General features: G+C 70.0%; 106 protein-coding genes and 4 pseudogenes (2 of these 110 running past the window's edge). 55 read left to right on the top strand and 55 right to left on the bottom strand.

The window, feature by feature from the left end:
* The 3 genes in view from AB0H62_RS24475 to AB0H62_RS24465 are tightly spaced (at most 19 nt apart) and all read left to right on the top strand, a layout consistent with a single transcriptional unit that may run on beyond the window.
* Positions 1–265, top strand: partial view of an N-acetyltransferase family protein gene (locus AB0H62_RS24475; protein WP_360588361.1) — the 3' portion only. Its footprint begins 257 nt before the window's first position; 265 of the gene's 522 nt are visible here — the last part of the coding sequence; the start codon falls outside the window, past its left edge; it ends in the stop codon at positions 263–265.
* Positions 266–284: 19 nt separating this feature from the next.
* Positions 285–734, top strand: coding sequence for a helix-turn-helix transcriptional regulator (locus AB0H62_RS24470; protein ID WP_255638701.1), 450 nt, complete (start codon positions 285–287; stop codon positions 732–734).
* Between the two features lie 9 nt (positions 735–743).
* Positions 744–1,148, top strand: coding sequence for a VOC family protein (locus AB0H62_RS24465; protein WP_220246681.1), 405 nt, complete (start codon positions 744–746; stop codon positions 1,146–1,148).
* Between the two features lie 10 nt (positions 1,149–1,158).
* Here the strand turns inward: AB0H62_RS24465 and AB0H62_RS24460 are convergent, their stop codons facing one another.
* From AB0H62_RS24460 to AB0H62_RS24450, 3 genes are all read right to left on the bottom strand, one after another.
* Positions 1,159–2,145 carry a hypothetical protein gene (locus AB0H62_RS24460; protein ID WP_360588359.1) on the bottom strand — a complete coding sequence of 329 codons (987 nt, stop codon included), beginning with the start codon at positions 2,143–2,145 and terminating at the stop codon, positions 1,159–1,161.
* Entirely contained in the window at positions 2,142–2,699 is a 558-nt protein-coding gene (locus tag AB0H62_RS24455; RefSeq protein WP_360588357.1) for a hypothetical protein, read from the bottom strand. Before AB0H62_RS24455 ends, AB0H62_RS24460 begins: the two co-directional genes overlap by 4 nt.
* Positions 2,700–2,770: 71 nt before the next feature.
* Entirely contained in the window at positions 2,771–3,361 is a 591-nt protein-coding gene (locus AB0H62_RS24450) for a hypothetical protein (protein ID WP_360588354.1), read from the bottom strand.
* Between the two features lie 456 nt (positions 3,362–3,817).
* Between AB0H62_RS24450 and AB0H62_RS24445 the strand changes: the two genes are divergently transcribed.
* The 3 genes from AB0H62_RS24445 (at position 3,818) to AB0H62_RS24435 (ending at position 9,289) form a co-directional block, all read left to right on the top strand.
* Positions 3,818–6,904, top strand: coding sequence for a BTAD domain-containing putative transcriptional regulator (locus AB0H62_RS24445; RefSeq protein WP_360588352.1), 3,087 nt, complete (start codon positions 3,818–3,820; stop codon positions 6,902–6,904).
* Positions 6,905–7,549: 645 nt separating this feature from the next.
* Positions 7,550–8,434, top strand: coding sequence for a LysR family transcriptional regulator (locus tag AB0H62_RS24440; RefSeq protein WP_255638700.1), 885 nt, complete (start codon positions 7,550–7,552; stop codon positions 8,432–8,434).
* 108 nt (positions 8,435–8,542) lie between these two features.
* Positions 8,543–9,289 carry an SDR family oxidoreductase gene (locus AB0H62_RS24435; protein WP_220246675.1) on the top strand — a complete coding sequence of 249 codons (747 nt, stop codon included), beginning with the start codon at positions 8,543–8,545 and terminating at the stop codon, positions 9,287–9,289.
* Positions 9,290–9,359: 70 nt separating this feature from the next.
* Here AB0H62_RS24435 and AB0H62_RS24430 read toward each other — a convergent pair whose 3' ends face one another.
* From AB0H62_RS24430 to AB0H62_RS24420, 3 genes are all read right to left on the bottom strand, one after another.
* The gene (locus AB0H62_RS24430) at positions 9,360–10,274 is read right to left on the bottom strand and encodes a DJ-1/PfpI family protein (RefSeq protein ID WP_220246674.1); all 915 of its coding nucleotides are present in this window, start codon (positions 10,272–10,274) and stop codon (positions 9,360–9,362) included.
* Positions 10,275–10,382: 108 nt separating this feature from the next.
* Entirely contained in the window at positions 10,383–11,375 is a 993-nt protein-coding gene (locus tag AB0H62_RS24425) for a glutathione S-transferase C-terminal domain-containing protein (protein WP_360588349.1), read from the bottom strand.
* A 28-nt stretch (positions 11,376–11,403) separates the two neighbouring features.
* Entirely contained in the window at positions 11,404–11,883 is a 480-nt protein-coding gene (locus tag AB0H62_RS24420) for a MarR family transcriptional regulator (protein ID WP_220246672.1), read from the bottom strand.
* A 109-nt stretch (positions 11,884–11,992) separates the two neighbouring features.
* Between AB0H62_RS24420 and AB0H62_RS24415 the strand changes: the two genes are divergently transcribed.
* Positions 11,993–12,553 carry a YceI family protein gene (locus AB0H62_RS24415; protein WP_220246671.1) on the top strand — a complete coding sequence of 187 codons (561 nt, stop codon included), beginning with the start codon at positions 11,993–11,995 and terminating at the stop codon, positions 12,551–12,553.
* An 88-nt stretch (positions 12,554–12,641) separates the two neighbouring features.
* Here AB0H62_RS24415 and AB0H62_RS24410 read toward each other — a convergent pair whose 3' ends face one another.
* The 3 genes from AB0H62_RS24410 to AB0H62_RS24400 all read right to left on the bottom strand — a co-directional run bounded on the left by AB0H62_RS24410 (position 12,642) and on the right by AB0H62_RS24400 (position 14,545).
* Entirely contained in the window at positions 12,642–13,508 is an 867-nt protein-coding gene (locus AB0H62_RS24410; RefSeq protein ID WP_220246670.1) for a TIGR03620 family F420-dependent LLM class oxidoreductase, read from the bottom strand.
* A gap of 85 nt (positions 13,509–13,593) precedes the next feature.
* Positions 13,594–13,908: a metalloregulator ArsR/SmtB family transcription factor gene (locus AB0H62_RS24405; protein ID WP_220246669.1), complete on the bottom strand. Its 315-nt coding sequence runs from the start codon at positions 13,906–13,908 to the stop codon at positions 13,594–13,596.
* A gap of 43 nt (positions 13,909–13,951) precedes the next feature.
* The gene (locus AB0H62_RS24400; protein WP_255638699.1) at positions 13,952–14,545 is read right to left on the bottom strand and encodes a TetR/AcrR family transcriptional regulator; all 594 of its coding nucleotides are present in this window, start codon (positions 14,543–14,545) and stop codon (positions 13,952–13,954) included.
* A gap of 85 nt (positions 14,546–14,630) precedes the next feature.
* Between AB0H62_RS24400 and AB0H62_RS24395 the strand changes: the two genes are divergently transcribed.
* On the top strand, positions 14,631–15,401 hold the full coding sequence (locus AB0H62_RS24395; RefSeq protein ID WP_360588345.1) for an SDR family oxidoreductase: 771 nt from the start codon (positions 14,631–14,633) through the stop codon (positions 15,399–15,401).
* A gap of 1 nt (position 15,402) precedes the next feature.
* On the opposite strand, the gene AB0H62_RS24390 is transcribed toward AB0H62_RS24395, so the two are convergent.
* From AB0H62_RS24390 to AB0H62_RS24380, 3 genes are read right to left on the bottom strand one after another with little or no spacing between them, the layout of a single operon-like run.
* A complete protein-coding gene (locus AB0H62_RS24390; RefSeq protein WP_360588343.1) occupies positions 15,403–16,029 on the bottom strand; it encodes a hypothetical protein in 627 nt (208 codons plus the stop codon).
* Positions 16,026–17,594 (bottom strand): alpha/beta hydrolase, encoded by a 1,569-nt coding sequence (locus AB0H62_RS24385; protein WP_220246667.1) that lies wholly within the window; start codon positions 17,592–17,594, stop codon positions 16,026–16,028. The genes AB0H62_RS24390 and AB0H62_RS24385 overlap by 4 nt, the downstream gene beginning before the upstream one ends.
* Positions 17,591–17,890: a hypothetical protein gene (locus AB0H62_RS24380; RefSeq protein WP_220246666.1), complete on the bottom strand. Its 300-nt coding sequence runs from the start codon at positions 17,888–17,890 to the stop codon at positions 17,591–17,593. The genes AB0H62_RS24385 and AB0H62_RS24380 overlap by 4 nt, the downstream gene beginning before the upstream one ends.
* 449 nt (positions 17,891–18,339) lie before the next feature.
* Here AB0H62_RS24380 and AB0H62_RS24375 point away from each other — a divergent pair, with 449 nt between their 5' ends.
* From AB0H62_RS24375 to AB0H62_RS24360, 4 genes are all read left to right on the top strand, one after another.
* Positions 18,340–19,740, top strand: coding sequence for a sugar porter family MFS transporter (locus AB0H62_RS24375; RefSeq protein ID WP_220246665.1), 1,401 nt, complete (start codon positions 18,340–18,342; stop codon positions 19,738–19,740).
* A gap of 163 nt (positions 19,741–19,903) precedes the next feature.
* Positions 19,904–20,314 carry a DUF742 domain-containing protein gene (locus tag AB0H62_RS24370; protein WP_360588340.1) on the top strand — a complete coding sequence of 137 codons (411 nt, stop codon included), beginning with the start codon at positions 19,904–19,906 and terminating at the stop codon, positions 20,312–20,314.
* 22 nt (positions 20,315–20,336) lie between these two features.
* Positions 20,337–21,548 (top strand): monodechloroaminopyrrolnitrin synthase PrnB family protein, encoded by a 1,212-nt coding sequence (locus AB0H62_RS24365; RefSeq protein ID WP_360588338.1) that lies wholly within the window; start codon positions 20,337–20,339, stop codon positions 21,546–21,548.
* Between the two features lie 117 nt (positions 21,549–21,665).
* Positions 21,666–24,293: a choice-of-anchor P family protein gene (locus tag AB0H62_RS24360; protein ID WP_360588336.1), complete on the top strand. Its 2,628-nt coding sequence runs from the start codon at positions 21,666–21,668 to the stop codon at positions 24,291–24,293.
* A gap of 251 nt (positions 24,294–24,544) precedes the next feature.
* Here the strand turns inward: AB0H62_RS24360 and AB0H62_RS24355 are convergent, their stop codons facing one another.
* The 5 genes from AB0H62_RS24355 to AB0H62_RS24335 form a co-directional block, all read right to left on the bottom strand.
* Positions 24,545–25,357, bottom strand: a complete 813-nt coding sequence (locus AB0H62_RS24355; protein WP_360588334.1) for a hypothetical protein — start codon at positions 25,355–25,357, stop codon at positions 24,545–24,547.
* Positions 25,358–25,573: 216 nt separating this feature from the next.
* Positions 25,574–26,770, bottom strand: coding sequence for a DNA polymerase IV (gene dinB, locus AB0H62_RS24350; RefSeq protein WP_360588332.1), 1,197 nt, complete (start codon positions 26,768–26,770; stop codon positions 25,574–25,576).
* A 56-nt stretch (positions 26,771–26,826) separates the two neighbouring features.
* Positions 26,827–27,822, bottom strand: a complete 996-nt coding sequence (locus tag AB0H62_RS24345; protein WP_360588330.1) for a HEAT repeat domain-containing protein — start codon at positions 27,820–27,822, stop codon at positions 26,827–26,829.
* Positions 27,809–28,495 (bottom strand): HEAT repeat domain-containing protein, encoded by a 687-nt coding sequence (locus AB0H62_RS24340; protein ID WP_360588629.1) that lies wholly within the window; start codon positions 28,493–28,495, stop codon positions 27,809–27,811. The genes AB0H62_RS24345 and AB0H62_RS24340 overlap by 14 nt, the downstream gene beginning before the upstream one ends.
* A gap of 232 nt (positions 28,496–28,727) precedes the next feature.
* Positions 28,728–29,288 (bottom strand): TetR/AcrR family transcriptional regulator, encoded by a 561-nt coding sequence (locus AB0H62_RS24335; RefSeq protein WP_220246658.1) that lies wholly within the window; start codon positions 29,286–29,288, stop codon positions 28,728–28,730.
* A gap of 126 nt (positions 29,289–29,414) precedes the next feature.
* Between AB0H62_RS24335 and AB0H62_RS24330 the strand changes: the two genes are divergently transcribed.
* Together AB0H62_RS24330 and AB0H62_RS24325 are read left to right on the top strand one after the other, a co-directional pair.
* Positions 29,415–30,335, top strand: coding sequence for an SDR family NAD(P)-dependent oxidoreductase (locus AB0H62_RS24330; protein ID WP_220246657.1), 921 nt, complete (start codon positions 29,415–29,417; stop codon positions 30,333–30,335).
* Between the two features lie 82 nt (positions 30,336–30,417).
* Entirely contained in the window at positions 30,418–31,059 is a 642-nt protein-coding gene (locus tag AB0H62_RS24325; protein ID WP_220246656.1) for an HAD family hydrolase, read from the top strand.
* Between the two features lie 4 nt (positions 31,060–31,063).
* Here the strand turns inward: AB0H62_RS24325 and AB0H62_RS24320 are convergent, their stop codons facing one another.
* A complete protein-coding gene (locus tag AB0H62_RS24320; RefSeq protein WP_220246655.1) occupies positions 31,064–32,554 on the bottom strand; it encodes a serine/threonine-protein kinase in 1,491 nt (496 codons plus the stop codon).
* A 172-nt stretch (positions 32,555–32,726) separates the two neighbouring features.
* On the opposite strand from AB0H62_RS24320, the gene AB0H62_RS24315 reads away from it, so the two are divergent.
* The 6 genes from AB0H62_RS24315 to AB0H62_RS24290 all read left to right on the top strand — a co-directional run bounded on the left by AB0H62_RS24315 (position 32,727) and on the right by AB0H62_RS24290 (position 39,011).
* The gene (locus tag AB0H62_RS24315) at positions 32,727–33,929 is read left to right on the top strand and encodes an MFS transporter (RefSeq protein WP_360588327.1); all 1,203 of its coding nucleotides are present in this window, start codon (positions 32,727–32,729) and stop codon (positions 33,927–33,929) included.
* 1,219 nt (positions 33,930–35,148) lie between these two features.
* Positions 35,149–36,387 (top strand): GGDEF domain-containing protein, encoded by a 1,239-nt coding sequence (locus AB0H62_RS24310; protein WP_255638697.1) that lies wholly within the window; start codon positions 35,149–35,151, stop codon positions 36,385–36,387.
* 100 nt (positions 36,388–36,487) lie between these two features.
* Positions 36,488–37,288: a heavy metal-binding domain-containing protein gene (locus AB0H62_RS24305; RefSeq protein ID WP_360588324.1), complete on the top strand. Its 801-nt coding sequence runs from the start codon at positions 36,488–36,490 to the stop codon at positions 37,286–37,288.
* Between the two features lie 10 nt (positions 37,289–37,298).
* Positions 37,299–38,117 carry a heavy metal-binding domain-containing protein gene (locus AB0H62_RS24300; RefSeq protein WP_255638696.1) on the top strand — a complete coding sequence of 273 codons (819 nt, stop codon included), beginning with the start codon at positions 37,299–37,301 and terminating at the stop codon, positions 38,115–38,117.
* Entirely contained in the window at positions 38,117–38,533 is a 417-nt protein-coding gene (locus AB0H62_RS24295; RefSeq protein ID WP_220246651.1) for a hypothetical protein, read from the top strand. The genes AB0H62_RS24300 and AB0H62_RS24295 overlap by 1 nt, the downstream gene beginning before the upstream one ends.
* 61 nt (positions 38,534–38,594) lie before the next feature.
* On the top strand, positions 38,595–39,011 hold the full coding sequence (locus AB0H62_RS24290) for a VOC family protein (protein ID WP_220246650.1): 417 nt from the start codon (positions 38,595–38,597) through the stop codon (positions 39,009–39,011).
* Here the strand turns inward: AB0H62_RS24290 and AB0H62_RS24285 are convergent.
* The 5 genes from AB0H62_RS24285 to AB0H62_RS24265 form a co-directional block, all read right to left on the bottom strand.
* Positions 39,008–39,763: an SDR family oxidoreductase gene (locus tag AB0H62_RS24285; protein ID WP_360588321.1), complete on the bottom strand. Its 756-nt coding sequence runs from the start codon at positions 39,761–39,763 to the stop codon at positions 39,008–39,010. The two genes, AB0H62_RS24290 and AB0H62_RS24285, sit on opposite strands and share 4 nt — an antisense overlap.
* A gap of 52 nt (positions 39,764–39,815) precedes the next feature.
* Positions 39,816–40,775, bottom strand: a complete 960-nt coding sequence (locus AB0H62_RS24280) for a zinc-binding dehydrogenase (protein ID WP_360588319.1) — start codon at positions 40,773–40,775, stop codon at positions 39,816–39,818.
* Positions 40,776–41,192, bottom strand: a complete 417-nt coding sequence (locus AB0H62_RS24275; protein WP_220246647.1) for a hypothetical protein — start codon at positions 41,190–41,192, stop codon at positions 40,776–40,778. It lies immediately after the preceding gene.
* Between the two features lie 97 nt (positions 41,193–41,289).
* Positions 41,290–42,144 (bottom strand): hypothetical protein, encoded by an 855-nt coding sequence (locus AB0H62_RS24270; RefSeq protein WP_360588316.1) that lies wholly within the window; start codon positions 42,142–42,144, stop codon positions 41,290–41,292.
* 74 nt (positions 42,145–42,218) lie between these two features.
* Positions 42,219–43,235, bottom strand: a complete 1,017-nt coding sequence (locus tag AB0H62_RS24265) for a S1 family peptidase (RefSeq protein ID WP_360588314.1) — start codon at positions 43,233–43,235, stop codon at positions 42,219–42,221.
* 274 nt (positions 43,236–43,509) lie between these two features.
* On the opposite strand from AB0H62_RS24265, the gene AB0H62_RS24260 reads away from it, so the two are divergent.
* Complete coding sequence (locus tag AB0H62_RS24260) at positions 43,510–43,941, top strand: SRPBCC family protein (RefSeq protein ID WP_360588312.1); 432 nt, start codon at positions 43,510–43,512, stop codon at positions 43,939–43,941.
* 13 nt (positions 43,942–43,954) lie between these two features.
* Here the strand turns inward: AB0H62_RS24260 and AB0H62_RS24255 are convergent, their stop codons facing one another.
* Positions 43,955–44,266: a GNAT family N-acetyltransferase gene (locus AB0H62_RS24255; RefSeq protein WP_220246643.1), complete on the bottom strand. Its 312-nt coding sequence runs from the start codon at positions 44,264–44,266 to the stop codon at positions 43,955–43,957.
* 253 nt (positions 44,267–44,519) lie between these two features.
* Here AB0H62_RS24255 and AB0H62_RS24250 point away from each other — a divergent pair, with 253 nt between their 5' ends.
* The 6 genes from AB0H62_RS24250 to AB0H62_RS24225 all read left to right on the top strand — a co-directional run bounded on the left by AB0H62_RS24250 (position 44,520) and on the right by AB0H62_RS24225 (position 51,268).
* A complete protein-coding gene (locus tag AB0H62_RS24250) occupies positions 44,520–46,754 on the top strand; it encodes a germacradienol/geosmin synthase (protein WP_360588627.1) in 2,235 nt (744 codons plus the stop codon).
* Between the two features lie 564 nt (positions 46,755–47,318).
* Positions 47,319–48,107 (top strand): MBL fold metallo-hydrolase, encoded by a 789-nt coding sequence (locus AB0H62_RS24245; RefSeq protein WP_360588310.1) that lies wholly within the window; start codon positions 47,319–47,321, stop codon positions 48,105–48,107.
* Positions 48,104–48,697 carry a VTT domain-containing protein gene (locus AB0H62_RS24240; RefSeq protein ID WP_220246641.1) on the top strand — a complete coding sequence of 198 codons (594 nt, stop codon included), beginning with the start codon at positions 48,104–48,106 and terminating at the stop codon, positions 48,695–48,697. The genes AB0H62_RS24245 and AB0H62_RS24240 overlap by 4 nt, the downstream gene beginning before the upstream one ends.
* Positions 48,694–50,814, top strand: a complete 2,121-nt coding sequence (locus AB0H62_RS24235; protein WP_220246640.1) for a phage holin family protein — start codon at positions 48,694–48,696, stop codon at positions 50,812–50,814. The genes AB0H62_RS24240 and AB0H62_RS24235 overlap by 4 nt, the downstream gene beginning before the upstream one ends.
* Positions 50,811–51,035, top strand: a complete 225-nt coding sequence (locus tag AB0H62_RS24230; protein WP_360588307.1) for a glutaredoxin family protein — start codon at positions 50,811–50,813, stop codon at positions 51,033–51,035. The genes AB0H62_RS24235 and AB0H62_RS24230 overlap by 4 nt, the downstream gene beginning before the upstream one ends.
* Positions 51,032–51,268, top strand: a complete 237-nt coding sequence (locus AB0H62_RS24225) for a ferrous iron transport protein A (protein ID WP_220246638.1) — start codon at positions 51,032–51,034, stop codon at positions 51,266–51,268. The genes AB0H62_RS24230 and AB0H62_RS24225 overlap by 4 nt, the downstream gene beginning before the upstream one ends.
* 134 nt (positions 51,269–51,402) lie before the next feature.
* Here the strand turns inward: AB0H62_RS24225 and AB0H62_RS24220 are convergent, their stop codons facing one another.
* From AB0H62_RS24220 to AB0H62_RS24200, 5 genes are all read right to left on the bottom strand, one after another.
* Positions 51,403–52,188, bottom strand: coding sequence for a TetR/AcrR family transcriptional regulator C-terminal domain-containing protein (locus AB0H62_RS24220; RefSeq protein ID WP_220246637.1), 786 nt, complete (start codon positions 52,186–52,188; stop codon positions 51,403–51,405).
* Between the two features lie 44 nt (positions 52,189–52,232).
* Complete coding sequence (locus AB0H62_RS24215; protein ID WP_220246636.1) at positions 52,233–52,754, bottom strand: hypothetical protein; 522 nt, start codon at positions 52,752–52,754, stop codon at positions 52,233–52,235.
* 133 nt (positions 52,755–52,887) lie between these two features.
* Positions 52,888–53,082, bottom strand: coding sequence for a ferredoxin (locus AB0H62_RS24210; RefSeq protein ID WP_220246635.1), 195 nt, complete (start codon positions 53,080–53,082; stop codon positions 52,888–52,890).
* 24 nt (positions 53,083–53,106) lie between these two features.
* On the bottom strand, positions 53,107–54,345 hold the full coding sequence (locus AB0H62_RS24205; RefSeq protein WP_360588303.1) for a cytochrome P450: 1,239 nt from the start codon (positions 54,343–54,345) through the stop codon (positions 53,107–53,109).
* A 154-nt stretch (positions 54,346–54,499) separates the two neighbouring features.
* Entirely contained in the window at positions 54,500–55,126 is a 627-nt protein-coding gene (locus tag AB0H62_RS24200) for a TetR/AcrR family transcriptional regulator (protein WP_360588301.1), read from the bottom strand.
* Between the two features lie 116 nt (positions 55,127–55,242).
* Here AB0H62_RS24200 and AB0H62_RS24195 point away from each other — a divergent pair, with 116 nt between their 5' ends.
* From AB0H62_RS24195 to AB0H62_RS24185, 3 genes are read left to right on the top strand one after another with little or no spacing between them, the layout of a single operon-like run.
* Positions 55,243–55,896 carry a YbaB/EbfC family nucleoid-associated protein gene (locus tag AB0H62_RS24195; protein WP_255638694.1) on the top strand — a complete coding sequence of 218 codons (654 nt, stop codon included), beginning with the start codon at positions 55,243–55,245 and terminating at the stop codon, positions 55,894–55,896.
* Between the two features lie 16 nt (positions 55,897–55,912).
* Positions 55,913–56,230: a type VII secretion target gene (locus AB0H62_RS24190; RefSeq protein WP_220246633.1), complete on the top strand. Its 318-nt coding sequence runs from the start codon at positions 55,913–55,915 to the stop codon at positions 56,228–56,230.
* Positions 56,227–58,257 carry a hypothetical protein gene (locus AB0H62_RS24185; RefSeq protein WP_360588299.1) on the top strand — a complete coding sequence of 677 codons (2,031 nt, stop codon included), beginning with the start codon at positions 56,227–56,229 and terminating at the stop codon, positions 58,255–58,257. Before AB0H62_RS24190 ends, AB0H62_RS24185 begins: the two co-directional genes overlap by 4 nt.
* Positions 58,258–58,430: 173 nt before the next feature.
* On the opposite strand, the gene AB0H62_RS24180 is transcribed toward AB0H62_RS24185, so the two are convergent.
* On the bottom strand, positions 58,431–59,135 hold the full coding sequence (locus AB0H62_RS24180; RefSeq protein WP_220246631.1) for an SDR family oxidoreductase: 705 nt from the start codon (positions 59,133–59,135) through the stop codon (positions 58,431–58,433).
* Between the two features lie 100 nt (positions 59,136–59,235).
* Here AB0H62_RS24180 and AB0H62_RS24175 point away from each other — a divergent pair, with 100 nt between their 5' ends.
* Positions 59,236–59,724, top strand: a complete 489-nt coding sequence (locus AB0H62_RS24175; RefSeq protein ID WP_360588296.1) for a helix-turn-helix domain-containing protein — start codon at positions 59,236–59,238, stop codon at positions 59,722–59,724.
* A 142-nt stretch (positions 59,725–59,866) separates the two neighbouring features.
* Positions 59,867–60,445 carry a snapalysin family zinc-dependent metalloprotease gene (locus tag AB0H62_RS24170; protein WP_354885174.1) on the top strand — a complete coding sequence of 193 codons (579 nt, stop codon included), beginning with the start codon at positions 59,867–59,869 and terminating at the stop codon, positions 60,443–60,445.
* Between the two features lie 44 nt (positions 60,446–60,489).
* On the opposite strand, the gene AB0H62_RS24165 is transcribed toward AB0H62_RS24170, so the two are convergent.
* The 8 genes from AB0H62_RS24165 to AB0H62_RS24130 form a co-directional block, all read right to left on the bottom strand.
* Entirely contained in the window at positions 60,490–61,167 is a 678-nt protein-coding gene (locus tag AB0H62_RS24165; protein ID WP_220246628.1) for a GntR family transcriptional regulator, read from the bottom strand.
* Positions 61,164–63,323, bottom strand: coding sequence for an alpha-galactosidase (locus AB0H62_RS24160; RefSeq protein WP_255638693.1), 2,160 nt, complete (start codon positions 63,321–63,323; stop codon positions 61,164–61,166). The genes AB0H62_RS24165 and AB0H62_RS24160 overlap by 4 nt, the downstream gene beginning before the upstream one ends.
* Positions 63,324–63,350: 27 nt before the next feature.
* Positions 63,351–64,712: a sugar ABC transporter substrate-binding protein gene (locus AB0H62_RS24155; RefSeq protein WP_220246627.1), complete on the bottom strand. Its 1,362-nt coding sequence runs from the start codon at positions 64,710–64,712 to the stop codon at positions 63,351–63,353.
* A gap of 89 nt (positions 64,713–64,801) precedes the next feature.
* The gene (locus tag AB0H62_RS24150; RefSeq protein ID WP_360588293.1) at positions 64,802–65,773 is read right to left on the bottom strand and encodes an alpha/beta fold hydrolase; all 972 of its coding nucleotides are present in this window, start codon (positions 65,771–65,773) and stop codon (positions 64,802–64,804) included.
* Entirely contained in the window at positions 65,773–68,142 is a 2,370-nt protein-coding gene (locus AB0H62_RS24145) for a glycoside hydrolase family 95 protein (RefSeq protein ID WP_360588291.1), read from the bottom strand. Before AB0H62_RS24145 ends, AB0H62_RS24150 begins: the two co-directional genes overlap by 1 nt.
* Positions 68,143–68,152: 10 nt before the next feature.
* On the bottom strand, positions 68,153–69,022 hold the full coding sequence (locus AB0H62_RS24140) for a carbohydrate ABC transporter permease (RefSeq protein ID WP_255638692.1): 870 nt from the start codon (positions 69,020–69,022) through the stop codon (positions 68,153–68,155).
* Between the two features lie 54 nt (positions 69,023–69,076).
* Positions 69,077–70,045, bottom strand: coding sequence for a sugar ABC transporter permease (locus AB0H62_RS24135; protein ID WP_360588289.1), 969 nt, complete (start codon positions 70,043–70,045; stop codon positions 69,077–69,079).
* Between the two features lie 57 nt (positions 70,046–70,102).
* A complete protein-coding gene (locus AB0H62_RS24130; protein ID WP_360588287.1) occupies positions 70,103–72,136 on the bottom strand; it encodes a fibronectin type III domain-containing protein in 2,034 nt (677 codons plus the stop codon).
* Positions 72,137–72,668: 532 nt separating this feature from the next.
* On the opposite strand from AB0H62_RS24130, the gene AB0H62_RS24125 reads away from it, so the two are divergent.
* The 5 genes from AB0H62_RS24125 to AB0H62_RS24105 all read left to right on the top strand — a co-directional run bounded on the left by AB0H62_RS24125 (position 72,669) and on the right by AB0H62_RS24105 (position 77,623).
* Positions 72,669–73,817 carry an AAA family ATPase gene (locus AB0H62_RS24125; protein WP_360588285.1) on the top strand — a complete coding sequence of 383 codons (1,149 nt, stop codon included), beginning with the start codon at positions 72,669–72,671 and terminating at the stop codon, positions 73,815–73,817.
* A gap of 274 nt (positions 73,818–74,091) precedes the next feature.
* Positions 74,092–74,697, top strand: a complete 606-nt coding sequence (locus tag AB0H62_RS24120; protein ID WP_360588283.1) for a LysE family transporter — start codon at positions 74,092–74,094, stop codon at positions 74,695–74,697.
* A 63-nt stretch (positions 74,698–74,760) separates the two neighbouring features.
* Positions 74,761–76,512: a sugar-binding domain-containing protein gene (locus AB0H62_RS24115; RefSeq protein WP_360588281.1), complete on the top strand. Its 1,752-nt coding sequence runs from the start codon at positions 74,761–74,763 to the stop codon at positions 76,510–76,512.
* 23 nt (positions 76,513–76,535) lie between these two features.
* Positions 76,536–76,934, top strand: coding sequence for a carboxymuconolactone decarboxylase family protein (locus AB0H62_RS24110; RefSeq protein WP_360588279.1), 399 nt, complete (start codon positions 76,536–76,538; stop codon positions 76,932–76,934).
* Entirely contained in the window at positions 76,931–77,623 is a 693-nt protein-coding gene (locus AB0H62_RS24105) for an epimerase (protein WP_360588277.1), read from the top strand. Before AB0H62_RS24110 ends, AB0H62_RS24105 begins: the two co-directional genes overlap by 4 nt.
* On the opposite strand, the gene AB0H62_RS24100 is transcribed toward AB0H62_RS24105, so the two are convergent.
* The 4 genes and pseudogenes from AB0H62_RS24100 to AB0H62_RS24085 form a co-directional block, all read right to left on the bottom strand.
* Positions 77,571–78,242: a TetR family transcriptional regulator gene (locus AB0H62_RS24100; RefSeq protein ID WP_360588275.1), complete on the bottom strand. Its 672-nt coding sequence runs from the start codon at positions 78,240–78,242 to the stop codon at positions 77,571–77,573. The genes AB0H62_RS24105 and AB0H62_RS24100 overlap by 53 nt on opposite strands.
* A 544-nt stretch (positions 78,243–78,786) precedes the next feature.
* Positions 78,787–79,179 (bottom strand): annotated as a pseudogene (locus tag AB0H62_RS24095) (PGPGW domain-containing protein); the annotation flags it as partial.
* Between the two features lie 138 nt (positions 79,180–79,317).
* Positions 79,318–79,743: an SRPBCC domain-containing protein gene (locus AB0H62_RS24090; RefSeq protein ID WP_360588272.1), complete on the bottom strand. Its 426-nt coding sequence runs from the start codon at positions 79,741–79,743 to the stop codon at positions 79,318–79,320.
* Positions 79,740–80,078, bottom strand: a complete 339-nt coding sequence (locus AB0H62_RS24085; RefSeq protein WP_220246615.1) for a metalloregulator ArsR/SmtB family transcription factor — start codon at positions 80,076–80,078, stop codon at positions 79,740–79,742. Before AB0H62_RS24085 ends, AB0H62_RS24090 begins: the two co-directional genes overlap by 4 nt.
* A 165-nt stretch (positions 80,079–80,243) precedes the next feature.
* On the opposite strand from AB0H62_RS24085, the gene AB0H62_RS24080 reads away from it, so the two are divergent.
* The gene (locus AB0H62_RS24080) at positions 80,244–80,600 is read left to right on the top strand and encodes a YciI family protein (protein WP_220246614.1); all 357 of its coding nucleotides are present in this window, start codon (positions 80,244–80,246) and stop codon (positions 80,598–80,600) included.
* Positions 80,573–81,847, top strand: a complete 1,275-nt coding sequence (locus AB0H62_RS24075; RefSeq protein WP_360588269.1) for an RNA polymerase sigma factor — start codon at positions 80,573–80,575, stop codon at positions 81,845–81,847. Before AB0H62_RS24080 ends, AB0H62_RS24075 begins: the two co-directional genes overlap by 28 nt.
* 47 nt (positions 81,848–81,894) lie before the next feature.
* On the opposite strand, the gene AB0H62_RS24070 is transcribed toward AB0H62_RS24075, so the two are convergent.
* On the bottom strand, positions 81,895–82,503 hold the full coding sequence (locus AB0H62_RS24070; protein ID WP_360588267.1) for an FMN reductase: 609 nt from the start codon (positions 82,501–82,503) through the stop codon (positions 81,895–81,897).
* A 28-nt stretch (positions 82,504–82,531) separates the two neighbouring features.
* The gene (locus AB0H62_RS24065; protein WP_360588266.1) at positions 82,532–83,647 is read right to left on the bottom strand and encodes an LLM class flavin-dependent oxidoreductase; all 1,116 of its coding nucleotides are present in this window, start codon (positions 83,645–83,647) and stop codon (positions 82,532–82,534) included.
* 317 nt (positions 83,648–83,964) lie between these two features.
* Between AB0H62_RS24065 and AB0H62_RS24060 the strand changes: the two genes are divergently transcribed.
* From AB0H62_RS24060 to AB0H62_RS24040, 5 genes and pseudogenes are all read left to right on the top strand, one after another.
* Positions 83,965–86,016, top strand: a complete 2,052-nt coding sequence (locus AB0H62_RS24060) for a DNA topoisomerase IV subunit B (protein ID WP_220246611.1) — start codon at positions 83,965–83,967, stop codon at positions 86,014–86,016.
* A gap of 29 nt (positions 86,017–86,045) precedes the next feature.
* Positions 86,046–88,841: pseudogene (locus AB0H62_RS24055) on the top strand (DNA gyrase subunit A); the annotation flags it as partial.
* Positions 88,842–89,740: 899 nt separating this feature from the next.
* Positions 89,741–90,607 carry a hypothetical protein gene (locus tag AB0H62_RS24050; RefSeq protein ID WP_360588263.1) on the top strand — a complete coding sequence of 289 codons (867 nt, stop codon included), beginning with the start codon at positions 89,741–89,743 and terminating at the stop codon, positions 90,605–90,607.
* 85 nt (positions 90,608–90,692) lie between these two features.
* Entirely contained in the window at positions 90,693–92,006 is a 1,314-nt protein-coding gene (locus AB0H62_RS24045) for a PepSY-associated TM helix domain-containing protein (protein WP_360588261.1), read from the top strand.
* Positions 92,003–92,362, top strand: coding sequence for a hypothetical protein (locus AB0H62_RS24040; RefSeq protein ID WP_220246607.1), 360 nt, complete (start codon positions 92,003–92,005; stop codon positions 92,360–92,362). Before AB0H62_RS24045 ends, AB0H62_RS24040 begins: the two co-directional genes overlap by 4 nt.
* An 88-nt stretch (positions 92,363–92,450) precedes the next feature.
* On the opposite strand, the gene AB0H62_RS24035 is transcribed toward AB0H62_RS24040, so the two are convergent.
* Entirely contained in the window at positions 92,451–93,755 is a 1,305-nt protein-coding gene (locus tag AB0H62_RS24035) for an RICIN domain-containing protein (RefSeq protein WP_220246606.1), read from the bottom strand.
* A gap of 54 nt (positions 93,756–93,809) precedes the next feature.
* Positions 93,810–95,654, bottom strand: coding sequence for a glycoside hydrolase family 3 N-terminal domain-containing protein (locus AB0H62_RS24030; protein WP_360588258.1), 1,845 nt, complete (start codon positions 95,652–95,654; stop codon positions 93,810–93,812).
* A gap of 167 nt (positions 95,655–95,821) precedes the next feature.
* On the opposite strand from AB0H62_RS24030, the gene AB0H62_RS24025 reads away from it, so the two are divergent.
* Both AB0H62_RS24025 and AB0H62_RS24020 read left to right on the top strand, forming a co-directional pair.
* Positions 95,822–96,613 (top strand): hypothetical protein, encoded by a 792-nt coding sequence (locus AB0H62_RS24025; RefSeq protein ID WP_360588257.1) that lies wholly within the window; start codon positions 95,822–95,824, stop codon positions 96,611–96,613.
* Between the two features lie 59 nt (positions 96,614–96,672).
* On the top strand, positions 96,673–96,933 hold the full coding sequence (locus AB0H62_RS24020) for a hypothetical protein (protein WP_220246603.1): 261 nt from the start codon (positions 96,673–96,675) through the stop codon (positions 96,931–96,933).
* Here AB0H62_RS24020 and AB0H62_RS24015 read toward each other — a convergent pair.
* The 4 genes and pseudogenes from AB0H62_RS24015 to AB0H62_RS24000 form a co-directional block, all read right to left on the bottom strand.
* A pseudogene (locus AB0H62_RS24015) lies at positions 96,905–98,006 on the bottom strand (NlpC/P60 family protein). The gene AB0H62_RS24020 and the pseudogene AB0H62_RS24015 overlap by 29 nt on opposite strands.
* Positions 98,003–98,320, bottom strand: a pseudogene (locus tag AB0H62_RS24010) (hypothetical protein). Before AB0H62_RS24010 ends, AB0H62_RS24015 begins: the two co-directional pseudogenes overlap by 4 nt.
* Before the next feature lie 81 nt (positions 98,321–98,401).
* Complete coding sequence (locus AB0H62_RS24005) at positions 98,402–99,202, bottom strand: thioredoxin domain-containing protein (protein WP_360588254.1); 801 nt, start codon at positions 99,200–99,202, stop codon at positions 98,402–98,404.
* 5 nt (positions 99,203–99,207) lie between these two features.
* Complete coding sequence (locus AB0H62_RS24000; protein WP_220246602.1) at positions 99,208–99,765, bottom strand: MauE/DoxX family redox-associated membrane protein; 558 nt, start codon at positions 99,763–99,765, stop codon at positions 99,208–99,210.
* Positions 99,766–99,853: 88 nt separating this feature from the next.
* On the opposite strand from AB0H62_RS24000, the gene AB0H62_RS23995 reads away from it, so the two are divergent.
* From AB0H62_RS23995 to AB0H62_RS23980, 4 genes are all read left to right on the top strand, one after another.
* The gene (locus AB0H62_RS23995) at positions 99,854–100,684 is read left to right on the top strand and encodes a glutamate ABC transporter substrate-binding protein (protein ID WP_360588252.1); all 831 of its coding nucleotides are present in this window, start codon (positions 99,854–99,856) and stop codon (positions 100,682–100,684) included.
* Entirely contained in the window at positions 100,681–103,104 is a 2,424-nt protein-coding gene (hrpB, locus tag AB0H62_RS23990) for an ATP-dependent helicase HrpB (protein ID WP_360588250.1), read from the top strand. The genes AB0H62_RS23995 and hrpB overlap by 4 nt, the downstream gene beginning before the upstream one ends.
* 104 nt (positions 103,105–103,208) lie before the next feature.
* Entirely contained in the window at positions 103,209–104,123 is a 915-nt protein-coding gene (locus AB0H62_RS23985) for an ATP-binding cassette domain-containing protein (protein WP_360588248.1), read from the top strand.
* On the top strand, positions 104,120–104,911 hold the full coding sequence (locus tag AB0H62_RS23980; protein ID WP_360588246.1) for an ABC transporter permease: 792 nt from the start codon (positions 104,120–104,122) through the stop codon (positions 104,909–104,911). Before AB0H62_RS23985 ends, AB0H62_RS23980 begins: the two co-directional genes overlap by 4 nt.
* 39 nt (positions 104,912–104,950) lie before the next feature.
* Here AB0H62_RS23980 and AB0H62_RS23975 read toward each other — a convergent pair whose 3' ends face one another.
* Positions 104,951–105,511, bottom strand: coding sequence for a TetR/AcrR family transcriptional regulator (locus tag AB0H62_RS23975; RefSeq protein WP_360588625.1), 561 nt, complete (start codon positions 105,509–105,511; stop codon positions 104,951–104,953).
* Between the two features lie 45 nt (positions 105,512–105,556).
* Between AB0H62_RS23975 and AB0H62_RS23970 the strand changes: the two genes are divergently transcribed.
* Positions 105,557–106,684: an FAD-dependent monooxygenase gene (locus AB0H62_RS23970; RefSeq protein ID WP_360588244.1), complete on the top strand. Its 1,128-nt coding sequence runs from the start codon at positions 105,557–105,559 to the stop codon at positions 106,682–106,684.
* Positions 106,685–106,690: 6 nt separating this feature from the next.
* Here AB0H62_RS23970 and AB0H62_RS23965 read toward each other — a convergent pair whose 3' ends face one another.
* Together AB0H62_RS23965 and AB0H62_RS23960 are read right to left on the bottom strand one after the other, a co-directional pair.
* Positions 106,691–107,353, bottom strand: a complete 663-nt coding sequence (locus AB0H62_RS23965) for a response regulator transcription factor (protein ID WP_360588242.1) — start codon at positions 107,351–107,353, stop codon at positions 106,691–106,693.
* Entirely contained in the window at positions 107,350–108,912 is a 1,563-nt protein-coding gene (locus AB0H62_RS23960) for a histidine kinase (RefSeq protein ID WP_360588239.1), read from the bottom strand. Before AB0H62_RS23960 ends, AB0H62_RS23965 begins: the two co-directional genes overlap by 4 nt.
* Before the next feature lie 74 nt (positions 108,913–108,986).
* Here AB0H62_RS23960 and AB0H62_RS23955 point away from each other — a divergent pair, with 74 nt between their 5' ends.
* A complete protein-coding gene (locus tag AB0H62_RS23955; RefSeq protein WP_220246594.1) occupies positions 108,987–109,196 on the top strand; it encodes a hypothetical protein in 210 nt (69 codons plus the stop codon).
* Entirely contained in the window at positions 109,193–109,921 is a 729-nt protein-coding gene (locus AB0H62_RS23950) for a hypothetical protein (RefSeq protein ID WP_220246593.1), read from the top strand. Before AB0H62_RS23955 ends, AB0H62_RS23950 begins: the two co-directional genes overlap by 4 nt.
* On the opposite strand, the gene AB0H62_RS23945 is transcribed toward AB0H62_RS23950, so the two are convergent.
* Together AB0H62_RS23945 and AB0H62_RS23940 are read right to left on the bottom strand one after the other, a co-directional pair.
* Positions 109,903–110,124 carry a hypothetical protein gene (locus tag AB0H62_RS23945; protein WP_220246592.1) on the bottom strand — a complete coding sequence of 74 codons (222 nt, stop codon included), beginning with the start codon at positions 110,122–110,124 and terminating at the stop codon, positions 109,903–109,905. The genes AB0H62_RS23950 and AB0H62_RS23945 overlap by 19 nt on opposite strands.
* 10 nt (positions 110,125–110,134) lie before the next feature.
* A complete protein-coding gene (locus AB0H62_RS23940; protein ID WP_220246591.1) occupies positions 110,135–111,265 on the bottom strand; it encodes an inorganic phosphate transporter in 1,131 nt (376 codons plus the stop codon).
* Positions 111,266–111,587: 322 nt separating this feature from the next.
* Here AB0H62_RS23940 and AB0H62_RS23935 point away from each other — a divergent pair, with 322 nt between their 5' ends.
* Together AB0H62_RS23935 and AB0H62_RS23930 are read left to right on the top strand one after the other, a co-directional pair.
* Positions 111,588–113,036: a nitrilase-related carbon-nitrogen hydrolase gene (locus tag AB0H62_RS23935; protein ID WP_220246590.1), complete on the top strand. Its 1,449-nt coding sequence runs from the start codon at positions 111,588–111,590 to the stop codon at positions 113,034–113,036.
* Between the two features lie 150 nt (positions 113,037–113,186).
* On the top strand, positions 113,187–113,904 hold the 5' portion of the coding sequence (locus tag AB0H62_RS23930; protein ID WP_255638688.1) for an alpha/beta hydrolase. The gene runs 152 nt beyond the window's last position; 718 of the gene's 870 nt are visible here — the first part of the coding sequence; the start codon lies at positions 113,187–113,189; the stop codon falls past the right edge of the window.

Genomic DNA, 113,904 nt, shown 5'->3' with positions numbered 1-113,904 from the left:
GGAGCTGGGGCGGCGACGCACGGGTGGCGGCCGCGCGCTGTACGAAGCGCTCTTCGCACGCCTCGCGGAGCGCGGGTTCCGGACGGCCGTCGCGGGAATGACGCTGCCGAACGAGCCCAGCGTCGGCCTGCACACGGCGCTGGGGTTCGAGCCCGTGGGCACGTACCGGCGCATCGGGTGGAAACACGGAGCGTGGCGGGACGTGGCGTGGGCGCAGCGCTCGCTCGTGCCCGATTCGGACCAATCGCCGAAGGAACCACGCTGAGCAGTGCAGAATGGAGCCCATGAGCGCCGACCTCGACGAGCTGCGCAGACTGCGCCGGGCCCGTGACCGGATGGACCGCGAGTACGCCGAACCCCTCGACGTGCCCGCGCTCGCCCGCACGGCGCTGATGTCGACGGCGCACTTCAGCCGCCGCTTCCGCGAGGCGTACTCGGAGACGCCGTACTCCTACCTGATGACCCGCCGCATCGAACGCGCCAAGACTCTGCTGCGCAACGGTCTCACCGTCACCGAAGCGTGCTTCGCCGTCGGGTGTACCAGCCTCGGGTCGTTTTCGGCTCGGTTCACGGAGCTCGTCGGCGATACGCCCTCGGCCTACCGCGCGCGCGACCACGAGCACGTCGCCGCGGTGCCGCCGTGCCAGACGATGGTGGCGACGCGGCCGCGCAAGACCGGCGGCGCGCCGCGGCAGAGCAGTTTTGGAGAAGCGTCCGTCGGCGCGTCCGCATAATCTCACGGCATGACTGTTTCCATCGCCGCCGTGCACGTGATCGTCGACGATCCCGACGCGGCCGTCGCGTTCTACAGAGACACGCTGGGCTTCAAGGTGCGCAACGAGGTCGCCAACGACGGCTTCCGCTGGGTCACCCTCACCACCGACACCCAGCCCGAGATCGAGATCGTGCTGTCGCAGCCGCACGCCGGCCGGTCCAAGGCCGACGGCGACACCGTGGCCGCGCTGCTCGCCAAGGGGGAGCTCGGCGCGATCAACCTGCGCACGGACAACCTCGACGAGACGTTCGCCAAGGTCGCCGCCGCGCCCGGCGCCGAGGTGCTGCAGGAGCCGGCCGACCAGTTCTGGGGCGTGCGCGACGCCGCCGTGCGCGACCCGGCGGGGAACCTCGTGCGGATCGCCCAGGCCTAGTCAGGCCCGGTCAGTCTCCACTGATGTCGAGGTCCTCGATGTCCTGCTCGAGCCGGGCGCGCCAGGACCACTGAGGCTGGGTCCAGTCGGTGTCGTCGGCCGGGGGCTCGCCCAGCGGCAGCGCCTGGTCGGCCACGCCGTGGGTCACGCGGTACGCCAGTGCCGACGTCGCCGCGCGGATCCACCGGTCCCCCGCCGCACCGGACGGCGGGACGACGCCGAATGCGTGCGTGAACCACACGGGCAACAACGCGCTGGAGCCGATCGCGTCGGTGATGCGTTCGCGCAGCTTGGAGTGCAGCTCTTCCCAGTCGCGTTCGGACTTCTCGATCTGGGGCAGCACGCGGGTGCGCGTGACGTCGTCGGCGTCGAGCACCTGCTGCGCGGCCTCGGCGTCCTTGACCGCGGCGGGCAGCTGACGATCGAGGACACCGCGGCGACGGGCGACCACTTCGGACAGTCGTGACTCGGCGCTACCGCGGTTTTCGTCGCCGTGCTGGGTGGCCGCGAGGATGGCGAGCACGTTGATGAGCGCGTTTTCGCTCTCTGCCAACGCTTCGCGCGCCTGCGGCAGCCGCGCGATGTCCTCTTCGTACGGACGGCGCTGGTTGGCCGTCATCAGCTGCGCGGCCAGCGCGTGGCGACGTTCGGCATCGGCGGCGAGCTTGCGCAACGCGGGGCCGACGTCGTCGAGGTCCACCACCGGCACCTTCTCCGACACACGCACCGCGCGTTCGAGCAACTGCAGGCGCTGGCGCAGCCGTTCGAGCTGGCGCGTGGCGAGGACGAGGCGGGACTCGTGGCGGACCTGGGCGTCGGAGAAGGACTCGAACGTCTCGCGAAGCTCCGTCAGCTCGCGCCCGGTGCGCGACTCGAGGTCGACGACGGTTTCCTGCATGCCGTCGACGGTTTCGGACAGCGCGTCGAACTCGCTGTCCGTTTCCTCCTCGCCTTCGGGGTAGTACTCGGTGTCGGGGTAGTACTCGGAGTAGGTCATCGGACCTCCTGCACCAGGAACACGACGGTGACCGCGGTCGCGACGGCGGCGAGCACCACCAGGATCGTCTGCACGGCGCCCGGGACCAGCAGCGACGCGGCCGTGAGCCCCGCCGCGGCCGCCCCCGTGTACGCGGCGCGCAGCCGCCGGTCGACCATCAGCGGCGTCGGCCCGAGCGACCCGAGCGCGATCCGCAGGCCGGCGCCGAGCAGCGGCAGCGCGAACAGGATCCACACCGCGCTGATACCGCCGAACAGCATCAGCGCGCCCGCCACCATCCCCACCGCGACGGGCGCCGCCGCCAGGTACAGCGACAGCCGCTGCGCGCCGGTCCGCTGCGCCTCCAGCTTCGCCGCGCGCACCTGCTCGGTCGCGATCTCCACCTCGTGCTCCGTGCGCAGCAGGTCCTCCGCCGCGTCGACCAGGCTGTCGAGGGCACGCGTCCGCTCATCCCCGGCTTCCGGCAGGGCACCCAGCCGCGCCCGCATGGTCTCCTGCACCCGGGCGACGCGCGCCGTCGCCTGCTCGCGCTTGTGCTGCGCTGGCGTAGTCACCCGGCCACTGTAGGTACGAACCGCGCCAACCTCCGGGAACGACGCGGCTTGCCGTGGAGTGTCGCCGCCGGTCAGATGACGCCGAAGAGGCAGAACCCGCCGTCGGGCCCCTGCCGCAGCGTGAACGTGGCGCGGTAGGGCGTCGGGTTTCCGGGAAAGTCCGAGTCGACGTCTACGAACTGCGTGATCTCGTGCAGCGGCTCGACCTCCCGGACGCGGTAGTGCCCCACGTTCGGGTCCGCGAAATGCCCGTGCACCAGCGAGGCCGGACTCTCGTCCGCCGACTCGCACACATACGCGGCGGCTCCGGCGAGGTCGTGGGCATTGAGCTTGCCGAGAAGCTCGTTCATGAACTGCGGCTCAGGCAGAGTGCCGGCGGCGCCGACCGGGTGGTTCTTGTTCACGAGGAACCCGGGTGCGACGAAGCCAGTGATCGCGACGCCGGCCGCCAGCACCACGACCACGCCGAGGGTGATCCAGAGCCAGAGGAGGCTCCGCTTCCTGGGCTGCGGCGGGTAGCCGGGTGGTGGGTAGCCGGGTTGGGCCCACTGTTGCTGCGGGTATGGCTGCTGCTGGGACGGGTAGGGCTGTTGTTGCGGGTAGGGCTGCTGGGGGTAGGGCTGCTGCGGATACGGCCCACCCGGCTGCGGCGGGTAACTCATCGTCGTCCTCGGAAGCTCACCGAACGTAAGTTACCCACATCGCGAGCGTAATTCTCGCCGAGGCTGGCGCAGCACCCAGCCGCCGAACTTTGCCCCTCAGTGCCCCCTCCGCCGCCAGACAGACCCCCGCCCTCCCTTGGGGGGCGTGCCCTTGTCCAGTCTATCGGCCACCCCCGACAAAACCCGTGGCCAACCCAGTCGGAGGGCGAAGTTGTCCACAACTCGGGGTGGGTGTGGACAACTTCCGTTCAGGCCGCCGTCGAGCGGGAAACCGGGGCTACTGGGCGAGTTCTCGAGGGCCGAATCAGCAGCGCATCCCGCTCATCGACAGCTGACACCACCACCGTCCGAGCGAATCCGCGCGGCAAGGCGGAACGCGCGGCAAGGCGCAACGCGCGGTTGAACTCCGGGGATCTCCCCGAGGTGCCGCCGCCGTGAACCGGGCAGAATCGAGCGGTGCGGATCAGCTTGCTCGGCCCTCTGGAGGTCCGGACGGACGACGGCGCGCCCGTCGAGGTCGCGGGCGCGCGGCTGCGGGCGCTGCTCAGTGCGCTGGCGCTGGAGCCCGGCCGGGAAGTGTCGGCGGCTCGGCTGGTCGACGCGGTGTGGGGCGAGCACCCGCCGGCGACTAGCAACGCGTTGCAGGCGCTCGTTTCGCGGCTGCGCAAGGCCGGGGTGACGCTGGAGTCGACGCCCACGGGGTACCGGCTGTCGGCGAGTGTGGACGCGGCGCGGTTCGAGGAACTGGTCGCGAAGGCGCGGCAGGTGGGCGATGCGGAGACCGTCACGCTGCTGCGGCAGGCGCTGGATCTGTGGCGGGGTCCCGGTCAAGCCGACAGCACTTATTTCCAAGCCCCGCTCGCCCGGCTCACCGAGCTGCGGTTGGGCGCGGCGGAGGACCACGCCGAGGCGGCGCTGCGGTTGGGCGGCGGCGAGGAGCTGGTCGCGGAGCTCACCACGCTCCTGTCGGAACACCCGTTACGCGAACGCCTCGCCGCCGCGTTCATGCGCGCCCTGCGCGCCGCCGGGCGGCCTGCCGACGCGCTGACGGTCTACGAACGCGTCCGCAAAGCCCTCGCGGAAGAGCTCGGCACGGACCCGTCGGCGCAGCTTTCCGCGCTGCACACGGCAATCCTGCGCGATTCCCCTGCGGACAGTCACGACGAGCCGCGCAACAACCTGCGCGCCGGCCTCACGAGCTTCGTCGGCCGCGACGCCGACGTCGCCCAGGTCGCCAAGCTCGTCGCCGAATACCGCCTCACCACGCTGACCGGGCCGGGCGGCGCCGGGAAAACGCGCCTGGCCACCGAAACCGCCCGCACGCTCCTCGATCGCACGCGCGGCGACGTCTGGCTCGTCGAACTCGCCCCGATCACCGACGGCGCCGACGTCGCCCAGACCGTCCTCACCACCCTCGGCCTGCGCGAACAGGGCCAGCTCGGCCTGACCGCCGGCGGCACGCCTGTCGACCGGGCCGTCGGCGCCCTGCGTGGCCGCGAAGCGCTGCTGGTGCTCGACAACTGCGAGCACGTCATCGACGCCGCCGCCGAGCTGGCCGAACGGCTCCTCGGCGAATGCCCCCGCCTGCGCATCGTCGCGACGAGCCGCGAACCGCTCGCCGTCACGGGGGAAGCGTTGTGGCCGGTGGAGCCGCTCGCCCTGCCACCGCAGGACGCGAGCGTCGCCGACGCCATGGCCTGCGCTTCCGTTCGCCTCCTCGCGGACCGCGCCGCGGCGGTGCGCCCGGGCTTCGAGGTGAGCGCGTCGACCGTCGACGCCGTCGCCCGCATCTGCCGCGCCCTCGACGGCATGCCCCTCGCCGTCGAACTGGCCGCCGCGCGCCTGCGCTCCCTCACCATCGCCCAACTGGCCGCCCGCCTCGACGACCGCTTCCGTCTCCTGACCGCCGGCAGCCGCACAGCGCTCCCCCGGCACCGCACCCTGCGCGCAGTCGTCGATTGGAGCTGGGAACTCCTGTCCGACGCCGAGCGCACCCTGCTGCGCCGCCTCGCCGTCTTCTCCGGCGGCGCCACCTCCGAAGCAGCCGCTGCGGTCTGCGGCACCGAGGATTCTCCTGACCTGCTCACAGCCCTTGTCGACAAGTCTCTCCTCGTCGTTTCGGACACGCCCGAACCGCGCTACACCATGCTCGAAACCATCAAGGCCTACGCCCTGGAGCGCCTCACCGAAGCCGCCGAACCCGAGCTGTTGCGACGCGCCCACGCCACCTGGTTCGCCCAGCTCGCCGAAGCCGCCGATCCCCACCTGCGCCGCGCCGAACAGCTCGAATGGCTCGCCCGCCTCACCGCCGACCACGGCAACCTCACCTCCGCCGTCCGTTCCGCCATCACCGCAGGCGACGCAGCCACGGCGATCCGCCTCGTCGTCGCCTCCGGCTGGTATTGGCTCCTGGGCGGCCACCGCGCCGAAGGCATGGAACTGATCGTCGCCGCCCTCGCCGTCCCCGGTCAGGTCGACAACGAAGACCGCGCTTCCGCCAACGCCCTCTGCGTCCTCTTCTCCACAGCCGGCTTGGCCGACGACCGCTCCGCCGAGTCCTGGATCCACACCGCCATGGAACTGACGGAAGGCGGCCCGCGCGCCCACCCGGCCCTCCGCTTCATGGCCCCGCTCGAACAACTGTTGTCCGGCACCCCAACCGGCGCACCCCCACGTCTGGACACTTTGGACACCCTCCTCGCCGACGAAGACCCCTGGCTCCGCGCCCACGCCCGCCTCACCCGCGCCCGCCTGCAGTTCAACACCAGCCACGGCCGCGCCGCCACCGAAGTCGACCTCGAAGAATCCGTGCGCCTGTTCCGCCTCACCGGCGAACGCTGGGGCCGCTCCCTGGCCCTGAGCAGCCTCGCCGAACTCATCGCCCGCAACGGCGAACTCCACCGAGCCGTCGACCACTACTCCGAAGCCATCGACGTCGTCACGGAAATCGGCACGCTAGAAGACGTCCTGTACATCTGGGGCCGCCAAGCCCAACTCTTCTGGCTGATGGGCGACCCCGCTTCTGCCGACGCCGCCCTCGCCGCCGCCGACCGTGATGCTGCGGTAGTAGTTTCTCCGGACGCACTCGCCGGCCTCGCTCAGGCCAAGGGCGACCTGGCCCGGTGGCGCGGAGACTCCGGCGCTGCGGTGAGGTTCTTTGACCGGGCCGAGAGCTTGGTCCAGCACCTGCCCTTGCATCCCCTCTTCCAAGCAATGATGACTCAGTCACGCGCATTCGTGGACGCCGACAACGGCCATCTCGCCGAGGCCGCAACCCGCCGCCGCGCCGCCTTCGACCTGACCACCACAGCCGGCGACGCGATGTATTTATCACAAGTGGTTGTGGGGATTGCAGATCACGCCCTTCGCATCGGCCAGACGGAACACGCGGCACACCTACTGAAGACAGCCTACGAACTGAGCGGCGGCCCAGACCACAGCTCACCCGACGCAGTGCGATTGGGCCACTTGATCAATGTGGATGATGTGGAACCGATGAGCATGGATGTCTTGGACACCATGGTCACCTCGGTTCTCGAGTAACACCCAGGCTCACCGGTCGCCACACGAACCTGCAATAACCCTCCACCGACGGCCAGGCACCCACTTTCCGCCAGGTACGCCATCTACCCGACAGACAGCGGGTGCACCCAACCCAGGATCTCCCAACCAATCCCCCGACCTTTCCCCGGCCGGCCCCCGACGAAGGTGAAACCACACGGCTCGGGGTAGCTTGTCAAGGTACTCTTTCCCGCCTTGACAAGCTACCCCGAGCCGTAGTGACAATTGAACTTCGGGGAGCCATCTGGAGGTTTGTCTTTTAATCTTTTGATCTTTAAAACCAAAGACAAACGATTAAAAGAAGATACACATGGCTAGCCCCCGCTGCACTCAATGGTAGAAGATAGTGCTTCGCCGGGGGCCGGCCGGGGAAAGGTTGGCCGGAGAAACCGACGGCTTTGTCGGGTGGCTGAGTTGGGAGTCGTGCCTGCCGATCGGTGACCATTGGGAAGATGGTTGGCCCGCTGACCCGGCGCGTTCCAAGAGTGGCTGAGCCGCGTGACGGTCGGAATGTGACCGTTGGATAGGTCGGTCACCAAGGCCCACACGATCCGTCCCCCACCACGCCCGGGCGCCGAGACACTCACCCCCCACCCCCTCATAGACAGCCGTGGTGCGATGAACACCATGGAGATCCGAGAAATGCGCGCCTTCGTCGCCGTGGTCGAGGAGGGTGGGCTGTCGGCGGCGGCGCGGCGGTTGCACGTGAGCCAGCCGGCGGTGTCGCAGACGGTGCAGGCGCTGGAGCGGCAGCTGGGGGTGCAGTTACTGGTCCGCAGCAACGCGGGTGTGCAGCCCACCGAGGCCGGGATGACGTTGGCGGGTGAGGCGCGCGCGGTGCTGGCGCGGCATGACCAGGCGGTGGCGGCGGTGACGCGGCATGCGTCGGGGAGTCTGTTGCGCGTCGGGATGCCGTTGGAGTTGCCGCCGGATTTGATGGCGCGGGCGTTGGCCGATCTGGCCGCCGCGTTTCCGGACACGAGGGTGCAGGTGGTGCACGCGTCGACGACCGGGCAGTTCGGGCTGTTGCAGAAGGGCGAGCTCGAGTTGGGCCTCGTGCGCGAGCGGCCGGTGGGGCCGGAGCTCGACGCGATGCCGGTGCTGGAGGAGAAGCTCGGGGTGCTGCTGTCGAAGGAGCAGGCCGGCAAGCTCGCGGGGCCCGACGGAATCCGGCTCGACGCGCTGGTCGGGCTGGAGTGGATCGGGTTCCCGAGGGAGGGCAGCCCGGCGTGGTACGACGAGGTGACCGCGATCTTCCGTTCGCACGGTCTCGAAATCGGCCCCGATCCGACGGCCGGGCACTCGCTGATCTCCGAGCTCAAGTTCGCCGCCGTGAGCGCGGGTGGCACGTTCACGCTCGCGCCGCCGAACTGGACGCAGCCCATCCCCGAGCACCTGGCTTGGTGTCCGCTGCTCGGGTCCCCACTCGTGCGACGGACGTGGGCGGTGTGGGCGGCGGCGTCGCACCGGCGTGACCTCGGGCATCTGGTGGCGGCACTGGACGTCTTATAAGGGTCATAAGCGAGCGGTATCGCCAGGTCGGAAGGCTGACCGGGCTGTTTCGCTTGAACGAGGCGGCTGCGCACCACGGCGCGGCCGGATTCGGGAGAAGTGACTGAAATGACGGCAGAACTGTCGGGAACCACCGCTCTGGTCACGGGCGCGACGAGCGGCATCGGGCGCGCGACGGCAGTGGCGCTGGCGAAGCTCGGCGCCCACGTGCTGGTGAGCGGTCGCGACGCCGGCCGTGGTGAGCAGGTGGTGAAGGAGATCGTCGCCGAGGGCGGGCAGGCCGCGTTCCTGGCTTCCGACCTCGCAGACGTGGCCTCGGCGCAGGACCTCGCTTCGCGCGCCCTCGCGGTAACGGGACGCGTGGACGTGCTGGTGAACAGCGCCGGCGTGTTTCCCTTCGGCCCCACCGAGGACACGTCGGAGCAGGACTTCGACGCGGTGTACGCGCTGAACGTGAAGGCGCCGTACTTCCTCGTCGCGGCCCTCGCGCCGGCGATGGCCGCGCGCGGCGCGGGATCGATCGTGAACGTGTCCACCATGGTCGCGGAGTTCGGCGCCGCGGGCATGGGTCTCTACGGCTCCAGCAAGGCGGCGCTCGAGCTGCTGACGAAGTCGTGGTCCGCGGAATTCGGCCCGCGCGGCGTGCGCGTGAACGCCGTCAGCCCCGGCCCGACACGCACCGAAGGCACGGCCGTGATGGGCGAAACCCTGGATCAGCTGGCGTCGCTCGCCCCCGCCGGCCGCCCCGCCGGCCCGGACGAGATCGCGGCGGCGATCGTGTTCCTGGTGACCGGCGGCGCGAGCTTCATCCACGGCGCGGTGCTGCCGGTGGATGGCGGACGGGTTGCGGTGTAAGGAGTTCTCGGGTGGGTGAGCCGGCGCTTTTCGGGCGCCGGCTCACCCATAGCTCCGTTGTGGACAAAACCTACTGGTGCTGCAGTTCCTTCGACTTCCGCAACAACCGCAGCGACCGCGAGTCCGCAAAGCCGGCACTGCGAGCTGCTGCCTCGAGAGTCGACCCGTCGGCCAGCAGGTGCTCGGCGTGTTCCAACCGCAGCGTTTGCTGATAGCGCAACGGAGTCATCCCCACCGCGTCGACGAAGTGCCGCGTCACAGTCCGCTCGCTGCAGCCCAGTTCCCGCGCCAGGGACGAAAGCCGCAGGGGTTCCGCGTAGCGCGTCTCGATCAGGTCCTGCACGCGGTGCACCAGGTCGGACAGGTGGTTGCGGTGGCGGAGCAGTCCGGTGACGGGCTGCTGGCCGTTGCGGCGCGCGTAGAAGACGAGCGAACGCGCGATGCGGCCCGCGACGCCGGGGCCGTGGGCGGTGGCGACGAGGTGCAGCGCCAGGTCGATGCCGCTGGCCATGCCGGCGGAGGAGGCGACGCGGCCGTCGACGACGTAGAGCACGTCGCGGACCACGGTGGTGGCCGGGTAGCGCAGGGCGAGGTCGTCTTGGAGGTCGTGGTGGGTGGTGCAGCGGTGACCGTCGAGCAGGCCCGCCTCGGCGAGGGCGACGGTGCCCGCGCAGACGCTCGCGACGAGGCCGCCCGCGGAGTGGTGGACGCGCAGCAGGTCGAGCCCGCGCGGCATGGCCGGGGCGATGCCCGGGGTGAAGCCGGCGCCGCCGGGGACCACGAGGATGTCGTCGCGGCCGAGGACGGGGACGCGGGTCGAGGCGCGCACCGGCAGGCCCTCGGCGGTGGGCACGTCGGGTTCCTCGGCGAAGTAGGCCAGCTCGTAGGGCAGGCCCAGCGAACGCGCGGCGAGGAACACGTCGGCCGCGCCCGCGATGTCCAGCAGGTACGCCTGAGGTGCGAGCAGGAACACCACCCTCGTCATGAGCGCGACGCTACCCGCGAGCGTCCCCCGGACCGGCGGCATCGGCGCAGGTCCGGGGGACCTCGGGTAAGGGTGCTGCCCTCGAGGGCCCGGCAGTGGCGAAACTCGTCACGCCGCCAGCGAAGGCACCTGCTCGCCTTCGATCGGCGGCCCCGGCGGGGTGCCGTCGCCGAACGGACGACCGCCAAGCTCCTCGCGGCCGTGCGGAGTCAGCCAGCCCGACAGGTCGGGTCCGGCGGGGATGACGCCCGTCGGGTTGATGGAGCGGTGCACCACGTAGTAGTGCTCCTTGACCTGGTCGAAGTCGATCGTGTCACCGAAACCGGGGGTCTGGAACAGGTCACGCGTATAGGCCCACAGCACCGGCATCTCGGTGAGCTTCTCGCGGTTGCACTTGAAGTGGCCGTGGTACACCGGGTCGAAGCGGACGAGCGTGGTGAACAGCCGCACGTCGGCCTCGGTGATCGTGTCGCCGACGAGGTAACGCTGGTTCGCGAGGCGCTCGGAGAGCCAGTCGAGACGGGCGAAGAGCGCGTTGTACGCCGTCTCGTACGCCTCCTGGGAACCGGCGAAACCGGCCTGGTAGACGCCGTTGTTCACGTCGCGGAACACCTTGTCGGCGACGTCGTCGATCTCGTCGCGCAGGGGTTCGGGGTACAGGTCGGGCGCGCCTTCGCGGTGGTACGCGCGCCACTCCAGGGAGAGGTCGAGCGTCATCTGCTTGAAGTCGTTGGTCACGACCTGGCCGGTCGGCACGTCGACGATCGCCGGCACGGTGATGCCGCGCGGGTACTGCGGGTCGCGCTTGAAGAAGGCCTCCTGCAGGCGCTCGATGCCCAGCACGGGGTCGCGCCCGCCCGGGTCGAGGTCGAACGTCCAGCTGCGCTGGTCGTGCGTCGGCCCGCAGATACCCATGGACAGCACGTCTTCCAGGCCCAGCAGCCGGCGCACGATCGACGCGCGGTTGGCCCACGGGCACGCGCGGGCGATCACGAGGCGGTAGCGGCCGGGCTCCACGGGCCAGCCGTCGCGGCCGTCGGCGGTGATGCGGTCGGGGATGTAGCTCTGGTCGCGCTTGAACTCGCCCTTGTCGGCGGTCATGACACCACTTTCGTCGAAGGGTTGCAGGTCACTCGGGGCACGGCTGGGCCCCGTCCGGCTCCAGCGCCGCGGCCACCCGCGCGAGGATCGGGCCCGCGCCGCGGATCTCATCGGGGGTCAGGTGGTCGAACAGGTGCGACCGTACGCGCGCGAGGTGCCCTGGGTAGGCGCCCGCGAGCTTCGACCGACCCGATTCGGTGAGCGACGCGTTGGCCGCACGGCCGTCGCTCTCGCACTTGGCCTTCTCCACCAGGCCGCGCTTGACCAGGCTGTCGACGACGCGGCTGATGCGGCTTAACGAGAGCGCCGTGGCCTTGGCCAGGTCGGACAGCCGCAGCCACCCCTCCTCGGCCTCGGAGAGGGACACGAGCACGGTGTAGTCGGTCATCGAGATGCCGGTCTCGTTCACGAACTGGTCATCCAGGACCCGCGGCAACACGGTGATGATCCGTATCAACGGCCGCCACACGGCCTCTTCTTCCCTGCTCAACGGCACTCTGTCCACCATATGGGCAGTCTACCGGAATACTTGCTCGCGCAATCAGGTTATGTGGGCTAGAGTCTTGTTGAGCCCTCAACCAAGCGGTTGGGGGAGCGAACCCGAAGGAAGAGATCTCATGACCAGCGCGACCACCACTTACCCCCAGCTGACCGGCGAGTACACGATCGACGCCGCCCACAGCCGCATCGGCTTCGTCGCCCGCCACGCGATGGTGACGAAGGTCCGCGGCGCGTTCAACGAGTTCGACGGCACCTTCACCGTCGACGGTGAGAACCCGGCGAACTCGAGCGCCAAGGTCACCATCCAGGCGCACAGCATCGACACCCGCAACGCCGACCGCGACGGTCACATCCGCAGCAACGACTTCCTCTCGATGGACGAGTACCCGCAGATCACCTTCGTGTCCACCGGGATCACCCAGACCGGCGACACCAGCTTCGACGTGACCGGCGACCTCACCATCAAGGGCGTTGCCAAGTCCATCACCATCCCCTTCGAGTTCGAGGGCTCGGCGAAGGACCCGTTCGGCAACGACCGCGTGGGCTTCGAGGGCTCCACCACGATCTCCCGCAAGGACTACGGCATCACCTGGAACGCCGCGCTCGAGACCGGCGGCGTGCTGGTGTCCGACAAGGTCACCCTCGAGTTCGAGGTCTCGGCGATCAAGAGCGCCTGAACCTCGCCTCAGACCCCGGGTAACCGGGTCGCGCAGGGCCGGCTCACCGACTTCGGTCGATGAGCCGGCCTGTCGGCGTTTCTGGGGGTCAGTTGTCCGACAGCAGGGCTTCGCCGAGACGGCGCCAGTGCGGCATGGCCGACGTGCCCGGCGGGGTGCCGATGACCTGGATCCCGATGTGGTCCGCGCCCGCCGTGAGGTGGCTGCGGAGCTTCTCGACGACAGTGTCGGCGTCGCCCCAGAAGACGAGGGCGTCGATGAGACGGTCGGAGCCGCCGTTTGAGATTTCGGCTTCGGTGTAGCCGAGGCGGCGGAATTTGGCGACGTTGTACGTCGACGTCAGGTAGCGCGCCAGGTGTTCGCGCGCGGCGGCGCGGGCGACGGCCGGGTCGGGTTCGAAGAGGACGGCGTGCTCGACGCCCAGGAAGGCGTCCGGGCCGAGGATCTCGCGTGCTTGGGCGGTGTGGTCGACGGTGACGTGGTAGGCGTGGGCGCCGGAAGCGCGGTCGCGGGCCATCTGCAGCATCTTGGGTCCGTAGGCGGCCAGGATGCGGCGGATCGGCGACGCGGGAGCGGGGTTCGGGCTTTCCACCGCGTCCATCTCGTCCAGGTACGCGGCCATGGCGGCCAGCGGTTTGACGTCGGAACGAGCGCCGCCGTAGCCGAGGCCGAGGACGTGGCGGCCGGGGTAGGCGTCGGCGAGCAGGTGGGCGGCGCCTTGCGTCCAGCGGGCCTCGCGGGACCAGATCTGCGCGATGCCGTTGACGACGTGCATCCGCTGGGTCGCAGCAAGCAGGAAACCCGCGTGCGTCATGGCTTCGCGGCCCAGCAGCTCCGGGACCCAGATCGCGCGCCAGCCCTGTCCTTCCAGCTCCTGCACCGAATCACGCATCAGTGCGGCAGGCTGGTGTTCGAAGTCGAACGTCCAGATCCCGAACTTCCCCAGCCCGTCCATGCCATCTCCTCGAGTCACACATCGAAGTATCGCAGAATTACGATATGAAGCGCAAGCAAGAAGGCGCACAGCCAACAAGCGAGACCTACAACGTCTGACCCAGCGCGGAAACCAGCGAAGCGATCCGCTCCTCGTCGCGCCGGTAGTGCGTCCACTTCCCCACCCGCGTGGACCGCACCAGGCCCGCGCGCTCCAGCTCCGCGAGGTACGCCGACACCGTCGACTGCGCCAGGCCCGCCTTCGCCTGGATGTGGCTCACGCAGACGCCGACATCGAGCACCCCGCCGTCGAGCGGGAAGTGCTGCGCGGGCTCGCGCAGCCACGCGAGCAGCTGCAGCCGCACGGGGTTGGCCAGCGCGCGCAACGCCCGGACGACCTCGGGATCCGCGACTGTTTCCACACCGCCAGGATACCGCGCACGTTTCGCGGTATCCCGATCCGAACTAGCTCCGCCGCAGGTTCTCGATCGCCACGTCCAGCGCGTTCTCCAGATGCTCCGCCGACCCCGTGGACAGCAGCATTATCACCCCGCCCTGCAGCCCGGACAGCAAAGCCGACGCCGCACGCGAAGGGTCGACCGACGATCCCACCTCGCCGGCCGCCTGCAGGTGGCGGATGCCGGCCGCGAGCTCGGCGAGCCAGCGCTCCACCAGCTGCGTCGACACCGCCTGCGCGCCCGGGGTGTTGCGGCCCATCTGCGACATCACGACGTTGAGCGGGCAGAGCTGTCCCTGCTCGGTGTAGTGCGCCACCACGGTGTCGCGCCACGACTGCCACGCGCCCCACGTGCGCAGGGCACTGAGGTAGGGCTCCTGCGAACCGAGCACCTGCTCGGCCTCGAACTCCGCGACGGCCAGCAGCAGCTGCTCCTTGCCCTCGGGAAAGTAGTGGAACAGCTGGCTTTTGCTGGTGCCGGTGCGCGCACGGACGTCGTCGAGCGTGGTGTCGAACACACCGCGCTCGCGGATCTCCGCGGCGGCGCCCTCGACGATGCGCTGCCGGGTCGCGGCGCCCTTGGCGGTGAGTGTCTGGGTCACGAGCACACCTTTCTGGACTTGCCGGTCCAATCTAGCGCGGGCACGGTTGAACCCACCAGTCCATTCCACGAAAGGAAGATCCACCGTGACCTCACGTCTCGAAGGCCGCACCGCACTCGTCACCGGGTCGACGGGCGGGATCGGCGTCGCCATCGCGCGCGCGTTCGCCGCCGAGGGCGCCCACGTGCTGGTGAGCGGCCGCGACGCCGAACGCGGCGAGAAGGTGGCCGCCGGCATCGCCGAAGAAGGCGGCCGCGCCACGTTCTTGCGCGCCGACCTGACCACCGGCGCGGCCGTGCGCGAGCTCGCCGAAGCCGCCGAACGGGAAGCCGGCGGCGCGCTCGACATCCTCGTCAACAACGCCGCCCTGCTGATCTTCCCGTCGCCCACCACGGATCTGGCCGAAGAGCTCATCGACGCCGCGCTCGCCGTGAACATCAAGGCGGCGATGCTGCTCACCGGCCTGCTCGCGCCGGGCATGGCCGCGCGCGGCAGCGGCGCGATCGTGAACCTCGGCTCGATCAACGGCCTCGACGGCATGGCCGGCTCCGCGCTCTACAGCACCACCAAGGCCGCCGTGCACTCGCTGACCAAGTCGTGGGCCGCCGAGTACGGGCCGTCGGGCGTGCGCGTGAACACCGTCGCGCCCGGGCCCACGTTCACCGAGCGCATCGCCGGGTCCGACCAGGCGCTGGAGCGCGTGCAGCCGATGCTCGCGACCATCCCGTCGCGGCGCGCGAGCACGCCGGAGGAGATCGCGAACGCCGTGCTGTTCCTGGCGGGCGACGACGCGCTGAACATCCACGGCACCACGCTCAGCGTCGACGGCGGCTATTCGGCCGTACGGTCGGCCTGAGTCAGAAGGCCGTGCCGCCGTCCGACCAGTTCGTCTCGCCGAAGTCCTCGTCGTCCACCGCCGCACGACGAGGACGCGGCTGCGGTTTCGGAGCCGGTTCGGGCTCCGGCGCCGAGGCCACGGCGGTTTCCGCGGGCTCCCCCGCGGCTTCCGGCACCCCGTTCGGCCACACGCACGGCGAGGTCGCGCCGAGGTACAGCTTGCCGAGCTCGTTGGCCTGGATCGACATGTCGAAGCTATCGGAAGCGTTGCGCACGAACACGTATTGGTCGGTCGGCCGCCGATCGGTGACGACGGTGAAGCCGTGCGCCCGCCACCAGGTGACGACGGCGTCGAAGTGCTCGCCGAACGCCGCCACCTGCACGCCGGTGATCTCGTAGGTCACCGAGATCTCGAAGCGCCCTGGCGGGCCGTCGTCGGTCGGGTCCGTGCACTCGGACCGGTTCTGCGAGAACAAGGTGCGCGACGCCGTGCCCGGGAGTGCCTCGAACGCGGCGCGCACGTAGTCCTCGACCCGGTCGTGGGCTTGTTTCTCGGTCATCGTGGTTTCCATGGCCCCACCTCCGGGGGAGCAGGCGACACAGGTCAGCAGGACGGTCAGCGCGGCGAGCGCGCGGCGGGCGCTCACCCCGGCTTCCCCGCGATGATGCGGCCGAAGCTCCGCAGCGAGGGGTTGTTGTCCTCCCAGTACTGGCTGTGCGCCGCACCGGAAAGCCCGCCCTCGTACCACGGCCCCTTGGTGCCGGGCGCGGAGTCGAAGACCTGGCCGCCGAAGCCCGAGCCCGCCGGGTTCGGGCCCAGCGGGTCGTGGCCGGCGACGCCGACGTTGGTGATCTTGATCATGTCGTGCTCGGCGACGGTGGAGTGCACGTGCTGCGCCATCTGGTCCTGCGGCACGCCGTCGAGGTGCAGCTGGTTCGCGTGGTCGACGCCGACGCCCGGGCTCGCGACGAACACGATCTCGTCGGCGTCGAGGCCACCGTCGCGCGCGGCGTGGCCGACCACCGTGGTGCCGTAGCTGTGCCCGAGCACGGTGTTGTGCGACGGCGTGCCGTCGTGCGAGGCGCGCAGGCCTTCCTCGAACTTCGAGAGATCGGCTTTTCCGTGGTCTGCATAGCTTTCGCCGGCCGCGTCCCACAGTTCGTCCGGCGCGTCGTAGCCGACCCACGTGATCACGGACGGCGAGGGCGAACCCGCCATCGTCGCCGACTGCCACATCTTGTCCGAGCGCCCGAGATCGCCGCCGATCTTCGAGAGCTCGCTGCCGGTGCCGGGCACGTACGTGGCGACATCCGTTGCGGTGTCGGGGTTTCCCGCGGCGACCACGGCTTTGCCGTCGCCACTGGTGTCGAGCTGGACCAGGTACGCCTGCGGCTTGCCGGGACCGGTGCCGTTCAGGCGGTTCTCGATGTCGGTGAGCCCGCGCAGCTTCGCCTTCGCGTCGTCGCTCGGATCGTTCCGGAGACGGGTCATTTCCCGTTGCAGGACAAGGCGGTTGGCGGCGTCACGGTCCTTGACGGGGACACCGTCGAGGTTGCGCACGAGGTCTGGGTTGTCGCGCAGGATCGTGCCCTGCGAGGTGGTCGACAAGCTGTCCCACCACGCGCGGTTGTCGCCGGGCGTGCCGCCCTGCGGCGGGCCGATGGTGGACAGGCCGCTCTGCGCGGCGCCGGCGTCGGCCGCCTGCGCAAGCGTTGTGGCGCCCTGGTCGGTGATCTCCCCGCGCGCGGTGCGCGTGAGGATGGCCGCGAAATCGGCGTCGACATCGGTGGCCTGGCGCAGGATCTGCTCGATCCGGTCGGAGAGCTCGACGCGGATCCGCTCGTCGGGTGCCGCTCCCGGGCCCGGCACGGGGGTGACCCAGCCGCCGTCGTCGATGGCGAACCCGTTGTGCGAAGCCAAATCGTCGGTATCGCGCACGTCGGCGGTGATACGTTCCACGGCCGGCTGTGTCTCGTGCGCGCCGCGCCGCACGGCCGAAGCCTCGGCCACGAGCTGCTCGAGTCTCGTGGTCAACGCGGTGCCGCGAGCCCGTGCGGCCGTCGCGGCGTCACCGGTCCAGCCGTCAAGGCGCGACATGCCTTCGACGTCGCCGTCGGCTGCCAGGAGCTGCTCGCAGCGTTGGTTCAGCAAATCGGCCACCGTGCCGATCGCCCCGGCGTTCCAGCTCCGCACATCGCCCCAGGTGATCACCGGCGCGCCCCGTTCACGTCGTCCGTGGCCTGCTGCTCGGCGCCGCGGTAGCCGCGCGCGGCGTCGTCGAGCTGTTCGCCGTACGCGTCCGTGTCGGTCGCCCACTGCGGCACGGCCTCGTGCCAGACATCGCTCAGCTGCGCCGCCGCGGTCACACTCGTGCCACCCGGCATCCCGGTCGCGATCCCACTGAGCGGGCCGGCGAGGTCCACCGGACGCACGGTCGCGGCCGCGCGGTGGGCGTGGCCCGCCGCCTCACTCACCGTCGCCGGAACGACTTCGAACCCCGCACCCATGCGTACCTCGTCTTCCCCAGGTGACCAGACGACACCGTACGACGAACGGCGTATGCGCGCGGTTCCGAGACGACACCGGAAATCCGGATTGTCTGTACCACCGCGCCTGACCTGGGCACTCTCGCCCTTACCTCGTCCACATATGTGAACACCAGTCACGTGACTGAATAGTTATCAGCCGGTGTATTGCCCACGGATGGGCCGCGTGTGAATGTGTACGGCGAAGTTCGTCGGAACGCGCCGGCGGATTTGGCGGCTGAACGGTCCGTGACGAGGAAAGGCGTCGCGGGCGGGGGAACCAGCCGTTTCACAGCCCTGCGCTGTGAAACTCCGGCGCGCCCAGTCAGGAAATCCGGCTATTCGAGACCCACCATGCTCGGCCCGACGGCGCTGGCCACCCCCCAGCGAACCGGACCGGCCGGCCAGCCCCAGAAAGAGACGGCTCGGCAATGACACAGACAGCCGCGGCGCGGCGGCCCATCAACAGGACCACGTTGTACTTCTTCGGTGCCCTCGGCGGCATCCTGTTCGGTTACGACCTCGGTGTCATTTCGGGTGTGCTGCCGTTCATCGGCAAGACCTGGAACCTGACCGGGTGGGACAAGGGCGTGATCACCGCCAGCCTGTCGGTCGGCGCGATCGTCGGTGCTCTCTTCTCCTCGCGGATGAACGAGAAACTGGGCCGGCGCCGCACGATCATGGTGGCCGCGGTCATCGTCATCATCGGCACGATCGCGGCGAGCGTCTCGCCGAGCTTCGCGCTGCTGATCATCTCGCGGCTCGTGATCGGTGTCGGCATCGGATTTTCCTCGTCCACGGTGCCGACCTACCTGTCCGAGCTGGCCCCGGCCCGCCAGCGCGGCGCCATGGGCGCGCTCAACCAGATCTTCATCGTGCTCGGCATCCTGATCGCGTTCCTCGTGAGCTACGGCCTCGGCCCGTCCGGCAACTGGCGGCTGATGTTCGCCGGTGCCGTCGTGCCGGCCGTGATCCTGCTCGTGGGCCTGATCTTCCTGCCCGAGACGCCGCGGTGGCTGCTCGCCAACGGCCAGGAGGAGCAGGCGCGCTCGGTGCTCAAGAGCTCGCACGGCAACTCGGTGAACGTCGACGAGGAGATCAGCACGATCCGCGACGTCATCCGCCTCGACACGGAATCGGCCAAGACGCGCTTCCGCGACCTGTGGGCGCCGATGGTGCGCCCGATGCTGATCGTGGCTCTGCTGCTCGCCGTCGGCCAGCAGTTCAGCGGTGTCAACGCGGTCAACGCGTACTTCCCGACGATGCTGATCGGCCTCGGCTTCGCCACGCAGGCGGCGCTGCTGTCCGGTGTGCTGCTGGGTGTCACGAAGTTCCTGTTCACCGCGTGGGTGGTGTTCGTCGTCGACCGCTGGGGCCGCAAGCCGCTGCTGCTGATCGGCAACGTGCTCATGGTCATCACGCTCGTCGCGGCCGGGTTCATCGTGATCGAGGTGGACGACGTGACCACCAAGGGCATCCTGATGCTCGTCGCGATGGTGCTCTACCTGGTGGGCTACGAGCTCGGCTGGGGCGCGGTCGTGTGGGTCATGATGGCCGAGGTGTTCCCGCTCAAGGCCCGCGCGGCGGGCATGGGCATCAGCAGCGTCGTGCTGTGGGCCGCCACCGGCATCATCAGCGCGATCTTCCCGATCATCTCCGATCCGGGAGCGCTGGGGCTCGGCGGTTCGATGTTCCTGTTCGCGGGAATCAACGTCGTGCTGTTCGGTCTCACCAAGTGGCTGGTCCCCGAGACCAAGGGTCGCACGCTCGAGCAGATCGAGCTCGACCTGCGCGGGCGCCACAAGGCGCGCGCCAAGGCCGAAGCGGCCTGATCACCTCCGCCCGGACGGCCGGGGTGCGGCGTTCGCGCCGCACCCCGGCTGCCGTCGTTTTCAGGTCCGCGCCAGGTCCACTTCGGACAGAATTTGCCGCGCGGAGTTGGCACAGCGGTGATCACGGTGCTGTACTGCCACCAGAGCGCGAGGAGGTGGCGACATGACCGAGCCGGACGGGACACCGGGCCGCCACCGCGTGTCCGATCCCGCCGAAGGCGCCGGCGAACCCGACGACCTGCCGCTCGTGCGGCCGTACGCGCGCACCCGCACGCCCGTGCACGTCAGCCACGACCTCGCGCTGGAGACACTGGTCTCGACCACTGAGCTGGGCCGCCGGCTGAGCCGCCTGCTGCGGGAGCCCTACGGCAGCGCGTGCGAGCTGTGCGTGTCCACGGTGTCGGTCGCCGAGCTGTCGGCGTACCTCAACCTCTCGATCGGCACGGCGCGCGAATTGGTGGAGGAACTGCTCAACGAGGACCTGCTCCACGCCCACCCGCCGGTCGGCGCGTACGACGCCCAGGCCCGCGCGCAGACGCTCGACCGCATGCTCGGCGGGCTCGACCGGCTGTAGCACCGCGGATATCCTCGGCGCGGTGACGACTTCCGTGGCCCGGTTCGACCGGTGGATCAGGAACGAGTTCGTCGAGTACAACACCGCACTGGAAGAGGCGTACTTCGCCGAGCGGCGCGAGGTCCTCGACGGCCGTCCCGACCTGGACGAGCTCAAGCGCGCCATCGTCGCCGAAGGCCACCACCTGATCGGCCGCATCCTCGACGAGGGCGCGCTACCCGTGGTAGAGCGGGAGAAGTACCAACTTCTCGGAATGGTGGGCTACCACCTCGCTGCCTGCCGGAGGCACGAATCGGTTGCGCCGGGTGCCGAGGAGCTGTCGTCCGCCTGGTCGCTGGCATCGTTGCTCGGGTCCTCGCTGGGTGTGGCGCCGCGGTTCGTTTTCGCGCACCAGGCGATGTACAACCCGGCCAGTGGCGGGCAGTTCCAGACCTTCACTTCGCTCGAAGACGAGGCTGTTTTCCTGACCAACAACGGGCTCGCCGTCTTCGCTTACCAACGCGCGGCCGAGGCCGTTCGGCGGGTTGTTCCGATCGGGGTGTCGAGCCCGCTTTCGGCGTATTTGCTGGAGACGGCGCGGGCGGCGCTGGAAGACGTGCTGCAGTTCAACCGGACGCTGTCGAAGACGTTGGACGTGGAGCGGTTCTTCTTCAACGTGCGGCCGTACTTCAAAACCTATCGCGTGGGCAACGCCGAATACCGTGGCGCGAACGCCGGCGACTTCTCCGCGATCAATGAACTCGACGTCCTGCTGGGACTGGCGACCACGCGGGATCCCTTCTACCAGAACGTGGTGGTGGAGAAGTACCCGTACGTAACCCCCGAGGACCAGGTGCGACTGCGGGCGATCGGTGACGAGGAATCACTGCTCACGCGATTCCTGAGGGAAGCCGAGAGTTCACCCGGCCCGCAGCTGAGCCGCAACGCGGAACTGTTCCTCGCCGTGTGCCGCGCCCATGGTGCCGCGTACACCTACCACCATCACAAGCTTGTTCTGCCGTTCCTCGTCGAACCCGCGAAAACGGCGCCACCGGAACGGCTTTCGGAACTCACCGCGAGCGGTCCGCCGTTGGAGGTCGTGATTTCCGGTCTTTCGTACCTGGCGGATCTGCGTTCGGCCCGCGACCGGCCCGGAAAACCGTCGGCTCGAAAAGACCTCGACCGGCTCCGGGAACTGGCTTCGCCCGGAACCGGTGACGGCCACCCTACGTCACTCACCGCATCGGCCCAGTAACTACGCGGGTCCGGCGGCGACTTTCCCACCGTTGATTCCGATCGACGAAAGGGAAGTGAAGCCTTGAGACCGAGAATGTGGGCCGGCGCCGCAACGCTGGCCGTGACGGCTCTTGCCATGAGTGCGATACCGGCCGCGGCCGTGACCGGGAACCTGCCTGGCGGATCGAGCATCGCGGTCACCGTGACCGGGCCGGCCGAGGACACCGTGATCCCCCAGGGACCCGCGACCGTCACCGGCACCGCGTCGGTGGGCACCGGCGCGGCGGTGAAGGACACCGGGCTCACCTACGTGCTCGACGTGTCCGGCAGCACCGGCTCCGGCTGCGCGAACACCACCGTGCTGGGCTGCGAGATCGCGGCGGCCAAGGCGCTCAACAACGATGCGGCGGTCCCGAACACCGTGATCGGCAGCGTCGGCGCGGCCGTGTTCGGCAGCGGCGGCGAGGCGGCCGACGTGCGTCCCGCGGCCGGCGACCAGCCCCTGACCACCCCGACCGCCGACGACAACGGCAACGGCGCCCGGGACATCAACGAGGTGCTCGACTCGGCCGTGATCGGCGGCGTCGGCAAGTTCACCGCGAAGAGCTTCCCGAGCGGCACGGACTACGTCGCCGGGATCAACGCCGCGAAGACCGTGACGAACGCGCAGACCGAGAACCGCAAGGTCGTGGTCTTCCTCTCCGACGGCATCGCGGGCGGTGACGTGCGGCCGCCGCTGAGCTCGGTGCCCGCGAGCGTCACGTACTACACGTTCGCCGTCGGCGCCGGTGCGAGCTGCGCCGGGACCTCGTACCCGGCGAGCTTGCAGGCCATCGCCGACCTCACCGGCGGCACCTGCACCGCCGTGCCCGACCCCGCGAACCTGCCCAACGTGCTCCCGGGCGTGATCGACTCGCAGCTCACCGCGCTGACGCTGTCGGTCGACGGCGGCGGCGCGACCCCCGTGACGAACGTGAACCCCGGGCTGCCCCGCACGGGTCCGGCGTCCGTCACGTATTCCGTGGCCACCGGCGACCTCGCGCCGGGGCGCCACGAGCTGTGCGTGACCGCGCACGGCACCGACGGCGGCGGCCCGGGCACCGTGGCCGACTGCACGCACGTGATCGTGAACGCGCCGCCGGTCGTCGCGCCGGGCGGTCCGTACGCGGGCCAGGAGGGCACGGCGATCTCGCTGGCCGGCACGGTCACCGATCCGGACGGGCCTGCCGGCACGCGGCACTGGAGCGTCGCGCCGGGCTCGGGCGTCGACGCCGGTGCGACGTGCTCGTTCGGCGACGCGGCAGCGCTGAGCACCACCGTGACGTGTGACGACGACGGGGTGTGGACCCTCACGCTGACCGCCGACGACGGTGTGAACCCACCGGTCTCGCGCACGACGAACCTGACCGTGTCGAACGTGGCCCCGCACGTGAGCGTCACCGCGCCGGCCACGGACGCGGTGTTCAACCACGGGGCGGCGGTGGCGGTGACCGCGCCGTTCACCGACGTCGGCAAGCACGACACGCACACGTGCACCGTCGACTACGCGGACGGTTCGCCGCTCGTCACGGGTTCGGTCTCGGAGACCCCGGGCTCGGGCACCTGCACGGCTTCGCACGCATACACGGTTTCGGGCACGTACAACGTCCTCGTGCGCGTGACCGACGACGACGGTGGTGCGGCGACCGCGATCGTGCGGATCATCGTGAACGATCCGCCGGTGGTGGTGGCCGGCGGCCCGTACGCGGGTCAGGAGGGCACGGCGGTTTCGCTGGCCGGTTCGGTGTCCGATCCGGACGGTCCCACGCTCGCCACGCACTGGAGCGCGGCTCCGCAGTCCGGTGTGGACATTGGGACTTCCTGTGTCTTCGGGGATCCCGCCGCGTTGTCCACCACGGTGACCTGTGACGACGACGGCGTGTGGACGCTGACGCTCTCGGCCGACGACAGCCTGCACCCGGCCGTGCTGAAGACGACCACGCTGACGCTGACGAACGTCGCGCCGCACGTGAGCATCTCGTCGCCGCCCGACGGGCAGCTCGTGCTGCGCAACGCGTCCATCGGCGTCACCGCGCCGTTCACCGACATCGGCCGGCACGACACGCACACCTGCACGGTCGACTTCGGTGACGGTTCGCCGGTGGCCACGGGCGCCGTTGCCGAGACGCCAGGTTCGGGCACCTGCACCGCTTCGCACGCCTTCACCGGCGTCGGCGCGCACAACGTGCTGGTCACCGTGACCGACGACGACGGTGGCGCGGCCACCGCCGTGGTCAAGATCGTGTCGTACGTGCGGGCCGAGGCGTGGTCGCTCAGCGCGAGCGGCCTGATCAACGTCAGCAAGACGCCGCTCGCCGGCTGCCCGCCGAACAGCGACCACACCACGGCTTCGCTGAACGTGCTCGGGCTGGCCTCCGTCCAGGCCCTCCACTCCGACTGCACCCTCGACGCGGCCACCGGCCGCACCAACGCGGGCGCCCTCGTCTCGGGCGCGTCGCTGCTGGGTGGCGTGATCTCGCTGAAGGACATCCAGACGTCCTGCGTCGCCGACGAGTCAGGCCTGCACGGGTCTTCCCGCGTGGGCACGCTGAACGGCCAGCCGATCGGCACCGGGCCGGTCACCATCGGCATCCCCGGCGTGGCGACCGTGCACCTCAACGAGACGGTCACCGGACCGAACGGCCAGCTCGCGCAGTACGCGGTGCGGGTGGTGACGCTGCTCGGCCAGGAGATCGTGCTGTCGGGTTGCCGGATGGGCTTCTGACGGCGAGGGTTCCGGGGGTCGTTGGTGGTCCCCGGAACCCGTTCGGCCAATTCGGACGTATGTGACGAGGGAAATAGGGCCGGGGATGAATTGTTATCCCGGCAGGGTGGACAGACCGCGTGGAAAATATCTTGTCGACCCGATCGGGTGAGTAAGGAAAAAAGTCCACCGGCGCATTAGGCGAGGAGGCAGAGAACGTGAATCGGCCCGGCACCCGTCAAGAGGGTGCCGGGCCGCTTCGCGGGGAACGGTCAGCAGCTGATGAGCAGGCTGGTGACTGCGTGGCAGGAGCGCGACGCCTTGTCGTTGGCCGCGTTGGGGTCCGTCGGGGAGCTCGCCTGGCGCTGGGCCGTGGTGGTGAGCGTGCCGAGGGTCAGGAGGCCGGCGCGGGCCGTGAAGCTCGCCTTGGCCGAGGAGCCCGAAGGCAGGGACGCGATGTTGCAGGTGACGGTGCGGCCGGAAGCCGTGCAGTTGGAGGACTTCGAGTACTGCAGGCCGTTGGCCAGCGTCGCCTGGAGCTTGACGCCGGTGGCGGTGGCGGGGCCGGCGTTCTTGGCGGTGATCGTGTACGTGATCTCCGAGCTGAGCACGCCCGCGGGGGCGGCGGTCAGGGACACGGCGACGTCGGCGGAGTCGGTGGCCGGGGTGACGGTGATGGCCGGGCCGTCGAGGGTTTCGAAGGCGAAGTTGTCGCCCACGAACTGGTCCTGCAGGGTGACGGAGCCGGTCGGGGCGGTGTCCTTGACCTTAAGGGTGAAGGTGACCGTGGCGCTCTGGCTCGGCGCGAGGTCGCCGACGGTCGCGCGGAGGCTGCTGCCGAGCACGCCGCACGCGACGTTGCAGGAGACCACGTCGGCGACGTCGGTGATCGGCGTCTCCTTGCCGTACAGCGCGGCCTTGGCGCCGGTGACGACGAAGTCCTGCGGGTTGTACAGCGTCTCGGTGACCGTGAAGGTCTCACCGCGCTGCAGGCTCGTGGGGCTCACGTCGATCGCGCTGCTGGGCGGGGCCGCGAGCGCCGCGCCGGGCGCCACGAACAGCATCGCGGCGGAGGCCGCCACCATCGAGAGAATGGTGATACCACGCCGACGTCTTTGCTTGTCCATGCTTTCTCACTATTTCGTCCGAGGGGTACCGCTCTGGCATTTTCGGGAAGACTCGGGAAAACGTAGCTGCCCCTCCGTCGCCCGAAGCCCTTCGTTCGTTACAGCGCCATTCAGAGCATCCGCCGCTGATCCACAGTGAGTTTTTCACCTGATGCAGGCAAATCCCGGTGGAGATCAGTCAGGCAGCAGCGGCACCGACATCCCGGGGTCGTGCCCCAGCAATGACCCGCGCGTGATCGCCGCGCTCCCGAACCGGTCGCGGATCCCGTCCACGGCCGTGTCGACAGCCACCCCGTCCTCGATCTCGAACGGCAGCACGAGCTGCACCGACCCGTGCGGCGTCAGGTTCGAGAACGAGATCCCCAGCAGCGTGAGCCCCCTGTCGTAAACCAGCGATTGGGCCTCCACCAACAACTTCCGCGCCGCGGCCAGCAACGTCTCGGTGTGGTCGGTGGCCTCGACCAGCGTCCGCGACCGCGTGGCCCGCGTGAAGTCGGCGAACCGCATGCGCAATACCACCGTGCGCGTGAGCCGCGACGCCGACCGCAGCCGCCGCGCCAGGCGGTCCACAATGGACACCAGCAGCTCGTCCAGCTCCGCCATCGACCGCCGACGCCGCCCCAGGGCCCGCTGCGAACCCATGGACCGCCGACGCCGCCCGACCTGCACCGGACGCGGGTCCAGACCGTGCGACAGCGCGTGGAGGTGGTGCCCGGCTCCCCGCCCGAGCATCGACACCAGGTCCACCTCCGGCAGCTGCGCCACCTGCCGCACAGTGCGGATCCCGCGTGAGTGCAGCTTTTCCGACGTCACCTTTCCCACGCCCCACAGCCGCTCCACCGGCAGCGGGTGCAAGAACTCCAGCTCCCCGTCGGGCGGCACGACCAGCAACCCGTCCGGTTTCGCCACCGCACTGGCCACCTTCGCGAGGAACTTCGTGCGCGCCACCCCCACCGTGATCGGCAGCCCGACGCGCGCCAGCACCTCGGCCCGCAGCCGCCGCGCGATCTCCGACGGACTGCCCGCGATGCGCCGCAGCCCGCCCACGTCGAGGAACGCCTCGTCGATCGACAGCCCCTCGACGACCGGCGTGGTGTCGCGGAAGACCTCGAACACGGCCTTGCTCGCCGCGCTGTAGGCCGCCATCCGCGGCGGCACCACCACCGCGTGCGGGCACAGCCGCAGAGCCTGCGCACCGCCCATGGCCGTGCGCACGCCCAACCTCTTCGCCTCGTAACTCGCCGCCAGCACCACCCCGCCCCCGACGATCACGGGCCGGCCGCGCAGGCGCGGATCATCGCGCTGCTCGACCGACGCGTAGAACGCGTCGAGGTCGGCGTGGAGGATGGGGCCTTCAGTCGACACGAACACATGTTCGCATCGAACACCGACAAAAGCGGTGCCCTTGTCACCTGAATGGCGCAATATCAGCCATCAGACCGCCGCATTCGCGCGAGTGCCGAGGCGACGAGGGCGACGGCCGGGTCGCCGTCCTTGGTCAGCCGCTGGAGGAGATCTTCGGCCGCCGACAGCTCGGCGAGCGCCTGCGTCAACCGGATCCGCACGGCCGAATCCGACGTGTGGGCGGCGAGCTCGTCGGCCAGCGCGGCCTTGATCGGGCCGGCGCACGAGGCGTCCAGCGACAGCGCGCCCAGGACCTCGGCCGCCTCGACGTCGTTGGGCCCGTCCACCACCATGCCGACGAGCGTCGGCACGGCCTCGGGAAAACCGCGGCCGCCCAACGCCAAAGCTGCCCGCGTGCGGACCGTCGGGTCCGAGTCCCCGAGCGCTTCACGAAGCACCGCCGTCGCGTCCTCCCCCGGCAGCGAGGCGATCGCGCGGACCGCTCGCCGCCGGACTTCGACGTCGTCGGAACGCACACCCGTCGCCAAGCTCGCCAGCCCGTCGCCGCCGGCCCGCGCGAGCGCCCACCTCAGGGCACCCGCGACGTTCTGGTCGGGTTCGGCGAGCACCGCCTCCGCCAGCAGCTCCGCCGGAACCTCCTCCACCGGGGCCAGCGCGGCCTGCTGCCGGCGCGCGGCATCCGGCGAGTCGAGCCCGTGCAGCAGCTCGACCAGGCGCAGCACGTCCTGCCAGCCCGGCGGCGCCGACGCGTCGACCCGGCGCAGCCGCTCCAGTAGCTCCTTCTCGCGCTTGAGCCGGTCTTCGGTCCGCCGGATCAGCTCACCGACCAATGTGGACGGTGCGAAAGCCGGATCCTCCAGCGCTCGGCCGATCTCGCGCAGCGACAACCCCAGCGACCGCAGGCTTTCCACGTGGAAGATCCGCCGGATGTCCTCGGCGGAGTACTCGCGGTAGCCGCCGACGGTGCGGCCGGTGGGACGCACCAGCCCGAGGGTGTCGTAGTGCCGGAGCATCCGGGCACTCACCCCCGAGCGGCGCGCCACCTCACCGATCAGCACCGGCCACCTCCGCCGCACGCTCCGGTCCGAGCGCGGCGATCCGCTTCGCCTCGTCGACGGCCGGGTCGAACGCCGCCTCCGGGTCGCGCAGCAGCCGCTCCGTCGCGCGGGCGTGCGCCCGCACCACCGGGTCGGCACTCGCCAGTGCCTTCAGCAGCATCGGCTCGATCACGTCCCCGAGCGCGACGAGCGCCCGGCTCAGGCTCAGCTTCACGTCCCGGTCCCCCCGTCCGAGCTGCGCTGCCAGCTCCTCGGCCAGCGCGGGTTTTTCCGCCTCGGGCACGAGCACGACGGCCGCCCGCCACGCACTCCGCGCGACCTCGTCGTCGGCGTCGCGCAGCAACGACCGCGTGATCTCGGACCAGACACTCACGTCGCCGATCTTGGACAAGGTGTGCAACGCCTGGCTCCGCGCCTGAGCATGCCCGGACCGCAGCTCCACGACGAGCCTGGGCACGGTGAGCTCCGCCGGCAGCCGCGTCAACGCCCACGTCAGCATGTCGCGCACGAAGAAGTCCGGCTCCACCGCGCACCGCGCCACGAGGGTCTCGAGGAGCCCGGGGTCGGCGTCCGTGCCGGCCGCCAGAGCCGCCTGCAGCCGCACCGACGAGTTGGCGGCGCTGAGTGCTTCGGGCAGGTTGGGGTTCTTGTGTGGCGTGTTGATCGGGACCACCTCCTGCAACCCAGTGAAGACCTTGTCACGATGTCAAGGTCAAGTTCGGCCCGCGACTTCACCATCGGGACCGGTCCCCACGCGCCGAACTACCGTGAGCGCATGCCGGGCCAGCCGAGGAATCGGGCCGGCCGATCGGCGATCTTCGCGGCCATCGGCCTCAAGAGCGCGCACAGTCTCCGCGCGTGCCGGCAGCCGGCTCCGTCCCCTGACCGCGCCGTGACCCGGCCGCTCAGCCGCGGAAGCGCAGCCCGTCCAGCAGCAGGTCGAGTAGCCGTCCTGCTTGCTCGCGTTGCGAAGGCTGGCCGGCCGCCAGGGCAATGCCGCTGAGTCCGATGAGGACGTCGTCCACGAGGACGTCGTCGCGGAGGGTGCCGGCGGCGATCAGCGGGGAGACCAGCTGCTCGATGGTCGAGTTAAGGCGGTCGCGGCTGTGGGCGTAGGGGTTGCCACCGGAGGCGATGACGGCGCGCAGGGCGTCGGACATGCCGATCTTCGTGGTCATGTAGTCGACGAAGCGGTCCATCCACGTGCGCAATGCCTCGTAGTGCGGCAGCTCCTGCAGCAGCGCGGGGCCGGCGTCGCACAGCTGGTCCAGCTCGTTGCGGTACGCGGCCTCGATCAGGGCCTCGCGCGTCGGGAAGTGGCGGTACAGCGTGCCGATGCCGACGCCGGCGTCCTTGGCGATCGCGTCGAGCGTGGCGTCGAGGCCCTTCTCGGAGAACAGCCGCACCGCGGACGCGAGCAGGAGGTCGCGGTTGCGCCGTGCGTCCGCGCGTTGTGGTCTGGTCACAGCGGCTTGGTCACCTCTCCCCTTTTCCTTCCCGTCAACTCAAGCATACTTGCGAACGGAGGGTCCTCCGGTTAGTGTCGGACTCAACCGGAGACTCCTCCGCATCGAGTCCAGAACAGGAACGCCATGCGCATCACCACTCCGTTCACCAGGGAGTCCACCGCCGCCGACGTCAGCGCGGGCGTCGATCTCACCGGCCGCCGCGCGATCGTCACCGGGGGCGCGTCCGGCATCGGCGTCGAGACGGCCCGCGCGCTCGCGCAGGCCGGAGCCGAGGTCACGCTGGCCGTCCGCAACACCGAGGCCGGGCACCGCACGGCCCAGGCGATCACGGCGGCCACGGGCAACGCGGCAGTCGACGTCAAGCACCTCGAGCTGGCCGACCGCGCCTCCGTCGCCAAGCTGGCGAGCGACTGGCAGGGCCCGCTCCACATCCTCGTGAACAACGCCGGCGTAATGGCCGAACCGCTCAACCGCACGCCGGAAGGCTGGGAGCACCAGTTCGCCACCAACCACCTCGGCCACTTCGGCCTCGCGCTCGGCCTGCACGACGCCCTCGCCCAAACCGGCGACGCACGCATCGTGGCCGTGAGCTCCAGCGCCCACCTGCGCTCGGGCATCGTCTTCGACGACATCCACTTCGAACGCCGCGAGTACGACCCGTGGTCCGCCTACGGCCAGTCGAAGTCCGCGAACGTGCTCTTCGCCGTCGAGGCCACGCGGCGCTGGGCCACCGACGGCATCACCGCCAACGCCCTCATGCCCGGCGGCATCCGCACCAACCTGCAGCGCCACCAGGCCGACGACCCCGAGTTCGCCGAGATCGCCAGGACCTACGCGTGGAAGACCACCGAGCAGGGCGCGTCGACCTCGGTGCTGCTCGCCGTGTCTCCCCTGCTGGCCGGCGTCGGCGGCCGCTACTTCGAGGACAACAACGAAGCCGAGCCCCACGTCCCGCCGTCACACGACGGCGTCGCGGCCCACGCGCTCGACCCCGAAGTCGCGACGCTGCTGTGGGAGGTCTCGCTGGAGCTGCTCGCGCGCTGACCCGACGGTCGGCCTGCGCCGCTCGGGTCGTTCGGGCCGGATCAGCGTGCGGGTGCGCGCGATGTCTGCTTAGGGTCGTTCGGTGCGGCTCGTGCTGTTCGACCTCGACAACACCCTCGTCGACCGGGCGGAGGGTTTCCGGCGCTGGGCTTGGGAGTTCTGCGCGGAACACCGCCTGACGCCCGACGACGCCGCCTGGCTCGCGACCGCCGACCAGGACGGGCTCGCCCCGCGCGACGTCTTCTTCAAGGACGTGCGCGACCGGTTCGCCTTGCGGGACACCGCCGCGGAGCTGCTCGAGTCGTACCGGCAGCGGCACCCGGCCTTGATCCCCGCCGCGCCGGGCGTGCTGGCCGGCTTGCCGCGGTTGCGGGGGGCGGGCTGGCGGATCGGCGTGGTGACCAACGGCAACGCCGAGCAGCAGCTCGCCACCCTGCTGTGCACGGGCGTCGCGGGGCTCGTGGACGGGTGGGCGATCTCGGAACACGAAGGCGTCGGCAAGCCGGACCGGCGGCTGTTCGAGATCGCGGCGGCACGCTGCGAGGCGCCGTTGCGCGACGGCTGGATGGTCGGCGACGGCGAAGAGACCGACGTCGCCGGCGGCCGGGCCGCGGGGCTGCACACGGTGTGGGTCGATCGCGGGCGCGCGTGGGATGGGGACGAAAAGGCCCCGGACCACATCGTTGCCGACGCGGCCGGGGCCATCGAGCTGCTGCTGGAGTGAGCGATCAGCTCTCGGAGTCGATCTTCCACACGCCGTTGTCGTTGACCATGTGGTACGTGTGGTGGTTGGTCTGGCTGGCCCCACTGGCGGACACGTAGGTGATGTCAGCGCTGAGCATGTCGGTGCCGATCGACTTCACGTTGCTCGCGCGCGCGGACTTGTAGTCGTCCCAGAAGTTCTGGTACGTGGCGAAAGTCTGGTGCTTGCTCGCCTTGAAGCTGTCCGTGAGCAGGCCGAAGCCCTGCTGCAGGTCGCCGGGAATGAGCGAGAAGTAGTTCGTCAGCGCGGCCTCCATCGACTGCGGCGAGTTGACCGAGCTGCTCGACGACGTCGGTGACGACGGTGGGCTGCTGGGTGCCGACGGGGCGCTCGAAAGCGGTGTCGTCGGCGTAGTCGGCGGGTTCGTGGTCGGAGCCGGGGAGTTCGCGGACGACGAGTTGACCACCGGCGACGCACCACCGGCGGTCGGGGTCGTGCCGCTGTTGCGGTTCACCAGCACGATCACCACGACGATGACCACCACGAGCACCGCGCCGAGGCCGGCGAGGACCATCGAGCGCCGTCTTCGATCGACGGGTGCCGGGGCGGGAGTCGTCGGAGCGACGGCCGGAGCCGGAGCGGCCGGGATCGGCGCGGGCACCGTCAGCGGGATCGGCACCGACGCGACGGGCGTGACGCCGCCGTCGAGCTCCCGCAGCTCGGTGAGCACCTCGGCCATCGACGGCCGGTCTTCGGGCTTGAGCTCCAGCAGCTTCAGCAGCAGCGGCTCCAGTTTCCCCGCCTGCTTCGGCGGGGTGATCGAACCGCTGGACACGCGGTACAGCAACGCGATCGCGTTGTCCGCCGTGCCGAACGGCGGCGCGCCCTCCACCGCCATGTAGAGCGTGGCGCCGAGGGCGAAGACGTCGGAAGCGAACATGGCTTCTTCGCCGCGCGCGACTTCGGGCGCGAGGAACGCGGGCGTACCGGAGATTTCGCCCGTCGCCGTCAGCGTGACGTCGCCGACCGCGCGGGAGATGCCGAAGTCGGTGACCTTGACGGTGCCGTCTTCGCCGAGCAGGACGTTGCCCGGCTTCACGTCGCGGTGCACGATGCCGGCGCGATGCGCGGCGGTGAGCACGCCGGCCAGTTGCACGGCGATGGGGATGACCTCGTCGACGGTCAGCGGGCCGTCGTCGTGCAGCTTCGCCGAGAGGCTGCGCGAGGGGAGGTACTCCATGATCAGCCACGGGCGGTCTTCGTACTCGACCACGTTGAACACGGAGATGGCGTTGGGGTGCTGCAGGCGCGCGGCGATGCGAGCCTCGCGCATGGCGCGGCTCTTCGCCTCGGCGACCTTCTCCTCGCCTTGGTTCATCGGCATGAGGAGTTCTTTCACCGCGACGACGCGGCCGAGGATCTTGTCCTCGCCGCGCCAGACCATGCCCATGGCGCCGCTGCCGATGAGCTCGACGAGCTGGTAGCGACCGGCGATCTGCCGGCTCTCCTCGGTCAACGAAAAACCCCTCAGTGCGACGTTCACGGACGGCGATCGCCAAGTTTTTCACGGCGCTCGCCCGGGTGTCCCTACGACCCACCGGTGAGTGCGGGGGTTGCTCCGTGTGGCCGACCCGGGACACTCTGATCATATGAGCGCCGAGGCCCCGTCATTCCGAAACGTGTTCGGCGTGACCGAATTCCGGGCCCTGTGGCTCGCGCACGTGCTGTCGGTCGCCGGTGATCAACTGGCTCGCGTCGCGCTCACGGTTCTCGTGTTCGACCGTACCGAATCCGCGGGCTGGGCGGCGCTCACGTACGCGTTGACTTACCTGCCCGATCTGCTCGGCGGCGCGCTCGGCGGCCTTGCCGACCGGTTCCCGCGCCGCACGGTGCTCGTGGTGGCCGACGTGCTGCGCGCCGTGCTCGTGGCCGTGATGGCGATTCCCGGGCTGCCGTGGCCGGTCGCGGCGGCGTTGCTGGTGGCCGTGCAGCTGGCGGCGGGACCGTTCCAGGCGGCGCGGCAGGCCGTGCTGCCGGACATCCTCGGGCCGGACCGGTTGCCCGTCGGCCAGGCGATGTTGTCCTCGACGTACCAGGCGGCGCTCGTGATCGGCTTCGGCGCCGGCGCGGCGGTGGTCGCGTGGCTCGGGGTGACGGGCGCGCTGGCGGTGGACGCGGTGACGTTCGCGGTGTCGGCACTCGCGCTGCGCTGCGGGCTGCGGCCGCACCCTGTCGACGTCGTCGAGCGGGGTCCCGCGGCGGCCTCCCAGTGGGCTTCGCTCGTCGCGGGCTGCCGGCTGGTCGGGCGAGACCGGCGGCTGCGGTCGTTGCTGGCGATCGCGTGCTGCAGCGGGTTCTACGTGGTGCCCGAAGGCCTGGCCGTGCCGATCGCCGCACAGCTCGGCGGCACGGGGGTGCTGCCGTGGCTGCTCATCGCCAACCCCGTCGGGTCGCTGCTCGGCGCGGTGCTGCTCAGCCGGCTGCCACGCGTACGTCAGGCGCGGCTGCTGGGGCCGCTCGCCGTGGCGACCAGCCTGGTGCTGCTGCCGACGGCCTGGACACCCGGGCTCGCCGTGATCGTGGTTTTGTGGACTTTGTCCGGGATGTTCTCCGCGCACGACTTGATCACGCAGGTGCAGTACAGCCTGGCCGCCCCGCCCGAGCAGCGCGGCCAGGTGATCGGCGTCGCGATCGCAGCGCTGCGGGCGTCGCAGGGCCTCGCCATCGCGGCCGCCGGGGCGCTCGCGCAAGTGCTCGCGCTCACGACCGTGGTGGCCGTCGCGGCCGTCGCCGGTGCGACGGTCGCCGCCCTCGCCGCCACGGCGTGGCTGCGCGCGGCGTGGCCCCGTCGAAGTCCTCTCGACGGGGCCACGCCACCTGCCGCGTCCTGAACCTCACGGCTCACGTCCGGCGACCGACCCACCTCCTCGTGGTGCTCGTGGTGCTCGCGGCTCTCGTGCACGGTCGGGCCCGCTCGCGGGCAGGACTCACGTCCAGTTGTTGTCACGCATGCCTTTCACCCCCTCGTCGGGTGTTCGCCGGGCTCGGTTCAGCAGGTCCAGTTGTTGTCGCGCACCTGGCGCTCCTCTCGGCTGGTCGGGGTCGTCTCGGTCGGGGTCGTCTCGGTTGCCGGGCGGGGTTCAGCGGGTCCAGTTGTTGTCACGCACGTGCTTCTCCTCTCGGGCTCATCGGGGTGGCCTGCGGGGTTCAGCGGGTCCAGTTGTTGTCGCGCACTTGGCGCTCCTCTCGACTCGTCGGGGTCGTCGGGGTCGTCTGCGGGGATCAGCGGGTCCAGTTGTTGTCACGCACGCGCGGCTCCTCTCCACTCGTCACGGACGTTGGCCACTTGCGTCAGCGGGTCCAGTTGTTGTCACGCACCGGCGTCTCCTCTCCGTTCGTCGTGTTCGTTGGTCTGACCTCAGGACCTCAGCGGGCCCAGTTGTTGTCACGCATCGCCGAAACCTCCTTCCCTGCCAGTGCTTCGTCGGGCTCGTCGGTCACCAGTTGTTGTCACGCACGGCTATACCCCCTTTCACCTCGGCTGTTCAGCGGACTTCGGCCGTCACCAGTTGTTGTCCCGCACGGCCGGACCTCCTTTCCACGTCGCGGTTCGCCAACAGTTCGGACTCACCAGTTGTTGTCCTGCACCGTGGACACCTCCTCCCGCAGAACGCACCGAAAACACCGGAACTCTCGACCTCAGGTCGAGCTCAACGGTCCAGACCACTCAAGCGGAGACCGTCCAGTTGTTGTCGCGCACCGTCGTCACCTCCTCGCCAGGGCCGCGCCGACCGGCGGTTTCGCTGAGCCCGCCGGTCACCGATCGTGGTTGTCGCACGTCAGTGGCTTCAGTGGCCGGAGGCCGCGGATTCCCAGGTACGCCAAGGAATCGCGGCGGGCCACCACTACGCTCAGTGGTCACCTCCCCTCTGCGCAGGCCGGGCACTGGGCTGTCCGGGCGAAATTCCCCGGCCAGGTCCCAGAGTCCGGACCACGGGCGGCACACGGCGCGCCCCGTCGTTTACGGTAGAAGCCAACCGGGTGAGGTGAAGAGTGCGCGGACGAGCAAACCGGTCTGCCGGATGGTTCACGGGCTGGCGCCTTTGGCGGTTGCCCTCTCATGTCCGCACTTTTGTGCTCCTCGTCAACTTCCTGGCGATCCTGGCGTCGGTGAGCACCGCGTGGCTGGTGCCGGTGCACCAGCAGGACCTGATCCGCTTCGGCGTGCTGGCCGTGTGCGCGGCAGTCGCCATCGAGGCCACGCGCCACATCGAGCGCCAGCGCGAGTACAACCGCGCGCCCACGGTCGCGTACGTCGACACCAAGGCCGTGTGGAGCATCGCGGCTGTGGTGGCGCTGCCGGCCGTGCTGGCCACGGCGATGGTCGTGTTCACCTACGCGATGGCGTGGTGGCGCGTCTGGCCACGCGAACGGCCCGTGCTCCCCCACCGCTGGATCTTCTCCGCCGCGACCGTGTTGTGCGGCACACAGGCGGCGGTCGCCGTGCTCGCGCTGGGCATGCACCACTACCCCGGCGTGCCGGCCACGGGCTTCCTGCCCGGCCTCACCGACCTGGTCGTCATCATCTTCGCGGCCGCCCTGCGCTGGGCCATCAACACGGCGCTGGTGATGGTGGCCATCGCGCTCTCGAGCCCGCCGCGCTCGCTCTCGGACCTGTTCTCCGGCTTCGGCGACCAGCTGCTGGAAGCCGGCGCGATCGGCCTGGGCCTGGTCACCGCCGCGCTGCTCCTGCTGGCCAACCCGCTGGTGCTCACCGGCGTGGTCGTGGCGCTGGTGGCGCTGCACCGCGGCCTGCTGCTCGCGCAGTTCCAGCGCGACGCGCGCACCGACGTGACCACCGGCCTGGCCACCAAGCGCTGGTGGCGCACGCTGGCCGAGCAGTACCTCGAGCGCGCCCGCACCGGCAACGGCACCGTCGGCGTGCTGCTGCTCGACCTCGACCACTTCAAGGCCATCAACGACACCTACGGCCACCCGACGGGCGACGTCGTGCTGCGCGAGATCGCCCTCGCGCTGCGCAGCGAGGTGCGCGACCAGGACATCTGCGGCCGCTGGGGCGGCGAGGAGTTCGCGATCGTGCTGCCGAACGTGCCGACGATGGAGCAACTCGGCCAGCTCGCCGACCGCATCCGCCGGCGCATCCCGCAGGTCGTCGTGCCGCTGCCCGAGCGCGACACGGTCATCAGCGACCTGACCGTGTCGATCGGCTGCGCTCTCTACCCGGCCGAGCACCTCACCGGCGTCGACGACGTACTGGTCGCCACCGACACCGCCCTCTACCGGGCGAAGCAGGCGGGCCGCAACCGCGTGGAGCTCGCCACACACTGAAGGACGTTCCGGACAACCCCGCCTTCTCGTTCCGACTTCGTCTCCCCCTCGTGCCACGATGGACGCTGAGGGCCGCGCCGAGGCCCGCGAGGAGGTCCGAGTGCCCGACTGGGATGGCCATGGACTGCCGCCGGTCGCGCGGGCTCGCGTCGACCGGTTCGCTTCGTCCGGCCTGCGCACCTCGCTGCTGAGCGTCCCCGGCGCGGTCGGCGCGGAAGTCGCCGGATTCACCCCCGTGGGGGAGGTCATGGGGTGCGTCGTGGAGCGCCTCGGGTGGACCTCCGGCTTCGGCATCACGCCCAACCAGCAGGCCGCCATCTACGCCGACGCGCTCCGTCAGGGCTACCGCGTCGCGCTGGACCGGCTGCGGCTGGAGGCCGAGGCGATCGGCGCCGACGGCGTCCTCGGCATCACCACGTCCGTCACTCGGCTCGACGAGACCATGCAGGAGTTCGTCGCGCTCGGCTCCGCGGTGCGCGCGGAGACGCCGCAACGGCCCGGGCGCGTGTTCACCACCGAGCTGCCGGGCCAGGACGTCGGCAAGCTGATGCAGGCCGGCTGGGTGCCCGCGGCCGTCGCGATCGGCATCTCGGCGCACACCACGTTCGACTACAACATGCAGTACCAGACCACGATGTGGGCCGGGAACGTCGAGGTCGACGCCCACACCCGGCTCGTCACCGAGGTGCGGGCCGACGCGCGCAGCCAGTTCCGCAAGACCGTGCAGACCACCGGCGCCGACGGGGCGATCGTCTCGCGGATGTCGCTCGACACGTGGCAGCTGGGCGAGGTGGCCGTGGCCGGGGTGGCGAGCGTGTTCGGCACCGCCATTGCCCGATTCCACGTCGGCAGCTCCGCGCCCACGTCCGCGCTCACCATCCTGCCGCTGAACCGAGTTTGAAGGAGGCCCCGTGACGACCACGGACCCCGCCGCGCAACACATCCCCGAGGATGCGATGCGCCGGCTCGCCGAGATGCGGCCGGGGCAGGCAACGAGCCTGTTCACGTCCGACTTGAGCGTGAACGAGTTCCTGCTCGTGCGCGAGGCCGGCTTCCGCCCGCTGGGCCTGGTGCTCGGATCGAGCATCTACCACGTCGGGTTCCAGATGGGGCGCTGGAGCAAGAACCAGGAGATGGACCGCCTGTCGGCCGCGATGTACCACGCGCGCGAGCTCGCGATGACGCGCATGGAGACCGAGGCCGACCTGCTGGGCGCCGACGGGATCGTGGCCGTACGCCTGGAGATCGAGTTCAAGGAGTTCGGCAGCGACCTGGCGGAGTTCGTCGCCGTCGGTACCGCGGTGAAGGCCGACGAGCCCGGCGAGTGGCGCAACAACACGGGCAAGCCGTTCACGTCTGACCTGTCCGGCCAGGACTTCTGGACTCTCGTGCAAGCCGGTTACGCACCGCTGGGCATGGTGATGGGCACGTGCGTCTACCACATCGCGCACCAGCGGTTCCGCCAGGCGATGAGCAATATCGGGCAGAACGTGGAGATCCCGCAGTACACCGAGGCCCTCTACGACGCGCGTGAGCTGGCGATGTCGCGTATGCAGGCCGAGGCCGAGCAGCTGAAAGCCGAAGGCATCGTGGGGGTGCAACTGCTGTCACTGCCGCATCGATGGGGCGGGCACACGACGGAGTTCTTCGCCATCGGCACCGCCGTGAAGCCGCTGCGCCCCGACCACCGCATCACCAAGCCGCAGCTCGTGCTGCCCCTCACCGACTGATGTCCGGGTCAGAGCTCGGCCCGGCCGGCGAGTTCCACCTCCTGGTGGCCGCCCTGCGCGCCGATCGCGCCGACGTCGAGTCCTACACCCGTGTGCTGTCCGAGACCCTCGGCGACGCCCTCCCGCCGGGCATGGTCGAGATCGACCGGCGGCGCAGCTTCGCCGACCGCGTGGCCGGGCGCCTCGGGCAGCCGGTGGAGGTGCGCGTGTCGACGCCGCACCAGCTGCTCGTGCTCACGGCCGGCCGGTCCGGCGGGGTCACGGGCGAGATTCGCCAGGTGGTGCGCGGGGTCGTGATCAGCCGCCGGGACACCGACGTCGAGGAGTGGGTGACGGTGCTCGCCGAGGAGCTGCAGGCGCTGGCTTCTCGGGACGCGAAGGCTCGCGAAGCGTTGTCGCGGTTCCTGGGTAGCTGACTCCGGCGTGGTTGAACCGCCGAACCTTGACCCGCCTGGTTTGCCCGATTAGAACTCGGGGATGGACTGGACACTCGAGGTCGTCATCGTTCCCGTGTCCGATGTGGACCGCGCGAAGGCGTTCTACGCCGAGCAGTGCGGCTTCCACGTCGACCACGACACCGTGGTCGGGCCCGGCGCCCGCGTCGTGCAGCTGACCCCGCAGGGCTCCGGGTGCTCGATCGTCGTCGGCGAGGGCGTGGTGCCCCCGATGCCGCCCGGGTCGCTCAAGGGCCTGCAGCTCGTGGTCGCCGACCTGCCGCGCGCCCGCGAGACGCTGCTCGCGGGCGGCGTCGACGTCAGCGAGATCCAGCTCCTCGGGCCCGACCCGGCCACGGGCCGGCCCGAGGACCTCGACAACATCGGCTTCTTTCACTTCTCCGACCCGGATGGCAACGCCTGGGCCGTGCAGCAGATCTCGGCGCGTGGCAAGAGCTAATCCACGAGTGCGCCACAGCTGATGTTGGCCGTCGCGGCGGTCATGGTGCGGGCGCGGTCGGAGGCCACGAACGCGGCGACCGCGCCGACGTCCGCGAGCGTCGCGGGTCGGCCGAGCATGGTGCCCTTCGCGATTCCTTCCGTGACCGCCTCGGTGTGCGCGAAATCCGCGGGGAGCGATTCGGGCACGCCACCGGTCCGCAGGGTGACGGTGCGGACGCCGTAGCCGCCCAGCTCCGCGGCGAGTTGCCGGCGCATGGCTTCGAGCGCGGCGAACGCCACCTGCAGTCCGCCGACCGGGTGGCTGCGCACCGGATCCCCGTCGCCGCCGAAGACGAGCACGACGCCGCCACCTTGGCGTTTCATGTGGCGACCGGCCGCGCGCATGGTGAGAAACGTCGTGCGCACGGCGGTGACCACCGGTTGTTCGTAGTCGGCCAAGGACATTTCCAGCAGCGGGGTGCCCTGCACGTCACCGTGGGTGATGACATTGACCGAAATGTCGAGGCTGCCTCCCGCGGCGACAACGGCGTCGGCGTGTTCGTCGACGGCCTGCTCGTCCAGGGCATCGAGCTCCTCGACGTCGGCGCGCCCGCCCGCCGCGCGAATCTCGTCGGCGACCTTGTCGAGTTTCGCGCGGGTGCGGCCGGCCAGGAAGACGCGTGCGCCCTCCTCGGCGAACGCGCACGCGATGGCACCGCCGATCGCTCCGCCACCGCCGTAGACCACTGCGTTCTTTCCTTCGAGCAGCATGGGCTCTCCGTTCGTCGGGCTTCCGCTTCCACCCGTGCGTCGAACGAGGTGCTCAGGAATCGACAGGATCTCCGACGACGAGCACGATCCGGCGCCCGTGCAGCTCACCACGTTCCATTCGCCCGTGCGCTTCGGCTGCTTCGGCGAGCGGCACCCGCTCCACCGCCCGCGGTCGCAGACCACCGGCGGCGAACCGCTCGTTCAGCGCCGCCGCCGCATTGGCCAGTTCGGCGGCCGTCGCCCGGGAGATGACGAACCCGACCACGGACTGGTCGTTCAGGTACAGCTCGCCGGCGGGCAGCACCGGCCGGGTGCGCGGCCCCGCGAGCAGCACGACCCGGCCGCGGAACGCCAGGTGCGCCACGGCGGTTTCGAGGTCGTTGGTGCCGGAGGTGTCCACGTAGAGGTCGATGCCGTCCGGCAGCTCGGTCTTGCGGTAGTCCAGCGCCAGATCGGCGCCGCGAGTCACGCAGTGGTCCAGATCCGCCGCCGACGCCGTGGCCACCACGTGCGCACCCGCCGCGGCGGCGAGCTCGATCAACGCGGTCCCGACGTTGCCGCCACCGCCGACCACCAGCACAGTCTGCCCGGCGCGCAGCCCGCCGTGTGTGAACAACGCCAGGTACGCTGTGGCCGCGGGGTGCACCACGGCGACGGCGTCGAACGGATCCACTCCGGTGGGCAGGCGGTACAACCGATCCGCCGCGACAGCAACGCGTTCGGCCGCCGCACCCTGTCGTCCGCCGTGCCCGAGACTGTTGCCCCACACCGTTTCCCCGGCCGCGAAGCCGTTCGCCGAGTCCGCGACGTGGCCGACGAAATCCCGGCTCAGCACGAGCGGCCACGGCCCCGGCACCGGCCACATCCCGTTGCGCACGAACGTGTCCACGGGGTTCACGGTGCTCGCGACGACCTCGACGAGCACCTCACCGAGCGCCGGCACGGGATCGGGGAGGTCGCCGAAGCGGATCTCCTCGACCGGGCCGGGCTTCTCGACGAACGCAGCCTTCACTCAGGCGAAGCTACCAGCGGTGAGGATCGCGTGGCCGTGCCGTTCTTTGGCTTCGAGGTAGCGCGACGTGTGTTCGCCGGGGTGGTCGACGATCAACTTCTCCCGCTTCACCACAATTCCCGCGGCTTCCAGCGCGGCGACCTTGGCCAGGTTGTTCGTCAGCAGGCTCACGCGCTCCAGCAGGTTCTTCGAGCGGATGCGGCAGCCGAACGCTTCCACCGCGCAAACCGCACCCACGGGCATCGCCAGCAACTTACGGGCGACTTCCTCAAAGTCGGCGTCGTCGTCGAGATCACGTGCGAGCGCCCGCAGTTCCCCTTCACGTCCGACCAAGTAGTCGACCTTGTCAAGGCAGGCGCACGAGCTGCGCTGCCAGTACGACCTGTTGCGGGGCCGCAACGCCGCCGCGCCGCTCACCGACTGAGGACGGCGGTGTCCGCGCACGGTCCACGAGACCGCCTGCGGACACCGCACGGCCCGCGACTCGAGAACCGAGCCGCGGGTTTTCTCCGTCTTACGGCCGGACGGCACCCATCGGGTTCGGGATCGGGAGGCCACCCGCGTCGACGACCGCGCGGCTGAGGGGTACGGCCAGCTCCAGCACGCGGTCCACGCCGTCCGGGCCGAGCGCTTCGAGCGGGTCCGCGGCCAGGCGGTCGGTCATCTCCTCGACGTCGTGGCGGACGGCGGCGCCGCTCGCCGTGAGCCGGCCGGCGGAGTCCAGCAGGCCACGGGAAAGCAGGCGGGCCCTCGAGTCTTCCCACTCCTCGTCGGTCCAGCCGCGGGCGCGCTGGACGATCTCGCGCGTCGTGGTGCCTGCGGCGATGTGGGTGAGGCTCGCGTCGAGGCCGGACAGCCCGGCGGACACGCCGGCGAGCACGTGGCCGTCGCCGCGGTGTTCCCGGAGGGCGCAGGTGGCGAGCCAGAGGCGGGCGAGTGGACGGTCGGGACGCATCGCCGACGCCCACGCGGCGGCGAGCGGACGGCCGTCGAAGCGGCAGCCGGCGACGGCGCGTTCGAGCAGCCCGGTCAGTTCGTCGAGTTCGGCGCCCGATGGCAGCAACCGCGTCAAAGCGGCTTCCACGGCGAGAATCCGGGTCTGCAGCACGTCTTCCGGCTTCGCGAACGTCCACGCGTCGGGCAGGGCGCGCGCGACCATCCCGGGCGCGAAGCCGTAGAACATCGACGTGACCGGCCCCGGGCCGATCGGGCCCAGCGGCGCCGCGCGGCCCGCGAAGTACCCCATCCACCAGCCGCGCAGACCCACTTCCTTCGCCGCCGCGGCGGGCTCGGACGCGAAGTAGACCACGGCGTGCAGGGGCTCCAGCGCGACCCAGAACCGCCTGGCCAGGCTCGAATTCGGCTCCATGACCGTCAGCGTACGCACGAAGAAGGCCCCTCCACCGCTGCTTCGAGTGGAGGGGCCTTCCGTAGCGCGGTTTATCAGGCGAGCTCGAGCCCGTAGGACTGCAGCTCGAGGGTGAGCGGGTAGAAGTAGCTGGTCACGGTGTCGCCGCCGGACAGCGTGCCGAGGCCCTTCGAGCCGTCGTACGCCGGGCCGCCCGAGTCGCCGTGGTCGGTGTGCGCGGTGGTGCCGAACTCGTGGTTGAGCACGCCCACGTCGAAGTTCACGGACTCGTCGACCGAGGTGACCTCGCCGCTGCCGCCACCGGTGGTCTGGCCCTGCTTCTGGATCTGCTCGCCGACGGTCGGCGTGCCGGCGCTGCTGATGGTCTGGCCGGTGTTGATGGCGCCGTCACCCGAGCCGTTCGGGCGGGTCAGCAGACCGGAGTCCGCACCGGGGCAGTCGCTCTCCACCACGCGGGCGCCGGAGACGTCGCCGCCCGACCAGGTGCCGCCCTCGTTGGTGCAGTGGCCGGCCGTGAGCATCATCGGCTCGCCGCCACGGGTGACGTTGAAGCCGAGGGAGCAGGTGAACTGACCGTTGTTGATCGAGTCGCCGTCGGCGATGTAGGTCGACAGCTTGCCGGCGCGGTGCTCGATGCGGGCGGAGTCTCCCAGCTTCGCGGCGGCCGCGGTGACCTTGTCGACGGTGGTCTTCGAGGCCGCGTCGTAGATCTTCACGACGACCTGGTTGTTCCTGGTGTCGATGCCCCACGCCGTCTGCGGCACGTTCTTCACGCCGTCGAGGGAGTTCTTGGCGTTGGTCAGCGCGGCGAAGCTGTGCTTCACCAGCTTCGTGGCGAAGCCGGCGGCTTCGGCCTTCTGCTGGGCGGCCGCGTCGGTGACGTTGACGATGGCCTTGCCGTTGTCGAGGTAGATGCCACCGCCCGACAGGCCGAGGCTGTCGACGACCTGCGTCGCCTGGGTGACGGCCTGGGTCTGCATCTGCGCGAAGGCGAGCGGGCTGGCCGAAGCCGCGCTTACGCAAAGGCCGGCCGTAAGCGCCGCCGCGGAGAACACGGTGAAGCCGGCGACGAACGTTTTCCGGGAAGTCATGGAATCTTCCTCCAGTTGAGCTGGACGGATCCTGCGCGAGCGGCTCGCGCAAACCACGGTGGGACTCCCCACACTTTTGTTGCCAGGCAACCAACGCACCACCGACGAAGGTTGGTTAATAACCAAGTCATCCGGGCAAATCGGCCTGCTCGCACCCGTTCGGCTCAGGCGCACTAGGCCGAACAGCCGTGCGACCGCACCATTCACTGGGATGGGTTACCCGCCGGGCGCCACGGGGCAATCGCGGGGCGGCGCTTCCGGTTAAGGTCGGCGCGTGCCCGACACCGAGCTGAGCCACGCGTTCACCGTGGCCGCACCGCCCGCGGACGTCGTCGCCCACCTCGCGGAGCCTTCGAATTACGTCGGCTTGTCACCGCTGGTGGTGGAGGTGCGCGACGTCGCACGGGAAGAAGGCTTGACGCGGTACACCGCGGTGGAGCGGTTCCGCTTCTTCGGCTTTCTGCGCCACGACAACCCGATCGTCGTCACGCTCCGCACCACCGGCACGGCGGCCCACGGCGACGTGGTGTCGCCCGGCGGCGTGCGGATGGGTTACCGGTTCGACCTCGAACCCGACGGCGGCGGCACGCGCGTCACCGACACGCTGCGGCTGCACACGCCGCCGGGCCTACTTCGCTTCGCCGCTTCACGGGCCCGCGCGGTACAACTCGCCCGCGCGGGCGTCCTCGCCGAGCGGCTCGGCTGAGTCCACAAAGGACTTACTGCGCGTCAGAAGTGCCTTCCGGCCACTGGACGTGCTCTTCGTAGCCGGTGTGCTTGCGCAGGAAAGCCGCGATGAACGGGCAAACCGGCACGATCACCCCGCCGTTGGCCACGACGTCGTCCAGCGCGTAGGTGGCCAGCGTGGTGCCGAGGCCGCGGCCGCCGAAGGCCTTGTCGATCTCGGTGTGGGTGAACACCGTCTGGTTGTCGCGCAGGAGGTACTGCGTGAAGCCGGCCAGCTGGTCGTCCGCGTACACCTCGTAGCGGTGCTTCTCGTCGTTGCGGACCACGCGGGTCTCGTCGCTCATTCGTCGCTCCTCGAAGTCTGGGCATTCAGGTGAACGCCGGACAGCCTGCCGTACTTCCCCGGCGTGCGTTGATCTTCACCGAAGAATGACGCGGCGGCCCCGGAAACGACTCAGGCGTGATCCGGGCTGGGCCGCCCGGGCGACACGGTGCGAGCGATCGGGTGGAACGCCCGCGCGGACCTTCCGGGGCGCCCGGCGCGTTTGGTTGATTCTCTGGGTCGGTGACCACCACTGGGAAGGCCAGGACCGCGCTGTGCAGCCGTTCGCTCTGCCCGAGTTCTACATGCCCTACCCGGCCCGGCTGAACCCGCACCTCGACGGTGCGCGGGAGCACAGCAAGGCGTGGGCGTACACGATGGACATGATCGACGTCCCCCAGCACGGCACCGTAATCTGGGACGAACACGACTTCGACTCCCACGACTACGCGCTGCTCTGCGCCTACACCCACCCGGACGCGGGCGCGACGGAGCTCGACCTCATCACCGACTGGTACGTCTGGGTCTTCTACTTCGACGACCACTTCCTGGAGCTGTTCAAGCGCACCGGCGACATCGACAGCGCCCGCGCCTACCTCGACCGGATCGCCCTGTTCATGCCGGTCACGGGCGACATCACGGCGACCGCGGAGAACCCCGTCGAACGTGGGCTCGAGGACCTGTGGAACCGCACCGTCCCGCATCGTTCCGAGGGCTGGCGCCGCCGCTTCGTGGAAAGCACGCGCAACCTGCTGGACGAGTCCTTGTGGGAACTCGCCAACATCAACGAGGGCCGCGTCTCCAACCCCATCGAGTACATCGAAATGCGCCGCAAGGTCGGCGGTGCACCCTGGTCCGCGAACCTCATCGAGCACTCGGTCCACGCCGAAGTTCCCGACGCCATCGCCGCCTCCCGCCCCATGGAGGTCCTGCGCGACTGCTTCGCCGACGCCGTCCACCTCCGCAACGACTTGTTCTCCTACCAACGCGAGGTCGAAGACGAGGGCGAGCTTTCGAATGGCGTGCTCGTCTTCGAGAAGTTCCTCGGCTGCGCCACCCAGGAAGCCGCCGACGCCGTCAACGACCTCCTCACGTCCCGGTTGCACCAGTTCGAACACACCGCCCTCACCGAAGTCCCGGCTCTATTCGACGAACACGCCGTGGACGTGTCCGGCCGCGCCGAGACGTTCGCCTACGTCAAGGGCCTCCAGGACTGGCAGTCCGGCGGCCACGAATGGCACCTGCGCTCCAGCCGCTACATGAACGAAGGCGCGCTCGACTCGCGCGGCGGCCCCGAGTTGCTGGGCGGCCCGACCGGCTTGGGCACCTCGGCTGCTCGCATCTTCTCCTCCTTGGTGAGCACCGCTCCCCAGCGTTTGCGGTCCTTCTCCCACCAGCCGCACGAGGCCGTGGGCCCGATCGTCCGGCCCGAGATCTACATGCCTTTCGAGCTCCGCCTGAGCCCGCACCTGGCCGCTGCCCGCGACCGCCTGGCCGACTGGTGCACCTCGATGGGCTTCCTCGACGGCGTGGTCTGGGACGAGCACAAGATGCGCGCCATGGACCTCCCCCTGTGCTCGGCCGGCATCCACCCCGACGCTTCCCCTGAGCAACTGGACCTGACCAGCGCCTGGCTGGCCTGGGGCACCTATGGGGACGACTACTACCCCGTGGTCTTCGGAGCTTCCCGCAACCTGGGCGCGGCGAAGGCGGCCACGGAGCGCTTCAAGCTCTTCATGCCACTCGACGACGAGCCCATACCTGCTCCAGAGGGGTCACTGGAGGCCGGCCTCGCCGACCTGTGGCTTCGGACGGCCGGCCCGATGAGCCTGGAGTCACGCCGCGCCTTCCGCAAGGCCGTTGTCGACATGTGCGAGAGCTGGCTCTGGGAAATGGCAAACCAGGCCGAGAACCGAATCCCTGATCCAATCGACTATGTCGAAATGCGGCGCAAGACCTTCGGCTCAGACCTCACGATGAGCCTGTCCCGCATTTCTCACGGGCGGTTGATACCGCCGGAGATCTACCGGACTCGAACCATCCAGGCCGTCGAGCACTCGGCAATGGATTATGCCTGCCTGCTGAACGACGTGTTCTCGTACAAGAAGGAAATCCAGTACGAAGGCGAGCTTCACAACTCGGTGCTGGTGGTCCGCAACTTCCTCGACGTGGATGAGCAGACGGCTTTCGAGATCGTCAACGATTTGATGACCGCCCGAATGAAGGAATTCGAACACGCTGTCGACGTCGGTTTACCGGGCCTGTTCTCGGACTTCTCCCTCGACGAGGACGTCCGAGCCGCACTGACGGCTTACACAGATGAACTGAAGGACTGGATGGCGGGAATCCTGAACTGGCACGAAGGCTGCGCCAGGTACACGGAAGAGGAAATCCGCCGCCGCCCTGGCGTTCCGGATGATGCCCTGGCCGCGCTGGCCTTCTCAGCAGGCCCAACGGGTTTGGGGACAGGCTCACTGAGGATCTCCTCCATCCTCCCTGCCGCCAGGTAACCCACCCCAAGACAGCCACCTACCGTCCAACCACCCACTATCCGCCGGCCAAACCCATCTCCCCAACGGACAGCGGGTGCACCCAAACCCAACTTCTCCTCAACCAACCCCCCGACCCTTCCCCGGCCGGCCCCCGACGAAGGTGAAACCACACGGCTCGGGGTAGCTTGTCAAGGTACTCTTTCCCGCCTTGACAAGCTACCCCGAGCCGTAATGAAAATTGAAACTTCGGGGAGTCATTCCCAGGTCATCGTTTTAATCTTTTGATCGGAGAAACCGACGGCTTTGTCGGGTGGTTGAGTCGGGAGTCGTGTCTGCCGATCGGTGACCATTAGGCAGATGGTTGGCCGTCTTGCCGGTACGTCCGGCGGGTGGTTCAGCTGCGTGACGGTGGACCGGTGACCGTTGGGAACATGCTTGCCCCGCCCCGCCCAGCAGCTCCGTAGGTAGCCGAGCCATCCGACCACGTCCACCACGCACCAACCCCACACAAGATCGACCCGATCAGGGTGCAACCCACCACTCCTCCGGGCGTTTTCGCCCTCATCAGGTGATACTCGAAGCGTGAGACGCTTGAACCTGCACTTCCTCGGCCACGCGACGACGCGAGTGGAGCTCGGTGGGCGGGTGGTGCTGACGGACCCGGTGCTCACGAAGCGTGTGGGGCCGTTGACGCGGGTGGTCCCGCTGCCCGATTCGTCGGCTTGGGCCGGGGTGGACACGGTCCTCATCTCCCACCTGCACGGTGACCACCTGCACCTTCCCTCGCTCCGCCTGCTCAGCAAGGCGCGGATCGTCGTCCCCAAGGGCGCCGGCGCGTGGCTGAGGAAGCACGGGGTCCACAACGTCGAAGAGATCGCCCCCGGAGAAACCATCCAGGACGGCGACCTCCGGATCACCGCGACGGAAGCCGTCCACTCCGGCCACCGCTGGGGACCGCGGCTCACCCACGGGCCGCAGAGCCCAGCCCTCGGCCACCTCCTCGAAGCGGACGGCACCAGGGTCTACTCGGCCGGAGACACTGACCTCTTCGAAGGCATGAAGCAACTCGGTCCCGTCGACGTCGCCCTGCTGCCCGTCTGGGGTTGGGGCCCGAACCTCGGGCCCGGGCACCTCACCCCCGAACGCGCCGCCGTGGCAGCAGGGTTGCTCAAAGCCGCGGCGGTCGTCCCCGTCCATTGGGGGACGCTGGCCGTCCCCGGAATCCACCTGACGAAGCAGATGAAGAAGCTCCTCGTAGAGCCGCCGGAAACCTTCGCCGAGCACGTGGTCGAAGCGGGCTTGCCGACGGACGTCCTGATCACCCGGCCCGGCGCCGAAGTGACCTTGCCCGCCCCCGAGGAACGGGCGTGAACTGGTCGGACCCGTCGGCGATCGGCTACCCGGCGCTGTTCGGCGGGGTCCTGCTGGGGTCGGTGATCCCGATCGTGCCGACGGGAGCGTTGGTGGGTGCGGCGGCGGCCGTCGCGACGACGACGGATCACCTGTCGCTGCCGCTGGTCATCCTGCTGGCGATCGCCGGCGCGTATCTCGGGGACGTACTGACCTTCGCCGTGCCCAGGTTCGGGAGCGAACCGCTGCTGCGGTGGGTGGAGAAGCGCCAGCAGGCCGAACGGCTGGCCAAGGGGCGGGAGCAGTTCGCGCGCCGAGGCTGGCAGCTGGTCGTGATCGGAAGGCTCGTGCCGGCCGGGCGCATCCCGGTGCTGCTGGCCGCGGGCACGCTGGGGTACCCGTGGCGCAAGTTGCTGCCGGCGGGGCTCGTGGCCTGCGTGTTGTGGGCCGTTGCCTATTCTCTGCTCGGCATCGTGAGCGGCGGCATCTTCGATTCGCCGTTGATCGCCACGCTGCTGGCCACCGTGCTCGTGCTGCTGGTGACCGTGTTGTTGACGGTGATCAGCAAGCTGCGCGCGCGGGCGGCCGAACGGACTGGAGGACATCAGTGACGACACCCGCTCCGTCGAAGGGGCGCCTGCTGGGCGGCGGCCGGGTCGTCGCCCGCGTGGTGCTGGTGTGGGCCGCGGTGACGGGCGCGTTGCGGCTGCTCGACATGTGGCTCGACGGGTTCAGCATGCGGTCGTGGTGGCAGCCCACCGTGTGCGCGCTGATCCTCGGGCTGCTCACGTCCGTGGTGTGGCCGTGGGTGGTGCGGGTCGCGTGGCCGATCGCGTACTTCACGCTCGGCGTGGGCACGTACCTGCTGCTGGGCGCGGCGACATTGGCGATCCTGCAGGCCGTGCCGGGCGTCGAGCTGTCCGGGTTCGGGACGGCGGTGATCATCACGGTGGTGATGTCGGCCGTCGGCGCGCTGATCTCGAGCGCGCTCGCCGTGGACGAGGACGAGATCTTCTTCCGCCGGGCCGCACGCCGTCGGCGCAAGCACGCGCCCGGTGAGGACCTCGCCGAGGAGCCGCCCGGCGTCGTCTTCCTACAGATCGACGGGCTGGGCTACGACACCGTGCGCCGCGCCGTGCGCGACGGGGACATGCCGACGTTCGCCGCGTGGCTGTCGGAAGGCACGCATTCGCTCACGCGCTGGCACACCGACTGGAGCTCGCAGACCGGCGCCAGCGTGTGTGGCATCCTCCACGGCTCCAACCACGACATCCTCGGGTTCCGCTGGTACGAGAAGGACCGCGACCACGTGATGGCGTGCGCGCACCCGAGCGACGCGGCCGAGATCGAGCGCCGCCACACCAACGGGCGCGGCCTGCTCGCGGGCGACGGCGCCAGCCACGGCAACCTGTTCTCCGGCGACGCCGAGCACGTGAGCCTCACCATGAGCTCCATCCCGGTCCTCGTGCCGCGCAAGGTTCGCGGCCCGCGGCACGACTCCGTCGGCGCCGGCTACCGCGCGTACTTCGCGAACCCGGTCAACGTCTTGCGGACGTTCGGCGTGGCCCTCATCGACGTCTTCCGCGAGCTGTCCGCGGCCGCCAAGCAGCGCCGCGCGGGCGTGGTGCCGCGGATCCCGCGCGGCGGCTTCTACCCGCTCGCGCGCCCGGGCACCACGGTGATCGCGCGGGACGTGGTCGTCTCGGCGATCATCGGCGACATGCTGGCGGGCCGGCCCGTGGTGTACGCGGACTTCCTCGGCTACGACGAGGTCGCGCACCACTCCGGCATCGAGCGCTTCGACACGCTGGAGGTGCTGCGCTCGATCGACCAGCAGTTCGCGCGGCTGCTGCGCACGAGCCGCATCGCGCCGCGGCGCTACCACATCGTCGGGCTGTCGGACCACGGCCAGACCCAGGGCCACGCGTTCGTCGACCGCTTCGGCGAAACCATGGAAGCCCTGGTCGGCCGCCTGTGCGGCGGCGCGCCCGTGGCCGAGCACGGCAAGCGCCGGCAGGCCGAGAGCTGGCAGGTCAACGCGGCGCTCGCCGAGGCGACCACCACCGGCGGCCTGATCGCGCGCCGGCTGCGCTCGCGCGTCGAGGACGCCGAGTGCGCCGAGAACCGGCCGCGCACCACGAGCGGCTCGCCCGGCGAGGTCACACGCGTGGCGCCCGGCGTGGTCTGCGTGGTGTCCGGGCACCTGGCGATGGTGTCGTTCACCGAGCACGAGGGCCGCGTGAACCTGGAGACGATCGAGCGTGAGTACCCGGACCTGCTGCCGACGCTGGTCGACCACGACGGCGTCGGGTTCATGCTGGTGCACAGCTCGGAGTTCGGCCCCGTCGTCCTCGGCCGCGACGGCCTGAAGCGCCTCGCGACGGGCGTCGTCGTCGGCGAGGACCCGCTGGCGGACTACGGCCCGTACGCCGACGAGCTGGTCAAACGTGTCGACTCGTTCCCGCACTGCGCGGACATCATGATCAACAGCCGCTACGACCCGGAGTCGGACCAGTCGTCGCCGTTCGAGCGGCACGTCGGGTCCCACGGCGCCCTCGGCGGCCCGCAGCAGCGCGGCTTCATCCTGCACCCGCGCTCGTTCCCCGCGCCCGGCGAACCCGTCGGGGCGGAGGCGGTGCACCACGTGTTCCGCGACTGGCTGACGTTCCTGGGGCATGGAGTGCCCGCTTCGTCTGCTTCGGTTGCCGTTTCGGAGGTGGCTTCATGATCGTGTACGGCGCGAGCTGGTGCCCGGACGTCAAACGCAGCCGCGCGCTGCTCGACTCCCGCGGCGTGGCGTACGACTACGTGGACGTCGAGGCGGACCCCGCCGCCGTGACGCTGGTGCGCTCCCTCCAGCACGGCGCGCGCCGCATCCCGACCATCGTCTTCACCGACGGCACCCACCTGGTGGAACCGTCGGACGACGAACTCGCGGCACGCCTGTGATCCTCCTGGACCTGCCACTGGGCACCCGCGTCGTGGTCCGCTACCGCATCGAGGGCGGCTTCACGGACGCCCTCGGCGAGCTGCGGGACCGTGATTCTTCTTCCTGCACAGTGGAAACGAAGCGTGGCCTCGTGGTGGTGCCGTTGTCCGACGTAGTCGCGGCGAAGCCGGTGCCGCCCGCTCCGGAGCGCCGCCGTCCGAAATCGAGTGGCCCGCCACCCGGAGACCTGTGACGATCGGTGCCCTTCAACAAGCAAAGGGACCCTAGTCGCTCCCTCGCGGAGGCTTCTCGTCGCTCGATCCTTTCACGCAACCGAACAACGCCTGCCCGGCTCAGCGCGCCAACGTTTCGCAGTCCGGTGGTCGATCAGCTCTCCCGAGCGATAGCCGCCTCGATACCGTCCAGAAGGAGATCCAGACCCGACTCCAGGCTGAGCCGCGCCTCACGCTCAAGATAAGGCTCGTCCGACGCGACCGGTGGCTGCTCCGAACCCAACCGGCCCACCAACGGATACCGCGACACCAAATCCGGCACCAGCTCCCCCAGCACCGCCGCCCGCGAGGACCACCAGTCCTCTTCGGACAGTCCTGTCTCGCGGGAGACCTGGCGTGATTCGGCGGCGATCTGCACCGAGCCGCGGACCGTATTCAGCAACGCGCCCACGATCCATCGCACCCGCGCGGCAGGCAGACCGGTCGCGAAGAGGACCCGCAGCACCAGCTGCTGCATCCGGAACTCGCCCGGCCCCAGCACCGGCCGGGCGTAGGACACCTGCAGCAACCAGGGGTGCCGCAGGTGGAAGTCCCAGAGCTCCCGCGCCAGAGCGACCACCGCGGGGCGCCAGCCGCCGGACAGGTCGTGGTCGTCGCGCAGCTCGGTCAGCGTCTGGTCGTACATGAGGTCGATGAGCTCGGTCTTGCCCGGCACGTACGTGTACAGCGCCATCGCCGTCCGGCCCAGGCGCTCGCCCACCGCCCGCATGGACAGCGCGCCCATTCCCGAGGCGTCGGCGATTTCCACGGCCGCCGCGACGATGGCGTCCACGCTCAGCCCGGGTTTGGGCCCCGGCCCGCCGCCACGAGGCGCGACGTCCTTGCGCCACAGGAGCTCCATCGAGCGGCGGGCGTCCCCTTGCCCGGCGAAGACGACCACGAGGAACCCCCTGAACGGCGACTCCTTACAGCATAAAGCCCGGGTCAGAACCCGAGCGCGGTGACCGTCAGCACGTACTTGCCCTGCAGCAGCTCGCCGCGCATTTCCGGCGTGATGGCGCGCGACGTGTCGGTGTAGGTGCCCGGAGACGCGGTCTGCACGGCGTACACGAAGTTGCTCACGCTCGGGTCCACGACGAGGCTGATCGTCGGCGTCAACGTGGGCGAGAAGCGGTTCACGGCGCGCACGTAGGTGAAGACCGAGTGCACGACGGTGTCGGCCGCGGCCGAATCGGTGGCGCAGCCCGTGGCCGGCGCGGCGGGCAGGTCGGCGGTGGCGTCGTTGAACGCCGTGGCCACCGGGTTCGCCGTGCCGTTCGGGTTGGAGCCCATCTCGGCGACGATGGCCTCGACGCGGGAATTCAGCGTGGCCGCGACGTCACCGACCGCGGCACACCGCAGCGGCGACGGCGGGATCGGTGCGATGGACGCCGCGGCGGGCACGGCGCCCGCCGCGAGCAGAGCCGGCGCGGCGATCAGCACGGACACGAGACGGCGGAGCGACACGGCGGGTTTCCCTTCCCCGGCAACCAGGACGAGTCACCCTAGCCAGCACCGCGCCGACCACGACATTCCCCGGTCGGGCGTCACACCACCGTGTGGCGCCCGACCGGTTCCACAATGGACAACAAGGAACGCGCTAGCCCGCCAACTCGATCGCCAGCGCGGGACAGATCTGCGCCGCCTCGCGGACCTGGTCGTGCAGCTGTTCGGGCGGGTTGTCGTCCAGCAGCACGACGATGCCGTCGTCCTCGCGCTGGTCGAACACCTCCGGCGCCGCGAGCACGCACTGGCCCGCCCCGACGCACCGGTCCTGGTCGATGACCACCTTCATCTCAGCAAGTCCTTTCCGAAAGAGTCACCAGGTCACCGGCAGCGAGTGCACGCCGTAGACCAGCATGTCGTTCTTGAAGCCCAGTTCCGTCAACGGCGCCGCCAGCTTCAGCGTCGGGATCCGCCGGTAGAGCGTGCTGTAGACCACCTGCAGCTCGACGCGCGCGAGCGGCTGCCCGAGGCACTGGTGCACGCCGTAGCCGAACGCCACGTGGTGGCGGGCCTTGCGCGTCACGTCGAGCTTGTCCGGGTCAGGGAAGGCCTCGGCGTCGCGGTTGGCGACGTCCGAAGCGGCGATGAGGCCCTCGCCTTTGCGGATCCGCCGGCCCGCGACCTCCATGTCCTCCAACGCGACGCGCCGGCGTCCCGTGTGGACGATCGTGAGGTAGCGCAGCAGCTCCTCCACGGCGTTGGCGATCAGCGGTGCGTCACCGTCGCGCACGAGGTCGAGCTGCTCCGGATGCTCCAGCAGCGCCACGGTGCCGAGCGCGATCATGTTGGCCGTGGTCTCGTGACCGGCCACGAGCAGCAGCTGGCCCATCGCCGCGACGTCGTCGGCGGTCATGGTCCCGGTGGCCACCTGCTCGGTCGCGAGACGGCTCAGCACGTCGTCGCCCGGGTCCGTCAGCTTCTGCTCCACCAGCCGGCTCAGGTAGGCCAGCAGTTCCTCGACCGCGTCCAGCGACTGCTGCGGTGTGGCCTCCTGCGAGACCAGCACCTTGCTGAGGCGGTGGAACAGCGCGCGGTCTTCGTACGGCACGCCGAGCAGCTCGCAGATCACCAGCGAAGGCAGGGGAAGCGCGAAGGCCTGCACGAGGTCCGCGGGCTTCGGGCCGGCCAGCATGTCGTCGATCAGCTCGTCGACGATCTTCTGGATGCGCGGGCGCAGGCGCTCCATCTTCTTGACCATGAAGTCGGCGGTCAGCATCCGGCGCTGGGAAGCGTGCTCGGGGTCGTCCATGCTGATGAACGCCTTGGCGCGCTTGCGCCGGGCCGCGACGCCCGGCGACTGCGGCGGGTAGCCCGGCAGGTCGGTGTCGGCGCTGACGCGCGAGTCGCGGAGCAGCGCGCGGACGTCTTCGTAGCGCGTGAACAGCCAGGGCTCGCTGCCGTCCCAGATCCGGACGCGGGACACCGGCTCGTCGTGCAGCCGCCGCTCGAGCTCGGGCGGCGGGTCGAACGGGCAGCGCCCGCGCGACATCGGGTACTCGGGCTCACGGGCGTCGGGCACGCCTTGCGACGAGGACGAGAGGACCTCCGTCATCGACAATCCCTCCCACGGAGAGTTACCAAACGATTGTTCGGATAGTTACTGAACACATGTTAGGCACTCTGGTGGAGAGTTGGCCACCTCCGTGGACAAGATCACCGGGACGGCCGAGAGCGGTCGGGTGGAAACGGGAGAAAACGCCCGTGGCTCAGGCGAAAACGAGCGAAACGAGCTCGTCGACGAACGGCAGGACGGAGTCGGCGCCGCCCCGCACGGGCGAGTTGTGGAACAGCGCGACGCGGCCGTGGGCGCCGACGAACGCGATCACGCCGGCCCGCTCGGCGGGCACTCTGAGCGAGAAGCCCGCCGCGTCACACCGCGCGAAGCCGGTCGTGAGCAATTCGATGAGGTCGGGCAACGGACCCTTCGGGTACGCGTCGGGCGTCGCGCGGGTGGCGCCGTTGGCCATCATCAGCCGGTGGTGGCCGGGGTTCTCCATGGCGAAGCTGCAGTACGCATGGATCAGCGCGCGCACGCGGCCGACGACGTCCGCCGGGTCCTCGCTCGCCTCGGCCGCCTCCATCGCGGCGCGCAGCCGCGCGAACTCGTGGTCGAGCAAGCCCGCGACGAGCGCGGAGCGGTCCGTGAAGTGCTGGTAGATACTCGCCGGCGCGATGCCGACCGCGCGGGCGACGCCGCGGATCGTCAGGCCGTCCTCACCGCCGAGCTCGGACAGCAGCCGGCTGGCCGCGTCGAGGATCTCCCCGCGCAGCCGGTCGCCCTCGCCCCACCTGTTCCGGGTGCGCCCGGCGCTGACCTCGACTTCTTCCGGCACGTGCCCATTCTTACCGCTTGACCTGCCCGGGCGTCGGACGGGCCGTCTCGTTTCGTCGTCGACCCGTCATCTGTGGTTCACCCCGGCAGGCCGGACATCTCGATATTTTTTTCCTGGTGGACGAGCAGGAGTGGCTGGACGACTTCCAGCGGCGCGTGGACGACATGCGCGCGAAAAGCGTTGCGTTGCAAGAGAAGCTCACCGAGGCCGAAGGCAAGGCCCGCTCGTCGGACGGACTGGTCACGGTCACCGTCACCCCCAACGGCGCGCTGAAGAACCTGCACATCGACGACCGGGCGCTGCGTTCGTCCGGCGGGGCCCAGCTCACCGCCACCATCATGGAGACCTACGGCAAGGCCCAGCGACAGGTGTCGCGCGAGGTCGCCGACGCGCTCGAACCACTGGCCGGCGGCACCGAGGTGATGGACGTGGTCCGGTCCTTCCTGCCCGCGCCGGAGCCCGAGGAAGACGAACCGCAGGACGCGCCGCGCCAGCCCGGTGAACCCGAGGCCGAGGACCGCACCCCGCCGCCGCCCGCGCCGCCGCGGATGCCGTCCGCCGGTGGCGTGCCGCCGCAGCCGTCTCAGGTTCCGCCTCTGCCGCCGCGGATGCCGCCGCCGCCCTTGCCGCCCGCTCCCCCCGTTCCGCCGGCTCCGCAGCCGGGGCCGCCCGCGCCGCCGCAGCCGCGGCCGGACCAGCAGCCGAGGCCGCAGTCGGGCCCGCACCGCCGCCGCATGGACGGCGACGACGACGAGATGCAGCCGTGGTGACGAGGGAGATGCGCTGATGGACGGGTACACCGTCGAACCCGACGTGCTGACGACGTACGCGAGTGGTCTGGACGATCGCGGCGGCAAGGTGACGGCCGCGGCCAACCGCATCCAAGAAGTCAACGGCGGCGACATCAACGCCTTCGGCGTGGTCGTCGGCCAGGTGCTGGGGATCCCGACGCGCATCGCGCTCGGTGTGCTGCACGACCAGGTCAACGGCGCCGCGAAGGCGATCACGGACCAGGCCAACAACACGCGCACAGCCGCGGACCAGTACCGCACCACGGAAACCAACCACGCGCAGACGATCACGACAGCGGGGACCCCGACGTGACCACGACGTTCGACCCGAACGCCAAGCCCGACTTCGGTGCCGGGGTGGTGATCACCGACTCCAACAAGTTCTCCGGCGCGGGTTTCCTCGACTCGTACTCGTTCCTCATCAAGAGCTGCGAGGACATGAAGACCGCCGACGACTCCGACAAGGCGGCCCTGGGCGTCTCGATCGGGCTCGGCGTGGTGGCTTCGGCCGTGGACACGGTGAAGTTCGCGCTCAACCCGCTGGGCAGCCTGATCTCGGCCGGGCTCGGCTGGCTGATCGAGCACGTGAGCTTCCTGCGCGAGCCGCTCGACATGCTGATGGGCGACCCGGACCAGATCCAGCTGCTGAGCCAGGAAGTGCACACGATCGCCGAGACCATCCGGCAGATCGGCGAGGACCAGAAGTCCTCTTTGGACGGCGACATCAAGGAGTGGCAGGGCAACGCCGGCGACACGTTCCGGCAGCGCATGCAGGAGCTCGCCGCCGACCTGGACAGCAAGGCCCACGGCACCGACATCGTGGCGTACCTGATCCAGACGAACATGGCCATCATCGCCGCCGTGCGGGGTCTGTTCCGCGACCTCATCACCACGGTGCTGGGCGACATGATCTCCACGATGCTGATCGCTTTGGCGGCGGCCATCCCGACTTTCGGCGCCTCGATCGTCGCGGGCGTCGGCTGGTGCGTCGCGCAGGCGACGCTCACCGCCACCTCGCTCGGCGCGAAGCTCGCCGCGGTCGTCGCGCAGGCCACCCGCTCGGCCGCGCGCATCGGCAACGTCGTCAAGGGCCTCAAGACCCGCCCGGGCGCGAGCGGCGCCGCCGGCAGCGGGGCCCACGCTGGTGACGACATCCCGCTGGGCCCGGTCCCCAGCCGCGGCGGCTCGGGTGGCGGCGCTGGGTCTTCCGGTGCGCACAGTGGTGATGATGCGACTACTCCGCCGCCGGTGCCGCCGAAGGACGATGTGCCTCCGCCCGCGGGTGGTTCGGGTTCCGGATCGGGCTCGGGTAGCGGCAGTGGTTCGGGCTCGGGTTCAGGCTCGGGTAGTGGTTCTGGCAGCGGCTCGGGCAGTGGCAGTGGTTCTGGCAGCGGCACCCACGCCGGCGACGACGCCGCCACGCCTCCGCCCCCGGCCCACAGCGGCGACGACGCCGCGACCCCACCCCCGGCCTCGCACGCCGGCGACGACGTCCCACCGCCGGTCCCACCGAAGGACGACGTCCCGCCCCTGGCAACCCACACCGACGACGCAGCCACACCCCCGCCGGCCTCCCACGCCGACGACGACGTGCCGCCGCCCGTGCCCCCGAAGGACGACGTCCCACCCCCGGCAACCCACTCCGGCGACGACGCGGCCACCCCGCCACCCGCCTCCCACGCGGGCGACGACGCCGCGACGCCTCCGCCAGCCTCCCACACCGGTGACGACGTCCCGCCGCCGGTGCCGCCCAAGGACGACGTTCCGCCACCGGCAACCCATTCGGGCGACGACGCCGCGACACCTCCGCCGAGCAGCCACGCGGGCGACGACGCGGCTTCGACGGCCGGAACCCAGGGCGGCCACCACGGCGACGACGCCGCCTCGGACAGCAGCCACGGTGGCACGCAAGGCAGTCACCACGGAGACGACGCAGCCTCCGACGGCAGCCACGGCGGAACCCAAGGCAGCCACCACGGAGACGACGGCACGCCGCCTGCCAGTCACCACGGCGACGACGCCGCCGCGCCCCCGGCCAACCAGCCGCCGAAGACCCCGTGGACGAAGGCGCACGAGGATTGGCTGAAGCAGCACCAGCCGGACGCCTTCGCCAAGTACAAGTACCTCGAGAACCAGCTGAAGGCGAACCACCCGCAAGCCTTCTCGATCCTCAAGCAGTGGGTCGCAGACTCCGACAGCGCCAAGGAAATGTGGGCGTGGCCGGTCAAGGGCGGCCAGGAGATCATGAAGCAGATGCTCGACATCCAGAAAACAGCCGAAACCGGCTGGGCCAACGCCAACGCGGGCGGCGACCAGCCCCCAGCAGACGGCGGCCACTAGCCCGCCACGAAAACCACCGCGGCCCTGGCAGCCCACAAGGCCGCCAGGGGCGCGGTGTTTTGCCCGCACACCAACGAAACAACCGAGCCGGCTCGGCGCGCGCCCTCACCCCCACGGCAGACCAAAAGCCGGCCCTGAACCAGCAGTGGATGCCCGCCGAAGCGAGCCGGAAGTCAGGAAACGAGCTGCGGGTACTGCCCCGCGATGTCGCCCGACAGGCTCGCGCGCACGGAGCGGCTGACGTCGTCCGCGACGATCTCGAAGTCGCCCTTTTCAAGGCCGTCCAGGGCCAGCGCGGCGATCGACGCCGGGTCGGACTTGGGGTCAGTGATGTCCGCCGCCATGTCCGTGTCCATGTAGCCGACGTGCAGGGCCGTCACGAGCGTGCCCTGGTCGTGCAGGGCCAGGCGCAGGCCGTTGGTCAGCTGCAGGCCCGCCGCTTTGCCCGCGGAGTACGCGTTGACGTGGGGTGCGGTGAACCACGACAGCACCGAGAGGATGTTCAGGATCGCGCCGCCGCCGTTGCGGGCCAGCGTGGGAGCGAAGGCGCGAGCCGTCTCCAGCGGGCCGAAGTAATGCGTCTCCATCTCCAGCCGGACGTCTTCCAACGAACCGGAAAGGAACGACGCCCCCGTGGAGACGCCGGCGTTGTTGATCAGCAGCGTCACGTCGCCCGCCGCTTCCGCGGCCGCGCGGATCGAAGCCGGGTCTGTGACGTCGACCGCAATCGGCACGACACCCGGCAGGTCGACCGATTCCGGACGGCGCACCGCGGCGTAGACCTTCGCCGCGCCGCGCTCCAGCAAGGCGGCGGCCAGCTCCTGGCCCAGCCCGCGGTTCGCGCCCGTCACCAGTGCGACGGAACCCTTGATCTCCATCAAAACCACTCCCAACACACCTGACTTGTTACCTGCAAGCTAGCCGCCGACGACACTACGGGTTAAACTTGCTTCAAGCAAGCCAGCACGGGAGGAACCCATGGGTCGACGGTCAAGCTGGGAAGGCACGCCGTGCCCCATCGCCCGAGGCGCCGACGTGCTCGGCGAGCCGTGGACGCTGGTGATCCTGCGCGAGGCCCACACGGGCACCACGCGCTTCGACGAGTTCCGCAGCAGCCTCGGCATCGCGGACAACGTGCTGTCCGCACGGCTCGCGCGAATGGTCGAGACCGGGCTGATGACCCGCGTCCCCTACCGCGACGGCGGCCGCACCCGCGACGAGTACCGCCTCACCCAGGCCGGCGCCGACACGCTGCCGGTGATCCACGCGCTGGGCGCGTGGGGCGACACCCACACCCACTCCCCAGCCCCGGGCGAGCCGATGCGGCTGGTCCACACCCCCTGCGGCGAGCTCACTCGCCCCGGCGAGAAGTGCGACCACTGCGGCGGCGACGTGAACCGGGCGGAACTGCGCCGGCTCGAGAAGGAGACGCACGACCAGGTACCACTGGCCGAACCCGTCGCCTGAGTCAACCCGTGGAAGGTGTTGGTAAATCACCACTTTCCGGACAGTACGAAAGTCGGGTCACAAACGGGGCTGAATTGCCTAGATTCGGTGCAGCGCGCGCAAATCAGGCAAAACTCCCCTCACCCACCCGAGGAGCTTTCCGATGTCGAGGAAGTTCTTGCTGTCCGGCGCCATCGCGCTGGCCGTCGCCGCCGCCCCGCTCGTCGCGGGCACGGCCACCGCCGCCACGGCCGCCACCGACCAGGCCGCGGCCGTCACCACGGTGTACTACAGCACCTCCGGCGCGCCGACGTTCCGTGCGGCGATCAACGCCGGCGCGGCCAACTGGAACCGCTCGGTCACCAACGTCAAGCTGGTCGAACGCTCTTCGGGCGCCTCGCTGCGCTACACCGAGGGCAACGACCCGCGCGGCTCCTACGCCCAGAGCGACGGCCACGGCACCGGCACCGTCTTCATCGACTACGCCCAGGCCCGCGAGTACGACAACACCCGCATCGCCGCCCACGAGACCGGCCACGTGCTCGGCCTGCCCGACCACTACTCCGGCCCGTGCTCCGAGCTGATGTCGGGCGGCGGCCCCGGCCCGTCGTGCACCAACGCCAACCCCAACGCGCAGGAACGTTCCCGCGTGAACTCCCTGTGGGCCAACGGTTTCCGCACGCTGGGCGCCGGCGGACCGCAGGAGCGCATCTACGAGACGCTGCCCGTCCTCACCCACTGACCCAAACATGTGAAGGGCTCCCCCGACCGGTTGAGGGGAGCCCTTCACATGCGGGACAACAGCCGGTCGCGCGCCACTTCCAGGTGCGCGGCCATCGCTTTGCGCGCCGCCACCGCGCTGCCCGACACGAGCGCCTCGACGATGTCACGGTGTTCCGAGATCGTCTGCTCGCCGAACGGCTGGTTGTAGTTGAGCCGGAAGAAGTGCAGGTGGCAGTGGGTGCGGGCGAACGCCTGCTCCACCGCCGCGTTGCCCGCGATGTGCAGCACCAGCTCGTGCAAGCGCGCGTCGTGCGCGGTCAACGCCTTGTAGTCGCTGTATGCGTCGTGCGCGGGCGCGGCGGGGCACGTCGCCAGCTCCGCGCGCAACGCTGCCGAATGGCCGTCCGACATCGCCTTCGCGGCCAGCCCGGCGCTCGGCGGCTCCAGCAGCATCCGCAGCGAGTACATGTCGTCGACCTCGCGCCTGCTCAGCAGCTCGGTCACGCGGTAGCCGCGCAACGGCAGGCGGCTCACCAGCTCCTCGGATTCCAGGCGCGCCAACGCTTCCCGCACGGGCGTGCCCGAGACCCCCAGCTCCCGCGCGATCTCGTCGATGTTCACGCGGGCCCCGGGCGCGATGCCGTCGTTCATGATGAGGGCGCGGAGCTGCTCGTAGACGCCGTCGGCGAGCACCTGCCGGGCCGGCAGCGCGACGAGCCCGCGCTCCGCGCCCGGCTTCATGACTGGTCCACAGTGGACAGGTCAAGCAGCAGCGCCTGGGCCGGGTCCAGCACCGGCATCGGCAGGCCCGCCGCCGCGAGCACGGCACCCGGAAGTTCCATCGGCCCGTCGACAGCCCGCGTGAACCACTCCGGCGCCGCCACCTCGCGCAACGACGGCAGCCCGGCTTCGGTCCGCACGCGGACGCGATACAACCGCGACGGGTCCAGCCCCGGCAGCCGCACGCGTCCGGGCTGTCCCGCCGCGCCCGTCGCCAAGCGGGCCCAGCAGAACAGCGCACGGGTGTCCGAAACCACGCCGTGCAGGTACGCGTCGGCGTCCGGCAAGTCGGCGCGGACCACGCGGCCGCCGTGCAGCAGCGGCCGGAACTCCTTGTACAGCTGCGCCCACGCCGTGAACGCCGCCAGCTCCTCCGGCGTACTGCGCGTGAGGTCGGCCTCGATCCCAGCGTGGCCGAACAACGCCGTCACCAGCCGGAACGACAGGTCCGTCACGCGCCCGGTCGTGTGGCTGCGCTCGGCGCCGACGTGCGAGCCGATCACCTCCGGCGGGATCAGCTGCGCGGTCCAGCGCTGGATCGCCTGCCGTTCGAGCGGGTCGATGCAGTCCGACGCCCACACGCGGTCGGCGCGGCCGAGGATCCCCAGGTCGACGCGGCCGCCGCCGCTCGCGCAGCTCTCGATCTCCAGCATCGGATGGCGGAGACGCAGCTCGTCGAGCAGCCGGTACAGCGCGAGCGTCTGCGCACGCGAGCCCGCCCGGCCCGTGACCCGGTCGTACGCCTCGTGCAGCTCGCGGTTGTGGTCCCACTTGAGGTAGTCGACGCCGTACTCGCCCACCAGCGCGTCGAGGGATTCGAGCAAGTACTGGTAGGCCTCGGGGTGCGCGATGTTCAACGGGTACTGGTTGCGCGAAGGCGCGCCCAGGTCAGCGGGCCCGAGAAGCCACGAAGGGTGCTCCCGGGCGGTGTCGGAGTCGAGGTTCACCATCTCCGGCTCGACCCACAGCCCGAACTCCATCCCCAGCGCGTGCACGCGTTCCACCAGCGGCGTGAGACCTTGCGGCCAGACGGCGCGGTCGACGGTCCAGTCGCCGAGGCCCGCGGTGTCGTCGCGCCGGCCGCGGAACCAGCCGTCGTCGAGCACGAGCCGTTCGACACCGACCTTCGCGGCCAGCTCCGTGAGCTCCAGCAGGCGGTCGAGGTCGTGCTCGAAGTACACGGCTTCCCACGTGTTCAACGTCAGCGGCCGCGGTTTTCCCGTGTGCGTGGCCCGCGCGCGGTGATACGCGTGGAACCGCGCCGCGAGCCCGTCGAGGCCTTCGTCCGACCAGGCGAAACACACTACGGGGGCCACGTACGACTCCCCTGGTGCGAGCCGGACCTCGCCGGGTCGCAGCAGCTCACCGCCGCCGAGCACGCTCGCGTGCACGCCGGCGCCTTCGGGCAAGTGCTCGGCGAACCACTTCTGGTCGCCGCTCCACGCCACGTGCATACCCCAGACTTCCCCTGAGGCGAAGGAAAACCCGGGCTCGCCGACCGTCAACAGGTACGGCGAGTCCGCGCCCGGCTTGCCGCGGCGCACCTCGCGCACGTGACCGCCGTACGCCAGCGGCACCCGCTGCGGGCTGCGTTCCCGGCACCACTTGCCCGTGAAGTCGAGCACCTCCGCCGCCCGCCGGGGCAGCGGCAGCACGGCCACCACCCCGGCGAGGTCGTACGGTTCGGCGCCCGCGTCCGCGTGGCGGGTCACCTTGGTCGCGACCTCCAGCACCCCCGAAGGGGTCAGCCGGTAGGTCAGCTCCACGTCCAGCCCGGACGACGCGTCGGTGAGCTCCAGCGTCAACGCACCGTCGTCCTGGGAGAAGCCCCGCAGCACCGGCCGCGGCACCGCGCCGCGGCCGGCGGTGTGGCCCGACACAGCGGGGGTGCCGGACCACGTTTCCGCTTCCGTGGGCCACACGGAAAACGAGCGGGGCACGTCGGGTGCGTTGTTGAGCACCGCGCCGCCGGCGGTCAGCCGCAGTGCCTCGGCGTCCACTTCGGACAGCTCGCCGAGGTCGGCGCCCCAGTGCAGCACGCGCGGCACCGGCCGGCCGAGTTCCACGGCGAAACTCGTGCCGGCGGCCCGCAGGCCGACCACCGTAGGGCTGGACATGTCCTCACTCCTGACTCCCGGGCGTTCCTACTTCTTGGCGAGCAGCGAAACGCTCTGCTTCTCCATGTCGGGGAACACGTCGTCGTTGCGGTTGTGCGAGTAGAACGACTCGAGCAGCGGCTCCTCCGCGGCCTGCACGGCGGCGCCGTTGGCGTAGACCTCGGCCGGGTAGAGCGAGCCGTTCTTCAGCATCGCGGTGAACACCGACAGGTCCACACCCTGCGGCTTCATGGCCGCGGTGGTCGCGTCCATCGAGGCCGGGATCGACGGGAAGAACGTGCCCGTCTTCGACGCCGCGGTCTGGCAGTCCTGCGAACCCATGTACGAGACCCACTTCCAGGTCAGGTCGGGGTTCTTCGTGCCGGCCCAGATCGTGTTGCCGTTGGAGTTCGACGTCAGCGCGCGGGTCTTGCCGTCGGGCCCGGTGGGCGGCGCGGCGATCCCGATCTTCACACCCGGCAGCTTCGCGAAGCTCGGCGCGGACCAGGAACCCGAGAGCTCCATGGCGACCTTGCCCGAGCCGATGAGGTCGGCGTCGCTGACGGTGGCCTGGCCGCCGCCGGTGGTGAACGTGCCGAGCTTCGGCGCGAGGCCGCGGTCGGTGAGCGTGCGGATGTAGTTCACGGTCTTGACGAACCGCGGGTCGCTGTAGTTGAACTTCGTCGGCCATTCCGGCTTGTCACCGAGGCGCCAGCCCAGCGTCGAGGCGAACGCGCTGAAGGTCACCTGGCCGATGAAGTCCTTCGCCGCGAGCTGGCCCATGCCGTAGGTGGCGACGTTGTTCTTGTCGAAGCCCGGCTGGTCGCCGCGCACGCCCAACTTGTCGACAGTCAGGTGCGCCACCATCTTGTCGAACGTGCCGCCGTCGTCGGGGTTCCAGCTGAGGTTCTGCACGTCGGCGGCGGTGTAGCCGGCCTTGGTGAGGGTATCGGTGTTGTAGTAGAGACCGGCCGACGCCCAGTCGAGCGGCAGGCCGTACTGCTTGCCGTCGGTGAACTTCCACGAGTTGACGCCCACGGAGAACTTCTTGAGGTCGAAGTTGTCCTTCTTGATGTAGTCGTCGAGCGGCAGCAGCTGGTGCTGGCTCGCGTAGGCCTGCAGGAACTGCACGCTGTCCTGGAACGCGTCGGGCGCGGTGCCCGCGACGAACCCGGCGGTGAGCTTCGTGAAGTAGTCGGCCACGGTGTACTGGGAGATCTTCACCGTGGTGCCGGGGTTGGCTTTCTGGAAGGCGTCGGCGCACACCTGGTAGGCGGCGGCCTGGTGGTCGTCCCAGGTCCACCAGTTCACGGTGTTGCCGCCGGCGTCGGCCGCGCCACCGCCGCAGCCGGCCAGCACTGCTCCGAGCACCGCCGCCAGCCCGGTGACGGCCCAAGTGCGGATCTTCATGGGATTCCTCGCTTCCGCGCCACTCGGACGCTTCTCCACTCCACTGTGGATTAAAACTGGGGTTTCAAAACTGCGGTTCAAAAGGTGATTCAGCTGCCCGGGTTGAGCAGCGGCGCGAACGTGGCGAGCACGTTCTCGAGGTCCTGGCCCCCGCCGGCTTCGTGCCCGTTGTACTCCCACACGTCGAGGTGTTTCCGGCCGCGATAAGCTTTGTAGGCGCCGAAAACCGTCGACGGCGGGACGATGTCGTCCATCAGCCCGATCGAGAAGTGCGCCGGGGCACTGGCGCGGCTCGCGAAGCCGACACCGTCGAAATAGGACAGCACCTCGAACGTCCGCTCGACCTCGTGCCGTTGTGCGGCCAGGTAACCGGCGAGCTCGGTGTACGGCGCTTTGCCCGCGATCAGCGAGGCGCGCCGGAGGTCACACAGGAACGGCGCCTGCGCGTAGAGCGCCGCGACGTCGGGCACGAGTGCCGCCGCGGCCAGCGCGATTCCGCCGCCCTGGCTGTTGCCCGCCACCGCGACCCGGTCCGGGTCGACGACGTCGAGTGCGCGCGCGGCCTCCACCGCGCGGGCCGCGTCGGTGAACACGCGGCGGTAGAGGTACGTTTCACGGCTTTCGATTCCGCGGGTCAGGAACCCGGGGAACGACGGGCCGCTGCCCACCGGGTCGCCGGTCGTGCCACCCGCATGAGCGCCGCCTTGGCCGCGCACGTCGACCTGCAGCTGCGCGTAGCCCGCGGAGGCCCAGACCAGCTCTTCGAGTGCGCTGCCGCGGCCGCTGCCGTAACCATGGAACTGTACGACGGCGGGCAACGGGCCGGACTGGTTCCGAGGCACGCGCAGCCAGGCGTGGATGGGGTGGCCGCCGAAGCCGGCATAGGTCACCTCGAACACCTCGAGCGTCCGCAGCGCGGTCTCGACCGGCGTCACGGTCACGTCGATCTCGAACTTCGCCGCTTCCGCGAGGGTTTCCCGCCAGAAGTCGTCGAAGTCTTCCGGAGCTTGGTACGCGCTGGTGTAGGTGCGCAGCTGCGCCAGCGGCAGGTCGGTCAACATCAGATCTCACCGTCCAATTCGGACACCTCACCGACGGCGACCTTGAGCGTCGTGCCGCCACCCGGCCACCGGACCACGACGTCGTCGCCGGCCTCGCCGGACAGCCGCGTCACACTCGCCGACACGACCTTTCCGGCCTGCCAGCTGACGTCGACCGCGAGCCCGCCCCGAGCCCGTAGCCCGTGCGCTGTGCCGTCCGGCCAGGCCGAGGGCAACGCGGGCAGCAGGTCGATCGCGCCGGCGTGGCTCTGCACCACGAGTTCCGCGAGCCCGGCCGGGAAGCCGTAGTTGCCGTCGATCTGGAACGGCGGGTGCGTGCTGAACAGGTTGGGCAGCAGCCCGCCCCACTCGGAGCCGTCCACGGGCGCGTCGCGGTGGCGGTCACCCGTGAACGGCTGCGTCGCCTCGGAAAGCAGCGAACGCGCGGTGTCGCCGTCGCCGAGGCGGGCGCGCAGCGCGATCTTCCACGCCCACGACCAGCCCATCGCGCCCGGTCCGCGGCGGTCCATCAACGCGGTCGCGGCCGCGCCGAGTTCCGTGCCGGCGGTGATCTGGCCGAGCGGGTAGACGGCGATCATCTGCGACATGTGCCGGTGCTGGGGGTCCTGCTCGCCCACGTCCTCGGCCCACTCCGCGAGCCGGCCGCCGTCCGTCACGCGCAGCGGTCGCAGGCGCGGCAACGCGGCGGTGATCTCGGTCGTCACCGGGTGCTCGATGCCGAGCGCTTCGGCCGCCGCGAGCGTGCGGGAGAAGACCGCGCGGATCAGCGCCGTGTCCATCGCGACGGACCAGGTCAGCGACTCGGGCTCGCCGGCCTCGGAGACGAACAGGTTCTCGGGCGACGTCGATGGGATCGTGTCGAGGAAACCGTCCGGGCCCTCGGTGAGCCAGTCGAGGCAGAACTCGGCGCAGCCCTTGAGCAGCGGCCACGCCGTCTCGCGGAGGAACGCGATGTCGCGGGTGAAGTCGTAATGGTCCCAGGCGTGCTGGACAAGCCAGGCGCCACCCATCTGCCAGATCGCCCACGATGGGTTGCCGTGGCCCATGCCCACCGGCAGGGCCCAGCCCCACGGGTCGGTGTTGTGATGGGTGACCCAGCCGCGGGTGCCGTAGAGCTCACGCGCGACGTCGGCGCCGGTCACGGCGAGCTTGCCCAGCAGGTCGAACAGCGGCGTGTGGCATTCGCCGAGCCCGGTCGTCTCGGCAGCCCAGTAGTTCATCTCGGTGTTGATGTTCACCGTGTAGTTCGACGACCACGCCGGGCGGAGTTCTTCGTTCCAGATGCCCTGCAGGTTCGCGGGTGGCGCGCCCGGCCGGGACGACGTGGCCAGCAGGTAGCGCCCGTAGGCGAACATCACCGTGGCGGTGAGCTGTTCGTCCTTTCCGGACAGGACGTCGGCGGCCACGTCGTAGGTGCCGGCGCGGTGGTGCCCGATCCGCAGGCCGGCCGCGGCGAGCAGTGGCCGGAGGTCGGCTTCGTGCGCGCGCAGCAGCTCGTCGGCGCCTTCGGCCGACGCGGTCGCGGCGGTTCCGGCGGCCACGGCTTGGTGACGTTCGCGCGAACGCCGCGCCGTGCCCGTCCAGACGTCGGCGGCGTTGGTGGAGCTGGACACGGTGAGCAGCACCCGGGTGGCACCGTCGATCGCCAGCCGTCCGTCCACCGTGGACACGGAACCGTCGGTGTCGAGCCGCAGAGCGAGCGCTCCGAACGGGTCGTAGCCCGGCCGCGCCCAGTCGGCGTACCGCAGCGGCTCGGCGACCTCCGGTTCGTGCTTCGGCGCGCCGTCCACCGGCAGCTCGATGCCGAGCGTGATCCCGCTGTCCTCGACGAGCCGCGTCACCTCGCGCAGGGGCGTGCTCAGCTCGACGCCGAGATCGATCGGCGCCGACGTCGTCAACGACACCACCAGCGCACCGGCAGGCCGGCTCGCCCACACGGAACGGTCCACAGTGGCCTCGCCGAGCGACAACCGTTCAGTCACCACACCGTTGGCCAGGTTGAGCTGACGGCCGTGGCTTTCGCCGTCGGGCAGCGTCACCCAGACGTCGCCCCACGGCAGGAACTCCTGGCTGTACGGACCTTCGAACGACATCAGCAACGCTTCGGCCCGCCGGTAGTCCCGCGCCCGCACCGCCTCGCGGACCTCCGCCAGCCGCTGCGGTCCGGCACCGGCGGCGACGACGTCCGCCAGCGCGTCGACCGGGCCCGCGGGAGTGCCGGACCAGACCGTCGCGTCGTTGAGCTGCACGCGGCTGCGGCCGGCACCACCGAACACCATCGCGCCGAGCCGGCCGTTGCCCACGGGGCTCGCCTCGGTCCACTCGGAGGCGGGCGCGGCCCAGCCGAGGCACAGATCTTCGTTCGTCACAGCAGTTCTCTCACTTGAGCCCGGTGAACCCGATGGAGTTCACGATCCGCCTGCCGAACACCATGAACACGAGCAGCATCGGCAGCGCGGCGATGATGGTCGCGGCCATCAGGCCCGACCAGTCGAGCGCCTCCTGCGGCGAAGACTGCTTGAACACCGCCAGCGCCAGCGTCAGCGGGCTCGTGGACGTGTCGGAGGAAACGAGCAGTGGCCAGAAGTAGTCGTTCCAGGTGTTGATGAACGTCAGCAGCGCGAGCGTCGCGATCGGTGCCGAGCACATCGGCAGCACGATCCGGAAGCACACGCGCAAGGGTCCGGCGCCGTCGATGATCGCGGCTTCCTCGATCTCCGTGGAGAGCCCGAGCATGAACTGGCGCAGGAAGAAGATGTTGAACGCCGAGAAGAACGCGTTGGGCAGCACCAGGCCGGCGAACGTGTTGAGCAGGCCAAGGTCCTTCACCAGCACGAAGTTCGGCAGCAGCGTGAGCACCTGCGGCACCATCAGCGCCGTGAGCAGGATGGAGAACACGGTGTTGCGCCCGCGCCAGTGCAGCCGCGCGAACGCGTAGGCCGCGATGGCGGAGAAGAACACTGTGCACACGGTGAGCAGGGCCGCGTAGATGATCGAGTTGCGCAGCGCCAGCGTCAGGCCGAGCGACGCGCCGGAACCGCCCTGCGCCGCGGCTTCCGCCGGTGACGCCAGCCCGAGCGCGCGCTTGAAGGCGCCGAAGGTGAAGTCGACCGGGAAGAACGACGAAGGGTCGGTGGAGAGCGAGTAATTGTTGGACAGCGCGGTGCGCAGCATCCAGTAGAACGGGAAGATCGTGATCAGCAGGATCACCACGACGTAGGCCCAGGCGAGGATCCGGCCTGCGGACACGGGCTTGCGTGTGCGGGCGGGTGCCGGTCGAGTCAGCGTAACCATGTCCCTGCCCTAGTTCGTGTCGGATTCGTTGGCGCGCGCCATGCGCAGCTGCGTGAACGTGATAGCTATGAGAAGGACGAACAACGCCAGCGACATCGTGGCCGCGTAGCCGAAGTCGAACTGGCGGAACGCCTTGTTGTAGATGTACATCTGCAGCACGTTGGACGCGTTCTCCGGCCCGCCCTGCGTGGTCACGGCCACGATGTCGAAGATCTGGAACGAGCTGATCACCGTGAGAATCACGACCATCACGAGGATCGGGCGCAGCAGCGGGATCGTGAGGCGGCGGAACATCTGCACCTCGCTCGCGCCGTCGATGCGGCCGGCCTCGTAGATCGTGGCCGGGATCGTCTGCAGGCCCGCGAAGATCAGCACCGCGTTGTAGCCCATGGACTTCCACACGTTGATCGCCGCCAGCGTCGGCACGGCCCAGCCGCCGGAGCCGAGGAACAGCACGGGGTGGCCGAAGATCTTGGTGAGCAGCACGTTGAGGATCCCGAGGCTCGGGTCGAGCATCAGCGACCACGTGAGCGCCGTGACCACGCCGGAGATCAGGAACGGCAGGATCATCAGGCCACGCACGGTCGTGGAGGCCGCGAGCCGGTGCAGGATCACGGCGGTCAGCAGCGACACGAGCATGCCCAGGACCACCGACAGCACCACGAAGTAGATCGTGACGAGCAGCGACTTCCAGAACACCCCGTCGGCGATGAGCTCGGTGAAGTTGTCGAGCCCGATCCACTTCGGCGCGGACAGCACATGGAACTCGGTGAAGCTCAGGTAGATGCCGCGAATGGTCGGGTAGGCGAAGAACACGCCGAACCCGAGGATGGCGGGCAGGACCAGCAGCCACGCGATCTTGGCGTCGTGCCGGTGCGCGGCCGCGCCGCCGGGCCGTCGTTTGCGGGGTCTGTCCACACGGGACGCCGCGGTGGCGCCTCGCACGGGAAGGCTGTTGTTGTGCGTGGTCACCACCACGGCGTCTCCTCACTCGTGTCCGTGAGTGGCGGCTCTCACCGCCACTCACGGGGGTTGTCAGACGGTCAGCTGGTCCACGTCGAACACGCTGTCGCTCGGGTTGCCGAAGATGACCTGGTTGTTGCCGGCCATCAGGTAGATCGGCACTGTGATCGTGCGTGCGGTGTTCCAGTCGTTGTCGTTCGTGCCCGGCGCGGGCAGCCGGAACGAGCTGCCGTTGACCGTGACCACGGCCGAGCGGCTGGTGTCACCGTCGACGTAACCGAGCTTCACCAGGTACGTGCCTTCGGCGGCGACCTTGATGTTGTTCATGGTCAGCAGACCACTGCCGCCGATGTAGCCCACCTTCTTGCCGCCGGAGCAGGCGCAGTCGTACACCGTCGCGCCGCCGCCGGGGCTGCCGTTCTCCGCCTCGTGGACGACCGGGCCGGAAGCCGCGGGCGTCACGTAGGACACCGCGGTGCTCGCGGCGGAGCTGCGGCCGAGGCGGTCGTGGGCGACCACCGTGAAGGTGTACGACGTCGAGGGCTTGAGGCCGTTGACGGTCGTGCTGGTGCCGGTGGCGGAAGCGACCTTGTGGCCGCCGGCGAACACGTCGTAGCCGGTCACCGGGGCGAGCTTGCCCGCCGACGCGTCCCAGGCCAGCGAGACGCTGGTCGGGGTCGAGGCGGTGCCGTGGACCACGGCGGGGGCCGAGACCTGCACCGGGTTGACCGGGGTCAGGCGCAGCAGCTTCGAGCCGTGGACGGGCAGGTTTGCGGTGAAGGAACCGTTGGCGAGCCCCAGTTCCTGGTGGCTCCAGAGGTCACGAGCCTTGGCCGCGCCGGTGAGGCCGAAGTCGCCGAAGTTCGCGGTGACCGACGTCGGGGCGGAGCCGAGGTTGAACAGCGCGACCGTGTAGCTGCCGTCGGCGTTGCGGGCGTACCAGACCTGCTGGTCGCTCTTCTGGCTCACGGGCTTGGCCGGCACACCGGCCTGGTCCACGGCGATGACCTCGTCGTTGGTGAGCAGCTTGGTGCCGTAGTCGTCGAGCTGTGTGAGGTCGTCACCCAGGTAGAGCGGCGCCGATTCGATGGCCCACAACGTCATGTAGCTCTGGCGCTCGGCCTCAGTGATGCCGTCCATCTTGCCGCTGCCGACGTCGAGGGAGTCGAGGTTGTTCCAGTGGCCCGGGCCGGCGTCGGGGATGTACTGCACGACGTCGTTCCAGCGGCCCTTCACCGAGTTGTTCCAGGTGACGAGGGTGTCGCAGTAGCACTCGACGTCGGTGTCGATGCGCCAGCCGTTGGAGTTGGCCTTCCAGGTGTCGATCTGGTTGTGCGACAACGACCACGACAGCACGAACTGCATGGGCCGGCCGGTCTTCTTCAGCGCGGCGGACCAGGCCTTCACGTCGGGGGTGTTGTCGTGCGCCGCGTCGCCCTTGAACGAACCCGGGCCGACGCCGTCGAGCTTGAGGAAGTCGACGCCCCAGCCGGCGAGCACGTCGGCCTCCGACTGGATGTAGGCCTGGGCGCACGGGCTGGCGAAGTTGATCTGGTACGACTGGTTGTCCCAGCCGCTGGTCTGGCGCAGGTCGGGGTAGACGAGGTCGCGCGTGTGGCAGTCGGTGGTGCCGAAGATCGGCGAGTTGCCGTCGTTGTAGGCCTTGAGGTCCAGGCCGACCGCGAGGTAGGAGCCGAGCTTGAGGCCCTTCTTGTGCACGTAGTCGGCGACGTAGGCCATGCCGTCGGGGAACTTCTTCGCGTCGACGACCGGGCGGCCGTACTGGTCGAAGGAGCCCACCCAGCCGGCGTCGATGTTCACGTACTCGTAGCCGTGCTGCTTGAACTTCGCCGCCAGGATGTCGGCCTGCTGCAGCACGTGCGCTTCGTTGAGCCAGCTGCCGCCGCCGGTCGGGTTCACGCCGGGGTAGTTCGTGGACTCGAGGCTCCAGCTGCTCCAGCCCATGTAGGGCTTCTGGGCGATCTGGGTGCTGGCCTGGGTGTTGTTTTGGGTGGCGGTGTCCTGGGTGGGAGCCGCCGGTGCGGCCGTGGCGGGGATCTGGATCGCCGAAAGCGTCAGCACCGAGGCGGCGATCCCGGTGAGCACGGCGAACTTCCGTCTCCCGGTTCTGCCCGATGTTGGCCTGACAACCATGACCACTCCTTTGAGGTCGGACCTTGGCACCGGACGGCCCGCGCGCCGCCCGGCGTTCCTGCTGACTTCAGCCACTTCGGGGGTGAGCTTCAGTCGCTGTGCGCGCCCAGACATCGGAGGTCCTGGCGCGGAAAGTCACTCGTTGACGGCGTTCTTCGCGAAGCGCCCCCCGGTGTGCGACGGTGACAGATCGCCGTCCCGCATCCCGGGACCACGACCTTTCGCCCCGCTGCCACCACAGACACCTCTTTCGAACCGCAGATCCTATAGGATATGTGAAACGAGATTCTCACCTCGCGCTTCGGCGGTGTCAACGAGGTCGCGGACAAAGATCTGACGAATAGGGCCCGGAGTCCAGCGGCCGCGAACACGGGCAGAATTAATTTGACAACTGACGGTGAGAGCCGCAGGTGAGAGCACCCGGGGCCGGGAGCTTCGTAGTCACGATCGTTATCTGTCGGTGCGGGCGGATAGCGTCGGCCGCGTGCTGAAAACCCTTGCCGTGGAGAACTACCGGTCGTTGCGCGATCTGGTGCTGCCGCTGTCGGAGCTGACGGTGGTCACCGGCGCGAACGGGAGCGGGAAGTCGAGCCTCTACCGCGCCCTGCGCCTGCTGGCCGACGCCGCGCACAACGGCGCCGTCGCCGCGCTGGCCCGCGAAGGCGGCCTGCCCTCCACGCTGTGGGCCGGCCCGGAGGCGATCGGACGCGCGGTCCGTTCCGGGCGCTCCCCCGTGCAGGGCACGCGCCGCACCCAGCCGGTCGGCCTGCGGCTGGGGTTCTCGGGCGACGAATTCGGCTACGCGCTGGACCTGGGCCTGCCGATCCCGGGTAGCTCGATGTTCTCCCTCGACCCGGAGTTCAAGCGCGAGTGCGTGTGGTCCGGCCCGGTTTTTTCTTCGCGCACCGTGCTCGCCGACCGCGCGGGCCCCACCTTGCGCGTCCGCGACACGACCGGCGCCTGGCCTTCCGAACCGCAGTCCATCGGGCTGACGGACAGCATGCTGAGCTCCTTCCCCGCCCCGGAGCTCCTCCTGCTGCGCGAACGCATCCGCGCGTGGCGCTTCTACGACCACTTCCGCACCGACGCCACCGCCCCGGCCCGCGAGCCCCGCATCGGCACCCGCACCCCCGTGCTCGACCATGACGGCGCCGACCTCGCGGCGGCTTTGCGGACGATCCAGGAATCGGGTGATGCCGACGCGTTGGAGTCCGCCGTTCAGGACGCCTTTCCGCGGGCCACGGTCGAGATCACGTCGGCCGATGGCCGGTTCGAGCTGCGGTTTCAGCAGCACGGGCTGCTTCGGCCGCTCACTGCGGCCGAGCTTTCGGATGGGACGTTGCGGTATCTGCTGTGGGTCGCCGCGTTGTTGAGCCCGCGGCCGCCGGAGTTGCTGGTGCTGAACGAACCTGAGACGAGCCTGCACCCGGAGCTGCTGCCGGCACTGGCGGCGCTGATCACCCGGGCAGCCCGCCGGACGCAGCTGGTGGTGGTGTCGCACTCGCAGCCGCTGGTCCGGGCATTGGACTCGACGGGCGCGGCTCTGCTGGAACTGGAAAAGGACTTCGGGGCGACTGTCCTTTCCGGACAGGGAAGGTTGGATCGGCCTTCGTGGCACTGGCCGAAACGGTGAGCTTGCCGGCCACCCAGTCGCGAAAACCCACCCGGGCAACGATCTCCGACCGGAGCAGGACCAGTGCCGCTCTCCGTGCCGCGTCCTTTGCGGACTCGGTAGGTGCCCGTGTCGTCGTGGCCCCGCGCGGTGAAAATCGGTTGCCCACCGACCCATCCCGGTTCAGGCTTCCGGACATGACCACTACCACCACAACGCACCGCATGCCGATCGCCCCTGCCCGGGTGCGGCGTGGGCAGCAGTGCGAGCCACGGGGGTGTGGTCGGGCGCGGTCATGACGGCGGCGGTGGTCGCCGGGGCGCTCGCGGGGTACGGGATCGCCGTGCCGGTGGGGGCGGTCGGGGCTGTGCTGGTGGGGCTGGCGGCGCGGACGTCGCTGCGGGTCGCCGCGGCGGCGGCGCTCGGGGTGGCCAGTGCGGATGGCGTCTACGCCGTCGTCGCGGTGAGCGGTGGGGCGGCGCTCGCGCCGGTGCTGGCGCCGGTCGCGGGGCCGTTGCGGTGGGCGTCCGTGGTGGTGCTCGTGGCACTCGCGACACACACGGCGGTGGGCGGGTGGCGGCGGTACCGCGCCGGCGCAACGCCCGAAGCCGAGGCCGCCCCGCCGGGACCGGCGCGCGCGTACGTGAGTTTCCTCGGCCTCACCCTGCTGAACCCGGCAACGATCGTGTACTTCACGGCCCTCGTGGTCGGCGGTACGGCGACGGGCACGGTATTCGCGCTGGCCGCGTTCGTCGCGTCGGCGAGCTGGCAGCTGCTGCTCGCGGGCGGCGGGGTGTTGCTGGGCCGCGTACTCGCCGGCCGTCGCGGGCGGTTGGGGACCGCGCTGGTGTCGAGCGTCGTGATCGTCGTGCTGGCCGTCCGGCTGGTCTTGCCGGAGTGAGCGATTTACATCCGCGCCGGCAGCCGGTAGAGATGATCATCAAGTGAACCGGAGGTTCCGACGATGGTGCGTCCTGCCGTAGTTCTCGCGGTGCTGCTGTTCGGGCTTTCCGGCGTGACCCCGGTCGCGCAGCCGCAGTGGCACCGGAAGCCGCCACCGTTGAGTACACCGTGGACGGACGCCGTCTCCCCCACCAACGCGTTGCCGGAATATCCGCGCCCGCAGCTGACGCGCGACGAATGGCAGAACCTCAACGGAGTCTGGGAGTTCGAGACCGGGAACCCCGAACCGCCCTTCGGACGGCAGCTGCCGGAACGGATCCTCGTCCCCTACCCCGTCGAATCGGCACTGTCCGGCATCATGCGCCATGAGACCCGGATGTGGTACCGCCGCACGTTCGACGTCCCGGAAACCTGGCGCTCCCAACGGATCCTGCTGCACTTCCAGGCCGTCGACTACGACACCACCGTCTACGTCAACGGCCGCGAAGTCACCCACCACACCGGCGGCTACGACTCCTTCACCGCCGACATCACCGACGCCCTGACCACCGGCCCGCAGGAACTCGTCGTCGGCGTCACGGACACGACCGGCAACGGGCAGCCGCTCGGCAAACAACGCGCGCCAGGCGCGGGAGTCTTCTACACCCCGTCGTCCGGAATCTGGCAGACGGTGTGGCTGGAACCGGTGGCGCCCGTGCACATCACACGCGTGGACACCACTTCGAACACCACAACCGGCGAGGCCACCGTCACCATCCAAGGCGCCGACGGCACCCCCTTCCAAGCCACCGCCTCCGACCACGGCCACGTCGTCGCCCGAGCCGAAGGCACCGCCGGCCACCCCACCACGATCACCCTCCCCCGCCCCCGCCTGTGGTCGCCCGACGACCCGTTCCTCTACGACCTCCGCGTCACACTGTCCACAGGAGACACCGTCGGCTCCTACTTCGGCCTGCGCTCCATCGCGGTCGAAAACCACCGCATCCTCCTCAACGGCAAGCCGTTCGTCCAGCTCGGCCCGCTCGACCAAGGATTCTGGCCCGACGGCCTCTACACCGCCCCCACCGACGCCGCCCTGGAATTCGATCTACAGCAGGAAAAAGCCCTCGGCTTCACCATGGTCCGCAAGCACCTCAAGGTCGAACCCGACCGCTGGTACTACCACGCCGACCGCCTCGGGCTCCTCGTCTGGCAGGACATGCCGGCGATGACGGAGAACGTCACCCCGACACCCCAGGCCCGCGCGAACTTCGAGGCCGAGCTGCACCGCGTGATCGACCAGCACCGATCGTTCCCCTCCATCGTCACGTGGGTCCCCTTCAACGAGGGCTGGGGCGACTTCGACGTCGCCCGCGTCGCCGACAAGATCGCCGCCTGGGACCCCACGCGCCTCGTCGACGCCGAATCCGGCGTCAACTGCTGCCGCTCCCAACCCGACACCGGCCACGGCGACCTCCTCGACAACCACACCTACCCCGGCCCCGGCACCCCACCGCCGGACCCCGTCCGCGCCACCGTCGACGGCGAGTACGGCGGCCTGGGCCTCAAAGTCCACGGCCACGAGTTCGACCCGCCAGGCAGCTTCGCCTACGAGCTGGAACCCGACAGCGCAGCTCTGACCAGCCGTTACGTCGAACTCCAGCACCAGCTCGTCACCGAGGTGCGCCGCGGCCTCTCCGCCGCCGTCTACACCCAGCTCACCGACGTCGAGAAGGAAGTCAACGGCTTCCTCACCTACGACCGCCGCGTCCGCAAGCTCGACTTCACGGTGGCCCGCCGGGCGAACCTCGCCGTGCGATCCGCCGCGCGGTAACCCCGAGCCCATACGGTCGGAGCATGACCGAAGAAGAGCGTTACGCACTCGGCCTCGACACCATGAACGCCGTGAACGAAGGCAGCGCCCAGAAGGTGCTGGACGGGCTGGGCGACATCGCGCCCGACATGGCGCGGCAGATCGTGTCGTGGGGGTTCGGGGAGATCTACTCGCGGCCGGCGCTCGTGCGGCGCGACCGGCAGCTGCTGACGATCGGCATGCTGACCGCGATGGGCGGGTGCGAGCCGCAGCTGGAGCTGCACATCGGGACGGCGCTGAACGTCGGCCTGACGCCCGCGGAGATCGTCGAGGCGCTGCTGCAGTCGGCGGGGTACTGCGGGTTCCCGAAGGCGCTCAACGCGACCGCCGTGGCGAAGAAGGTCTTCGGCGAGCGCGGCCTGCTGCCGGTGGGTGAAGCGTGAAGGTCGTCCTGTTCGGGGCGACCGGGATGGTCGGCCAGGGCGCGCTGCGGGAGTGTCTGCTGGACGATCGGGTGGAGCGGGTGCTGACCGTCGGGCGGACGGCGACCGGCACCCAGCACCCGAAGGTGACCGAGCTGGTGCCCGAAGATCTCGGCGACCTGAGCCCGCACGCCGAGGAGCTCGCGGAATACGACGCGTGCTTCTTCTGCCTCGGCGTCTCGTCGGCCGGGATGCCGGCGGAGGAGTACGAGCGGATCACCTACGCTCTCACCCTTTCCGTCGCCCGCACCTACGCGCAAGCTCGGCCGAACGCGACCTTCCTCTACGTCTCGGGCGCCGGCACCGACAGCACGGAACGCGGCCGCGTGCGGTGGGCGCGGGTCAAGGGCGCCACGGAAAACGCCCTGGCCCGGCTGCCGCTCGACGCGTACGCGTTCCGGCCCGGCTTCATCCAGCCACAGCACGGCATCACGTCGAAAACGCCTCTGTACCGCGGGATCTACCGCGTCACAACGCCGCTTTTCCCGCTGCTGCAACGGTTCCCGGCGATGTTCATCACGACCGAGGTGCTCGGGCGCGCGATGATCTCGGTCGCAGCCGACGGCTACCCTCGCCGGATCCTGGAGTCACGCGACCTCAACGACGTCGGGCGACGAGACCGGCCAGGAGGTTCGCCAGGCCCTCGGTGAGGTTCTCCGCGAACAGGTCGGCGCCGGGGGCCACGCCCATTTCGGCGCTGGCCGTGGCGACGGCCTCGGTCGGGTTGGCGTAGGGCCACAGGCCGGCGACGATCACGAACACCGCGCCCGCGAAGTGCGCGGCGCCGGAGCGTGAGAGTTCCGGGACTTCGTCGCGCACCAACCCGGCCAGCCGGTCGATGTTGGCGGCCGCGCGGTGTTTGAAGCTGCGCGCGGTGTCCACGGAGATGTTGCGCTCCAGCACCGACGCCATGGAGCTGATCAGCTCGCACAGCAGCCGGTCTTCCTGAAGCGTGCGGGTGATCGTCGCGGCCACGCGTTCCTCGCGCACGAAGCCGGGGCCGTCGACCGATACGACGGTGAGCGCCCGCGCGGCGACGTCCAGCCACCGCCGCCACACCTCATCGAGCACCTCGAGGAAGATCGCTTCGCGGCTGTCGAAGTAGCGCAGCACGTTGGACTTCGCGAGGCCGACGCGATCGCTCAGCTCACGAAGGCTGATGTCGGCGACCGGCCGTTCGCGCAGCATCGCCGTGGCAGTCGCGAGGATCGTGGCGCGCCGGGCCTCGACCTGCTCGGGGCGGCGGGCACGCTGGAAACCGGTGCTCACGGGCCTGAGATTAGCAGCCCAGCAGTCTGTTAACCCGTCGAGATGGCCCACGAGCGGACGATAAAGAACCACCGGCCTCTTGAGTCGAACGCTGTGGCCCATCTCCCACGAACCCGCGGACGTCCGGCTTCCCGAACGCCCTCGGGTTCGTGGTAACAGCGGGTCAGGAGATGACGAGGCTGGCGATCTTGCCCTCGCGCAGGTCGATCGTCATCGTGCCGGTGCCGTTGAAGCGGTTGCTCTTCACGCCGAGCGTGAGGACGTAGTTGTCCGCGCCCTTGCCGGGCTTGATGCCCTTCACGGTGAAGTTCGCCCCGACCCCGATGTTGTCGGTTTCGTTCCAGCTCAGCACGCCTTCGTGGCCGTGGAACTTGCGTCCCCAGTCCTCGAGGAACGCGTCGGAGGTGAAGGCGTCGACGAAGCTCTCGGCGTCGGCCTTGTTGGTGGCGTCCACGAACTGCTGGATCGCGGCCGGCACCTGCGGGGAGTCCGAAGTGGTCATACCCCGATTCTGCCCGGCGGGCGCCGAACGCGCCTCCCCCTCACGGGACTTGACCCGCCGGTAGCTCCAGATCAGCAGGACGAACAGGATGACGCCGGAGAGGATGATGCTCGACCCGGTGCTCCAGCCGCTGAACGGCAGCCAGTCGACCGTGCCCCACACGATGCCGGCGGCGAAGAGCGCCAGGCCGGCGAGCACGGAACCCGCGATCCGCAGCGGCGAGGCCACACTGTCCTCGGCGGCCTTCATCGCCCGCGTGCGCACCGGGTCGACGAACCGTTCCAGCGCCGGGAACTGCGAGGCCAGCACCACCAGTCCCGCGAGCACCAGCAGCAACCCGGGTCCCGGCAGCACCAGCAACGCGACCCCGACGAGCACCAGCACGCCGCCCACCACCGCGGCGATCGCCTGCTTCACCGGTTTGCCGAGTTCCACGCGGCCCCCTCCTGTCCGTTTCAGCCAGTGTGCCTGGCTCACGGACCGGGCGCCCGGAGAAACTCCGGATCACCCCGGGATCGGCGCACGCGTCCGAAGTGGACCGACCGCGGAAACGGCCGCGGTCCCGAACCGGTATCAGGCCTGCGCGCCGAGGTGCGCGCCGAGCTTGTCGAGCCAGTCACCCGTGCCCTGCTCGCGCCACGCCGGCTCCTCGTGTCCGTCGAGGAACGTGCCCTGTTCGGTGAGCACCAACCGCGTGCCGGCGCCGTCCGGGACCAGCTCCACGGTGGTGACCGACACCGTGGTCACCGTGTCGGGACGGCTCAGCGTCGAGGCGTAGACGATCCGCTCGCCGTCGACGATGTCGTGATAGTCGGACGTGAACGTGAGGTCGCCGCCGTGGTTGACCTCGCGCCCACCCACGCGGAAGTCGAGCGAGTACTCACTGCCGCCGAACCAGCTCGCCTTCGCGGCCGGATCGGCCCACGCGGCGAACACGCGCGCGGGCGGCGCGGGGTAACGGCGTTCGAGAGTGAACGTGGAATGTTTGACGTCGGTCATGACGTGTTGCCTTCCTGTCGGTCGGCGGTCAGAAAGCCACCGAGACGGTCGAGCCGGTGTTCCCAGCCGGTGCGCTGCTCGCCCAGCCACTGCTCGGCCAGGCGCAGGCCCGCCGGCTCCAGCCGGTACGTGCGCACCCGACCGGCCTTCTCCGAAGCCACCAGCCCGCACGACTCGAGCACCCGCAGGTGCTGCATCACGGCAGGCAGCGACATCGCAAACGGTTGCGCCAGCTCCTTCACCGCGGCGGGTCCGGTGACCAGCCGCGCCACGAGCTCGCGCCGGGTCGCGTCGGCGAGTGCCTGGAACACCCGGTCGAGCTGATGGTCAACCATGTGCTTAACCATGCGCCCGCCACGCCCAATAGTCAAGTAGATGCTTAACTAAAAATTCCCCGCACCGCTGTCGGTCCGGGCGGTCCCCGGTGGTCGCACAGACGAACCACCTCGACTCCCGCGCCCCGGCGCGGTAGGAAACCACCAGAGAGAAGGGGCGAACCGATGCGCTACCTGATGCTGATCTGCGGCACGAGCCACGACGAGTCGAAACCGCTGCCGTCCGAGCCGATGGACACGGCCACCGAAGCGTGGGTGAAGGAGATGGACGGCCGCGGCGTGCGCCTGATGGGCCAGCGCCTGCGACCCGCGAGCATGGCGACCACCATCCGCGTGAACGACGGCGAGGTGCTGCTGACCGACGGGCCGTTCGCGGAGACGAAGGAGCAGATCCTCGGCTTCGACCTGCTGGAGTGCGAGAACCTCGACGAGGCCCTGGAAGTCGCGGCGAAGCATCCGTCCGCGCGGCACGGAGCCGTCGAGGTCCGGCCGCTGTGGCCCTTCGCCGGGGAAGAAAGCTGAACTCGAACCCCGCCGAAGCCGTCGAGGCCGCGGTCACGGCCGCCTTCCGCGAGGAGGGCGGCCGCGTGGTGGCCACGCTGATCCGGCTGACGGGCGACTGGGACCTGGCCGAGGAGTGCGTGCAGGAGGCACTGGCCCGGGCGCTGGAACGCTGGCCGCGCGACGGCGTGCCCCGGCGGCCGGCGGCGTGGCTCACCACCACCGCGCGCAACCACGCCCTGACGCGCCTCAAACGCAGCACGACCGAAGCCGCGAAGCTGCGTGAAGTCGCCGCCCTGGCGCCGACGGACGAGCCCGAAGCCGACCCCAGCGGCGTGCAGGACGACCGGCTGCGGCTGATGTTCACGTGCTGCCACCCGGCGTTGCCGCTCGACGGCCGCGTCGCGCTCACGCTGCGAACGCTCGCCGGCCTGACGACGGCGGAGATCGCGCGCGCGTTCCTCGTCAGCGATCAGACGATGTCGCAACGGCTCGTGCGCACGAAACGCAAGATCCGCGAAGCCGGCATCCCCTACCGCGTGCCGCCCTCGCACCTGCTGCCGGAACGCACGGCGGCCGTGCTCGGCGTGCTGTACCTGCTGTTCAACGAGGGTTACGCCGCGACCGCCGGCGACGCGCCCGCGCGCCACGACCTCTGCTCCGAGGCCATCCGGCTCACCCGGACGCTGCTGACGCTCATGCCCGACGAGCCCGAGATCGAAGGCTTGCTGGCGTTGCTGCTGCTCCAGCACTCCCGCCGCAGCGCGCGGCTCGACGACGACGGCGAGCTCGTGACGCTGGAAGACCAGGACCGCTCACGCTGGGACGCGGCGGCGATCGACGAAGGCCTCGCCCTCGTGGACACCGCACTGCACCGGGGCTCCCCCGGCCCGTACCAACTCCAGGCGGCCATCGCGGCGTGCCACGCGGCCGCACCTGCCGCTTCGGACACGGACTGGCCGCAGATCGCCGCGCTGTACGGGGAACTCGCGAAGCGCGTGCCGTCGCCAGTCGTGCAGCTCAACCGCGCGGTGGCCGTCGCCATGGCCGACGGCCCAGCCGCCGGCCTGGCGCTCGTCGACGCGATGGCGGGCGACCTCGACGGCTACCACCTGCTGCCCGCAACGCGCGCCGACCTGCTGCGCCGCCTCGGCCGTCGCGAGGAAGCCGCGGACGCGTACCGCGCGGCGCTCGCATTGGCCGGCAACGAAGCCGACCGCCGCTTCCTGCGCCGCCGCCTGAGTGAAATCTCCCCCGAAACGCAGTGAAGGGCACCTTGGGGAAGTCCTCCAAGGTGCCCTTCACGGACTGTCGACTAAAAGCCCTCGCCGGCGAGCAGCTGCTCGAACGGCAACGACGTCAGCTCGTCCGAAGCCTTCGCCTCGGGTGCGGCCGAGATCGCCGCCGCCAGCTCGCCCGCCGCACGCTCGACGCGCCGCTGCAGCGTGCCGGTCGAGTTCGCGCTGCCCCAGTCCGACGATGCGGCGTACACGCCCGTCGCGACGGGATTCGCGCGCAGGTAAGCGAAGAGCGGCCGCAACGCGAAGTCCAGCACGAGCGAATGCCGTTCCGTACCACCGGTCGCGGCGATCAGCACCGGCTTGCCCTCGAGTGCTTCCTTGTCCAGGACGTCGAAGAAGGACTTGAACATCCCGCTGTACGAAGCGGTGAAGACCGGCGTCACGACGATGAGACCGTCGGCGTGCGTCACCGTGTCGATGACTTCCTTCAGCTTCGGGCCGGGGAAACCGGTGAGCAGGTTGTTGGTGACGTCCACGGCGGTGTCACGAAGCTCGATCACCTCGACCACGGTGTCGGGGCCCAGCGCGGTGCGCGTCGCGTCCGCCAGCCGGTCGGCCAGCAGCCGCGTGGACGACGGCTGGCTCAGCCCGGCGGTGACCACGGCGATGGTGCGTGCGGTCATTTCTGCCTTCTTCTTTCCGAAACGGGGTTCAGACGCGGGTTTCTGCAGCGGCTTCTTCGGCGGCTTCTTCAGCGTCACGCGCGGCCTTCAGCGACTCGTGGTTCGGCGCGTCGGGCACGTGCGCCGGACGCATCGACTCGAGCTCCTTGCGCAGCACCGGCACCACCTGCTCGCCGAGCAGGTCGAGTTGCTCGAGCACGGACTTCAGCGGCAGGCCTGCGTGGTCCATGAGGAACAGCTGGCGCTGGTAGTCGCCGAAGTGCTCGCGGAAGGTCAGCGTCTTGTCGATGACCTCCTGCGGGCTGCCGACGGTCAGCGGCGTCTGCGAAGTGAAGTCCTCCATCGAGGGGCCGTGCCCGTACACCGGCGCGTTGTCGAAGTACGGCCGGAACTCGTTCCACGCGTCCTGCGACTTCGGCCGGATGAAGGCCTGCCCGCCGAGCCCGACGATGGCCTGGTCGGCCTTGCCGTGGCCGTAGTGCTCGTAGCGCTGGCGGTAGAAGCCGATCAGCTGCTGGTAGTGGGAGGTCGGCCAGAAGATGTGGTTGGCGAAGAAGCCGTCTCCGTAGTACGCGGCGAGCTCGGCGATCTCCGGGCTGCGGATGGACCCGTGCCACACGAACGGGGGCACGTCGTCCAGCGGGCGCGGGGTGGAGGTGAAGCCCTGCAGCGGGGTGCGGAACTTGCCTTCCCAGTCCACGACCTCTTCGCGCCAGAGGCGGCGCAGCAGGGCGTAGTTCTCGATGGTGAGCGGGATGCCCTGGCGGATGTCCTGCCCGAACCACGGGTACACGGGGCCGGTGTTGCCGCGGCCCAGCATGAGGTCCACGCGGCCGTCGGCCAGGTGCTGCAGCATCGCGAAGTCCTCGGCGATCTTCACCGGGTCGCTGGTGGTGATCAGCGTCGTGGACGTCGACAGTGTGATCGTCTTCGTCTGCGCGGCGATGTAACCGAGCATCGTCGTGGGCGACGAGGGGACGAACGGTGGGTTGTGGTGCTCACCGGTCGCGAACACGTCGAGGCCGACCTCTTCGGCCTTGAGGGCGATCCGGACCATCGCCTTGATGCGCTCGTGCTCCGACGGCGTGGTGCCGTTGGTGGGGTCGGTCGTGACGTCGCCCACCGAGAAGATTCCGAACTGCATGACCGCTCCTCAGCCGGGTAGTTCGTGGTGCTGCTTCCTTGCCTGCACAACTGCTCGCGCGAAAGAAGTATTCCACAGTGACGATGCGGGTGACCCGGCGCACTCCCCTGCCCGTACCCCTGACGCACGGGACTCTCGCCACACCGGGGCCAGAGGGCGCGGAAGCTGTCGGGGTGTGCGGATATCCTGCAGTACGGTGTCGGCTCGGGGCCTGCCCGGGACGCCACCGTCCGCAGGCACTGGACCCTGAACCACCTGCCTGACCGACCAGCCTGAACAACGCCGTACAGCGAGCCAAGATCCGGGAGAGCGACCTCGTGACTGCTGAGACTCTGTACGGGGCCGACGACCTCACGCACCTCGAGGGCCTCGAAGCCGTCCGCAAGCGCCCCGGGATGTACATCGGCTCCACCGACAGCCGTGGCATCAACCACTTGTTCTCGGAGATCATCGACAACTCCACCGACGAGGGTGTGGCAGGCCACGCCACCCGCGTCGTCGTCACCCTCCACGCCGACGGCAGCGTGCAGGTCGACGACGACGGGCGCGGCATCCCCACCGGCGTCCACGCCAAATCGGGCCTTTCCGGCGTCGAGCTGGTGCTCACGCGCCTGCACGCCGGCGGCAAGTTCGGCGGTTCGGGGTACAAGACGTCCGGCGGTCTCCACGGCGTGGGCGCCTCGGCGGTCAACGCGCTGTCGCACCGCTTCGACGTCACGGTGAAGCAGGACGGCAAGGTGCACCAGATGTCGTTCGCGCACGGGGTGCCCGGCACGTTCGACGCGCCCGGCCCGAAAGCGAAGTTCACGCGGCATTCCGGCCTGCACCTCGTCGGCAAGATGAAGCGCGGCGAGCGCAGCGGCACGTCGATCCGGTACTGGTACGACACGCGCTACTTCGAGACGGGCGCGTCGCTCGACGTCGAGGGCGTGCGCGCGAAGCTGCGCAACACGGCGTTCCTGGTGCCCGGCGTCATGTACGTGCTGCGCACGGCCATCGAAGACACCATCACCGAGGAGACCTTCCACTACCCCCACGGGCTGGTGGACATGGTCGACTTCCTCACCCCGTCGGGCGAAAAGCCGGTGTGCGGCACCGTCGTGATCACCGGCGAGGGCACGTACAAGGAGAACGCCGCCGACGCCAACGGCGTGATGCAGTCCAATGTGGAGCGCCACGCCGAGGTGGAGGTCGCGCTGCGCTGGGGCACCGGCTACGAGCGCACGGTGGAGTGCTTCACCAACACCATCCGCAACGTGCACGGCGGCACGCACCGCCGCGGCTTCGACCGCGCCGTCACGCGCGCGCTGCAGGACGCGATCGGCAAGACCCGCGGGCTGCTCAAGCCCAAGGAGGACCCGCCGACGCTCGAAGACGTGCTCGAAGGCATGACCGCCGTGATCCACGTGCGGCTGCCGGAGCCGCAGTTCACGTCACAGACCAAGGACGAGCTGTCCACGGCCGGCATCACGCGCGTGATCCAGGCCATCGTCGACAAGCACGTGAAGGCGTGGGTCGACGACCGCAGGACCAAGTCCGAGGCGAAGGTCGTGCTGCAGAAGGTGGTCGACGCCGCGCGCGTGCGGCTCACCCAGAAGCAGCAGAAGGACGCCGCGCGACGCAAGACCGCACTCGAGGGCGCGGCGATGCCGCCGAAGCTCGTCGACTGCCGCACTACGGGCGTCGCCCGCAGCGAACTGTTCCTCGTCGAGGGCGACAGCGCTTTGGGTTCGGCCCGCATGGCGCGCGTGTCGGAGTACCAGGCGCTGCTGCCGTTGCGGGGCAAGATCCTGAACGTGCAGAAGGCGTCGCTGGGCGACACGCTGAAGAACGCCGAGATCGCGTCGATCGTGCAGGTCCTCGGCGCAGGCACCGGCCGCACGTTCGACCTCACGACGATGCGCTACGGCCGAGTGATCCTGATGGCCGACGCCGACGTCGACGGCTCGCACATCCGCACACTGCTGATCACGCTGTTCGCGAAGTACATGCGCCCCGTGATCGAAGACGGGCGGCTGTACGCGGCGATGCCGCCGTTGCACAAGCTCGTGACCAAGGGCCGCAACCCGGAGACGCACTTCACCTTCACGCAGCGCGAGATGGAGACGAAGTTCGCGGAGCTGGAGAAGGCGGGCAAGAGCATCATCACGCCGGTGCCGCGATTCAAGGGCCTCGGCGAGATGGACGCCGACGAGCTGTGGGAAACCACCATGAACCCCTCCACGCGCTCCGTCCGCCGCATCACCATGGACGACGCCGAAGCCGCCGAGAGCGCGCTCGAGCTGCTGATGGGCGAAAAGGTCGAGCCCCGGCGCAATTGGCTCGTCGCCTCCTCCGACCGCGTCGACCGCGACGCCATCGACGTCTGAGTTTTCCTTAGCTACCAAGGAGTTCTACCGTGGCACGCCGCAAGGGCACCACCACCAAGGTCGATCCCAGCGCGTTCGACTCCGCCGGGGCCAACGTCTTCGACAACTCGCTCAAGACAGAGATCGAAGACTCGTACCTGGAGTACGCGTACTCGGTCATCCACTCGCGCGCGCTGCCTGATGCGCGGGACGGGTTGAAGCCGGTGCACCGGCGGATCTTGTTCTCGATGCACGAGCAGGGTTACCGGCCGACACACGCCTACGTGAAGTCGTCCCGCGTGGTCGGCGATGTAATGGGCAAGTTCCATCCGCACGGTGACGTCGCGATTTACGACGCCATGGTGCGGCTGGCGCAGGACTTCTCGCTCAACGTTCCACTGATCGATGGGCACGGCAACTTCGGCTCCCCGGACGACGGTCCGGCTGCCAGCCGATACTGCTTGACGGGCGACACCCGGATTCGGCTCGCCGATGGATCCAGCCCTCGCATCGGCGATCTGGTGAACCTGCCCGCCGACTCCGAGGCCGACGCCGACTTCGAGGTACTGGACAAGGACGGCAAGGCAGTCCGGGTCGACAAGGTCTTCAACTCCGGCGAGCACCCCACCGTCCGGATCACGACGAAGTCCGGGTTCTCGATCCAGGGCAGCGAAAACCACCCGGTGCTGTGTCTCGAGGCGCCCATGGGCGTCCCGATGTTCCAGTGGCGCCAGCTCGACGAGGTCAAGCCGGGCACCGTGGTGTGTCTCGCTCGCAACGCGTGGACCCAGGTCGTTCCGACCGCCGATGAGCACATCACCGCCGCGTTCGCCTCCGCTGATGCCGAGTTCGTGCCCGAGTCGGTCTGGGCCGGCGGTCCCGGCGTCAAACGAGCATTCCTGATGGCCCTGTTCGAGCGCGGTGGGGAATGCCGACGGGCCGGTGGCGCGTACACGGTCGAATACCCGACCCGCTGCGAGCGGCTCGCATCGGAGATTCAGGAACTGCTGGCCGAGTTCGGTGTCATCGCCACGCACGAACGCGGCACTGTCGGTTCGGTCGAGCACCGGCTGGTCGTGTCCGGTCCGCGCGAGATCCAGGCGTTCGCCGAGCGAATCGGCTTCCTGAAGACCAAACACGCCGACCTGCAGGGCCTGCTGGAGCAGTTCGGTCGGCACGCGCACCAGCTCAGTGACGACCGGGTGCCGTTCGTCGCGGACTACGTCGGTAGCGATGTCGACTTCGATCGCATCGAACGCTGGGAGACCGAGCGGCTCCGGATCATCGACCGGATCAAGGACACCGAGGTCCTCTCCACGATCCTGCCGATCATGGACTCGGGTTACCGCTTCGAGGAGATCACCGAGGTCGAGGCCTGCGATCCCGCCGAGGTCTACTCGGTGCGCGTGGCCACGGAGGACCATTCGTTCCTCGCCGGTGGTTTCGTCAACCACAACACCGAAGCCCGCATGTCTCCCGAAGCAATGCACCTGGTCGGCGAGCTCGGTGAAGACACCGTCGACTTCCGGCCCAACTACGACGGTTCCCTCGAAGAGCCGTCGGTGCTGCCCGCGGCGTTCCCGAACCTGCTGGTCAACGGCACGTCGGGCATCGCGGTCGGCATGGCGACCAACATGATCCCGCACAACCTCGGCGAGGTCATCGCGGCGGCGCGGTGGCTGATCACGCACCCGACGGCGACGCTCGACAAGCTGATGGAGTTCGTGCCCGGCCCCGACCTGCCGACGGGTGGCAAGCTGCTCGGCCTGGACGAGGTGCGCCGCGCGTACGCGACGGGTCGCGGCGTGGTGCGGATGCGCGCGAACGTCGAGACCGGGCCGCTGGAAGGCAGCCGCGGGCGGCAGGCGATCACGGTCGTCGAGCTGCCCTACGGCGTGGGCCCGGAGAAGGTGATCGAGAAGATCACCGACGAGGTCAACAAGTCCAAGCGGCTCACCGGCATCGCCGACGTCAAGGACCTCACCGACCGCGAGAACGGCACGCGGCTCGTGATCGAGTGCAAGGTCGGCGTGAACCCGCAGGCGCTGCTGGCGGACCTGTACCGGCTGACGCCGCTGGAGCAGTCGTTCGGCATCAACAACCTGGTGCTCGTCGACGGCCAGCCGCAGACGCTCGGCCTCAAGGAGCTGCTGGAGGTCTTCCTCCGCCACCGCTACGACGTGGTCACGCGGCGCACCAAGTTCCGCCGCCGCAAGCGTGAAGAGCGGCTGCACCTCGTCGACGGCCTGCTGATCGCGCTGCTGAACATCGACAAGGTCATCAAGCTCATCCGCGAGAGCGAGAACGCGCAGGCGGCCAAGGACGGCCTGATGACGCGCTTCAAGCTCTCGGAGATCCAGGCCACCTACATCCTGGACACGCCGCTGCGCCGCCTGACCAAGTACGACCGGCTGGAGCTGGAGTCGGAGCAGGAGCGGCTGCGCGAGGAGATCGCGGAGCTGACGACGATCCTCGACGACGACTCGGTGCTGAAGAAGCTCGTGTCCTCGGAGCTGGCGAAGATCGCGAAGGACTTCCCGACCGAGCGGCGCACCGCGCTGATCGACGGTGACCTCAAGGAGGTGCTGGCGGCGTCGAAGCCGTCCGGGCCGCTGGAGATCACCGACGACCCGTGCCAGGTCATCCTGTCGGCCACCGGCCTTGTCGCCCGCACGGCGGCGGAGTCGGAGGAGTCGTCCGAGGTCAGGCGGCGCAACGGCCGCGTGAAGCACGACGCCGTGTCCGCCATCGTGCACACGACCGCGCGCGGGCAGGTGCTGCTGGTGACCAGCCGCGGGCGCGCGTTCAAGACGGACGTGCTGCCGTTGCCGGTGCTGCCCGAGCAGGCCGGCACGGTCTCGCTGCGCGGCGGCATGGCGGCGCGCGAACTGGTGCCGTTGGAGAAGGGCGAGACGGTGGTCGGCGTCGCCCCGCTGGGCGAGCAGGCGACGGGTTCACCGGGTCTGGCGATCGGCACGCGCGCCGGCGTGGTGAAGGTGGTCGCGCCGGAGTGGCCGGTGCGGTCCGACGAGTTCGAGATCATCACGCTCAAGGCCGGCGACGAGATCGTCGGCGCCACCTGGCTCACCGATGGTGAGGAAACGCTGGCGTTCATGTCGTCCGAAGCGTCGCTGCTGCGCTTCGCCGCGTCCCTCGTGCGGCCGCAGGGCCTGAAGGGCGGCGGCATGGCCGGCATCAACCTGAGCGCCGGCGCTTCGGTGGTGTTCTTCGGTGCCGTCCGCACCGATGACGACGACCACGGCGAGCCCATGGTCGTCACGGCCACGGGCCAGTCGGTGAAGGTCACGCCGTTCAGCGAGTACCCCGCGAAGGGCCGCGCCACGGGCGGCGTGCGCGCCCACCGCTTCCTCAAGGGCGAGGATTCGGTGGCCGTCGCCTGGATCGGTCCCCGCCCCGCCGCCGCGGCCCGCAACGGCGACCCCGTGGAGCTCCCCGAGGTCGACCTCCGCCGCGACGGCTCCGGCCACGCCCACCCCGGCCCGGACGTCGTGGGCCACACCATCGAGCGAGACTGAGCTCTCTTCAGGCGGGGCACTTGCCAGGTGGCGGGTGCCCCGCTTTTTCTTGTCCCTCGATCGTGCGATGCGTTATATATCGCCTTACGATACATTCGAGCCATGGCCACTCCGCGCGGTCACCGACGGTGAGGCTGGGTCTCGACTGGGAGCGGTCATCGTGAACGGCGCCGAGCCGGGACCGACGAACACGGCAAGGAGGTGACGACGTGAAACCCCTGGAACTCAGGTATCGCCGGCTCACGCGGGTGTTGCCGGCGCAATACCGGCAGGCGTGGGAGGACGACATGGTCTCCACGTTCCTCGAAACCACGACCGCACACTCCGAGGACCCTGCATTCGAGCTGGACTACGGCCGGCCGGACGCCAGGGAGGCAGCGAGCGTCCTCGCGCTGGCGGTGCGGCTGCGGTTGAGCGACGAAGGGCCGACCCGCTACGCGCTCGCCGGAGAAGTCGTCCGGCGGCTGGCGTTGGCGGGCGTGGCGTTCCAAGCCGCGTTGGCACTGATCACCGGGGTTCTCCGGCTCACGTGGCCGCCGCCGCTGGTGCGGGAGGCGCCGACGGTGGCGCTTGTGGCGGAGCTGTTGTGGTTGCCCGCGTTGGCCGCACTGCTGGTCGGCCGGAGGAAACTCGCCGCGGCATTCACTCTTGCGGCAACCATCGGCACGTTTCTGACTCTTCCGAGCAACTGGGCCCAGCTCGTGCTGCAAGTCGCGACACTCGCAGCGATCGCCGTATATCCCAAGCCCGTGACCGTCCACACCCGATGGTGGCTGGCTGCCACCGGGATCACCGCTGTCGTGGCGTTTGCCGTGCAGTGGCTGGGAATCGTGGACGAGGTCACGGTGGCCGGGGTCCTGACGATCGCCGTCGGGCTCGCGCTGCTGACCATCGCTCGGCAGGCAGCACGCGAGACCTGGCTGGCCGCGGCGACCATCGTCATGATCGCCGTGCTGGCCACCGTGCCAAGCCTCATCGGACACCTCGTCCCGATCGCATGGGGAGTGATCGGAGCCCTCGCCATCACCGGCACCGCATTGGCCATCCGAACCAGGAGGACCCACAAAACCACCTGAGCATCACACCCGAGCTCACCTCGACCCTTTACGTGAGAGTTAAGTAAGGCTAACCTCACTTTGATCACCGGATCGAGGGGGACGGATGAGCACCGACGAACTGACGCGCGCCCAGGCGCCGGCCCGCTCCGGCAAGTTCAGGCGCTGGCTGAAGCGCAAGCCCGTGCGGCGTGTCTTGGTCGTGACGCACCGGTGGACGTCGCTGGTGCTGGGGTTGTTCCTGGTGCTCGAGACGACGTCCGGGGCGATCCTGCTGTACCGCGGCGAGTACTTCCGCGCGACGCACAGCGACTTCTACCACCAGACGCCCACCGAGCACCCGATCAGCCTCCAGCAGGCGCGCGACATCGTGGCCACAGCGCACCCGGGGTTCTCCCCCGCGTGGGTGAGCAACGATGGCGGCGTGATCGCGGTCGGTGACCCGGACTTCGTCGAGGCGTACGCAGTCGACCCCGGGACCGGGCACATCAACGGGAGCACCCGGCTCGAGAGCGGGGTCATGGGGTTCCTCGCGAACCTCCACGACTGCGGCCTCACCTGCGAGGGCTACCCGGGCTACGTGTCGTGGCTCGCGAAACCCGTGCCGACCATCGGGTTCGCCTGGCCGCCCGGCACGAACTGGGGGCTGCTGCTCGAGGTCGTGCTCGGGCTGTTGATGGTGCTGCTCGCGATCACCGGCATCGTCGTGTGGTGGCCCGGCTTCCGGCGCTTCTCCCGCGGCTTCCGCGTCCGCACGAGCAAAGGCCGCTTCGCGCGTGACTACGACCTGCACAACGTGATCGGCATCGTCGCGGTGCCGTTCGTGCTCATGTGGGGCGTCACCGGCGCCGCCTTCTACCTGCCGCCGGTCAAGGACGCGTGGCTCGCGGTCACCGGCGGGACGGCCGCCGACCCGCAGAAGTACTCATTCACCGCCAACGCAGCCGCGCCCGGCACCCCGGAAATCGACATCGACCAGGCGGCCGCCGCGGCGCTGGCCAAAACTCCCGGCGAAATCAGGTACCTGACCACGCCGCAGGACGGCTACTACAGCGTCTCCATCGCCAGTGAGGGCTACCAGCCCTACGGCGCCCGCACGTTCTTCGGCGGCGACCACACCGTGTACGTCGACAGCCACGACGCCACCCACCTGTCCGATGTGGACGCCATACCCGAGCCGGGTGCGAACTCGTTCTACGACAAGGTCTTCGAGCCCGCCCACTTCGGCTGGCTCGTCGGCGGCTGGTGGCGGATCGTCTGGTTCGTCCTCGGCCTCGCGCCGCTGGCGTTGATGCTCACGGGGATCTCGACCTGGCTGTTCCGCTCCGGCTCGAAACGCCGCCGTCGCAAAGCCAGGGCACAGCGGGAAACACGGCGCGAAACACTGCCGAACACAGAAGCACGCCAGGCAACGGCGTGATCGAAACACTGGCCTTCGCCACCACGGTGGTCTGCGTGGCCGGCGGGCTCGCCGTGCTCGGCACCGGGCTCGCCGGCCGCTACCGCCGCGAAAAGGCACTCCCGGCACTCGCCGTCGTGGAGCTGGCCCTCGTCGTCCAGGCCATCGCCGACGTCACCGGCCTCCTGACCGGAGACCGCCCCGCCGAACTCGGCATGCACCTCGCCTATCTCGCGACTTCCCTCGTCCTGCTCCCCGCCGCCACGGCGTGGTCGGCCAACGAACAAGGCCGCTGGGCCGCCGTCGTCATCGCCGTCGCACTCCTCGCGCTCGCCGTCGTCGTGATCCGCACCCAAACCACCTGGCGACCGACATGAAAAAGGCCGCCCCGGGGCAGGAAACCCCGAGGCGGCCCCGAGCCGGGCCAGCCGCCGCGTCAAGGCGGACCCGGCACGTACCGAAAACTCAAGCGATCTTGAACGACTGCGCCGCCCCGCCGTTGCAAGTGGCCTGCACGAGCCGCACGGAGTCGGCCGTCGAACCACCGGGCACCGTCAGGCACTTGCCGCTGTGCCGGGCGGTCAGGTGGTAGTAGCCGCCGCCCTCGGACACCGGCAGCCACTGCTGGTTCGCGCCGTTGCTGTAGGACCACAGCTGGATGCCGGCGTTGTCCGCAGTGGACACATCCTGGACGTCGAGCACTTCCGCCGCGTTGCCGCGGTTGTTCACGCGCACGTACCCGTCGCTGGTCGGCTGGAACTGGTACTGCTGCGCGTTGGTGGCGTTGCAGGTGTACTGCTGCACCACGGTTCCGTTGGTCGTGCCCGCCGCGGCCGCGTCGACGCACTTGCCGGTGGCCTTGTTCACCACCGGGTACCACGCGGTGGACGAAATCCCGCCGGCGGGCGGTGTGGTGCCACCGTCACCGGTGGCGCCGCCGAGCCAGCGCAGGCCGTCGAGCACGAAGCGGTTCTGGTCGGGGCTGGCGAACGTCGACGACAGCGCGGTGTTGGTGTCGTAGTTCATCTTGTTGTGGCCGAAGTTCGCGTAGATCATCTTGTAGCTCTTGTTCGTCCACATGATCGGGTAGTACCCGCTGTACCACGTCTGCGACGGGTCGTCGCCGACCGGGAACGTGCCCGGGTCGAGCGAGGCCAGGATCGAGATGTTCGGGTTCTGGCGCAGGTCATTCTGCCAGGAGTACCACTCGCTCACCGAAGACTGGATCGTCGCCGGCAGGTTCACCGTGGACGGGTGCGTGCGGTTCTCGATCTTCAGCGTCTCACCGGTCGGGCCCCACGAGTTGGAGACGAACCGGCCGGTGCCGAGGAAGTCGTTGTGGAACCAGTTCGAATAGGACGGTGACGAGTTGTCGTTGTACGCCGTCACGTGGAAGCCGAAGAACCCGCCGCCGGAGTCCATGTAGCGCTTGAACCCGTCGAACTGCGCCTGCGACTGCGGCTGGTCGTCGAGGAACATCACCACCGCGGCCTGCGAGGTGGTCAGCGAGGTGAGCTGGTTCCAGTTGTTGGTGGCCGTGAACGTGTAGCCGTTGGCTGCCGCCTGCTGCTGGAACCACGGGCGCGCTTCGTTTTCGAAGCTGATGTGAGCCGCGTCGTACGTGCCGCTGTAGAAAGCGAGCACTTTGAACGGCGTCGCCGCGGCGGCGTGCGGCGTCAGCGCGGGCGAACCGTACGCGAGGCCGAGGCACGCGGCGAAGAACACCAGCGCTTTCCCGACCAGCCCGAACGGGCGTCGTTTGGCGAACATGGGCGATCCTTCCGGTGGGGGATGGGGAGAGGAGGAAGGGTTACTTCTGGTGCATCACCACGGGAAACGCTGGTGGTAGCGCAGCCCGTAGCCGAAGGGGAACAACGCGGGCTTCCCGTCGCCGACGTTGATCGGCTGCTGGTCGGCGCTGCGCATCCAGGTGACCGGCAGCTTGCCGGTCGGGTTGTAGTCGCCGAAGAGCACGTCGGCCACGCCCTGGCCTTCGCTGCCCGGCAGCCACGATTCGATCAGACCGGCCCAGCCCGGCAGCTGCTTGGCGATGTCCAGCGGACGGCCCGACACGAGCACGACCACCGTCGGCACGCCCGAGTCGTGCAGCTTCTGCAGCGTCGCGAGGTCGGTGGCGTCGAGGCCCATGTCCCCCGGCCGGTCGCCCTTGGTCTCCGCGTACGGCGTCTCCCCCACCACAGCGACGGCGACGTCGTAGGACTTGTCGATCCCGCTGCCGTCCTTGCTGAAGGTGACGGTGGACGATTTCTTCACCGTGTTCTCGATGCCCTGCAGGATCGTCGTCCCCGGGATGACCGGTCCCGACGTGCCCTGCCAGCCGACGGTCCAGCCGCCGGCCTGGTTGCCCATGTCGTCGGCGCTCTTGCCCGCCACGAAGACCTTGTTGCGGCTCTTGTCGAGCGGCAACACGTTGTGTTCGTTCTTCAACAACACCTGTGACTCCCGCACCGCCTGGCGCGCAAGGTTACGGTGTTCCTGACTGCCGATGGTGCCGAGGTAACGCCGGTCGGTGAGCGGGTGTTCGAAAAGCCCCAGCTGGAACTTCTTCGTGAGGATGCGCCGGTTGGCGTCGTCGATGCGCGACATCGGCACCTTGCCGTCCTGCACGAGAGTGCGCAGGGTGTCGATGAACTTCTGCCAGTCGTAGGGCACCATCACCATGTCGATGCCCGCGTTGATCGATGCCTCGACCTCGTCGGGTGTGAAGCCGGTCTGGCCGTCGATCTTGTCGACGCCGTTGTAGTCCGAGACGACGATGCCGTCGAAACCGAGCTCCTTCTTGAGGACGTCGGTGACGAGGTAGGAGTTGGCGTGCAGCTTCACGTCGTTCCAGCTCGAGTAGCTCACCATCACCGAGCCGACGCCGCGCTTCACCGCCTCCTTGAACGGCGGCAGATGGATCGCGCGCAGTTCCTGCTCGCTGAGCTGCGTGTTGCCCTCGTTCACGCCGCCGGTGGTGCCGCCGTCGCCGACGTAGTGCTTCGCCGTCGCCAGCACCGACGCCGGACCGCCCAGCGAGCGGCCCTGCAGCCCGGTGATGATCGACGTCATCTCCGTGGCGAGCTGCGGCACCTCGCCGAACGACTCGTACGTCCGCCCCCAGCGGTCGTTGCGCGCGACGCACAGGCACGGCGCGAAGTCCCAGTCGATGCCCGTGCCGGACACCTCTTCCGCCGTGGCGCGGCCGATCTTCTCCACCAGCTTCGGATCGCGCGACGCGCCGAGCCCGATGTTGTGCGGGAACACGGTCGCGCCGTACACGCCGTTGTGGCCGTGCACCGCGTCAACGCCGTAGATCAGCGGGATACCCAGCGGTGTTGCCAGCGCGGCCTTCTGGAAGCCGTCGTACATGTCGGCCCAGGTCGCCGGTGTGTTCGGCGTCGGCTGCGAGCTGCCACCCGACAGCAGCGACCCCAGCCGCCCCGTCGTCACGTCCGCCGGCGATTTCACGCCCAGCCGCTCGGCCTGCATCATCTGGCCGAGCTTGTCGTCGAGCGTCATGCGCTTCATCAAATCCGCGACGCGCACCGAAACCGGCCGCCGCGCATCCTTGTACACAGGCTGGTTCCCGGCCAGCGCCGGCGCGTGCGCGCTCACCGTCAGCGCCGCGGCCAGCACCCCCAGCGTGATCGAACGACCAACGCGCATCTGGCTACTCCTCGTCGAGGGACCAAACTTCACGTCTTGAATTAATACACAGGTTTCACGAGTGGTCCAGACCTTGCGGACAAACCGGTTGCCGGTGACCGGGACCGCCGAAAAGGCGAACAATGCGGCTGTACCGGGTAATCTGGCCCTCGGCCTGGGGAGGGACCATGACTCGCAAGTTCGTCGCGCCCGCACTCATCGTGCTCGCCGTGCTGGTGATCGGTGCGCTCGTTTACACCTTTTCGCGAACGACGCCGGCGGCACCCACCGCTTCGACCGCCCCGCAGAACTGGGTCACCTTCGCCGCACGGGTCGACGGCATCGACCCCGGCCCGGACCCGGCCTCGGTCGTGATCCACGTGCTGCTGCCCGCCGGTAACCCCGGCTGCTCCCGTTCACCGCACGTCGAGCCGATCCCCGGAGCGACGGAGACAGCGGACGCTGTGAACACCAACGTCGTCTATGAGTCGTCGAACTCGGCCTTCGGCGCCTGCCCGACCCAGCAACTCGCGGACGTCCCGTTCACCGCGGCAGCCCCGATCGGCAACCGCGCGCTGGTGCTGAACACCGACGCCTGGCACCGCACGGGCGCCACGTTCGCCCGCTGCGACGAGTTCCTCGGCTGCACACCGCCGGCCGATCACTGCGCCGACGCGTGGGTCGACCGGGCGGTGTTCGACCTCGACGTGCCGGTGAAGCACCTGCACGGAGTGCGCGACGTGCTCGTGTGTGACGGGCGGTGGCTGGTACTCGACCTCAACCGGCACGTCGGGGACTGCCCGGTCGGCAACACGAGTTGCGTCCCCCCGGCCGGGCCGGTGCAGCGAGTCGTCTACGCGTGGGACCCGCGGGGCTGGAAGCAGGAGAACGGCACGAAAACCGGCACCTGCGAAGAAATCCGCGCCGCGCTGCCGGAGTTTCCCCAGCCGTTGTGCGAAAAGCTGCCGCCGCGCCGTTAGTCAAAAGGACCTCGTTCATCCGGTCGCCCGCGCGTCGCGTGGCGCGGCTCGAAAGGTCCATGATCAACGAAGCCAGCGCGTCCGAGCCGGAACGCAAGGCGCTGCGCGAAATCGTCAAGCCCACCAACAAACCGCCGGGCGCCACCGAGACGGCGACCCCGTGCGATTCCGCCTCGCCCACCACCGGGCCCGAGCGCGCGAACCGCGCGTCGGCTTCCGCGCCGGCGCGGGCGGAAGCGTCCGCGATGCGCGCGGCTTCCAGACCGACATCGAACTCAGCCACGAAAATCCTCACCCCGTCGGCCGGTAGAAACCGATGAACTGCTGCCCCGCGTTCGTCGTGCGGATCTTGCCAAGCTGCACGGGATCGCCCGCCTCGACCATCTGCCCGTCGCCGATCACCATGGCGACATGGCCGGACCACACCACGAGGTCGCCGGGCAGCAGCTGGTCGATCGACGGCACCTCCGCGCCCACAGTTTGCTGCCGGGCCGTGCGCGGCAGCTGCAAACCCGCGTCCTGGTACGACGTCATCGTCAACCCACTGCAGTCCAGCCCCTGCCCGCGCGCGGTGCCGCCCCACACGTACGGCCCGCCGAGCTGCGACAACGCGGCGCGCACGGCTTTCGCGGCCGTCTCGTTGGGCGCCTTCACCGTCCGCCCGCCGGGCAGGTTGATGTCGACGCCGGTGCCCGGCTGCGGCGGGATCGCCACCGGCAGCCGGGGCTTCCCGACAAACCCGCCAACCCCGACGACACGGCCACCGCCGTCACCCCCACCGGCGTGCGCGCCGTTGCTGTTGAACGACTGCGGCACATGAGACGCCTAGCTGGTCGTGGTCGCATCGGACCCCACCCAGCTGCCGGCCCAACGAGGTCAGCTGGTTGATCGTCTGTTCCGAGAACTTGGCCGCCTGCCCGGTGAGCTGCCCGATCTTCGTCTGCAGCTGCAGCAGGATCTGCCTGGCCGCGGCCGCGCGGCTCTCCGGCGGCTGGATTCCGTTCACAGCCTGCAACGCCTTCATCGACGCCGCGATCTCCCGCACGACCTGGTCGCGCACCTGGTCGTTGCGGATCTCGCCGACGTGCAGCGTCTCCGCCGCCGCGGCCACCGCCTTCTCGATCTCGGCGCTCTCGTCGAGCAGGTCCTGGATCTCCTTCTCCAGGCCCTGCGACGTCGCACTCGCGCGATCGGCGGTGTAGCCGGACGCGGAGTCGGCGAGCTGAGAGCGCTGCGAGCCGGCTTGATCACGGACCTGGCCGACGGACGTCCGCAGCGCCACGTGCCCGTCACGCGCGCCGTTGACGGCACCCGGGTCGTGCTTGAGCTTGGCCGCGAGCTGGTTCGTGGTGTCCAGCCCGCCGCGCACGACCTGCTCGACCTCGGCGGTCACCGAAGCCTGCGGAGCGCGTCGCCGTGCTCCTCCTCCACCGCGGCGAAGTTGCCCTGTGTGCGCCGCGCGGCCTCGCCGACCTGGTGCCACCCACCGCCGAGGGCGTGCAGCCGCTACTGCAGCGAACGCATTCGCGCGCCGTACGCGCCGGAGAAGCCAGACTCGTGGCCCATGTCGGAGAAACCGACCGTCACGTGCGGGGCGATGTGCCGCGAGCCCGCCAGCCGGACGTCGTCCCCGAGTGGATCGACCTGGCGCGCGTACGTCTCGTAGGCGCCGTCGGCGGCGTGAAGACCAGAATGAAAACCGGACACAACCCGCCCCTCCCCTGAGCCGAGAGGGCCAGGTTAACGGACGGGTTGTGCCCGGACAGGCGAAATGACCGGATCAGGTGGTCAGCTGCCGGTGCCGTTCAGCACGCCGGTGAGCCAGTCGCCCTGGGTCGAGATGGCCTTGCCGTTGACCGCGACGGTCGGCGTGCCGAACCCGTGCTGGCCATTGGGGAAGTCCTGGGCCAGGTTCGAGTCGTTCTCCGTCTGCTGGAAAGCGGCCTGGATCTGCTGGTCGTAGGTCCCGGCGTTCACCGTCTGGTCGAACTTCGGGTCTGTGATGCCCAGGTCGTGGCCGAGCTTGATCAGCTGCGCCTTGTCGTAGCCACGGCCGCCCTCTTCCGGCTGGCTCTTGAACAGCGCGTCGTGGAACGCGGTGAACTTCTGCGACGAGACCGCGGCCAGCGCCGCGTTGGCCGAGTCGAGCGAGTAGCCCGGCGGGTCCGAGTTCTCGTTGAGCAGCGTCACCATGTGGTACCGGACGGTCAGCTGGCCGCTGTTGACCGCCTGCTCCATCTTCGGACCGTAGGTGTCCTGCAGCTGCTTGCAATACGGGCACAGGAAGTCGGCGTACAGGTCGATGGTCTTGGGCGCGCCGGGCTTGCCGACGGAGACGACCACGCCGTCGAGCTTCTCGACCACGCCGGGGCCGAGCGTCGTGGACGTAGTCGGCGCGATGGCCGTGCCCTCGGTGGAGTTCTTGCTCGAGTTGATCCACACGACGCCGCCGATCACCACCGCGGCGACGACCACGACCGCCACGACGACGGCGATGATCTTGTTCCGGTCGCTCGAGGCACCCCTCGCCTGCGCGACCGACTTCGCGGCCTGCGCCTGGCGTTGGCGCTTCCGCGCTGCTTCACCCACGGTTCCTATTTCCCTTCAGCGATGCTCGGGGAGTACTCGTCCCCCAGCGCCGCGGAGCTCCCTGTCTCCGCGGAATCCTCCACAGCCGCATCCTCCACAGCCGCGCGCTGCCGGCCCCAGCCGAGCCAGCCGTCGACCGAGAAGAACGAACGCGGACGCACCATCAGCCACACGGCCAGCACCGCGAACCCGGTGTCGCGCAGGATCTCCTGCGGGTACTCGGTCTGGCCGGCGGCCACATGCCCGCCGCCGCCGAAGCAGCCGCAGTCGATGCTCAGCCCGCGCGCCCACGACTGCGCGATGCCCGCCACGAGCACGGCCAGCATGACCAGCGCCGCGGTGGCGACCCAGCGCGTGGCCAGCCCGAACAGCAGCAGCAGGCCCAGCACCAGCTCGACCAGCGGCAACGCGGTCGCGACCGGCCGGACCAGCGCGCTCGGCAGCACGTCGTAGGCCTGCACGGCGATGAACGTCTGCCCCGGCGAGGCCAGTTTTATGGCACCAGAAACGAGCCACACGGCCGCGAGCCCGAGCCGGGCGAGGGTGCCGATGGTGTCGAGCACGGGTTGGGACAGTCGTCGCACACGCCTAGGCTAGCCGCCGGACCTGAGAACTTCGTGAGTTGTCAACACCCACCGACAGGAGGCGGGCATGCGAGTTCGCGCGGTGGTCGCCGCCCTGTTGTTGCTGGTCACGTGCGTGGCCTGCGGTCCAGGGACGGTTTCGCCCGGCGATTCGCTGGTCAAACGCGCGCGTGACGGTGACCACCTCACGATCGGGATCCGCTTCGACCAACCCGGCCTCTCCCAGCGCACGGTCGACGGCCGGTTCGTGGGCTTCGACGTGGACGTCGCCGAGTTCGTCGCCGGTGAGCTGGGCGTGGACCCGGCCCACATCACGTGGCACGAGACCACGCCGGCCACGCGCGAATCCGACCTCACCTCCGGCAGCATCGACCTCGTGGTGGCCACGTACTCGATCACCGACAAGCGCAAACAGCTCGTGTCGTTCGCCGGGCCGTACTTCGTGACCGGCCAGGACCTGCTTGTGCGGCGCACGTCGTCGGACATCACCGGCCCGGAGAGCCTCAACGGCCGACGACTGTGCTCGGTCACCGGCTCGACCCCGGCGCAGCAAGTGCGCGACAAGTTCGCGCAGGCCGTGCAGCTCGTCGAGTACCCGCGGTACCCCGACTGCGTCACGGCCCTGCTCGCCGGCCAAGTCGACGCCGTGACCACCGACGCGGTGATCCTCGCCGGCTACGTCGCGCAGGACCCCGAGCTGCTGCGCGTGGTCGGGCACCCGTTCTCGACCGAGCGCTACGGCGTCGGCCTGCGCAAGGGCGACACCGAGGGCCAGCACGCCGTGGACGACGCCATCCGCAAGATGGTCTCGGACGGCGACTGGCTGCGGTCGCTGCAGGAAAATATCGGCCCGTCGAACTACCCGTTGCCGAAGCCGCCGGAGATCACCGAGCAGTGAGCCGCCTGGAAAACCTGCCCGACCTGCCCGTGCGCGCGGTGCTGCCCGACGTGCTGGCGGCGCTCGCGGACCACGGCACCGCCGTGCTGGTCGCGCCGCCCGGCACCGGCAAGACCACGCTCGTGCCGCTCGCGCTGGAGCACGGCGGGGGCCGTGTCGTGGTCGCCGAACCGCGCCGCCTGGCCGCCCGCGCCGCGGCTTCGCGGATGGCCGCGCTGCTGGGTGAACCGGTGGGCGAGACGGTCGGGTACTCCGTGCGCGGCGACCGAAAGGTGTCTGCGCGCACCCGGATCGAAGTCGTGACGTCCGGCCTGCTCGTGCGGCGCGTGCAGAACGACCCCGAGCTGGCCGGCGTGTCGACGGTGCTGCTCGACGAGTGCCACGAACGCCACCTCGACGCCGACCTGCTGCTCGCCCTCCTGCTCGACGTCCGCGCCGGCCTGCGCGACGACCTGCGGCTGCTCGCGACGTCGGCGACCGTCGCCGCCGGACGGCTCGCCGAGCTGCTCGGCGACGCACCCGTGGTGACCGCGCACGCCCGCACCTACCCCGTCGAGCTCACCTACCGCGTGCCCGCCCGCGGCGCGCGGATCGAGGCCACGGTGGCGTCGACGATCCGGCTGGCACTGTCCGAAGGGGACGGTGACGTGCTCGCGTTCCTGCCCGGCGCGGGGGAAATCGCGCGTACGACCGCGCAGCTGGGCTCACTCCACGCCGACGTGCTGCCGCTGCACGGCCGCCTCACCGCCGCCCGCCAGGACGACGCGTTGCGGCCCCGTGACCGCCGGCGCGTGGTGCTGGCCACGGCCGTCGCGGAGTCGAGCCTCACCGTGCCCGGCGTGCGGTCCGTTGTGGACTCCGGGCTGGCCCGCGTGCCGCGAGTGGATCACCGGCGCGGCCTCGCCGGGCTGGCGACCGTGCGCGTGTCCGCGGCCGTCGCCGAGCAACGAGCCGGACGCGCGGGCCGCGAAGCACCCGGCCGCGCGTACCGCTGCTGGCCGGAGCACGAGCAGGCGACACTGCCCGCGTACCCCGAGCCGGAGATCCGTACGGCCGAGCTCGCGCGGTTCGCGCTGGAGCTCGCGTGCTGGTCCACCCCGGACGGCAGCGCCCTCGCCTGGTGGGACCCGCCGGGCGAGGGCGCGCTGGCCGCCGCCCGGACGTTGCTGGTCACGCTGGGCGCGACGACCGCCGACGGCACCATCACCCCGCGCGGACGCCGGATGGCCGACCTCGGCCTGCACCCGCGGCTCGCCCGCGCGCTGCTCGACGGATCCGCCGCGGTGGGTACGCGGGTGGCCGCCGAGGTCGTGGCCCTCCTCGACGCGGGAGCGCAGCTGACCGACGTCGAGGCCGAGCTGCGGCGCCTGCGCGGCGGCACGGACGACGCGGCGCGGCGGTGGAAAACGGAGGTCCGGCGGCTTTCGGGCTTGGTGAAATCCCCTGGCAATGCGGGCAAACCCGACGCCGCGTTGGTCGTCGCCTTGGCTCACCCCGAACGGCTCGCGAGGCGTCGGCCGGGAAACGCACCCGTGTACCTCATGGCCGGCGGTACCGCGGCCGAGCTCCCGGCGGGCGGCGGTCTCGGCGCCTCCGAATGGCTGGCCGTCGGCGAAGCCACGCGCGACCCCGGCCGCGTGCAGGGCACGATCCGGCTCGCCGCCGTCGCCGACGAAACCCTCGCCGTGCGGGCCGCGCCCGCCCTGGTGTCCGAAGTGGACGAAGTCGCGTGGGACGGCGACGTGGTGGCCCGACACGTTCGCCGCCTCGGCGCCATCGTGCTCGCCGAACGCCCGCTGCGGTCGCCGAAGCCGCAGCTGGTGCACGAAGCCCTGGTCACCGGCCTGCGCGCCGAAGGCCTGGGCCTGCTGCGCTGGAGCGAAGACGGCCGGAGCCTGCGTGAGCGGATGGCGTTCCTGCACCGCGTGCTCGGCGCCCCGTGGCCGGCCGTCGACGACGACACACTACTGTCCGAAGTAGACAGGTGGCTCGACCTCTCCCGCGCCCGCCGCCGCGCGGACCTCGCCACGTTCGACGCCGGCAGCGCCCTGCGCGGCCTGCTGCCGTGGCCCGAAGCCGCGCGCCTCGACGAGCTGGCGCCCGACCGCCTCGAAGTCCCGTCCGGCTCCCACTACCGCGTGGACTACACCGCCGACCAGCCCGTGCTCGCGGTGAAGCTGCAGGAGACCTTCGGGTGGACGGCCACCCCGACCGTCGCCGACGGCCGCGTCCCGGTGCTGCTGCACCTGCTCTCCCCCGCCGGCCGGCCCGCCGCCGTGACGGCCGACCTGGAGTCGTTCTGGCGCACCGGGTACGCGGCCGTGCGCGCCGACCTGCGTGGCCGTTACCCGAAGCACCCCTGGCCCGAGGACCCCGCGACGGCCACACCGACGCGCCACACCACCCGCCGGTCGCGCTGACCCCTGTCGAAGGTCGGGGGTGGCAAGAGCCGGAAGTCCGATGTCCGCGGCGCCCCGCGAATCGCAGACTTCCTACCCAAGGGATCGAACCCATGGGAGGGCACATGATCACGCTTCGCGGACTGACGAAGCGCTACGGGGAGAAGACGGTCGTCGACGGGCTCACGTGCGTCGTCGCACCCGGCAGCGTCACGGGGTTCCTCGGGCCGAACGGTTCGGGCAAGTCGACGACGATGCGCATGACGGTGGGCCTCGACCGGCCCACGGCGGGCAGCGTGCTGGTGAACGGCAAGCCGTACGCCGAGCTCAAGCACCCGCTGCGGGAGGTCGGCGCGCTGCTCGAAGCGAAAGCGCTGCACCCGGGCCGCAGCGCCGGGCGGCACCTGCTCGCGATGGCGCGCAGCAACGGCATTCCCGCGTCGCGCGTCGAGGAGGTGCTCGCGACGGTCGGGCTCACCGACGTCGCCGGCAAGCGGGCGGGCCAGTTCTCGCTCGGCATGGGGCAGCGGCTGGGGATCGCGGGCGCGCTGCTCGGCGACCCCGGCGTGCTGATGTTCGACGAGCCGGTGAACGGCCTGGACCCCGACGGTGTTCGCTGGGTGCGTCAGCTCATGCGCTCACTCGCCGAGGAGGGCCGCACGGTGTTCGTGTCGAGCCACCTGATGAGCGAAATGCAGCTGACCGCCGACCACCTCGTGGTGATCGGCAAGGGAAAACTGCTCGCCGACGCGCCCGTCGACGAGTTCATCGCCGGCAACTCGCTCAGCTCGGTTTCGGTGCGCGTGCCGACGCCCGTTGAGCGCGACACGCTCGCCCGGCACCTACTGACGCGCGGCGCTGCAGTTGAGCCGGGCGAGGCCGACGAGCTGGTGGTGACCGGCGCCGACGTCGGCGAAGTCGGCGATCTTGCGCACGAGCTGGGCGTGCGGCTGCACGGCCTCGGTGAGCGGACGGCCTCGCTGGAGCAGGCGTACATGGAACTGACCGCTTCGTCGGTGGAATACGGGGTGACGGCATGACGACCACGCAGGTACGCGCGGGCGGCGGGCTTTCGGGGGCCGTCGCATCGGAGTGGACGAAGTTCTGGTCGGTGCGCAGCACGTGGTGGAGCCTCGCCGGCGGGGTGCTGCTGATGCTGCTCTACAGCGCCGTTTCCGGGCTGTCGCAACGGCTGGGCGACACCGAACCACCGCAGGGCCCGCACGACATCGTGGTGAACGGCTCGATCTACCTCACCGAGTTCTGCGTGATCGCGGTGGCCACACTGTTCGTCACGAGCGAGTACGCCAGCGGCAGCATCCGCTCGACGCTGCAGTGGGTGCCGGTGCGCTCGACCTTGGCGCTCGCGAAGGCGGCCGTGCTGGTGCCGGTGCTGTTCGCGTACGGCGTGGTGGTGGCGCTGCTCGGCATGGCGACCGCGGCGGTGCTGATGCCGGGTGCGGCCGTGACGACGACGTTCGGTGACGGGTTCGCGGCGGCCGCGGGTATGGGGGCGTTCTTCGCGCTGCTGGGGGTGCTGTGCGCGGGCATCGGGTTCGCGCTGCGCAGCGCGGCGGGGACGATCGTGGTGACGATGGTGCTGCTGCTGCCGTTGCCGATTTTGCTTTCCGCTTATGTGGCGCCGGAAATCATGAACTACTTCCCGGCGTTCGCGGGGCTCAACGGGATGGTTCCCGCCGGGGAGACGAACCCGTTGCTGGGTGGGGTTTCGCCGTACTCGCCGTTGGTGGGGGTACTGATCTGCCTGGTGTGGGCGGCGGCGGGGCTGTTCTTCGGCAGTTCGGTGCTGAAGCGGCGTGACGCCTGATTTTCTTTGCTGGAGGGGCCCCTCGTGCGAGGGGCCCCTTCACCGCGTGAGGGGCAGGCCGAGTCCGGTGAGGACCGCGCGGGCGCCGTCGGCGAGTTCCTGCTGGCCAGGAGGATTTGTCGACCCGGCGCCGGCGAGCGCGTCGAAGATCGCGCCGTCGAGCCAGTTGAGCAGCACGCGGGTGTGCTGCTCAGCCCGCGGCGAACCGGCGGCCGCGAGCAGTTCGACGCAGCGGTCCCGGATTTCACGGCCGCCTTCGGAGTAGGCGGCGCGCAGCTCCGGGCGGCGCGTGGCTTCGAGCGCGAACTCGTAGCGGGCGAGCATGCGGGTGCGGCCGGCGGTGATGGCGGCGTGGACCGTCGCGGCCAGCACGTCGGCGAGGTCGCGCGCGTCGGGATCGATCACGGCCCGGTCGAGCTCCACCATCCGCGCCATGGCGAGCTCCAGCAGCGCGAGGCGGGTGCGCGCGTAGTACGACGTCGAGCCGGCCGGCAGCCCTGCCGCCCGATCGACGGCGCGGTGGGTGAGCCCGCGCATGCCTTCGGCTGCGATCACCTCGATGGCCGCGTCGCCGATCGCCGAAATCCTGTCCACGATCATCACTCTACAGGTGTAGAGTCCTCTACAGACGTAGAGGAGGCGGTCATGCGACACGCGGTCGTGATCGGCGGCGGCATCGGGGGACTGTGCGCGGCGATCGGCCTGCACCGCACGGGCTGGCGAGTCACGGTGTACGAGCGCGCACCGGAGCTCACCGGCATCGGCGCCGGGATCTCGATCTGGCCCAACGCGCAGCGTGCGCTCACGGAGCTGGGTGTCGAGGCGCCGCTGAGCCCGCAGCGCGACGGCGCCGTGCTCGACCCTCGCGGCCGGCGGCTCGCGGGCTGGGACATGAGCGCGTACGTCCGGCGCTACGGCCTGCCGCTCGCCGCGATCCACCGGGCGGATCTGATCGAGGCGCTGTGCTCTGCGCTGCCGGAGTCGAGTCTGCACACCGGGGTCGAAGTGCTCTCCGCCACGCCCGACGGCGTCGTCCACCACGCGAGTGGCTCGATCCGCGCCGACCTGGTCGTGGCCGCCGACGGCATCCACAGCCCCGTGCGGCAGTCCCTGCACCCGCACGCCCGCCTCGCCTACAGCCGCGGCACGGCGTTCCGCGGCATCGCCGAGGTGCCGTCACGCTTGAGCACCGCCTGGGGCCGCGGCACCGAAGTGGGGATCCTGCCCCTGCTCGACGGGCGCGTGTACTGGTGGATCGCCGAGGCCCGCCCGGAAGGCCTCCGCCACGACGACGTGCGCGCCTACCTGCTGGACACCTACGGCGACTGGCACGCCCCCGTGCGCTCCCTCATCACCGCGACGCCGGAGATCCTCCACCACGACCTGTACCACCTGGCCACCCCGCTCCCGACCTACGTCTCCGGCCGCCTCGCCCTCCTCGGCGACGCCGCCCACGCCATGCCGCCGTACCTGGGCCAGGGTGGCTGCCAGGGCATCGAGGACGCGGTCGTGCTGGCGGCTGCTTTGGCTTCGACCCCCGACGTCGCCGCGGGCCTGCGCGAGTACGACGCGTTGCGCCGGCCGCGGAGCCAGCGCGTCTGGCGGACGTCGATCCGGGCGGGCTCGCTGGGGCCGCTGCTGCGCAACCCGGTCGGGGCCGCCGTGCGCACCGCGGTGCTGCGGATGGCCCCGCCGTCGACGATGGCCCGGGCGGAGAGCTGGATCAACGACTGGAAGCCGCCGCGCCTGCCCCGCCCTGCGGATCTTTCGTAGGCGCTGCTACCCCGCTTCTCCCCCGACCAGCCCAGCTTCGTAAGCCGTGATCGCCGCCTGGACGCGGTTGCGTGCGCCCAGGCGGGTGAGGATGGTGCTGACGTGGGCTTTGACCGTGCCTTCGACGACGAACATCCGCGAGGCGATGTCGGCGTTGGACAGGCCCGTCGCGAGGAGGGTCAGGACTTCGCGTTCGCGGGCCGTCAGGGCGGCGATGCGGTCGCGGGCCGCGGCGCCGCGGGTGAGGGCGCCGCCGGAGAGGCGGGCGATGACGCGGGACGCGACTTTCGGGGAGAGGAACGCGGCGCCGTCCGCGACGGCGTGGATGCCGGAGAGCAGTTCGCGTGGGTCGCCGGCCTTCAACAAAAACCCGCTGGCGCCGAAGCCAAGGGCGCGTTCGATGTAGGCGTCTTCGCCGAACGTCGTCAGGATGATCACCCCGACGTCCGGCAGCACGCGGCGGATCTCGGCGCCCGCGGCGAGGCCGTCGAGGACCGGCATGCGGATGTCGAGCAGCACCACGTCTGGGCGGGTGGCGAGGGCTTGGGCCACGGCTTCGCGGCCGTCGGAAGCCTCCGCGACGACCTCGATCCCGGCGTCGGCCGCCAGGATCGCCGCGACGCCCGCGCGGATCATGGCCTCGTCGTCGGCCAGCAGCACCCGGATCACGGTTCGTCCTCACTGTAGAGATCCTTCGTCACGAGCCGGTCGCCCTCGAAGCAGAGCCGGATCGCGGCGTAGCGCACGTTCCACCAGCTGCGCGAAGTGCCGTAGTACTCGCACGTGCTCCCCGTGGGCTTCGGCGGCTCCCCGTACTGCGGTTTCGACAGCCGTTGCTGCGAAGGCAGCAGCGGCGCGATCGACGCATGCGTCGCCCCGAGCCGGATCTGCTGGTAGACCCCCATCGACACCTGCGAGCCGTACCACTGCACGAGGAACGCCACCCCGCTGCCGCCGATCACCACGCCGAACAACGCCAGCGGGATCACAATCGCCTGCACCAGGCTGCGCCGCACGTCGCGCCGCGCCAGCTCCCACTCGCGCGCCGACTCGGACTGCTCGACGTCGGCGTCGGCCTCGGAAGCGGGCCCCGGAGCGGCGTCGTGCGGCAGCGTGGCCACAACCTCGAAGCCGCCGCCCTCATCGGGGCCCGCCCGAAGCGCACCCCCGACCAGCCGGACGCGTTCGCGCAGCCCGATCAGCCCACGCTTGCCCGACGCCCCCGGCAACGGACCCGCAGGCGGCCGCGCGTTCACCACGCGGATCTCGGTGCTCGCCGGCGAGCTGAGCACCCGCACGGTCACGGCCGCGCCCGGCGCGTGCTTGGCGACGTTCGTCACCGCCTCCTGCACCACGCGATACGCCGCCCGCGCGACCATCGGCGGCGTCGCCTCGAGACTGTCCACTTGCGACTGGATCAGCAGCCCCGACGCGCGGGCCCGCTCCAGCAGCTCCCCCAGGTCACCCTGCACCGGCTCGATCGGCGCCGCGTCCTCGCGCAGCACGCCGATGATCTCGCGCAGCCGCTCGGTCGCCGTCGCGGCGTTGGCGCGCAGGTCACCGGCCGCGGCGCGCTGCGTGTCGTCTAGACCACCCGCCACTTCGAGAGCCGCGGCGCGCACGGCGATGAGGCTCAGCTCGTGACCCAGGGAATCGTGCATGTCGCTGGCGATCCGCGCCCGTTCACGCAGCCGGGCCTGGTCGGCGACGAGCTGCTGGCGGCTCTCCATCTCCTCCGCCCGCCGCCACCCCGCGCGCGCCAGCTCGCGCCGAAGCCGCACGTGGCGCCCCAGCAGCCACGGCGCGACCCCCGCGAACGCGAGCACCCCCAGCATCGCGCCCCACGCGCCGAACCCCGCCGAGGGCAGCACCAGCGCCACGGGCAGTCCGGCCAGCGCGATCGCCGAACACGTCAGCACGGCCACCCGCACCTGCGTCATCCGCAGGCCGGCGAGGTACCCCACGGTGACCATGAGGAAGACCTCCCACACGGCCACGCGCCCGCCCCAGCCGAACGCCACCACCACGGCCGTGGCCATCGTGACGATCAGCGAAAGGGTCGGCAGCCGGCGCCACGCCGCGACCGACACCGTGGTGGCGGCCAGCCCGAAGATCAGCTCCCACGGGTTGGGGTTGTTCGAGGCGTCGATCGCGACGACGCCGGACAGGAAGACCCAGAGCAGGACGTCGAGCACCACCCGCCACCTGCGCCTGGTCACCTCCTTCATGCCGCTGACGCTACAAGGCCCGCGGCGGCGGTCACCACTGTCGAAAGTCAACCGCTGAGGCATGATGGCTCACCATGGCTGAGCGCACACTCGCCGAGCAGCTCGGCGGCCCCCTGCCCGAGGGCATCGCAGCCCTGCCCGAGGACGCGCGGCAGGACCTCGCCGCCGCGTTGCGCGACGCGCGGCACCGGCAGGCCAAGGCCCTCGCCCAGGCTGGCGAGGACGGGCTGAAGTACGTGCCGGCGCTCCTGCGCGGCGCCGTCCGCAAGGCGGTCGGTCTGTGAACCCGGAGATCCTCAAGCTCGCGCGCGTGCTCGACGTCGAGCCCGAACGGCTGGCCTACCTCGCCGACGTGGACGTCGCCGACCTGCAGCTGTTCCGCGAACAGGTGACGACCACGCTGTTCGACGCGAACCTCGTGGTGCTCGAACGGATGGCGCTGGCCAGCCGGCTGCTGCCCGCGCCCGTGGTCGCGAAGATCGCCGAGAAAGTCTTCGGACCACTGCTGTGCGCGCGGATCGCCGGGCTGGTGGACGTGTCGCGCGGTGTGGACGTCGCGAAGCGGCTGCCGCCGAAGTTCCTCGCGTCGGTGGCGGCGGAGCTGGACCCGCGGCGCGCGACGTCGATCATCACGCGCATCCCGCTCGACACCGTGGTCGCGGTGGCCGCGGAGCTCACGCGGCGGGAGGACTGGATCACGCTCGGCCGGTTCGTCGGGCACCTGCCGGACCCGACCGTGCGTCGCAGCCTCGCCGTGCTCGAAGACGCCGCACTGCTGCGCACCGCGTACGTGCTGGACGACAAAACGCGCATCGACCACGTGATGGGCCTGCTGCCCGAGGGCCGGCTCCCGCGGCTGATCCGCGCGGCCGGCGCCGACGAATCGCTGTGGGAGCCGGCGCTCGACGTGTTGGCCAACATCGGAAAAGCTCGCCGGGAAGCGGTGTTCCCGCTTCTCGACGAGCTTCCGGACGAACTACGAGGCCGCGCTCAGGCCGCGATCAGATAAATCCCGTACGCGACCACCGCGGCGCAGACCACGAAGCACACGATGGAGCCGGTGAACTGCGCGACGCCGGAGCCGCCTTGTTCCCGCGCGGTTTCGCGCGCCGAAAGCCCGCGGATGCCGTAGGCGAACAGCACCGTGAGCACCACCGCCGCGGCCAGCGCGACGATGAAGACGGTGCCGAGGGCACCCCAGTCGATGTTCATGTCCGCTCCCTCAGGCCGCGACCGGAGCGGCCTTGGCGGCTTCCGGCTCGTCGTTGACAGTGTTGGCGCTCACCGGGTTGCGGCGTGACGCGAGCCAGATGCCCAGCGCCACGAGCACCCCGAGAGCGCCGATGAGGATCGTGCCCCAGCTGCCGCGGGTCGAGACCGCCGCCGCGACGGCGCCGACGATGGCGGCCGCCGGCAGCGTGAGCACCCAGGCGATGACCATCTTGCCCGCGACTCCCCAGCGGACCTCCGCGAGCTTGCGGCCGAGGCCCGAGCCGATGATGCCGCCCGAGGTGACGTGGGTCGTCGACAGCGCGAAGCCGAGGTGCGACGACGCCAGGATCACGGCAGCGGAGCTGGTCTCCGCGGCGAAGCCCTGCGGCGTCTGGATCTCGGTGAGCTTCTTGCCCATGGTCTGGATGATGCGCCAGCCGCCGAGGTACGTACCGGCCGCGATCGCGAGGCCGCACGCCCCGATGACCCACAGCGGTGGGTTCGAACCCGGCGCGAGCGTGCCGCCGGCGATGAGCGCCAGCGTGATGACACCCATGGTCTTCTGCGCGTCGTTGGTGCCGTGCGCGAGCGAGACGAGGCTGGCCGAGAGGACCTGGCCGGTCTTGAAACCCTTGCCCACCACGCGTTCCTTGGCCTTCTCGGTGATGCGGTAGGTCAGGAACGTGCCGATGAGCGCCACGACCCCGGCCACGATCGGCGACGCGACCGCGGGGATCAGCACCTTCTCGACGACCTTGCCGAAGTGCACGGCGTCCGCGCCCGACGCGATCCACGTCGCGCCGATCAGACCGCCGAACAACGCGTGCGAGGAGCTCGAGGGCAGGCCGACGAGCCACGTGATGAGATTCCAGATGATGGCGCCGACGAGCCCCGCGAAAATCACCACCGGGGTGACCTTCGTGTCATCGACGATGCCGCCGGAAATCGTTTTCGCGACCTCGATCGACAGGAACGCCCCGACCAGGTTCAGCACGGCCGAAATGGCGACGGCGATTCTGGGCTTGAGGGCTCCCGTGGCAATGGAAGTGGCCATGGCGTTGGCCGTGTCGTGGAACCCGTTGGTGAAGTCGAAGGCGAGTGCCGCGACGATCACCACCAGGACAATGAGGGAAAAGTCCATGGGCGTTTCTCCAGCTCGGTGGTCGTGCTGTTTAGAAGTTACCCATCAACCGAGCGACGCCTAATCTCGTACGAGTGGCCTCTGGTTGAACTCTGTGTAAACGAGGGCGCGCGCGGGCAGGTCCATTTCCCGCATTCACCTGGTGATCAACGGATCGACTAGCCAGGTTGGGTGAATCCGTGTTTGCACTGTTAATTCGTTATGTCGGAATCATGCGCTTTGGGGTGGTGTCAGCCCTACCACGAATACTCCGGTGCAGCCCAGTGCTTCGGCCGCGGCGGGCTGCGACGGTGGTGGTTCCACGGCGAGAGGGGCCGCCCGGATGACCGCCACAGCAAGCGTTTCCACGTCCACTGCCACTGCCGTGCACCGCCACCTCGGCTGGGCGCTCGCCGCCACCGTCGCGTCCGGCGTGCTGATCCACTTCGGGCTGGGGTTCGAACCAGTCGCCGTGCTGGCGTGGCTGGCGCCGCTGCCCGTGCTTCTGCTGGCACCGCGCACGGGCGCGTGGGTGGCGAGCGCGGCGGCGTTCCTCGCCTACCTGGGCGGGAGCGCCGGCAGCTGGCACTACTTCCTGAACTCGCAGTCGGTGCCGGTGCCGGGCGCGCTCGCGATCCTGCTGGGGTCGCCGGTGCTGTTCGCGGCGACGGTGGCGCTCTTCCGGCGACTCGTGCGAGTGGGCCGGCCGGTGCTCGCGACCGTCGCGGCGCCCGCGGTCTGGACCGCGGTGCTGTACGGCGTCTCGGTGGCCAACCCGTTCGGCGTGATGGGCACGTTCATGACCAGCCAGGGCGACCAGCCCGACGTGCTGCGCCTCGCGTCGGTGCTCGGCGGGTGGGGTGTGGAGTACCTCGTACTGCTCGCGCCGGCAGCACTCGCCGCGGTGCTCGCGCCCGGCGTCCGGGCTTCGGCGCGGGTCGGCATCACCGTGGTAACGGTCGCGGCGGTCGGCGGCGCGTTGGCTTTCGGTGCGACGCCCGCTGCGGCTTCCGTGGGTCAGGTGCGCGTCGCCGTGGTGGCGCGCAGTGAGCCGGCGTGGGCAGCGGATCCGGATTCTCCTGCCGGTCAGCGCGTTCTTCGGTCCTATGTAGACGCCCTCACCGCGTTGCCGGCCGACGTCCGCATCGCCGTGCTCCCGGAAGCCGCGTTCGGCACCGACCGCGCCCGGCTGGCCGGCCTCACCGGGCCGTTGGCCGACGTCGCCCGGGCCAAGAACCTCCACGTCGTGACCGGCGCGATCGTGAAGGACCCGGGTCACGAGGCCTACAACACCGCTCTCGACGTGCCCCCGGCCGGCGCGACCGTCGAATACCGCAAGTGGCGCAACGGTTTCTCGCCCGTCACGTCCGGCCACGACCTCGCCCGCCTCGCCGGGCAGGCCATCGGCCTCGAGGTCTGCATGGACGTCAACGGCCCGTCCCCCACCCGCGACTACGCCCGCACCGGCACCGGATTGGTGCTGATCCCCGCGTCCGACGAGGACGTCGACGGCTGGCAGCACAGCCGCACCGCCCTGCTCCGCGGCGTCGAGCACGGCGTGTCCGTGGCCTGGAGCGCCGCCCGAGGCAACTCGATCCTGAGCGACCCCCGCGGCCACGTCCTCGCCCAGACGCGCACCGGTCCGACCCCGATGGCCGTCGCCGTCGCCGACGTCCCTCTCGGCACGGGCGACACGCTCTACAGCCGCTTCGGCGACTGGTTCGCCTGGCTCTGCTGCCTCGCCGCCGTGGCCGGACTCGTCTTCACCCGCGGCCGCGCCGCTCGCCCTTGAGAGCGCCGCTCGCCTTCGAGGGCAGCGACCGTGCCCCGGCTCGCACTGGCGTTCCATGATCATCACGGCCTACGGTGGGAGAGTGAACTACCAGGGCACCCGCGTCACCCGCAGCACCCACCCCCGCTCCGCGACCGTGCGAGCGCACCGGTGAGCCAACTGCGCGAGGTGACCCTGCGGGCCGGCGACCATCAGCACACGGCACTCGCCGCGGGACCGGAGGACGGCGAACCCGTCCTGCTGCTCCACGGCTGGCCCGAGTTCGCCGACTCGTGGACCGCCGAACTCCACACCCTCGGCGACGCCGGCTACCACGCCGTGGCGGTCGACCAACGCGGCTACGCCCGTGAGGCCCGCCCGAACGGCGTCGAGCACTACTCCATCGACGCCCTCGTCGCCGACGCACTGTCCTTTGCGGACACGCTCACCACCGGCACCGCGGCCCCGAGGCGCTTCCACCTCGTGGCCCACGACTGGGGTGGCATGGTCGCCTGGGTGTTGGCCACGCGGTACCCCGAGCGGCTCAAGTCGCTCACCGTGCTGTCCACGCCGCACCCCGTCGCGCTGAAGCAGGCGGCGAAGGACGAGGAGCAGCAGAACCACGACCTCGACTACGTCCGCTTCTTCCGCGCGCCCGGCGGTGTCGCCGAGGCGTCGATGCTGGCGGACGGCGCCGCCCGCCTGCGGGCGGCCTACGCGGGCCGCATCGCAGAGGACCAGGTCGAGCGCAACGTCGCGCGCCTCACCGAGCCGGGCGCCCTCACCGCGACGCTCAACTGGTACCGCGGCGCCACCGACGACGAGTTCACCGTCCCCGCCGGCCGCATCACGGTGCCGACGCTCTACGTGTGGGGCGCCCAGGACACCA

The sequence above is a fragment of the Amycolatopsis sp. NPDC050768 genome (assembly GCF_040654155.1).
Lineage (GTDB): Bacteria > Actinomycetota > Actinomycetes > Mycobacteriales > Pseudonocardiaceae > Amycolatopsis.
This window is presented reverse-complemented; position numbering and strand designations above follow the sequence as displayed.

What these genes read in the sequence shown, in the direction of transcription:
- AB0H62_RS24470 (WP_255638701.1), top strand. Translation starts at nt 285, where the DNA reads ATGAGCGCCGACCTCGACGAGCTGCGCAGACTGCGCCGGGCCCGTGAC.
- AB0H62_RS24465 (WP_220246681.1), top strand. Translation starts at nt 744, where the DNA reads ATGACTGTTTCCATCGCCGCCGTGCACGTGATCGTCGACGATCCCGAC.
- AB0H62_RS24460 (WP_360588359.1), bottom strand. Translation starts at nt 2,145, where the DNA reads ATGACCTACTCCGAGTACTACCCCGACACCGAGTACTACCCCGAAGGC.
- AB0H62_RS24450 (WP_360588354.1), bottom strand. Translation starts at nt 3,361, where the DNA reads ATGAGTTACCCGCCGCAGCCGGGTGGGCCGTATCCGCAGCAGCCCTAC.
- AB0H62_RS24440 (WP_255638700.1), top strand. Translation starts at nt 7,550, where the DNA reads ATGGAGATCCGAGAAATGCGCGCCTTCGTCGCCGTGGTCGAGGAGGGT.
- AB0H62_RS24435 (WP_220246675.1), top strand. Translation starts at nt 8,543, where the DNA reads ATGACGGCAGAACTGTCGGGAACCACCGCTCTGGTCACGGGCGCGACG.
- AB0H62_RS24430 (WP_220246674.1), bottom strand. Translation starts at nt 10,274, where the DNA reads ATGACGAGGGTGGTGTTCCTGCTCGCACCTCAGGCGTACCTGCTGGAC.
- AB0H62_RS24425 (WP_360588349.1), bottom strand. Translation starts at nt 11,375, where the DNA reads ATGACCGCCGACAAGGGCGAGTTCAAGCGCGACCAGAGCTACATCCCC.
- AB0H62_RS24420 (WP_220246672.1), bottom strand. Translation starts at nt 11,883, where the DNA reads ATGGTGGACAGAGTGCCGTTGAGCAGGGAAGAAGAGGCCGTGTGGCGG.
- AB0H62_RS24415 (WP_220246671.1), top strand. Translation starts at nt 11,993, where the DNA reads ATGACCAGCGCGACCACCACTTACCCCCAGCTGACCGGCGAGTACACG.
- AB0H62_RS24410 (WP_220246670.1), bottom strand. Translation starts at nt 13,508, where the DNA reads ATGGACGGGCTGGGGAAGTTCGGGATCTGGACGTTCGACTTCGAACAC.
- AB0H62_RS24380 (WP_220246666.1), bottom strand. Translation starts at nt 17,890, where the DNA reads ATGGGTGCGGGGTTCGAAGTCGTTCCGGCGACGGTGAGTGAGGCGGCG.
- AB0H62_RS24375 (WP_220246665.1), top strand. Translation starts at nt 18,340, where the DNA reads ATGACACAGACAGCCGCGGCGCGGCGGCCCATCAACAGGACCACGTTG.
- AB0H62_RS24370 (WP_360588340.1), top strand. Translation starts at nt 19,904, where the DNA reads ATGACCGAGCCGGACGGGACACCGGGCCGCCACCGCGTGTCCGATCCC.
- AB0H62_RS24360 (WP_360588336.1), top strand. Translation starts at nt 21,666, where the DNA reads ATGAGTGCGATACCGGCCGCGGCCGTGACCGGGAACCTGCCTGGCGGA.
- AB0H62_RS24355 (WP_360588334.1), bottom strand. Translation starts at nt 25,357, where the DNA reads ATGGTGGCGGCCTCCGCCGCGATGCTGTTCGTGGCGCCCGGCGCGGCG.
- AB0H62_RS24330 (WP_220246657.1), top strand. Translation starts at nt 29,415, where the DNA reads ATGCGCATCACCACTCCGTTCACCAGGGAGTCCACCGCCGCCGACGTC.
- AB0H62_RS24295 (WP_220246651.1), top strand. Translation starts at nt 38,117, where the DNA reads ATGTCCGGGTCAGAGCTCGGCCCGGCCGGCGAGTTCCACCTCCTGGTG.
- AB0H62_RS24290 (WP_220246650.1), top strand. Translation starts at nt 38,595, where the DNA reads ATGGACTGGACACTCGAGGTCGTCATCGTTCCCGTGTCCGATGTGGAC.
- AB0H62_RS24285 (WP_360588321.1), bottom strand. Translation starts at nt 39,763, where the DNA reads ATGCTGCTCGAAGGAAAGAACGCAGTGGTCTACGGCGGTGGCGGAGCG.
- AB0H62_RS24270 (WP_360588316.1), bottom strand. Translation starts at nt 42,144, where the DNA reads ATGGAGCCGAATTCGAGCCTGGCCAGGCGGTTCTGGGTCGCGCTGGAG.
- AB0H62_RS24265 (WP_360588314.1), bottom strand. Translation starts at nt 43,235, where the DNA reads ATGACTTCCCGGAAAACGTTCGTCGCCGGCTTCACCGTGTTCTCCGCG.
- AB0H62_RS24255 (WP_220246643.1), bottom strand. Translation starts at nt 44,266, where the DNA reads ATGAGCGACGAGACCCGCGTGGTCCGCAACGACGAGAAGCACCGCTAC.
- AB0H62_RS24230 (WP_360588307.1), top strand. Translation starts at nt 50,811, where the DNA reads ATGATCGTGTACGGCGCGAGCTGGTGCCCGGACGTCAAACGCAGCCGC.
- AB0H62_RS24210 (WP_220246635.1), bottom strand. Translation starts at nt 53,082, where the DNA reads ATGAAGGTGGTCATCGACCAGGACCGGTGCGTCGGGGCGGGCCAGTGC.
- AB0H62_RS24205 (WP_360588303.1), bottom strand. Translation starts at nt 54,345, where the DNA reads ATGACGGAGGTCCTCTCGTCCTCGTCGCAAGGCGTGCCCGACGCCCGT.
- AB0H62_RS24190 (WP_220246633.1), top strand. Translation starts at nt 55,913, where the DNA reads ATGGACGGGTACACCGTCGAACCCGACGTGCTGACGACGTACGCGAGT.
- AB0H62_RS24180 (WP_220246631.1), bottom strand. Translation starts at nt 59,135, where the DNA reads ATGGAGATCAAGGGTTCCGTCGCACTGGTGACGGGCGCGAACCGCGGG.
- AB0H62_RS24175 (WP_360588296.1), top strand. Translation starts at nt 59,236, where the DNA reads ATGGGTCGACGGTCAAGCTGGGAAGGCACGCCGTGCCCCATCGCCCGA.
- AB0H62_RS24170 (WP_354885174.1), top strand. Translation starts at nt 59,867, where the DNA reads ATGTCGAGGAAGTTCTTGCTGTCCGGCGCCATCGCGCTGGCCGTCGCC.
- AB0H62_RS24165 (WP_220246628.1), bottom strand. Translation starts at nt 61,167, where the DNA reads ATGAAGCCGGGCGCGGAGCGCGGGCTCGTCGCGCTGCCGGCCCGGCAG.
- AB0H62_RS24160 (WP_255638693.1), bottom strand. Translation starts at nt 63,323, where the DNA reads ATGTCCAGCCCTACGGTGGTCGGCCTGCGGGCCGCCGGCACGAGTTTC.
- AB0H62_RS24155 (WP_220246627.1), bottom strand. Translation starts at nt 64,712, where the DNA reads ATGAAGATCCGCACTTGGGCCGTCACCGGGCTGGCGGCGGTGCTCGGA.
- AB0H62_RS24150 (WP_360588293.1), bottom strand. Translation starts at nt 65,773, where the DNA reads ATGTTGACCGACCTGCCGCTGGCGCAGCTGCGCACCTACACCAGCGCG.
- AB0H62_RS24120 (WP_360588283.1), top strand. Translation starts at nt 74,092, where the DNA reads ATGACGGCGGCGGTGGTCGCCGGGGCGCTCGCGGGGTACGGGATCGCC.
- AB0H62_RS24115 (WP_360588281.1), top strand. Translation starts at nt 74,761, where the DNA reads ATGGTGCGTCCTGCCGTAGTTCTCGCGGTGCTGCTGTTCGGGCTTTCC.
- AB0H62_RS24110 (WP_360588279.1), top strand. Translation starts at nt 76,536, where the DNA reads ATGACCGAAGAAGAGCGTTACGCACTCGGCCTCGACACCATGAACGCC.
- AB0H62_RS24090 (WP_360588272.1), bottom strand. Translation starts at nt 79,743, where the DNA reads ATGACCGACGTCAAACATTCCACGTTCACTCTCGAACGCCGTTACCCC.
- AB0H62_RS24085 (WP_220246615.1), bottom strand. Translation starts at nt 80,078, where the DNA reads ATGGTTGACCATCAGCTCGACCGGGTGTTCCAGGCACTCGCCGACGCG.
- AB0H62_RS24080 (WP_220246614.1), top strand. Translation starts at nt 80,244, where the DNA reads ATGCGCTACCTGATGCTGATCTGCGGCACGAGCCACGACGAGTCGAAA.
- AB0H62_RS24070 (WP_360588267.1), bottom strand. Translation starts at nt 82,503, where the DNA reads ATGACCGCACGCACCATCGCCGTGGTCACCGCCGGGCTGAGCCAGCCG.
- AB0H62_RS24065 (WP_360588266.1), bottom strand. Translation starts at nt 83,647, where the DNA reads ATGCAGTTCGGAATCTTCTCGGTGGGCGACGTCACGACCGACCCCACC.
- AB0H62_RS24045 (WP_360588261.1), top strand. Translation starts at nt 90,693, where the DNA reads ATGAGCACCGACGAACTGACGCGCGCCCAGGCGCCGGCCCGCTCCGGC.
- AB0H62_RS24035 (WP_220246606.1), bottom strand. Translation starts at nt 93,755, where the DNA reads ATGTTCGCCAAACGACGCCCGTTCGGGCTGGTCGGGAAAGCGCTGGTG.
- AB0H62_RS24030 (WP_360588258.1), bottom strand. Translation starts at nt 95,654, where the DNA reads ATGCGCGTTGGTCGTTCGATCACGCTGGGGGTGCTGGCCGCGGCGCTG.
- AB0H62_RS24025 (WP_360588257.1), top strand. Translation starts at nt 95,822, where the DNA reads ATGACTCGCAAGTTCGTCGCGCCCGCACTCATCGTGCTCGCCGTGCTG.
- AB0H62_RS24020 (WP_220246603.1), top strand. Translation starts at nt 96,673, where the DNA reads ATGATCAACGAAGCCAGCGCGTCCGAGCCGGAACGCAAGGCGCTGCGC.
- AB0H62_RS23995 (WP_360588252.1), top strand. Translation starts at nt 99,854, where the DNA reads ATGCGAGTTCGCGCGGTGGTCGCCGCCCTGTTGTTGCTGGTCACGTGC.
- AB0H62_RS23985 (WP_360588248.1), top strand. Translation starts at nt 103,209, where the DNA reads ATGATCACGCTTCGCGGACTGACGAAGCGCTACGGGGAGAAGACGGTC.
- AB0H62_RS23980 (WP_360588246.1), top strand. Translation starts at nt 104,120, where the DNA reads ATGACGACCACGCAGGTACGCGCGGGCGGCGGGCTTTCGGGGGCCGTC.
- AB0H62_RS23975 (WP_360588625.1), bottom strand. Translation starts at nt 105,511, where the DNA reads ATGATCGTGGACAGGATTTCGGCGATCGGCGACGCGGCCATCGAGGTG.
- AB0H62_RS23970 (WP_360588244.1), top strand. Translation starts at nt 105,557, where the DNA reads ATGCGACACGCGGTCGTGATCGGCGGCGGCATCGGGGGACTGTGCGCG.
- AB0H62_RS23960 (WP_360588239.1), bottom strand. Translation starts at nt 108,912, where the DNA reads ATGAAGGAGGTGACCAGGCGCAGGTGGCGGGTGGTGCTCGACGTCCTG.
- AB0H62_RS23955 (WP_220246594.1), top strand. Translation starts at nt 108,987, where the DNA reads ATGGCTGAGCGCACACTCGCCGAGCAGCTCGGCGGCCCCCTGCCCGAG.
- AB0H62_RS23945 (WP_220246592.1), bottom strand. Translation starts at nt 110,124, where the DNA reads ATGAACATCGACTGGGGTGCCCTCGGCACCGTCTTCATCGTCGCGCTG.
- AB0H62_RS23940 (WP_220246591.1), bottom strand. Translation starts at nt 111,265, where the DNA reads ATGGACTTTTCCCTCATTGTCCTGGTGGTGATCGTCGCGGCACTCGCC.
- AB0H62_RS23935 (WP_220246590.1), top strand. Translation starts at nt 111,588, where the DNA reads ATGACCGCCACAGCAAGCGTTTCCACGTCCACTGCCACTGCCGTGCAC.